Origin of the sequence: Sporomusa malonica (assembly GCF_900176355.1) — a bacterium.
Lineage (GTDB): Bacteria > Bacillota > Negativicutes > Sporomusales > Sporomusaceae > Sporomusa > Sporomusa malonica.
The window spans coordinates 1-92,150 of the sequence record NZ_FWXI01000023.1 but is presented as its reverse complement, the minus strand read 5'-3'; the positions used below and the strand labels follow the sequence as shown (position 1 = coordinate 92,150).

The 92,150-nt window shown below is 43.9% G+C and carries 100 protein-coding genes, 1 tRNA gene, 1 rRNA gene and 3 riboswitches; of the genes, 21 read left to right on the top strand and 81 right to left on the bottom strand.

All coding sequences use genetic code 11. The features are described from left to right. From B9A22_RS20610 to B9A22_RS20545, 14 genes are all read right to left on the bottom strand, one after another. A 16S ribosomal RNA gene (locus tag B9A22_RS20610) occupies nt 1-394 on the bottom strand; the annotation flags it as partial. Nucleotides 395-751: 357 nt separating this feature from the next. After that, nucleotides 752-2,011 (bottom strand): L,D-transpeptidase family protein, encoded by a 1,260-nt coding sequence (locus B9A22_RS20605; RefSeq protein ID WP_084577827.1) that lies wholly within the window; start codon nt 2,009-2,011, stop codon nt 752-754. Between the two features lie 158 nt (nt 2,012-2,169). After that, nucleotides 2,170-3,390, bottom strand: coding sequence for a radical SAM/SPASM domain-containing protein (locus B9A22_RS20600; protein ID WP_084577826.1), 1,221 nt, complete (start codon nt 3,388-3,390; stop codon nt 2,170-2,172). A 3-nt stretch (nt 3,391-3,393) separates the two neighbouring features. Next, complete coding sequence (locus B9A22_RS20595; RefSeq protein ID WP_084577825.1) at nt 3,394-3,840, bottom strand: hypothetical protein; 447 nt, start codon at nt 3,838-3,840, stop codon at nt 3,394-3,396. A 239-nt stretch (nt 3,841-4,079) separates the two neighbouring features. After that, on the bottom strand, nt 4,080-5,357 hold the full coding sequence (locus tag B9A22_RS20590) for a TRAP transporter large permease (protein WP_084577824.1): 1,278 nt from the start codon (nt 5,355-5,357) through the stop codon (nt 4,080-4,082). Then, nucleotides 5,358-5,828, bottom strand: a complete 471-nt coding sequence (locus B9A22_RS20585) for a TRAP transporter small permease (RefSeq protein WP_084577823.1) — start codon at nt 5,826-5,828, stop codon at nt 5,358-5,360. A gap of 72 nt (nt 5,829-5,900) precedes the next feature. Continuing rightward, nucleotides 5,901-6,917, bottom strand: a complete 1,017-nt coding sequence (locus tag B9A22_RS20580) for a TRAP transporter substrate-binding protein (protein ID WP_217806002.1) — start codon at nt 6,915-6,917, stop codon at nt 5,901-5,903. Nucleotides 6,918-7,101: 184 nt separating this feature from the next. Continuing rightward, nucleotides 7,102-8,391 (bottom strand): ArsB/NhaD family transporter, encoded by a 1,290-nt coding sequence (locus B9A22_RS20575; RefSeq protein WP_084577822.1) that lies wholly within the window; start codon nt 8,389-8,391, stop codon nt 7,102-7,104. Nucleotides 8,392-8,533: 142 nt separating this feature from the next. After that, nucleotides 8,534-9,391 (bottom strand): 3-methyl-2-oxobutanoate hydroxymethyltransferase, encoded by an 858-nt coding sequence (gene panB / locus B9A22_RS20570; protein ID WP_084577821.1) that lies wholly within the window; start codon nt 9,389-9,391, stop codon nt 8,534-8,536. A 90-nt stretch (nt 9,392-9,481) separates the two neighbouring features. Continuing rightward, on the bottom strand, nt 9,482-10,783 hold the full coding sequence (larAH10, locus tag B9A22_RS20565; protein ID WP_084577820.1) for an NPN-dependent 2-hydroxyacid racemase, LarAH10 family: 1,302 nt from the start codon (nt 10,781-10,783) through the stop codon (nt 9,482-9,484). Between the two features lie 283 nt (nt 10,784-11,066). Further along, complete coding sequence (locus B9A22_RS20560; protein ID WP_084577819.1) at nt 11,067-12,473, bottom strand: sigma 54-interacting transcriptional regulator; 1,407 nt, start codon at nt 12,471-12,473, stop codon at nt 11,067-11,069. Nucleotides 12,474-12,626: 153 nt separating this feature from the next. Beyond that, nucleotides 12,627-13,874, bottom strand: coding sequence for a nickel pincer cofactor-dependent isomerase, group 22 (locus B9A22_RS20555; protein ID WP_139796328.1), 1,248 nt, complete (start codon nt 13,872-13,874; stop codon nt 12,627-12,629). A gap of 183 nt (nt 13,875-14,057) precedes the next feature. Next, a complete protein-coding gene (locus B9A22_RS20550) occupies nt 14,058-14,699 on the bottom strand; it encodes a lactate utilization protein (protein ID WP_084577818.1) in 642 nt (213 codons plus the stop codon). A 30-nt stretch (nt 14,700-14,729) separates the two neighbouring features. Continuing rightward, nucleotides 14,730-15,245 carry a hypothetical protein gene (locus B9A22_RS20545; protein ID WP_084577817.1) on the bottom strand — a complete coding sequence of 172 codons (516 nt, stop codon included), beginning with the start codon at nt 15,243-15,245 and terminating at the stop codon, nt 14,730-14,732. A 272-nt stretch (nt 15,246-15,517) separates the two neighbouring features. Between B9A22_RS20545 and B9A22_RS25625 the strand changes: the two genes are divergently transcribed. Both B9A22_RS25625 and B9A22_RS25620 read left to right on the top strand, forming a co-directional pair. After that, the gene (locus B9A22_RS25625) at nt 15,518-15,688 is read left to right on the top strand and encodes a hypothetical protein (RefSeq protein ID WP_176215625.1); all 171 of its coding nucleotides are present in this window, start codon (nt 15,518-15,520) and stop codon (nt 15,686-15,688) included. A gap of 26 nt (nt 15,689-15,714) precedes the next feature. Beyond that, nucleotides 15,715-15,876: a hypothetical protein gene (locus B9A22_RS25620; protein WP_176215624.1), complete on the top strand. Its 162-nt coding sequence runs from the start codon at nt 15,715-15,717 to the stop codon at nt 15,874-15,876. A 6-nt stretch (nt 15,877-15,882) separates the two neighbouring features. On the opposite strand, the gene B9A22_RS20540 is transcribed toward B9A22_RS25620, so the two are convergent. The 11 genes from B9A22_RS20540 to nifH form a co-directional block, all read right to left on the bottom strand. After that, entirely contained in the window at nt 15,883-16,725 is an 843-nt protein-coding gene (locus B9A22_RS20540; protein WP_084577816.1) for a beta/alpha barrel domain-containing protein, read from the bottom strand. Between the two features lie 105 nt (nt 16,726-16,830). Beyond that, nucleotides 16,831-17,880, bottom strand: coding sequence for a homocitrate synthase/isopropylmalate synthase family protein (locus tag B9A22_RS20535; RefSeq protein ID WP_084577815.1), 1,050 nt, complete (start codon nt 17,878-17,880; stop codon nt 16,831-16,833). 7 nt (nt 17,881-17,887) lie between these two features. Beyond that, entirely contained in the window at nt 17,888-18,505 is a 618-nt protein-coding gene (locus B9A22_RS20530; protein ID WP_084577814.1) for a Fe-only nitrogenase accessory AnfO family protein, read from the bottom strand. Between the two features lie 19 nt (nt 18,506-18,524). Continuing rightward, nucleotides 18,525-19,769, bottom strand: coding sequence for a nitrogenase cofactor biosynthesis protein NifB (gene nifB / locus B9A22_RS20525; protein ID WP_084577813.1), 1,245 nt, complete (start codon nt 19,767-19,769; stop codon nt 18,525-18,527). After that, on the bottom strand, nt 19,766-21,136 hold the full coding sequence (locus B9A22_RS20520) for a nitrogenase component 1 (RefSeq protein WP_084577812.1): 1,371 nt from the start codon (nt 21,134-21,136) through the stop codon (nt 19,766-19,768). The genes nifB and B9A22_RS20520 overlap by 4 nt, the downstream gene beginning before the upstream one ends. Nucleotide 21,137: 1 nt before the next feature. Then, complete coding sequence (gene nifE, locus B9A22_RS20515; RefSeq protein ID WP_084577811.1) at nt 21,138-22,493, bottom strand: nitrogenase iron-molybdenum cofactor biosynthesis protein NifE; 1,356 nt, start codon at nt 22,491-22,493, stop codon at nt 21,138-21,140. 20 nt (nt 22,494-22,513) lie between these two features. Next, nucleotides 22,514-23,899: a nitrogenase molybdenum-iron protein subunit beta gene (gene nifK / locus B9A22_RS20510; protein WP_084577810.1), complete on the bottom strand. Its 1,386-nt coding sequence runs from the start codon at nt 23,897-23,899 to the stop codon at nt 22,514-22,516. 1 nt (nt 23,900) lies between these two features. Then, nucleotides 23,901-25,514 carry a nitrogenase molybdenum-iron protein alpha chain gene (gene nifD / locus B9A22_RS20505; RefSeq protein ID WP_084577809.1) on the bottom strand — a complete coding sequence of 538 codons (1,614 nt, stop codon included), beginning with the start codon at nt 25,512-25,514 and terminating at the stop codon, nt 23,901-23,903. Nucleotides 25,515-25,540: 26 nt separating this feature from the next. Further along, a complete protein-coding gene (locus tag B9A22_RS20500; protein WP_084577808.1) occupies nt 25,541-25,948 on the bottom strand; it encodes a P-II family nitrogen regulator in 408 nt (135 codons plus the stop codon). 16 nt (nt 25,949-25,964) lie between these two features. Beyond that, nucleotides 25,965-26,291: a P-II family nitrogen regulator gene (locus B9A22_RS20495; protein WP_084577807.1), complete on the bottom strand. Its 327-nt coding sequence runs from the start codon at nt 26,289-26,291 to the stop codon at nt 25,965-25,967. Nucleotides 26,292-26,325: 34 nt separating this feature from the next. Continuing rightward, on the bottom strand, nt 26,326-27,153 hold the full coding sequence (gene nifH, locus B9A22_RS20490; protein WP_084577806.1) for a nitrogenase iron protein: 828 nt from the start codon (nt 27,151-27,153) through the stop codon (nt 26,326-26,328). A gap of 598 nt (nt 27,154-27,751) precedes the next feature. Between nifH and B9A22_RS20485 the strand changes: the two genes are divergently transcribed. Next, nucleotides 27,752-27,943, top strand: a complete 192-nt coding sequence (locus tag B9A22_RS20485; RefSeq protein ID WP_084577805.1) for a hypothetical protein — start codon at nt 27,752-27,754, stop codon at nt 27,941-27,943. Nucleotides 27,944-27,981: 38 nt separating this feature from the next. On the opposite strand, the gene B9A22_RS20480 is transcribed toward B9A22_RS20485, so the two are convergent. From B9A22_RS20480 to B9A22_RS20465, 4 genes are all read right to left on the bottom strand, one after another. After that, nucleotides 27,982-28,743 (bottom strand): tRNA threonylcarbamoyladenosine dehydratase, encoded by a 762-nt coding sequence (locus tag B9A22_RS20480; RefSeq protein ID WP_084577832.1) that lies wholly within the window; start codon nt 28,741-28,743, stop codon nt 27,982-27,984. A 305-nt stretch (nt 28,744-29,048) separates the two neighbouring features. After that, entirely contained in the window at nt 29,049-30,065 is a 1,017-nt protein-coding gene (locus B9A22_RS20475) for a LacI family DNA-binding transcriptional regulator (protein ID WP_084577804.1), read from the bottom strand. 5 nt (nt 30,066-30,070) lie between these two features. After that, nucleotides 30,071-31,093 carry a sugar kinase gene (locus tag B9A22_RS20470; protein ID WP_084577803.1) on the bottom strand — a complete coding sequence of 341 codons (1,023 nt, stop codon included), beginning with the start codon at nt 31,091-31,093 and terminating at the stop codon, nt 30,071-30,073. Nucleotides 31,094-31,113: 20 nt separating this feature from the next. After that, nucleotides 31,114-31,761: a bifunctional 4-hydroxy-2-oxoglutarate aldolase/2-dehydro-3-deoxy-phosphogluconate aldolase gene (locus B9A22_RS20465; protein WP_084577802.1), complete on the bottom strand. Its 648-nt coding sequence runs from the start codon at nt 31,759-31,761 to the stop codon at nt 31,114-31,116. Between the two features lie 261 nt (nt 31,762-32,022). On the opposite strand from B9A22_RS20465, the gene B9A22_RS20460 reads away from it, so the two are divergent. Both B9A22_RS20460 and B9A22_RS20455 read left to right on the top strand, forming a co-directional pair. Further along, nucleotides 32,023-32,211, top strand: coding sequence for a YjfB family protein (locus B9A22_RS20460; RefSeq protein WP_084577801.1), 189 nt, complete (start codon nt 32,023-32,025; stop codon nt 32,209-32,211). A 90-nt stretch (nt 32,212-32,301) separates the two neighbouring features. Beyond that, nucleotides 32,302-32,859, top strand: coding sequence for a guanylate kinase (locus B9A22_RS20455; protein WP_084577800.1), 558 nt, complete (start codon nt 32,302-32,304; stop codon nt 32,857-32,859). A gap of 51 nt (nt 32,860-32,910) precedes the next feature. Here the strand turns inward: B9A22_RS20455 and B9A22_RS20450 are convergent, their stop codons facing one another. From B9A22_RS20450 to B9A22_RS20430, 5 genes are all read right to left on the bottom strand, one after another. Next, a complete protein-coding gene (locus B9A22_RS20450) occupies nt 32,911-33,147 on the bottom strand; it encodes a DUF1653 domain-containing protein (protein ID WP_084577799.1) in 237 nt (78 codons plus the stop codon). 21 nt (nt 33,148-33,168) lie between these two features. After that, nucleotides 33,169-33,747 (bottom strand): ECF transporter S component, encoded by a 579-nt coding sequence (locus tag B9A22_RS20445; RefSeq protein WP_245824079.1) that lies wholly within the window; start codon nt 33,745-33,747, stop codon nt 33,169-33,171. Between the two features lie 159 nt (nt 33,748-33,906). Next, nucleotides 33,907-34,200, bottom strand: coding sequence for a hypothetical protein (locus tag B9A22_RS20440; RefSeq protein ID WP_084577797.1), 294 nt, complete (start codon nt 34,198-34,200; stop codon nt 33,907-33,909). After that, complete coding sequence (locus tag B9A22_RS20435; protein WP_084577796.1) at nt 34,184-34,378, bottom strand: hypothetical protein; 195 nt, start codon at nt 34,376-34,378, stop codon at nt 34,184-34,186. Before B9A22_RS20435 ends, B9A22_RS20440 begins: the two co-directional genes overlap by 17 nt. Before the next feature lie 132 nt (nt 34,379-34,510). After that, the gene (locus tag B9A22_RS20430) at nt 34,511-34,990 is read right to left on the bottom strand and encodes a hypothetical protein (RefSeq protein WP_084577795.1); all 480 of its coding nucleotides are present in this window, start codon (nt 34,988-34,990) and stop codon (nt 34,511-34,513) included. A gap of 128 nt (nt 34,991-35,118) precedes the next feature. On the opposite strand from B9A22_RS20430, the gene B9A22_RS20425 reads away from it, so the two are divergent. Further along, nucleotides 35,119-35,415: an SH3 domain-containing protein gene (locus tag B9A22_RS20425; protein ID WP_084577794.1), complete on the top strand. Its 297-nt coding sequence runs from the start codon at nt 35,119-35,121 to the stop codon at nt 35,413-35,415. A 27-nt stretch (nt 35,416-35,442) separates the two neighbouring features. On the opposite strand, the gene B9A22_RS20420 is transcribed toward B9A22_RS20425, so the two are convergent. Further along, nucleotides 35,443-36,297: a methylenetetrahydrofolate reductase gene (locus B9A22_RS20420; protein ID WP_217806001.1), complete on the bottom strand. Its 855-nt coding sequence runs from the start codon at nt 36,295-36,297 to the stop codon at nt 35,443-35,445. 169 nt (nt 36,298-36,466) lie between these two features. On the opposite strand from B9A22_RS20420, the gene B9A22_RS20415 reads away from it, so the two are divergent. Next, nucleotides 36,467-37,438, top strand: coding sequence for a flavodoxin family protein (locus B9A22_RS20415; RefSeq protein WP_084577792.1), 972 nt, complete (start codon nt 36,467-36,469; stop codon nt 37,436-37,438). A 29-nt stretch (nt 37,439-37,467) separates the two neighbouring features. Here the strand turns inward: B9A22_RS20415 and B9A22_RS20410 are convergent, their stop codons facing one another. From B9A22_RS20410 to B9A22_RS20360, 12 genes are all read right to left on the bottom strand, one after another. Further along, nucleotides 37,468-37,932: a GNAT family N-acetyltransferase gene (locus tag B9A22_RS20410; protein WP_084577791.1), complete on the bottom strand. Its 465-nt coding sequence runs from the start codon at nt 37,930-37,932 to the stop codon at nt 37,468-37,470. Nucleotides 37,933-37,934: 2 nt separating this feature from the next. Further along, complete coding sequence (locus B9A22_RS20405; protein WP_084577790.1) at nt 37,935-39,008, bottom strand: alanine racemase; 1,074 nt, start codon at nt 39,006-39,008, stop codon at nt 37,935-37,937. Between the two features lie 28 nt (nt 39,009-39,036). Then, entirely contained in the window at nt 39,037-40,074 is a 1,038-nt protein-coding gene (locus B9A22_RS20400) for a mechanosensitive ion channel family protein (protein WP_084577789.1), read from the bottom strand. Nucleotides 40,075-40,290: 216 nt separating this feature from the next. Then, nucleotides 40,291-40,863: an HPP family protein gene (locus tag B9A22_RS20395; protein WP_084577788.1), complete on the bottom strand. Its 573-nt coding sequence runs from the start codon at nt 40,861-40,863 to the stop codon at nt 40,291-40,293. Nucleotides 40,864-40,964: 101 nt separating this feature from the next. Then, a complete protein-coding gene (locus tag B9A22_RS25615; protein WP_176215623.1) occupies nt 40,965-41,129 on the bottom strand; it encodes a hypothetical protein in 165 nt (54 codons plus the stop codon). Between the two features lie 12 nt (nt 41,130-41,141). Then, nucleotides 41,142-42,395: a Ger(x)C family spore germination protein gene (locus tag B9A22_RS20390; RefSeq protein WP_084577787.1), complete on the bottom strand. Its 1,254-nt coding sequence runs from the start codon at nt 42,393-42,395 to the stop codon at nt 41,142-41,144. Beyond that, nucleotides 42,377-43,483 (bottom strand): GerAB/ArcD/ProY family transporter, encoded by a 1,107-nt coding sequence (locus B9A22_RS20385; protein WP_084577786.1) that lies wholly within the window; start codon nt 43,481-43,483, stop codon nt 42,377-42,379. Before B9A22_RS20385 ends, B9A22_RS20390 begins: the two co-directional genes overlap by 19 nt. Nucleotides 43,484-43,515: 32 nt before the next feature. Beyond that, on the bottom strand, nt 43,516-45,357 hold the full coding sequence (locus B9A22_RS20380) for a spore germination protein (RefSeq protein ID WP_084577785.1): 1,842 nt from the start codon (nt 45,355-45,357) through the stop codon (nt 43,516-43,518). 155 nt (nt 45,358-45,512) lie between these two features. After that, nucleotides 45,513-46,280, bottom strand: coding sequence for a 4-hydroxy-tetrahydrodipicolinate reductase (locus B9A22_RS20375; protein WP_084577784.1), 768 nt, complete (start codon nt 46,278-46,280; stop codon nt 45,513-45,515). A 147-nt stretch (nt 46,281-46,427) separates the two neighbouring features. After that, nucleotides 46,428-46,561: riboswitch (cyclic di-AMP (ydaO/yuaA leader) on the bottom strand. A gap of 449 nt (nt 46,562-47,010) precedes the next feature. Then, nucleotides 47,011-48,048, bottom strand: a complete 1,038-nt coding sequence (locus B9A22_RS20370) for a mechanosensitive ion channel family protein (RefSeq protein ID WP_084577783.1) — start codon at nt 48,046-48,048, stop codon at nt 47,011-47,013. Nucleotides 48,049-48,121: 73 nt separating this feature from the next. After that, nucleotides 48,122-49,561, bottom strand: coding sequence for a glucosyl-3-phosphoglycerate synthase (locus tag B9A22_RS20365; protein WP_245824078.1), 1,440 nt, complete (start codon nt 49,559-49,561; stop codon nt 48,122-48,124). 69 nt (nt 49,562-49,630) lie between these two features. After that, nucleotides 49,631-49,822 (bottom strand): hypothetical protein, encoded by a 192-nt coding sequence (locus B9A22_RS20360; RefSeq protein ID WP_084577782.1) that lies wholly within the window; start codon nt 49,820-49,822, stop codon nt 49,631-49,633. 330 nt (nt 49,823-50,152) lie between these two features. On the opposite strand from B9A22_RS20360, the gene B9A22_RS20355 reads away from it, so the two are divergent. Together B9A22_RS20355 and B9A22_RS20350 are read left to right on the top strand one after the other, a co-directional pair. After that, nucleotides 50,153-50,770 carry a hypothetical protein gene (locus B9A22_RS20355; protein ID WP_084577781.1) on the top strand — a complete coding sequence of 206 codons (618 nt, stop codon included), beginning with the start codon at nt 50,153-50,155 and terminating at the stop codon, nt 50,768-50,770. Nucleotides 50,771-50,883: 113 nt separating this feature from the next. Beyond that, nucleotides 50,884-51,441 (top strand): DUF1638 domain-containing protein, encoded by a 558-nt coding sequence (locus B9A22_RS20350; RefSeq protein WP_084577780.1) that lies wholly within the window; start codon nt 50,884-50,886, stop codon nt 51,439-51,441. A gap of 62 nt (nt 51,442-51,503) precedes the next feature. On the opposite strand, the gene B9A22_RS20345 is transcribed toward B9A22_RS20350, so the two are convergent. The 4 genes from B9A22_RS20345 to B9A22_RS20330 form a co-directional block, all read right to left on the bottom strand. After that, a complete protein-coding gene (locus B9A22_RS20345) occupies nt 51,504-51,743 on the bottom strand; it encodes an MTH865 family protein (RefSeq protein ID WP_084577779.1) in 240 nt (79 codons plus the stop codon). 100 nt (nt 51,744-51,843) lie between these two features. Next, nucleotides 51,844-52,524 (bottom strand): Crp/Fnr family transcriptional regulator, encoded by a 681-nt coding sequence (locus tag B9A22_RS20340; RefSeq protein WP_084577778.1) that lies wholly within the window; start codon nt 52,522-52,524, stop codon nt 51,844-51,846. Between the two features lie 88 nt (nt 52,525-52,612). Then, nucleotides 52,613-53,227 carry a flavodoxin family protein gene (locus tag B9A22_RS20335; RefSeq protein ID WP_176215622.1) on the bottom strand — a complete coding sequence of 205 codons (615 nt, stop codon included), beginning with the start codon at nt 53,225-53,227 and terminating at the stop codon, nt 52,613-52,615. A gap of 252 nt (nt 53,228-53,479) precedes the next feature. Then, complete coding sequence (locus B9A22_RS20330; RefSeq protein ID WP_084577776.1) at nt 53,480-54,670, bottom strand: anaerobic nitric oxide reductase flavorubredoxin; 1,191 nt, start codon at nt 54,668-54,670, stop codon at nt 53,480-53,482. 309 nt (nt 54,671-54,979) lie between these two features. On the opposite strand from B9A22_RS20330, the gene B9A22_RS20325 reads away from it, so the two are divergent. From B9A22_RS20325 to B9A22_RS20310, 4 genes are read left to right on the top strand one after another with little or no spacing between them, the layout of a single operon-like run. Beyond that, nucleotides 54,980-55,705, top strand: coding sequence for an amino acid ABC transporter ATP-binding protein (locus B9A22_RS20325; protein WP_084577775.1), 726 nt, complete (start codon nt 54,980-54,982; stop codon nt 55,703-55,705). Nucleotides 55,706-55,736: 31 nt separating this feature from the next. Continuing rightward, nucleotides 55,737-56,561: a transporter substrate-binding domain-containing protein gene (locus tag B9A22_RS20320; RefSeq protein ID WP_245824077.1), complete on the top strand. Its 825-nt coding sequence runs from the start codon at nt 55,737-55,739 to the stop codon at nt 56,559-56,561. Then, nucleotides 56,561-57,232 (top strand): amino acid ABC transporter permease, encoded by a 672-nt coding sequence (locus B9A22_RS20315; RefSeq protein WP_084577774.1) that lies wholly within the window; start codon nt 56,561-56,563, stop codon nt 57,230-57,232. Before B9A22_RS20320 ends, B9A22_RS20315 begins: the two co-directional genes overlap by 1 nt. Beyond that, nucleotides 57,229-57,879, top strand: coding sequence for an amino acid ABC transporter permease (locus B9A22_RS20310; RefSeq protein ID WP_084577773.1), 651 nt, complete (start codon nt 57,229-57,231; stop codon nt 57,877-57,879). The genes B9A22_RS20315 and B9A22_RS20310 overlap by 4 nt, the downstream gene beginning before the upstream one ends. A 71-nt stretch (nt 57,880-57,950) precedes the next feature. On the opposite strand, the gene B9A22_RS20305 is transcribed toward B9A22_RS20310, so the two are convergent. After that, nucleotides 57,951-59,171 (bottom strand): dicarboxylate/amino acid:cation symporter, encoded by a 1,221-nt coding sequence (locus B9A22_RS20305; RefSeq protein ID WP_084577772.1) that lies wholly within the window; start codon nt 59,169-59,171, stop codon nt 57,951-57,953. A gap of 163 nt (nt 59,172-59,334) precedes the next feature. Between B9A22_RS20305 and B9A22_RS20300 the strand changes: the two genes are divergently transcribed. Both B9A22_RS20300 and B9A22_RS20295 read left to right on the top strand, forming a co-directional pair. Beyond that, nucleotides 59,335-59,946 (top strand): YitT family protein, encoded by a 612-nt coding sequence (locus B9A22_RS20300; RefSeq protein WP_217806004.1) that lies wholly within the window; start codon nt 59,335-59,337, stop codon nt 59,944-59,946. A 38-nt stretch (nt 59,947-59,984) separates the two neighbouring features. Next, entirely contained in the window at nt 59,985-60,923 is a 939-nt protein-coding gene (locus B9A22_RS20295; protein ID WP_084577770.1) for a ketopantoate reductase family protein, read from the top strand. Nucleotides 60,924-60,930: 7 nt separating this feature from the next. Here B9A22_RS20295 and B9A22_RS20290 read toward each other — a convergent pair whose 3' ends face one another. Beyond that, a complete protein-coding gene (locus tag B9A22_RS20290) occupies nt 60,931-62,826 on the bottom strand; it encodes a diguanylate cyclase (RefSeq protein ID WP_084577769.1) in 1,896 nt (631 codons plus the stop codon). A gap of 366 nt (nt 62,827-63,192) precedes the next feature. On the opposite strand from B9A22_RS20290, the gene B9A22_RS20285 reads away from it, so the two are divergent. After that, nucleotides 63,193-65,076: a PAS domain-containing protein gene (locus B9A22_RS20285; protein WP_139796326.1), complete on the top strand. Its 1,884-nt coding sequence runs from the start codon at nt 63,193-63,195 to the stop codon at nt 65,074-65,076. Nucleotides 65,077-65,100: 24 nt separating this feature from the next. On the opposite strand, the gene B9A22_RS20280 is transcribed toward B9A22_RS20285, so the two are convergent. The 4 genes from B9A22_RS20280 to B9A22_RS20265 all read right to left on the bottom strand — a co-directional run bounded on the left by B9A22_RS20280 (nt 65,101) and on the right by B9A22_RS20265 (nt 69,181). Then, on the bottom strand, nt 65,101-65,445 hold the full coding sequence (locus B9A22_RS20280) for a hypothetical protein (protein WP_084577767.1): 345 nt from the start codon (nt 65,443-65,445) through the stop codon (nt 65,101-65,103). A gap of 27 nt (nt 65,446-65,472) precedes the next feature. Further along, nucleotides 65,473-66,351: a radical SAM/SPASM domain-containing protein gene (locus B9A22_RS20275; protein WP_084577766.1), complete on the bottom strand. Its 879-nt coding sequence runs from the start codon at nt 66,349-66,351 to the stop codon at nt 65,473-65,475. Nucleotides 66,352-66,516: 165 nt separating this feature from the next. Then, on the bottom strand, nt 66,517-68,490 hold the full coding sequence (locus tag B9A22_RS25890; RefSeq protein ID WP_139796325.1) for a methyl-accepting chemotaxis protein: 1,974 nt from the start codon (nt 68,488-68,490) through the stop codon (nt 66,517-66,519). 167 nt (nt 68,491-68,657) lie between these two features. Then, nucleotides 68,658-68,745: riboswitch (cyclic di-GMP riboswitch) on the bottom strand. Beyond that, the gene (locus B9A22_RS20265) at nt 68,744-69,181 is read right to left on the bottom strand and encodes a MarR family winged helix-turn-helix transcriptional regulator (RefSeq protein ID WP_084577765.1); all 438 of its coding nucleotides are present in this window, start codon (nt 69,179-69,181) and stop codon (nt 68,744-68,746) included. (Overlaps the previous riboswitch by 2 nt.) Nucleotides 69,182-69,372: 191 nt before the next feature. Here B9A22_RS20265 and B9A22_RS20260 point away from each other — a divergent pair, with 191 nt between their 5' ends. Continuing rightward, a complete protein-coding gene (locus B9A22_RS20260) occupies nt 69,373-69,912 on the top strand; it encodes a hypothetical protein (protein ID WP_084577764.1) in 540 nt (179 codons plus the stop codon). Between the two features lie 53 nt (nt 69,913-69,965). Here B9A22_RS20260 and B9A22_RS20255 read toward each other — a convergent pair whose 3' ends face one another. The 4 genes from B9A22_RS20255 to B9A22_RS20240 all read right to left on the bottom strand — a co-directional run bounded on the left by B9A22_RS20255 (nt 69,966) and on the right by B9A22_RS20240 (nt 75,840). Next, on the bottom strand, nt 69,966-73,061 hold the full coding sequence (locus B9A22_RS20255) for an efflux RND transporter permease subunit (protein WP_084577763.1): 3,096 nt from the start codon (nt 73,059-73,061) through the stop codon (nt 69,966-69,968). A 22-nt stretch (nt 73,062-73,083) separates the two neighbouring features. After that, on the bottom strand, nt 73,084-74,181 hold the full coding sequence (locus tag B9A22_RS20250) for an efflux RND transporter periplasmic adaptor subunit (RefSeq protein ID WP_084577762.1): 1,098 nt from the start codon (nt 74,179-74,181) through the stop codon (nt 73,084-73,086). A 90-nt stretch (nt 74,182-74,271) separates the two neighbouring features. Continuing rightward, a complete protein-coding gene (locus tag B9A22_RS20245; RefSeq protein WP_084577761.1) occupies nt 74,272-74,850 on the bottom strand; it encodes a TetR/AcrR family transcriptional regulator in 579 nt (192 codons plus the stop codon). 189 nt (nt 74,851-75,039) lie between these two features. Beyond that, nucleotides 75,040-75,840 (bottom strand): EFR1 family ferrodoxin, encoded by an 801-nt coding sequence (locus B9A22_RS20240; protein WP_084577760.1) that lies wholly within the window; start codon nt 75,838-75,840, stop codon nt 75,040-75,042. 157 nt (nt 75,841-75,997) lie between these two features. Between B9A22_RS20240 and B9A22_RS20235 the strand changes: the two genes are divergently transcribed. Continuing rightward, nucleotides 75,998-76,831 carry a helix-turn-helix transcriptional regulator gene (locus B9A22_RS20235; RefSeq protein ID WP_217806000.1) on the top strand — a complete coding sequence of 278 codons (834 nt, stop codon included), beginning with the start codon at nt 75,998-76,000 and terminating at the stop codon, nt 76,829-76,831. Between the two features lie 81 nt (nt 76,832-76,912). On the opposite strand, the gene B9A22_RS26415 is transcribed toward B9A22_RS20235, so the two are convergent. The 10 genes from B9A22_RS26415 to B9A22_RS25605 form a co-directional block, all read right to left on the bottom strand. After that, nucleotides 76,913-77,038, bottom strand: a complete 126-nt coding sequence (locus B9A22_RS26415) for a hypothetical protein (RefSeq protein ID WP_281252416.1) — start codon at nt 77,036-77,038, stop codon at nt 76,913-76,915. Between the two features lie 132 nt (nt 77,039-77,170). Continuing rightward, nucleotides 77,171-77,320, bottom strand: coding sequence for a hypothetical protein (locus B9A22_RS26495; protein WP_342747858.1), 150 nt, complete (start codon nt 77,318-77,320; stop codon nt 77,171-77,173). 43 nt (nt 77,321-77,363) lie between these two features. Next, nucleotides 77,364-77,816: a non-homologous end joining protein Ku gene (gene ku, locus B9A22_RS20230; RefSeq protein ID WP_342747857.1), complete on the bottom strand. Its 453-nt coding sequence runs from the start codon at nt 77,814-77,816 to the stop codon at nt 77,364-77,366. 145 nt (nt 77,817-77,961) lie between these two features. After that, nucleotides 77,962-78,207: a Nif11-like leader peptide family RiPP precursor gene (locus B9A22_RS20225; protein WP_084577759.1), complete on the bottom strand. Its 246-nt coding sequence runs from the start codon at nt 78,205-78,207 to the stop codon at nt 77,962-77,964. A gap of 82 nt (nt 78,208-78,289) precedes the next feature. Continuing rightward, nucleotides 78,290-78,520 (bottom strand): hypothetical protein, encoded by a 231-nt coding sequence (locus B9A22_RS20220; RefSeq protein WP_084577758.1) that lies wholly within the window; start codon nt 78,518-78,520, stop codon nt 78,290-78,292. Between the two features lie 8 nt (nt 78,521-78,528). Next, complete coding sequence (locus tag B9A22_RS20215; RefSeq protein WP_084577757.1) at nt 78,529-79,764, bottom strand: DNA polymerase Y family protein; 1,236 nt, start codon at nt 79,762-79,764, stop codon at nt 78,529-78,531. A 1-nt stretch (nt 79,765) separates the two neighbouring features. Then, nucleotides 79,766-79,963: a LexA family protein gene (locus B9A22_RS20210; RefSeq protein ID WP_084577756.1), complete on the bottom strand. Its 198-nt coding sequence runs from the start codon at nt 79,961-79,963 to the stop codon at nt 79,766-79,768. Nucleotides 79,964-80,096: 133 nt separating this feature from the next. After that, on the bottom strand, nt 80,097-80,282 hold the full coding sequence (locus B9A22_RS20205; protein ID WP_084577755.1) for a hypothetical protein: 186 nt from the start codon (nt 80,280-80,282) through the stop codon (nt 80,097-80,099). A 63-nt stretch (nt 80,283-80,345) separates the two neighbouring features. Next, nucleotides 80,346-80,570: a hypothetical protein gene (locus B9A22_RS20200; RefSeq protein WP_084577754.1), complete on the bottom strand. Its 225-nt coding sequence runs from the start codon at nt 80,568-80,570 to the stop codon at nt 80,346-80,348. 119 nt (nt 80,571-80,689) lie between these two features. Further along, nucleotides 80,690-80,786 (bottom strand) — tRNA-Sec (locus B9A22_RS25605). Nucleotides 80,787-81,149: 363 nt separating this feature from the next. Between B9A22_RS25605 and B9A22_RS20195 the strand changes: the two genes are divergently transcribed. From B9A22_RS20195 to B9A22_RS20185, 3 genes are all read left to right on the top strand, one after another. Further along, the gene (locus B9A22_RS20195; protein ID WP_084577753.1) at nt 81,150-82,562 is read left to right on the top strand and encodes an ammonium transporter; all 1,413 of its coding nucleotides are present in this window, start codon (nt 81,150-81,152) and stop codon (nt 82,560-82,562) included. A 23-nt stretch (nt 82,563-82,585) separates the two neighbouring features. After that, nucleotides 82,586-82,957 carry a P-II family nitrogen regulator gene (locus tag B9A22_RS20190; RefSeq protein WP_084577752.1) on the top strand — a complete coding sequence of 124 codons (372 nt, stop codon included), beginning with the start codon at nt 82,586-82,588 and terminating at the stop codon, nt 82,955-82,957. Between the two features lie 156 nt (nt 82,958-83,113). Beyond that, a complete protein-coding gene (locus B9A22_RS20185; protein WP_084577751.1) occupies nt 83,114-83,485 on the top strand; it encodes a P-II family nitrogen regulator in 372 nt (123 codons plus the stop codon). Nucleotides 83,486-83,713: 228 nt separating this feature from the next. Here the strand turns inward: B9A22_RS20185 and feoB are convergent, their stop codons facing one another. From feoB to B9A22_RS20135, 10 genes are all read right to left on the bottom strand, one after another. Then, nucleotides 83,714-85,561 (bottom strand): ferrous iron transport protein B, encoded by a 1,848-nt coding sequence (gene feoB / locus B9A22_RS20180; protein WP_084577750.1) that lies wholly within the window; start codon nt 85,559-85,561, stop codon nt 83,714-83,716. Between the two features lie 16 nt (nt 85,562-85,577). After that, nucleotides 85,578-85,796 (bottom strand): FeoA family protein, encoded by a 219-nt coding sequence (locus B9A22_RS20175; RefSeq protein ID WP_084577749.1) that lies wholly within the window; start codon nt 85,794-85,796, stop codon nt 85,578-85,580. Nucleotides 85,797-85,954: 158 nt separating this feature from the next. Then, the gene (locus tag B9A22_RS20170; RefSeq protein ID WP_084577748.1) at nt 85,955-86,905 is read right to left on the bottom strand and encodes an ABC transporter substrate-binding protein; all 951 of its coding nucleotides are present in this window, start codon (nt 86,903-86,905) and stop codon (nt 85,955-85,957) included. 26 nt (nt 86,906-86,931) lie between these two features. Continuing rightward, on the bottom strand, nt 86,932-87,693 hold the full coding sequence (locus B9A22_RS20165; RefSeq protein ID WP_084577747.1) for an ABC transporter ATP-binding protein: 762 nt from the start codon (nt 87,691-87,693) through the stop codon (nt 86,932-86,934). 11 nt (nt 87,694-87,704) lie between these two features. Beyond that, nucleotides 87,705-88,763 carry a FecCD family ABC transporter permease gene (locus B9A22_RS20160; RefSeq protein WP_084577746.1) on the bottom strand — a complete coding sequence of 353 codons (1,059 nt, stop codon included), beginning with the start codon at nt 88,761-88,763 and terminating at the stop codon, nt 87,705-87,707. Beyond that, nucleotides 88,760-89,482, bottom strand: coding sequence for a precorrin-2 C(20)-methyltransferase (gene cobI / locus B9A22_RS20155; protein ID WP_084577745.1), 723 nt, complete (start codon nt 89,480-89,482; stop codon nt 88,760-88,762). Before cobI ends, B9A22_RS20160 begins: the two co-directional genes overlap by 4 nt. Before the next feature lie 112 nt (nt 89,483-89,594). After that, a riboswitch (cobalamin riboswitch) is annotated at nt 89,595-89,778 on the bottom strand. Nucleotides 89,779-89,822: 44 nt separating this feature from the next. After that, nucleotides 89,823-90,104, bottom strand: a complete 282-nt coding sequence (locus tag B9A22_RS20150) for a hypothetical protein (RefSeq protein WP_084577744.1) — start codon at nt 90,102-90,104, stop codon at nt 89,823-89,825. Nucleotides 90,105-90,183: 79 nt separating this feature from the next. Further along, complete coding sequence (locus B9A22_RS20145) at nt 90,184-90,429, bottom strand: hypothetical protein (protein ID WP_245824076.1); 246 nt, start codon at nt 90,427-90,429, stop codon at nt 90,184-90,186. 446 nt (nt 90,430-90,875) lie between these two features. Continuing rightward, nucleotides 90,876-91,103: a hypothetical protein gene (locus B9A22_RS20140; RefSeq protein ID WP_084577742.1), complete on the bottom strand. Its 228-nt coding sequence runs from the start codon at nt 91,101-91,103 to the stop codon at nt 90,876-90,878. Further along, entirely contained in the window at nt 91,087-91,791 is a 705-nt protein-coding gene (locus tag B9A22_RS20135; protein WP_139796323.1) for a hypothetical protein, read from the bottom strand. The genes B9A22_RS20140 and B9A22_RS20135 overlap by 17 nt, the downstream gene beginning before the upstream one ends. Between the last annotated feature and the right edge of the window lie 359 nt (nt 91,792-92,150).

The following is a 92,150-nucleotide window of genomic DNA, read 5'->3' as shown; positions in this document are numbered from 1 at the left end:
ACTTTCGTCCATTGCGGAAGATTCCCCACTGCTGCCTCCCGTAGGAGTCTGGGCCGTGTCTCAGTCCCAGTGTGGCCGTTCATCCTCTCAGACCGGCTACTGATCGTCGCCTTGGTGAGCTATTACCTCACCAACTAGCTAATCAGACGCAGACCCATCTCTAAACGATAGCTTATATATAGAGGCCATCTTTCTTATCTCGGTCATGCAACCGAGATACCACATTCGGTATTAGCACCACTTTCGCGGTGTTGTCCCCATTTTAGAGGCAGGTTATCTACGCGTTACTCACCCGTTCGCCACTAAGTAAGTATTGCTACTTACTCCGTTCGACTTGCATGTGTTAGGCACGCCGCCAGCGTTCGTCCTGAGCCAGGATCAAACTCTCCAATAAAAAACATTTATTGAAGCCGTTTATCGGCTCATTAAATCAAAAATTGTTTTGGTTTGTGTCTTGCGACACGCACGCACATCTGGCATTTTTATGATGCATTACTTTACATTGTTCAGTTTTCAGGGAACGTTGTTGTCGTTCGCATTGCTGCTCAATTCGACAGCTTTTATATGTTATCACGCTTGGTTCATCGTGTCAACATAATTCTTTTCTGCCTTTATTCCAAAACTTATTTCTCGTCATGCATTTTGGAATATTTTGCCGCACCGAATGGCGACTTACTTATAATATCACGCCTCGCTCTGTCATGTCAATCCACCTGCTACAAGTAATTATCTCCAAAACTGCCCAACTTACTCAAAGGAATTCTTCACCTGGATCAAGATACATCGAATAGTCGATGGTGTACAGCGGATAAGACAACTCTATTGACTGGGATTTATCGTCCCATACGGCGGCGGTATTATATACTTTACCAATATCCTGTATTGTTACAAATGGCTGTCCTCCTATCATCCTGATCGGCGCCGGCCTGCCGTGTACCAGCAGTTCTGCTGTACTAGGCCGCCAAGTTACTCGCTCACCAAGTGCCTGTGCTAACGTAAGAGCAGGGACAGCTAAGGTATCCCCTATACGTTGAATATCTCCTGACAGCAACTGACCATCAAGATTAGCCACCGGTAGCATGAGTTCCAGGCAGTTCTGACTGTCATTCCACACTTCCCGCCCACCGAATAATACTGGTAGATGCTCAACGTTAACATATATGGTATTACCGCGTTTAAAGCCAGGAGCGGTCAGGTTTTGACGAGTAATTGTCTTATTGCCTTCATTCCAGGTTACAGTGGTATGTAGGCTATCAACTAGCGCCATGACAGGGATATGCTTTTTACCTTCCCAGGATATTATGCGTTCAGGACGCATTCTGCCATTTATCTTAAGCTTGTGCAGCTGTGCAAACACAACCTGCCTGTCTGGAACTGCTTCGACGAGCGTCTCCAAAAATGCATCATCAACCAGATTACCTAAATTAGCCTGGGCCAGCGCCTCTTTTACGCCCGCCACAGTTACTCGCTGCCGTCCGTATACATCAGGATAAACGCCAATAGACGCTTTTCCATTATTATCAATCCGAACTTTAATTCGTTCATACTCAACTTTAACCAGTGTGTCAGAGTTCACAAGCTCAAATAATTCTTCGACATCTTCTTCCTGCATCCGCATACAACCATTCGAAACAGCTAGTCCAATTGACCAAGGGGCGTTTGTGCCATGAATACCATACATAGAGCCAATCCCCATCCAACGGTAACCCAACGGGTTACTAGGTCCGGAAGGCACAACATAGCCCTTGCCAGGGGGATACCAGGCAGGATCAACTTCTTTTTCAATGATAGTAAACTCTCCGGTAGGCGTAGGTGTGGACGGTTTCCCAATAGCAATCTGATATTCCTTTATCAGAGTATTGTCCTTGTACAATTCCAGTGTGCGACTAGGAATATTAACGATGATTTGGTTTTTATTTTCCTGTGCCTCAGCCTGTGCGCCATCCGGCAGAATAGGCATGATAAACCACCAAATTAACCAAAGAGCTAGTAACCAGTCTCGCTTCCCCATGCAGCCATCCCCTTTTATGAAGTGACAAATGCCTAAGACAATAACATATATGAGGAGAAGGTTACAGGTATGCTCTAAACCGAGAGAAGCAGAAAAAAAAACTTCGGGTCTATAATTATAGATAACCCGAAGTTCATGCTAGGGTATAAAACAGAACTCTATACATCAGGGGGTAATCTGGGAATTGCTTGTCGGACAGCCCAAAACAGACAATTCTCCTCAGATAGTGCAAAGTGGTCACCAGTCTGTTCATAGTTTACTGCATAACAACCGCCTGTGCACTGATTAGTACATTGCTTACACTTCATCGGCTGTTGACTTATTGATTTCTGAAACGGTTCTAACAGCTTATAGTCAATACTGGAATGTACATTACCGACTATACATCTGCCTTTTTCATCTGAAAGACCCAGTAGCTTAGAACACGGACTTATATCGCCATTAGGGGCTACGGCCAAAGAGGTGACACCTGCGCGACACCCCCAACCCAAATGTTCCTGTTCATTTTCATCACTTTCAAAGTCCTCGATAAATAGTGCGGCACCTGCCTGTTTCAATGCAAGGTAATCCTGCTGTATCTTTAGTAGATTAGAACCAAACTGTTCTGTTTGTTCTTTGGTCCAGCATTCGGCCCCCTGCGCCGGAGCGATAATAAATTGGTTTATCCCTAATTCTACGAGCTGCCTAAAATCGCTCCTCATACTACTAATCGCTTCCGTGCTAACGGTCATTCTTGCCCCAAGCCAAGGCTGGTATGTTTGTAAAATCGGTATTAAATCAGCAATTGTCTGCCATGTACCGTCGCCGCTTTTGGTTCGACGGTAGCGGTCGTGAGTTTCTGGGCCGCCATCGATACTAAGTAACATGTTGATCTGATGTTGCGCAAAAAACTGCAGAATGTCTTCATTAATTAGGGTTCCGTTGGTGGTTATGGCCCAGTCAACTTTAACGCCACTCTTTTGCGCTTTTTCCAGAGCATATGGGACTATCTTTTTTATTAAATCAAATTCCAAGAGCGGTTCGCCACCAAATAAAGTGATCGACACAATCGAGTACGGTCGCTTAAATAATAAGTCGATCGCCTTTTGTGCTGTTTCTAAAGTCATTCTATCGTTAGGGCTTTTATTGTGTACAAAACAGTATTCACAAGTCAAGTTGCAATTAAATGTCAGATTTAACTCCATGGCCGCCAAGCCAAGCTTATCGTTTATTTCCTGCTCAACAAGCATTGCCAGCTTTTTAGCATCCTCTGACCTAATGAAGAACTTTTGGGTCAAGCTTACTGCCAGAGACTGGGGGGAGTACCCTGGATTTGTTTTAGAGTACTCCCCAATAAAATCAACGATTTGTTTTAACACTAGACCATTTCTGTTTTCCATAAGCTATTCCTTAGGGTCTTCTTCACTACCTGCTTTTTTCTCTTGACGAGGCCCTACCATACCATAAAAAGCTGTTACGCAAGGCATATCGGGTGGCGGTTGACCGATGCTGAAGCTTCCAGGGCAAGTAAACCGGTTACAACGGTGCGGTCTTCTACAAGTATAACTAACCGGGCATCTAAACCCATTCCAGCCCAAACATACATAGCGAGCTTCTACAACATCTCTTAATTGTTGTACGATTTCTTCCATATCAACTTCTTCCAAGGCGCGCTCATTGTTTTCTAAAATAATCTGAATAGAGTCGACAAGTATTGTTGCCACTCCCTCATCGGTATCCATGCGTAAGGTTTTCTCATCAACCTCCAAAATAGTTCCAAAAAGACTTTTTCCACTAACTAACTCAATAGCAACTTGTTTACCTTGGTTAGCCTTCAATTGGCTGAGCATTTCAACACTCCTTTGTGATACAATTTGACGGGCCGCCATATTACATAATATGATTAACTTATCATTTATGTGTCTTTTGAGATGTGCTTGGGGACATAAAAAAACACCTACCACCTCTCAAACGAAGGCATTAAGTGTTTTGATATGATCATACCGTAGGAACTAGTGGTAAACCATCGGTTCCTACTGTATTAAGGACACAATTGTAACGAAGTCAAAGCGGCATTGATTACCGGTAATTATTTCATTAGTAAGTTAGGTAGGTACATTACTAATGCAGGAACATATGTAATGATGAGTATAGCTACGATCATTGCCAAGAGGAACGGTATCACGGCCTTAGATATAGACTCTATGGTTATTTTGGATAGACCGCAGGCAACAAAGAGATTTACACCCAAAGGCGGTGTTACCTGACCAATCGCCGTGTTTACCACCATAATAATTCCAAAGTGAATCGGATCAATTCCCATCTGGGTAACCAGTGGTAAGAATATCGGTGCCAAGATAATGATTATGGCATTTGTTTCCATAAAGCAACCAACAATTAAGAGCAGTATATTGATTAATAATAGTATTACCATGGGATTGTCCGAGAAATCCATAAACATCTGGGCAACCCGGTCGGGAATCTGCTCACTGGCCATAATCCAGCCGAACACCGAAGCAGTAGCAATAATAAACATTACAATTGATGTGCTAACTGCTGAGTTGACCAGTAATCGGCCGAGATTGTTGAAATTTAGTTCGCGATAAATAAATAAGCCAACAAAAAGCCCGTAAAACACAGCTACACACGCAGCTTCAGTCGGGGTGAAAATGCCACCGTAAATGCCGCCAAGAATAATGACTGGCATCAAAAGTGCCCAAAAGGCATCTTTAAAGGCAATTAACAGTTCTTTAAAGCTAAATTCGCCAGTTCCTTTATAACCACGTTTCTTGGAGATGTAATAAGCCACTGCCATTAAAGCGCCACCATAGATAATTCCAGGTATGACACCGGCAAGAAACATAGACCCGATAGATACGCCACCGACAACGCCATAGGTTACCATAGGTATGCTGGGTGGAATAATAATTCCGATAGATCCTGCTGCTGCCATGATTGCCGAAGAAAAAGCCATATCATAGCCTGCTTTGACCATGGCCGGGATCATAATACTGCCGATAGCCGCAACTGTCGCCGGGCCTGAGCCGGAGATAGCCGCAAAAAACATGCAGGTTAGAATTGCCACTAGGGCCAAACCGCCGGTAGTAGCCCCCATCAAAGTATTAGCCAGGTGAATGAGACGTTTGGATATGCCACCACCTTCCATTAGTGCACCGGCAATCATAAAGAAAGGAATTGCCATTAAGGGAAAGGAAGATGCTGCAGTAAACATGCGCTGGGCAATTACCGTAAGCGGGACATCAGTACCAAGAATTAAGCCAATTGCAGAAGACAGACCTAAAACAACTGCGATAGGCAGACCTAACACAGCTAGAGCGACAAAAGCTCCAAATAACAATATCTCCATTTACGCCTGTACTCCTTTCCTTGCCATAGTTAGGAACAATTGGATAGTTCGTATAAGCATAAATGTTGCACCAACCGGTACTGAAAGATACGCTAAGTACATTGGAATCCGCATGGCTGCCGATACCTGCCCTGTAGCAACCTGCTTTAGTACAATCTCAATACCGTAATATAGCATAATCGCAAAGAAGATAGCACTGAGCACCAAGGATAATAGCTTAACAACGTGCTGCATTTTCTTGGGCAGCAATAAAACAAAGGCTTCAACACCAATGTGGGCCCAACGCTTTACACCTACACTCGCGCCCAGAAATGATACCCACGCCAATAAAAAGACTGCGAACTCCTCGGTCCAGCGGAGAGGTATATTGAACACAAACCTTGATAAAATCTGCAAAAAAACTACCAGCGACATTACAACAAGCAAAGAGATACATAGGTAATCCTCGAGATTGTCGAATAGTTGCTTCATCCTCGGAAATTCCCCTCCTTGTAAGTAAGGCAAGCTAGCTTGCTAGCTTGCCTTGTCAACATGTCTTTTAGATTACTTCTGACCGTTTAGTACTTTATCAATCAAGTCTTTGCCAATAGTAGATTCATACTGCTTCCACACGCTCTGGACTGCAGCTTTAAACGGCGCTTTGTCAACTTCAAGAATCTGCATGCCTTTCTCTTTCAGCTTACTTATGAAGTCTTTATTCTGCTCAGCTAGCAATTGGCGCTCATAGTCACGTGCTTCATTTGCAGCTTCCATCAAAGCTTTTTGTTGGTCTGCCGGCAAGCCCTGATAGAATTTCTGAGAAACAAGTAGCGGTGCTGCTGCATAGAAATGACCAGTGAGCGAACCGTACTTTTGCACTTCATAGAAACGGGAAGTCCAAATGATCGGCACAGGATTTTCCTGAGCGTCAATAGTACCTTGCTGCAGAGCTGTAAACAGTTCGCCGAAAGCCATTGGCAGCGGGTTGGCACCCATAGCCTTAAAGGTGTCCATATGGATGGGGTTTTCCATCAAACGGATCTTCAAACCAGCAAGATCTTCAGGCTTATTGATAGGTCGCTTGCTGTTGGTTACATGGCGGTAGCCATTCTCCCAGTAATTCAAACCAACAATACCCTGGGATTCAAGGGTTTTTAGCAAGCTTTTGCCGATTTCGCCGTCAAGCACTTTATAGGCGCCTTGATAATTATCAAACATAAATGGCAAGTCGAACACTAGAAACTGCTTAGTAAAGCTGGCCAGAGGTGCAGTCGAAACAAGCGCCATCTGCTGAGTTCCGAGCTGCAGGGCTTCAATCATGTCCCGTTCGTTGCCAAGCTGCGAGCTATGAAATACATTTACTTTTACTTTACCATTAGTCTTCTTATCCATGAGTTCAGCAAATTTTTTGAGTCCAAGCGTGTAAGGGTGATCCGGCGCCAACACATGCCCTACCTTGATGGTGGTCACTGCCTGATTGTCTTTCGCATCACTTTTAACTTTACTACTTCCCCCGCAGCCGACCAGTGCTACCGATAACATGAGAATCAATACCAAGAAGCATGCCGTTTTCTTTTTCACCAAAATACCTCCCAAAATAGAATTTAATGATACTTATTGCAAAAAACATGCCAAGACTCTAGGGGTTGCAACACTCACAATCCCGAGGTAACTTGCACGCAATTGCAAAAAGTCAGCTTTTTCCCAGCACCATACTGTTACATTTTTGTTAGAAAAGTCTAAAAATTCTAACACTATTCTAACATTACATTAGATAGCGGATAACAACATATACAGTGCTCATACAGATGGATAACAGCATAAGCGGAAAAGCAATCTTGAAATAGCTGCGAAATGTAATATGATACCCCTGCTGAGCGGCCATACCTGCAACAATGATATTAGCGCTAGCTCCGATAATTGTACCATTACCCCCAAGACAGGATCCAAGGGATAAGCTCCACCAGATTGGTTCAAGATTGGTTATTCCGAGACTGCCAAGATCTTTGATTAAGGGAATCATCGTTGCAACAAACGGGATATTATCAACAAAAGCCGAAGCAATTGCACTAAACCAAAGGACCAGTAACGAAGTTGCAACAAGATTGCCGGAAGTAAACTCAATGGCCTTGCCTGCCAAGAATGAGATGATGCCGGTATCCACCAGCCCACCGACAATCACAAATAAACCAATAAAAAAGAATAACGCAACCCATTCGATCTTGTTAAAGATGTGCTCCAAGTTACGTTCAGACTGCCCGGCAGTCAGGAGAAGCAGCAAACTGGCACCAATAAGAGCTACTGTAGCAGAATCAAGATGGAGATATTGATGGGCTACGAACATCCCTATCGTAAGCGTCAATACAAACAGGCATGTCTGAAGAAGCTTATTATTGTGCAATTGTTTGGTTTCATCAAGCTGCATTATTTTTGCCCGCAGCTCGTCTGGGGCTTTTAGTTTATCACGATATATCCACACTAATATCGCGATTGTGACAAAGTGGATTAGAAATGCGACTGCCGTCAGGTTGTCCACAAATGCCATGAAGGTTAACTCCTTCACAGCACTCCCAATCATGATGTTCGGCGGATCGCCAATAAGAGTAGCTGTTCCCCCAATGTTAGACGATAATATCTGTGCGATCAGATAAGGGGTTGGCGGTACTTTTAGCTGGCTTGTTATACTGATGGTAACTGGGACTGTAAGCAATACTGTTGTCACATTATCCAAAAGAGCAGAACAAACAGCCGTCAGCGTACTTAGAGCAATGAAGAGCTTTACAGGGTCAGCATTCACTTTCTTGGCCGACCATATGGCCAAATAGTTGAACACACCTGTTTCTGCGGTAATATTGACAATAATCATCATGCCGACTAAAAGCCCGATGGTATTAAAATCGATATGCTGGATGGCTCGCTCCTGGGTTAGAACCCCCAAACCAATTACGGTCATCGCGCCTGCCATGGCTATGACTGTCCGGTGAATTTTCTCTGAAATAATGACTGCGTACACAACAAGAAAAACTGCTAAAGCAATAACAACTTGATTATCCACTATGCATATATCAACTCCTTGCTTTGATACTACGACTAACTCACGCCTGACTAGTACGTTCACCTCCGAACTTTCTCGTTAACGTATGTATCGGGCCATCACTCACAGGAGATGGCCCGACCAAATTTTGTCAACCGCCAAACTATTTCGGTTTGTCCAGTAATGCCAGGAATTCTTTTACATCTTCCTCCTTTTGGCCGTATGTATGTACACCATCAATCGGAAACTGGTTTTCCTTAACTTCTTTCACATACTCTTTAAATGCGTTGGTAATTACTTCGTTAACACTAGCGTATTTTTTTACAAACTTCGGCGTGAAGTTATCGTACAGGCCAACCATGTCAGCAAATATCAACAATTGGCCATGAGTGAAGGAACCTGCACCGATACCCAGAATTGGGATTCCGGCTCTTTCGGTAATAGCTTTACCAACAGCAGTCGGTACGCCCTCCACTAATATGCTGAATGCCCCCGCTTCTTCTATCAGTTTAGCCTGGTTTACTAGCTTCATTGCGTCAGCAGCACTACGGCCTTGTGCTTTATATCCACCAATTTGTCCCATGAATTGCGGGGTAAGACCAATGTGCCCCATGACAAGAATACCAGCTTCCTGGATGGCTTTAACCCGTTTACAGATCATTTCGCCGCCGCCCTCAAGCTTGATACAATCAACACCGGCTTCTTTAATAAAGCGACCGGCATTAGCGATGGCTGCCTTATCAGAAACCTGATAGGACATATAAGGCATATCACCTACGATAAAGGTATTCGGTGCGCCCCTGCGCACTGCTTGGCTGTGCCGGATCATGTCGTCCATGGTAACAGGGAACGTTGTGTCATAGCCCAATGTAACCATACCTAGAGAATCACCAACCAGAATCATGTCGATGCCAGCTTTTTCTACCATCTTTGCTGTTAGATAGTCATATGCTGTTAAATATGTGATTTTCTCTCCAGCTTCTACCATCTGATTGAAATCGTTGATTGTCTTTTTCGCCATATAAATACCCCACCTATCTTAAATTATTAGGTTGAATAATAATACACTCTATCTAAGCCAGATCCCCCTGAATCAGAATCATTCGCTTCTCTATCCTTCTTTTAGCTGCGGCAATGTATTTGCTCCGTGCGGCATAACTGTGATCTTAGGATTTTCCGTACCACACTTTTCGTAAGCCAAGCGCAACGCGTCATCAATATTTGTAACTGGAATCATATTAGCTTTGCGGATAAATGCTTCATTCTCCGGCTTCGTGACCATAATGAATGTTGCTTTTCCCCCGCATTCAACTTCACGGAAAGCTACCCACCCCGGGATTGTAAATTTCGCCCGCAGAGCTTTCTCCATCTCAAGTTTGGACCCATATTGGAACCATTCAGTAAACTCGATCGGTTCGTTAATGTCGGCACATTCACTCAGAATAATGACAACTCCGCCATCTTTGACGGCATAGCAGGCATTATCCATGGGTTTACCAGTCTGATACAGATTGATGTCTTTAGGAAAACCGCCGGCAGATGCAATTACAATATCTGCCTTTGCCTCAATGGGAACACCGTAGATTCTGTCTACAAGTTTAGTCCCTTCCTGCCAGGCAGATACCCAGTTACCGGCAAAGACCCCTGCATATTCGCCTGTGACGGTAGGCACCATATTTATTAAAAAGTCCGCCTGTACGAAGGCGGCAATCTCCATCATGTCCTCATGGCCGTTGCAACCCCGCGTCCGGGCTGAAACAGCATTGGGGTCAGAGCCATCTCCTAGATTTGGCCCAAGTGCCAATAGATGATTTTGCCTAATTGTTTTTATGGAACTTACCCCAGGCAATATGCTCTTGCGGCCACCGCCATAACCGCACATATAGTGGTAGATAATACCTCCGGTTAGGATGACCTTATTGGCCTCAACTACCAGTCGGTTTATCCACACTTCAGTATTTCGGCTGGTTTTACCCATATAGACAAGATTACTCTCATCCCACGCGTCGTGATTTACAATCTTCACCCGGTCAAAGACGTCTTTGCCACAGAGCTTGATAAACTCTTCCTGAGTATTTTGGCGGTGTCCACCGACCGCAATGATAATTGTAACATCATTATCAGATACCCCGCCTTGGTTAAGAGCATCAAGAATGAAAGGCAGAATTACCGACATGTTTTGCCAACCTCGCGTTATGTCACTCACACATAAGACAACTTTTTCACCTGGCTTGACCAGTTCTTTTAGGGGCGGAGAATCGATCGGATGCTCAAGAACGTGTTGGATGGCTTCAGCAACGTTGCTAATGGGTGGATAGTCAACTCCGAGAACTTCATGTAATAATTGGTCTTTGGGAATGGAAAAATTCACTTCTCCCTGCCCGTACTTTAAATTAAAAGTTCTTGTTTCCATGAGTTAGATTCGTACCCCTCCTTAATTTTACTTTTTCACTGCTAGCTAGCTGACATATTAAATCGCAAGTATCGTGCCAATAGATTCAAGATACAAAAAATCCTGAATAATCAGCATTTTGCGTTATGGGAAAAACTATTTATCACTAAAGTGTAATAATTTTCTGATATTTTGTTAGAAAAATACAACACATTCTCTCACAAACGTTATACTAGCATACAAATAGGCGGCTATCTTCTCCTGCCTTTGGCGAAAAAGATAGCCGTCCATTATAAACTTTAGACTATGATTCATATCTGATCTTTTTAAGCTTATATGCGACTTGGTAATACTCAATAGAATAACCTTGTTTTTGCATTTCTGAAGCTATTTTGCGAGGACCTAATCCATTTTTATGCAGCTCTTTGATTTTCAAATCAATAAGACCATCAGTATCAGGTTCAGGCTGCGGTTCAGCCTTCCACGAATCCGACTCTAACATGGTCAAGGGGATATGCACGGCTAGCACGAGCACTTTAATCATGTTTTTACTGTCATATGGTAAATTACTAACTAATGGAGCAGCCGCATCAATACTAGCAAAGATGACATCCCGAAATTGACGAATATTTCGTTCGTATTCTCCGTGCAGCAAGATTTCTTTGGCTTGACTGGTAAACACGATTTGCAGCTCAACATTATTCCGTTCTTTTGCTCGTAGAATATATTGGCCTGCAAAATAATTCAACATAGATTCACGTTCTGCGTCACTGCGCTCACGTAAAGGTGGTATATCAATTTGATACTGAGCAATCCGTTGATACAATTCAGGTAAAAACTCTTTTTTTAGATTTTTACTTGACGCTGCAATAATGATTAAATCTAACTCTCGCTCGGTTCTGCCGCCAATTCTCCTTATCGTCCCCGACTCGATAAGCTTTAGTAACATGGTCTGATGTTGAACCAAGGCATGCGCTTCGTCTAAGAAGAGCACTCCCTTGTTTGCCAACTCAACTAAACCTGGTTTATCTGTCGCGCCGGTATAGGCTCCCTTCTCTGTCCCAAACACTTCCATAACAGCAATATCAGGATTAGTAAATTGAGCACAATTTACTTCAATAAAAGGGGCATCTGGCTTAATTACTTTTATCTTTTTTGCAAAATAGTACATCGCCTTGGCCAACATGGTTTTTCCCGTACCTGTTTCACCGAGAATAATCGAGTGTCTTGGACCACCAATCGCAGCAATACTCCGTTGTGCTTTATCAATAGCCCCTTTTAAACTGCAGGATTTGCCAATAAAAATATCAAATATATCGGTCCCTTGGCTAAGTGCCAGCTCGAGTTCCAAACTTTCCATTTTCTTTGATAACTCTTCTATTTCGGTGATATCCCGGAACGATGCAACCCCGCCAAAAAAAACCTCTTCAAAATATACCGGAAATGCGTTCACAATAAAGGTTCGACCATTTGCATGTGTTATTTTTACATCGTTCATGGACTTTCTTGTACTAATTACTTCTAATACAGCAGCTTTGGAATAATACCTAGTGATAGGTTTACCAAACATATCAGCCGGATCAGCTGCATGAGCATATTTTGCAGAGGCCTTATTCGCATAGACAATACATCCCTCTGAGTCAATCACATTGATACCTTCAGGCATGTTGTCCAAGATTACTTTGTATAGTGCTTCCTTTTCGATTCCCATATCGTCTACACCACACCCCTTTAAATTATGGCTCCATGCACCTGTCGCTTTTTCGCGGCAGCACAACTGTTATTCACAGATCAATTGCACTGTAGTAATCATTCGCCAACCTAAACACATCTTCCTTTAGACTGCCGCCTTTCAGTTGAAATATCAACTACCATAAAACAGCTGTAATACACCATTATTGGAAAAGGGCAATGGTCCGATACTGTGAATAACTTCTACATTTTCTAATTTTTGAACAACCGGCAGCAGACTTTCTGATACTACTAACTCTTCAAGCTCAAGGGTATTTCGAATAACACAAATAGTAGCTTTTTCTGGTTTGACCGGGCCAATGGTTTTTAGAGCTGTTTCTATGGTTTCACGCTCAGTATCCAGATAAATGGGAATTTTTCCTCGTTCCAGGTATCCGGTAGAGATAACATTTGCATGCATAGCCTTAAAATCTATTTTATCAACCAGCCCTTTGGTGGTAAAATCAGCCAAACCAATTCCCAGGGCATTCCCGTATGAATTATCCATTAAGTCAAGCACCGCAATACGCTTAATTTTGATGCTATCAGGCTCAGGTAAACCCTCTACCCTTTGGCGTCCAATCACATTGGTATCCATGCCGGTTCCACTGATCGTCTTACCCATTGCCCTGACTATTAGAAAATCTAACTCTTTGAAAGGAAGACGAGCCATTAGTTTTTTCGCTTTTTCCAGCAGTTGCGGCTCTTTTGTCAAAAGTTGCTTGGCTTTTATAACCTCCAGGTGTGCTGTTTTCTCCTTACTGTTCTCAATTATAGCCAATCCGCCGATGATTGCCCCCTTCTTTAAAACAGTTTCTGCAGCCTGAGGTATATATTTTGCAAGGCCGTAAGTATGGATCGTCACACAGCCCTTGTGTTTCGCCAAACCAATGGCAATCATTTTGATTAAACCACTTTCAACAGGTGCATCAAAATCAGTATGTGGCTTGATTCTATTAATTAGGAAAATTCCTTCAGACTCAAACGCTGACTTATCCAAATATACAGGAACTCCATCTGCAGTTTGACCTATCAGTTCTACCTCCATGCTTGAGACTATAGGCACCCCGATTTTTTCCGCCGTTACCCCCAAAGACATCAATACTTGTTCCTGACCTTCTGCAGTTGCTCCGCCATGGCTTCCCATTGCCGGTACTATAAATGGCTCAGCACCTAGAAGCTTGAGCTCATTGACAACACTCTGGACAATGGCACTAATATTCGCAATGCCCCGGCTGCCAACAGCTACAGCAATTCTTTGGCCCTTTTTGACCTCACTTTCTAAATCAACCTGCACAAAAGCTTCATGTACCCCGTCGGCAATATTATCAATTGAGTTACCTTCAAACTTCTGGCGTATCAGAAACATATTTGGTAGCACTGTGATCGTCTCCTTTCGATTATAAATAAATGCTAGCTAGACTAAAACTATGCAAATTTTATGCCATAGTTTTAATCACTATTAATCATTGTGACTTACCAACCATTAAGCACCCAGCTGGGTGCAAAAAAATAGCGGCAGCGCATTATAATACGCTGCCGTACAAGCTTAGCTTTTATTAAATTAAAAACCTAATTCTTCACCAATAATTAGAATCTCGACATCGGTAACTGCCGGCTTCTTGTGCATGACTGTCGTGACATTGCAAATCCGGGTCGGTCCTTGACAATCCATACACTCACCAGTCACAGTACAGGGGTTAGGGCGGTTCAGTCGCTTGTTGTTGATTGGGGCGGCAAACAGTTCAATCCGTTCCATAGCAGCGGTTACATCTGTTACAATTTTATTTATACCTGTTATGACAATAACCTTCTTAGGTCCGAAAATCATAGCGGCAACCCGATTACCGGCTCCATCAACATTAACAAGTTCACCCTTTAACGTCAAGGCATTGGTGCCTGTTAAAAATATATCACAGGTCATTTGTTTGCGGCGCAGCGCCAGGGACTCCTCAGGCGACAGTCCAGGTATATTATGATTGTAAACCGTGTTACCCCGCTCTACCAAAAGGGTATCTATCCCGACTTCCTTGATTGTCCACGAGCCACCGATTCCTACAGCAGCATCACCCGGGATAAGCGCAGCCAGCTTGTCTAGCGCTTCTTGTTTGGTATTTACATAGGACGCAGTAAAATTGTTCTTTTGCAGGGCTTCTACTACTTTGGCCCCAATTGTCTGGTTGTGCCAGCTCTTAAACTCATTCATTGAAATTCTCCTCTCAACAATTATATATTTTTACGCCATACGAGCGTCGGCGATTTCTGCCATATCCTCAGCAGTATACTGATTATACACAACATTCAAATGCTTACCATACGACAAACCGTTAAAGCTGCCATTAGCCTGAACCCTGATGGCCTCATTAAGCTTACCGGCAAATTCCGGAGTCAGCGCCACTTGTCGCCCAGCACGAACTATGCCGTCAGCAGCCTCCACGAGAGTAACCTTAAGCGTAGTCGAATCTTCGGCTTCCTCCGGATACACGCGAATGCCCCTCGGCACAGTGTGCCAGGAGAAGGGTGCATCGTTCCAGCTGCCAGTCCCAAACTTAAAGAGTAAAAAAATAATCGGGCCATCAATATAGATACCTAATTCGGCGGCTCCGTTTTGGATATTTTCCACTTCCTGGTTAGAAATTCCTGCTTTAACAATAACAAGGCCATGCCCGTCATTATCCAAGCGGTAAATAAGTTTTTCTTCTAACTTATCCTGGCCTGGCTGATATGGCTGGCCAACTTGGCCTAATTTCATCACATTCCACCACTTTTCCTATAGTCCCAGTTTCTATATTATACCATTCTGTGCACAGATAATAAAGTAGACTTAGCCACTCACTTGTATACCATCAAGGGCATAGGTAAGGTAAAATAGGTTAATTTCTGCAAATAATTTGCGTATCATGAAAAAAATACGGGAAATATAGAGTTGGAATAAAATGTTTTTGAATAATCTGACGATTTGTTTCAAAAACTATCATAAGCGTTATTTTTTTAGCGCGAATATTACCTCCGGAGGTGGGGTTTGTGCTGCAGCACAGGTTTATGGATTGCGATGCTTGCGCTGAAAGCAGTTCTTGTGAGTTTTCCTCAGAGTTCTGCCCCAGAGCCGCGCTTGACCGCAGCCAAGAAAGCGACATAGCTGCCGATCCCGAGTTTAAAAAATACCGGGAATACTACCAGCGTTTCGACAAATAGGTTACTAAAGCAGAGGAGGTAGTGCCGTGAAAACTACGATTAAATATGCTCACGGTAAAGGGTTTAGCAAAAACCTGTCCTCGATTACAGTGCTATCTGGTCCGCGCACTAATCACGAAATCCAGGAAAACATTATAAAAGCCCGTCCGCAAAGACGCACGAACGGGCAGGCACATCAAGCATTTTAGAATGCTCTATAAAGTGTTAGCAGAAAAAGGAAAGCTTCGTCTGTCACTTAAGGCCGCTACTTGGCGGCCTATTTTTTTTACCGCTTCCAAGTCAATCGTACCTGGACATCCATATACCTCTTTAAGCGCGGCTACTACTTCCTCAAGCCCCGCATTTCCTGCCCGCTCCCCAATACCAGCCGCAGTTACACTGGCGAATACAGCCCCGCCCTGTAAGGCAGCTAAGGTATTAGCTGTTGCCAGACCAAAATCATTATGGGCATGAAACTCTATCGGCAGCGGACAACGGGCAGACAAGTCGGCCATTAGCTCCCAGCTGCTAAATGGGTCTAGCAGCCCAACAGTATCGGCAAACCGAATACGCACAGCCCCTAGTCTGGCACTAAGCTCAGCCAGCTCAAGAAACTGCTCAGGATCGGCCCTTGATGCGTCTTCGGCGCCAACCGACACCGAGCAGCCATGGCTTTGTGCCAGAAGGATAGCAGAGGTTAGCTGATTTAGCACCCATTCCCGGCTCTTCTTTAGCTTTCTATGGATATGCAGGTCAGACACTGGTACAGAAATATGCAAAAACTCAAAACCACAGGCGATAGAAGCCTCGATGTCTTCACGGCAGGCGCGGTTCCAGGCAAATACCACTGCCTTTAGCCGTGCATCAAGAATAAGCCTCAAGGCCTCGCCTTCTTCCTGACCCATCGCTGGAGTACCGGCTTCTATCCAGGTTACGCCAGCTTGATCAAGGGCTGTGGCAACAGCCAGTTTTTCCATGGCAGTAAACACAATCCCGGCCGCTTGTTCGCCGTCCCGCAGGGTTGTATCAATAAGGACGCATTGTTTGAGTTCTTGCATATGTCTGCCCCCTTCAGCTTGTTGATAAAGAAAACACGGCTTGCGCCGAGCCTTTGGCGAATGCGGAAGTCGATGTTGCCTTATCCAGGCGGAAAGTCATACTTTCTAACAGGATAAATACAAGCGCTGTAATTCGTCATCAGTAATGGCTGCCCTTTTCCGAACAGCTAACGCTCGTACATGGGTAAGCAGGGCTCTAGTCTCAGCTTCTTCCAGACGTATACCCCAAGTCGCAAATTTTGTTCTCAGAGCCGCAGTTCCTGAATGTTTGCCAATAATAAATTGCCGCCTTAGCCCTACCATTTCTGGCGCAAACGGTTCATATATCCAGGGATCTTTATTAACACCGTCAACATGCAAACCTGACTCATGAGCAAAAATCGCAGGACCAATAATAGCTTTGCTCTCGGCTACACTCAAATTCAACGCTGTCAGGACCTGCCTACAGCCAGCTGCCAAATCTAACGGTATCTCAACAGCTGACCCTGCCAGTTGTTTAGCAGCCATCAACGCCTCTTCCCAGGGAGCAAATCCACCGGCTCCGGCTATTGACGTGTTTATCTGACTAACCCCAGCTTTCAGCGCCGCCAGCGTATTGGCTGTTGCCAAGCCATAGGCATTGCCGGCTTGGATACCAACAGGGCAGTTCAAGCTCTTCTTTAGAACAGTTATTTGCTCAAAGATAGTAAAAGGATTACCTTTACCCGTTCGGTCACCATAAATAACGGTGGTAATGGGATAGCCATTTATTATTGACGCAACAGAACCTAGCTCTGATGCTCTAATGCCGGCTAAGTCTTCTAACAGCAGCGAAGCTCGCAAGCCGCGCCTGCCAGCTTCGACCATAGCCGCTTCGAGCTTCACGCTAAACTCAGCCTGATTAGCAGTGCGGCAGACTAGGACTACCTGCTTGATACCTGCCTGCTCGGCCAACCCAAGTTCACTACCTGATAATTCTAGAATTCCGCAAAGTTCAAGGTGCTTTTGCGTGTCAGCCAAATCCGGATAATACCGGTGCCACTCATCGAGTCCAATGGCAGCCTGCTCAATCCCCAGCGCGGACAGCAGGCCGACAAGCTCTGCAAGCTGTCCGCCGGTATACTGCAGCCTGACAGCTTCATTTAGTGTGTGATCAATCCAGTTTGGCCTGCTCATATACAACTCACCCGCAACTTTGTTTTTTTATTACCAGCTTAACCCCATTTACTTGCTTCTCGGCTTTACAGTCAAAGCGTCCGCATGCCCATTCAGTCTCCAACCAGGGTGGAATGTGGCTGCACAAGACCTCTACCTGATAGAAGTTACCACTCAGCAGCGGTTGTAACACTTGCTTGGAGGTTAGTCCGCCGCCGCTTTGCTGAACATCCTTCAGTGACACTTGGTAGCAGCCTGGCCCTGTCTCAACGATGGCTGGCGCTGGAGCTGCGGCAGGCGCTGGCTGGCGAGCGGCAAGCTCTTCCTGCACTAAAACATATTCCAGAAAGTCGGTTGGTCTGCCACTAAACTCCCAAATACTAAAGTCAGCCTGTTCAAGCTCTTTATATAACAGACCAGATACTGCACGGGCAACAAATACCCGGCATTGACCTAATACTTCAATCATCGCCGCTAATTGCCGCCGCACTCCGGCCATGCCGCTTGTATGATTAAGGCAAAACGCTGTCTCGCCAACCTGCTGCCACTTTCCCTGCTGGCGGCGGTAAACAACTACTTTTCCTGGTTCCTCCAGGGCGGCAGTACTGCCATTCCCGCCAATAAACACTGCGATTTCCCGCGCCATTTTCCTTCCTCCCTTACAGCTAGACCGCTGCGGCCGCTTTTAAATCAAGCTGCTCTGCGGCGTAGCAAAGCCCACTTTCCACCGTATAGCAATATTCGACCGACATGATGCCCCGCTTTAGCAGACGCTTTTGGGCCTGATAGCCAATCCGCATGGTCAATACAGCGTCACAGTCGCTCAAAGCTGTCAGCAGCGCTTCTCGCCGCTCATCCTCGCTGGCACATTCCACATTGCCTGTGCAGTATTTTTCCAACTGACGTGTCTCCACAAGCGCATACCGGCTGCCATTAACCTGATATATCTTAAATTCTTCAGCTTGACCGAAATGCAAATCAACCAATTTATCTGATTTGGTGGTAACAGCAACCTTATAATGAGCGATAAACGGCGCTGGCTTGGGGGTAACAGGCTCAACCTGGCTGGCACAGCTTCTAAACTCGTTAGCACGGTCTTGGCCTAACAGGCCGATAGCATCTGCCCGGCACTGCCGGCAATGAGTCATTTGTTTCAATTCACCGGCACAGCTGGCCCGAAGCTCATTAACATCACGCATATTTGTCGCTGGCAGACCGGAAAACACGCTGCCAGGTGCCGGAATAAAGGGCATGATATTTGTCATACAGGCCCCCAGCTGTTTTACCTTGCTGACAACATCAGGTATATGCCAGTCGTTGACCAGTTTAATCATGACAATATTTACTTTGACAGTAGCGCCATGGCCGGCCAGATACATAATCCCTTCCTGCTGGTTATGCAAAAGAATCTCCGAACCCTCAATGCCGACATAACGTTTGCCCTGATAATTCACTGTCCCATAGATTTGCGCCCCAACAGCAGGATCAATACAGTTCACCGTTACGGTAACATGTTTTACTCCAAGCTTGATTAACGCCGGAGCATATTCAGGCAATAACAGCCCATTTGTTGACAGACAAAATATCATGCCCGGATCAACTTGCTTTATGAGCTCAATAGTCTCCCTGGTTTCGTCCCAGTTGGCCAAAGCATCACCAGGGCCAGCAATACCGACAACACTGAGATTAGGAATCTCAGCTTTAACCCGTTCAAATTTTTCTTTGGCCTCAACCGCCGACAGCACCTCGCTGGTTACCCCTGGGCGGCTTTCGTTAACACAGTCAAACTTGCGGCTGCAGTAGTTACAGCTAATATTACACCGGGGCGCCACCGGCAGATGCATGCGAGCATATTGATGCTGGGCGTTAGCAGAAAAGCAAGGATGTTTATCGGTAAGCACACTCGTCATAGGAGTGGCCACCCCCTTTCTTGGAGTTCAATTTTCGGCTGTTCAGGCTGTTCGAAATACTTATTAAACATATTCTTGCGGTAATTTTTATACTTATCTTCCAGCAGGGTGTTTGTCACCCGATCCAAGAGAAGTGTTGTTCCGCTATACCCTATGGATAAGAGGCGTTGTCCCCCCACCCGGTCATGGATGGGAAAGCCTAAACGAACCAGAGAAATATCATCCCGTTCGGTAAGAAACCGTCCGTCCGAATGACCGATGGCAATATTCACATTGCCATCTTTGGCATGTGTGCGTACTAAGTTAAAGTCAGGGTCTGACAGCACAACGGTTTCAGCTGTCATCTCAGTCTGAGGAAGCAGCTTAGCAAGGTTGCCATTTTTATCTCCGGTTACCACGACCGGCTGAATGCCATTTTCCAGACAGAGCTGCGTCACGGCATATACCAAGTCCGGATCACCAAAAATAGCGCACCGCCCGGCAAAATTATATTTATGCGAATCAATCATGGCGTCAATGAGCCGCCCCCGCTCACGCTCAATCGCTGGCGGCCAGCTTTTGCCGCTGATGGTCTCAAGGACTGCCATAAAGGCATCGGTGTTTTCAATTCCAATCGGAATAGGTACAGTATAGAGTGGTACGCCAAAAGCATCTTGTAAATACCTGCCAGGTGATACACTACCATCTACTGTGACCCCCAGCTCGATTGTCGCTGGCGCTCCCCCCATCAGGCAAATATCAGCAACAGGGGTGCCGCCTACCGGCACCTTACTGTAGTTGGGAAGATAGGGCTGATCCAGTGTATCCGAAATATCCGGACACAGTGTATACTCGATATCCATAGCAGCCAGCAAACGTTTCAGCTCGCGAATATCTGCCGGACTCATGTTGGGAACAAACACATTGATCTTGTTATGTGATTCAGTCTTGGTTGCCAATGTCTCAACTAGCTGCCTGACTGTCAGCCAGTAGCCCTCACTGTGGCTGCCGCCATAACCAGGCGTATTCGCCGCGACGATGGGCATAGCCAGACTCTTTTCCTGCCTGTAGTCTTTGACTATTCTGGCGATGTCTTCGCCTATGGTTTCTGCCAGACAAGTAGTAACAACGCCGATTATCCCGGGCTGATACACCCTAATAATATTATCAAGCGCCTGGCGCAGGTTGCTTTCACCGCCATATACTGTTCCTTTTTCATTGAGGGAAGAGGAGCCGACATCGATAGGCTCGTTGAAATGTTCAGCTATATGCCGCCGCATATAGGTGCTGCAGCCTTGTGACCCATGCACAATTACCATGGCATTTTCAATGCCTTTGAGCGCCAAAATCCCGCCCATAGGCATACACATATGACAAGGGTTTTCCATATCAGCCACCTCCTTTAGGGACAGTATAGCGCCATACCGGCGAACACACGGTAGAGTACACTTCCTTCGCAAAATTAATGGCACCGTCATAACCGCTCAGGGGATGTTTGCGGTCATGGTTATGATCAATAAAGGCCAGCCCCAGCTTATAGGCCAGCGGCCGTTCTTTGACGCCACCAACCAAGAGATGTGCTCCCTGGCTGGTCATAAACCGTTCCAATTCTGCCGGATTGGCATCATCCAAAATGACTGTACCATCTGTAACCAGCTCATGAATGGTCTCATAGTCTTCACGCTGTCCGGTCTGGGTACCAACCATCACAACCTCTATGCCGATTTCACGGAATTGCTTGATCAGCGAGATGGCCTTGAAGCCTCCACCAACATAGACGGCTGCTTTTTTTCCTTCCAGCTTTTCCCGGTACTTGTTGATAACCGGCATCACTCGATCAGTCTCCCGCCGAATAAGTACCTCAGCCCTGGCCCTGATCTCACCGCCGCCCATCGCGTCAGCAATATTGCGCAGTGAGTTAGATGTATCCTCTACCCCCAGAAACGACACCTGCATATAAGGGATACCGTACAGTTCCTGCAGCTTGCCAGCCAGGTAGTTCATTGAGCCGGCACACTGTACAATATTAAGGGATACCTTAGCCGCTGTTTTGAGCGCAGTACTAGTCGAATCGCCAGTAAACACCGTGTTGACCTTGACACCTAATTGGGCAAGATAGTTTTTGATAATCCAGGCTTCACCGGCCAGATTGAAATCACCCATGTAGTTTAGTGTCTTGCTGGCGGCCGCTTCGGGCCGGTCAACCGGATCTATGAGTGTTAACAATGCCTCACAGGCTGCCCGGTAACCGGCTGATTTGTTGCCAATAAAGCCGCTTGATTCTACAGGAATGACCTCAATATTGTGGCGGCTGGCCGCTGCCTTGCATATGGCTTTTAGGTCATCGCCAATTACACCAACAATGCAAGTAGAATATACAAATACTAATTTTGGCTGGTATTTTGCTACAAGTTCATCAATCGTCCTGGCCAGTTTCTTTTCCCCGCCGAAGATGATATCCTGTTCACGTAAGTCGGTAGAAAAACTATTGCGGTAAAGCTCTGAGCCACTTGACAGGCTGCCGCGGATGTCCCAGGTATAGCTAGCACAGCCAACTGGGCCATGTACCAGATGGATGGCATCAGTAACTGGATTTAAAACCACTCTGGCACCACAGTACACACAAGCCCGCTGACTGACACAGCCAGCAATGCTGTCCGCATCGCACTTTACTGTATTTTTGCGCCGTCCTTTAGTAGCAATAAATTCTTCTCTTGCATTAATGGCTGCAGCCGTCTCGCTCATGCGCTTTACCTCCAATCTATTTACATAACAAGTTCGAAATCTTCGTCAGCAGCATCACGGTCAGCCCGCTCTAAGAGCGCCCCGCTGATGCTCTCAATTAGCCGCATAGCTCCCCGATAGCCAACAATCGGCAAATAGGAATGTACACTGCGATCCAGGACAGGGAACCCGACCCGTACTAAGGGAATGTCCTCAGCGCGTGCAATATATTTGCCATAGGTGTTACCAATTATAAGATCTACTGGCTGATTCTTGATCCACTGGTGTAAAGTAAATAAGTCCCCACCAGCTTTAACATTAGCCGTAATTTTGGCCTGGGATATCATCTCATTGACGTCATCTTCAAAACTGCCGACAGATGAACCCATGGCGCCTCCTGGTGTCCCTGTCAGGATGTGCAGTGGCACCATACCCAGGCTTAGGACAAATTCAGTAAGCCCTGTAACAATATCAGGATCACCAAAGATGGCCACTGTTTTGCCATGGAAGTGGAAGTGGGTGTCTGTCATAATGTCTACTAACTGGCCCCGTTCTTCTTCAAGCTCTGCTGGCACATCCTGGGCAAAGGCCCGGCGCAGGGTTAACAGCATGGCGTCTGTCGCCTTAATACCAATCGGCGTCTTGAGGGCTGTTGATGGGACTTGACATTTTTTCGTCAGCGCTTCAGCCGCATCATTAGAGGCAAACCGGCCAAGAGCCAGGGTCAATTTGGAATTACCACTGTCTTTGATCTGGGCCACAGTAGCCCCGCCTTTTGGGTACATGGAAAACTTCCCTGTCATCGGCGCATCCATAACCCCTGAAGTATCAGGGAACATGATAAACTTGATGCCCATCGCCTTGACAAGCCGCTTAATCTCCCGCATATCGCCAGGATTAACAAACCCTGGAATGATGTTTACTTGTTCCTTTTTTGCTGAAGAAGTTGCCTCGGCAATATAGGTAACCATGCCTTTGGTCATATTGGAAAAACCAGTAATATGGGAGCCCTGATAGCTGGGAGTGTTGGCGTGGATGACCAGCTTACCTTCGGGAACTTCAGCAGACTTAATAATACTGGGGATATCATCGCCGATGGTCTCAGTCAAACAAGTGGTATGAATGGCCATAACCTCGGGATTATATATAGAAAAAACGTTTTTAATCGATGTTTTTAGGTTTGCACCACCGCCAAATACTGAAGCACCTTCGGTAAAGCTTGAGGTAGATGCCATGGCTGGTTCGCGGAAATGGCGGGATAGGTGCATACGATGGAAAGAACAGCAGCCCTGCGAGCCATGACTATGCGGCAGGCAGCTATGAATCCCGAGTGCGGCGTACATGGCCCCAATAGGCTGACAAGTTTTTGCTGGGTTAATTACTGCGCCATGACGTTGTTTTATCTCTTTTGGTGTACAGTCTAACATATTAGGCCACTCCTTCCTCGTTTACAGTACCGCTTAAGAGGGGTTCATCCTGCCAGGGCGGAACAATATAATTCCAGGTGGGGGAAGCAAAACCCATACTTACGTCTCTGGCGAAATTTACTGCGCCATTAAAACCGGCATAAGGGCCGCTGTAGTCGTATGAATGAAGCTGTTTTGCCGGGATGCCCATCTTTTGAATCACATATTTATCTTTAATCCCTGAGGCAAAAATATCGGGTTTCAGGATCTTAATAAACTCTTCTGTCTCAAAATGATTGAGGTCATCGACAATGATACTGCCATCCTTCATTTCTGCATTCATACCGGCATAATAGCTGAGTGGAATCTTTTTCTTCAGTTCTTCCATCTTTTCTGGGGATACTTTCAGACGAAAACGCCGTTCGTCAGTGGTAACATGCAGTTCAGGAATATTCTTGGTATCAGCATCGGTTTTAATAGTGGGAATTACTTCACGCCCCTCATAGTCGTCCCGGTGCGCAAATTCATAGCCAGCCAATACGGTTTCGATACCTAATTCAGCAAAGAGCCCCTGGTAATGATGACCGCGGGAGCCACCCACAAAGCAGAAGGCTGTTTTGCCGTCGCAAATCTTTTTGTACTGATCCATCAAGGGTTCAACGCGAGCCACTTCCCGGGCGATGACTTCCTCGGTTTTTTCAATCAGCGCCTGATCACCAAAGTATTGAGCCATGTTTCGCAGGGAATCAATGGTGCCATTGACACCAATAAAGTTCACTTTAAGCCACGGGGTTCCATATTTGGTCTCCAACATCTCGGCAATATAGTTGATCGAGCGGTGGCACTGCACCAGGTTAAGTTCTGCCGTATGCGCGTTTCTTAGATCTTTGTAAGACCCATCACCAGTCATAACCGATACAATGGTATAGCCGATTTCTTTGAGGACTCGTTCAATCTCCCAGCTATCGCCACCGATGTTATACTCCCCGAGGATATTGATTGCATATTTGCCAGGAGCCTCTTCCATATCTGAGGCGCCGATTACCTTGTCCATAAGGATGTTGTTGGCAATATGATGACCTGCAGACTGGCTGACGCCTTTATAACCTTCGCAGCTAAACGATAGTACTGGAATGCCGTGACGGCCCTCTGCCGCTTTGGCTACTGCGCCCACATCGTCGCCGATAAGCCCTACCGGGCAGGTAGCAGAAACCGTGATAGCCTTGGGATGAAAGATATCCACGATATCATCAATTACTTTTGCCAGCTTTTTTTCGCCACCAAACACAATGTCACTTTCCTGCATATCTGTAGAGAAGCTATAGTTGAGGAAGTACTGGCTTGGATCATCTGTCTTGGCCTTATTGCGGCGCGTGCCCCAGGTATAGTACGCACAACCAATGGGACCATGGGTTATATGAACCATATCTTTAATCGGGCCAAGCACTACGCCTTTACAGCCGGCATAGGCACAGCCGCGGTTGGTGATTATGCCAGGAACAGTTCGGGTGTTGGCTTCTATAATTTGAGGCGGTTGCCCGCTATCTTTAATTAAAATGTGCTTTCTCCGGTTTTTCTGGACTTTGGAAGGATATTGGTCTAGAATTTCTTGTAATTCTTTTTCAGTAACAGCCATGCTGCTTACCCCCTTTACTTTTGCTATTAGACTGCTTCTTCACCGGACTCGCCTGTACGAACCCGGATTGCATCCAGCATCGGCACGACAATGATTTTTCCGTCTCCCACCTGATTCTCAGTCCTGTTGGCTTTCGTAATAGCCTCGATAATTGTAGGAACATCTTCGTCATGAGCCAGGATGGTAAATAACCGCCGGGGGAACAACCGGTGCCCGTCAAGAAACCCATCAATCAGCATCTCGGCGTCTTGCTCATCAGCACCAGCCATGGCCATCATCTTAGCCTTCCGTTCGGCCACAACCGTTGGGTCATCGATCAGTTTACCTCGCCCCATAACCTTAAAGGCGGTGAAACCGGCCACGCCGGCTTCTACCAGGGCTTTCTTCGTAGCACCTGTTTTATTCATGCGTACAATCGCAATAATCTCTTTCATGGTACCAGCCCTCCTTTTACAGTTCTTTCATGCCGCTTGATACGGTATATACCTCTGAAACGGGGCTGACAAAAATTTTGCCGTCGCCATAGGCTCCCTTTTCACCTGTTTTGGCCGCTTCCATAATAACCTTAACAATTTCCTGCTTGTATTCTGCCCGTACAGCCATTAACAAGAGGGATTTGGGGATTTCATCGTATACGACACCGCCAATTTTTATGCCCTTTTGCTTGCCACGTCCCACAACATCCACAACAGTAACAGCGTTAAATCCAGCTTCTGATAATGCGGCCAGTACTTCGTCTTTCTTGTCCGGTCTAATGATAGCTCTGATTAATATCACAACATTCACTCCTTCAAATTATTGTCAGTTAGATTTAGGCAATAGCATCAAGAAAACCATGCTGCATCATCAATTCTTCCAGACGATCCTGGGTCATAGGTTTAGGGATGACAAACATTTTGTTCTCGTCAATGGCTTTAGCCAGGTTACGGTATTCCTCGGCTTGCCCAGCCTCAGGTTCAAAGTGAACGACTGTCTTTTTGTTAATTTCAGCCCGTTGGACAACATTATCACGCGGAACAAAGTAAATGAGCTGTGAACCAAGTTCTTCGGCAAATGCTTTTAAAAGAGGTAATTCATTATCTACTTTCCGGCTGTTGCAAATGATGCCGCCGAGCCGGACTTTACCGGAAGTGGCATACTTTTGAATGCCTTTGGCAATGTTGTTAGCCGCATAGAGGGCCATCAATTCGCCTGATGCTACAATATATATTTCTTCGGCTTTGCCTTCACGGATCGGCATCGCAAATCCGCCGCAGACAACGTCGCCTAAAACGTCATAAAACACATAGTCAAGTTCAGGAGTATAAGCGCCCAGTGATTCAAGCATATTGATGGAGGTAATGATACCGCGGCCAGCGCAGCCTACACCAGGTTCAGGACCGCCTGATTCAACACACATGGTGTTTTTAAAGCCTGGCTTTAAAATATCATCAAGATCAATATCATCGCCTTCATCACGTAGTGTATCAAGTACTGTCTTTTGACAAAGTCCGTTTAGTAGTAATCGGGTTGAGTCGGCCTTAGGATCACAGCCAACCACCATTATATGTTTTCCAGCCTCAGCCAATGCGGCCACCGTGTTTTGCGTAGTTGTGGATTTACCAATACCGCCTTTACCATAAATAGCTACCTGTCTCATAAGAATTCCTCCCTAATTTTTTTTTGTTAAATAACTGATTTGGTTTTGGCGGGTTTATTGAAAAATAGTAGAGCTTCGACTATAATGAGATTGGGCATGTCAATAAACCCTTGCCGCCACTTGGGGAATGCGATTTGCCTTGGCTTCACGAGTACTCGTAATACGCGTGAAGCCTTTTATTATCCTAGACAGCCCATCACCTCCTTACTAATGCTAAAAAAAGACAAGGGCCTACCGCATTAAATAAATGCGATAAGCCTCATTGCTTTTAAGTCATATTCCTCTAAAAAAACACAAAAGCTATGGGCAGAAATTCTGCTCCATAGCGCCATTGCTGATGACCAATATTTGATATACCCCACTATAACATAGATGATTCCGCTCTGCAATAGCTCAGGATATTTTCGCAAAATTAAGTTTTCTACAATTTGGAAATACCACAATTTAGGATGCTACAATTTGTTATTGCATTTCCATAAATATCCCGCTATAATCCTAAATGACATTGATATCTATGGTGACTGGTTGCAGCCGACCAACATCGCTCTGCCGTTAGCAGACAATCTAATTACTTAATTAATGAATGGAGGCTATCCTATTGGAATCGAATAAAGATGCCGTACATGAACTCTTAACGGCCATCGTATCTTCACTTAATAACACCCTCTATGACCTAGCTGCTGATAATGAAAAAGCTGGGAGCAAGGTAACAGCCAAACGCCTGGAGTTTTCACGGCAGAAGGTCATGACTGCGTGGGAAGTATATAATCAAAAACGAACAAAAGAATAAAAGAAGCTTTATGGGCACTTCGCCCATAAAGCTTCTTTTTACACTCTGCCGAAAACAATATCCTTAACCACTTCGCCTGCAATGATTAGGCCAACTACTGACGGCACAAAGGCAATACTGCCCGGAATATGGCGCCGGGTTGTGCATTTGCGCGTTGTACCCTGCGGGCAGACACACCCAATATTACAACTGGTACTTTCTGTTTCAATCGGCGTAAGTGGTTCTTCCTTAGAGTAGACTACCTTAAGTGCAGTGATTCCACGCTTCCTGAGCTCTTGCCTCATGACTTTGGCCAGCGGACAAACCGAGGTTTTGAAGATATCGGCCACTTCGAACCGGGTTGGATCAAGTTTATTACCGGCTCCCATAGAGGAGATGACCGGGATATTTCTGGCCTTTGCGCGAATAACCAGGTCAAGCTTGCCAGTAACAGTATCGATGGCATCAACGATATAATTGTAGTCATCAGCAAACATTCTCTCGGCAGTCTCTGGCAGATAGAACTCCTGAAAGATAGTCACTTCTGCCTTGGGGTTTATTTCGAGAATGCGATCACGCATTACCTCAACCTTAGGTTTACCGATTGTCTTCCTCGTTGCATGTAATTGCCGGTTAATATTAGTCAGGCAAATACAATCATCATCCACCAGCACAAACTTGCCCACACCTGAGCGGACCAAGCCTTCAACAACAAAAGTACCTACTCCGCCAATACCGAAAACGGCTACCTTGCTTTGTGCTAGTTTTTGCAGGCCCTCTGCGCCAATTAGCAGTTCTGTCCGGGAAAACTCATGCAGCATATTGTCACCCTTTACATCCATTCGTCTATGCGTTTTATTAGTGTAGCAAAATTCCCCAGACCAGTCAACCGCCCACCACCGCTTACTTGCGGGAAACGCGGGGTTTAATCGTTTTACCGCATTTCGGGCAAACATGAATTCCGTCCTGATCAACTTCCATTATGGCGCCGCACTGAAAATGCACTAACATCCTGCCACCTCCTAAATTAATGACCACAATAAACAGTATATGAGGTTAGGAGGAAATTAGACCAAAACATTTCAGGAAAAAAAAGCCTTCCGGCAATACCGGAAAGCTCTTGATGCTACTCGCCACACGACTTGCGCTTGATTAACTCCGGCTCAAACATAACAGTTGCCGGTTTTTGGGAAGGCCGTACAGCTTTTAGTCGTTTTATCAGCATTGAGGCCGCTTTATTACCCATGGCATATACAGGCTGGGCAATAACAGTAACCGGCGGATCAATTAGTTCTGCCCAATCCCAGTCATCAAAGCCAAGCACACTGACTTCTGCAGGAACAGTAATCCCGAGTTTTTTTAAGACTCTAACTACTGACATGGTAATCAGATTATTGGCACAAAAAATCCCTGTCGGCTTATCATCCCTGGCTCCAACGCCAACTAGTTCTTGCAATTTAGCAATAATCTCGGTTTCCTCAATACCAGTACGTATCAGCCAATCTTCCCGGAAGGGCAAGCCGTGGTCAGCCAAAGCGGCTTGATAGGCTTGTACCCTCTCCAGGCGGGGACTGACGTGATCGTACGGCAGAGTGAACATGGCAATCCGGCGATGGCCTAACCTGACCATATGGTCGATGGCCTGGCGGACGCCACTGGCACTGTCCACAGTCACAGTGTCTATACCAATCTCAGGAACTTTTCGATCGATAAGGACAATCGGGGTATGCTGGTTAACCTGGGCAATAAGGTCATTGTTGCAGCCGGTAGTATTAATAATTAAACCGTCAACCTGCTTATCTGCCAGCATGTTGACATAGTCACGTTCTTTGGCAGGATCATCATCGGCATTGCACAGGATAAGGTTAAAACCGGCTTCTTGCAGCGTATCTTCAATTCCCCGGATAATACTGGTAGAAAAGGGATTCAAGATATTAGCGACAATAGCCCCTACTGTGTGGGTGCGTTTTTGCTTGAGGCTGCGGGCCAGCGTATTAGGCCGATAGTCAAGCTCAGCAATAACTTGGGCAATACGGTCACGGGTATCTGCTCCCATATGGTCATACAAACCATTTAGATACCTTGATACCGTACTTTTGGATACACCCGATCTCCTGGCAACCTCTGCAATGGTAACAGACATTTTTGTTACCGTTGTACGCGTCCTGAACCGTCGCCACCCATTAGCGCCTTGACTTCGCTAACAGTAACATGGTTATGGTCGCCTTCAATGGTGTGCTTGAGGCAGGAAGCAGCTACAGCAAACTCAAGCGCATCAGCATTCGAGTAATTGTTCATCATGGCATAGATCAAGCCGCCGCCAAAGGAATCGCCACCGCCAACGCGGTCAACAATGTGGATGGCATAATTGCGGGAGAAGTAGAACTCATTATCTTTATACAACATAGCCGCCCAGTTGTTATCAGAAGCCGAGATGCTGCCGCGCAGGGTGATGGCAACAGCTTTAAACCCAAAGCGTTCTTTAAGTTTCATAGCAACATCTTTGTAGCCTTCGTGGCTGAGCTTGCCGCCGGTAATGTCGGTGTTATCTGCTTTAATGCCGAATACTTTTTCAGCATCTTCTTCGTTAGCAATACATACGTCCACATAAGGCATAAACTGAGCCATAACCTGGCCAGCTTTTTCACTTGTCCACAGATTTTTGCGGAAGTTGAGGTCGCAGCTTGTAGTCAGCCCGACTTCTTTAGCAGCTTTACAAGCCTCCAACACACACTCGGCTACATTGTCGCCCAGGGCTGGGGTAATGCCGGTAAAATGGAACCAGGTAGCGCCTTCGAAGATTTTTTTCCAGTCAAAATCTCCTTTTTGGGCACCGGAAATAGAGGAATGAGCGCGATCATAGACTACCTTGGACGGACGCTGGGAAGCACCCTTTTCGCAGAAATAGATGCCCAGACGTTCGCCGCCGCGAATCATTTGGCTAGTGTCAACACCGTAGCGGCGCATTTCGTTAACAGCCGCCTGGCCGATGGGATTATTAGGAACTTTGGTGACAAATAATGCATTTTCGCCATAATTGGCCAGGGATACGCACACGTTGGCCTCGCCGCCGCCATAGACAGCCTCAAAGCTAGGGGTTTGCTCAAAACGCTGGTAACCAACAGGAGCCAGACGGAGCATAATTTCACCAAAACATACTACTTTTTTCATGTCTACACCTCTTAAAATTATTATATACCGCGAGCTTGACGGACTTTTTCAATAAACTGTTTGCCAATCTCAGTGATTGACTCATAGTCGCCCTTCTTGGCACCGGCAGTCAGGTTGCCACCGACGCCAACAGCTACACAACCGGCTTTAATCCAGTCTTGTACGTTATCAAGGCTAACACCGCCGGTTGGCATAACAGGTGCCTGGGGCAACGGACCCTTGAGCGCTTTTACAAAAGATACTCCTAAGGCTTCTCCCGGGAAGAGTTTAATAATATCAGTGCCTGCTTCCATGGCTTCCACGATTTCTTTAATAGTCATGCAGCCTGCCATGATGGGTACTTGGTAACGATTACATAGTTTGACAGTTTCGAGATTGAATGATGGGCTGACAATATATTGAGCACCAGCTAAAATAGCCACGCGGGCTGTCTCGGGATCAAGCACAGTGCCTGCACCAATAATCAATTCACCATTCTTATAGTTAGCGGCAAGGTCTTTAATTACATCAGCAGCACCTGGCACAGTAAAAGTAATCTCAATAGCCGCAATGCCACCTTTGAGGCAAGCATCAGCAATCTTGACAGCCTGCTCGGAGGTTTCTGCACGAACAACAGCAACTACGCCAGAGTCCATAATCTTTTGCAGTACATTTAATTTTGGTATCATTGGTATCATCCCTTCTTTTTTGTAAATCGGTTTAGGAAACCGGTTTACAAACTTATTAATGGATATATTGGCTACTTTTCTTAATATTCCTGCTTTGTTTTTGTGCCACAAAAATAAATTTTACCCAGCCCTTTTAGACAAATATTCGATATACTAAGCTAGTATTTACTAACAGGCAACAAGATAGTACAATTGTCGCATTGACTTGCTCTTCTTCCCGGAAGTATAATTAACATATAATAGCAATGGAGGCGAACACCTATGGATATTGCAGCGCTTTCTATGGCCTCTTCGCAATTGACAGTCAGTGATCAAGCCAGTATTTTAGTAATGAAAAAAGCTATGGATACGTCTGTCACGCAAAATCAGAACCTGCTTGACCAACTCCCAGCGGCAGAACCCCGTATCTCACCGTCTCATTTGGGCAACGCCATTGATATATCTGCTTAGTTTGAGCCGGAAAGCTTCTGGATAAACCAGAAGTTTTTTTTTACCTATGACCTTTTGAAGTAAACTAACCATATAGATAACGGAGGATTTATGAACAAAGTATATGCGCTTATAGGTCCCCCCGCCTCAGGCAAAACCAGTATTCAAAAAGAGCTTGTCCAATATGGCATTCCAGAGATACTGAGCCACACCACCCGGAAACCCAGACCGGATGAGCAACATGGCGGGCACTACTACTTTGTGAGTAAGGAAGAATTCCAAAAAACTGAGATTATCGAACGGGTTGAGTACTCAGGTAATTTATACGGATTAAGTAAAGCCGAAGTCTTGAACAAAGTCAACCAGCACCCAATAAGCACTGTTGCTGTTGAGACACAAGGTTTGAACCAGCTAAAAAAACTACTTGCCCACCGGGTTGAGTCCATATTCATTATGATAGACTATGATACAGTTATTAGCCGTATGCTAGATCGCGGCGATAGTCATGAACTTATCAACCGCCGTATTGAGTATGCCAACAGTACCGGTGAGTTTAACAATTGGCAGACAGCCAACTATGTTGTAAAAAACACCGGTTCACTAGAGGTGGCCGTACGCCAGATACTGGCCATTGTCGGCAAACTGACACCGCTCTCTAAAATTGTTTAGACATATAAGAAAAAAGCGAAAAGCCGCCAAATTTGGTAGCTTTTCGCTTTTTTAATATACTTCTATCTCTAAATTAAACCTAGGCACTTCCCTGCCTTCAATTATAATGTTTTCACAAAACATTGCCTTAGGTCTCACCCATAGACCAAATTCCCCGTAGAGCGCTCGATAAATTACCACAGGTTCAAGAGTTTCGCTGTGAGTAGCCTCTCCAATCACCTGATACTGCTTCCCCTTGTAGTGGCGATAGATACCCGTTTTCACTCTATCCGGCTTTGATGCAGTCATTACTCAACCTCCACAACCCCATTAATGCAAAACTGACGACACTTTTTTGTACACCATCATCGTAATTGTCGATACAATAATTCCCTTGAACAGGTTAAACGGTATTATAGCAAAAACGATAAACGTCTTTAGATCAACAATTAGCGGATTAGCCGCTCTTCCCATATTGACTATGGCCTCCGGCGGAAATTTCAACGCTACTTGATATAAAGGGATTAACACCCAGTAATTTAAAACTGCGGCTGCCAGCGTCATCGACAGTGTTCCGGTCACAAGAGCAGCCATTGCTCCAGTCCGATTCTTTCTCAATTTATACACGAAAGCGGCTGGTACAACCAGGAAGGTTCCTACCAAAAAATTAGCCATCTCACCGATACCTGCCGTCTGGGTACTGCTTACATGAATCAGATTCTTTAGCAGCACAATCAGACAACCGGCAAGAGGCCCAAGCGCAAAAGCGCCAATAATGGCCGGTATTTCACTAAAATCAAGTTTTAGAAAACCTGGCATAAAGAGTACAGGCGATTCCAGCACCATTAAAATCGCAGCAACGCTAGCTAGAATCGCGATTCGTATTGTGTAGGCTAATTTAGTATGCAAACCCCTGCCCCCTAATCCTATCCACCAAAGCATGGTCCGTTGTCTTGCAATAGCATCCCGGTAAAGAAAACACGGCTTGCGCCGAGCCTTTGGCGACGGTGGAAGTCGATGTTGCCCTTATCCAGACGGAAAGTTATACTTTCTAACAGGGCAAGGTAATCAATGTAACGCCTTGGGATTATCCACCACAGAATCTACTAATGCCACAGCAATAAATTCTGCAAGGGCTATCTCCATAACAGTCTCATGAACTACCATAACATCGGCCAACTCCAACCCGTGCCGAATATTCATATAGTCAAATACCCGGGCCAAGCCCTCAGCATACACCTCCTGAGCCTCATCTGATATTTTACCTCTAAGTACATCATAATAGAGTACTCCATACCGCTTGCTGATATCTCGCAAATGGAGGGCAAGCAAATACCTATAATCTTCAATCGGATCGGTCATTAGCTCCCTGCCTTTCTCCCTTTCTTAGCTCAGTCAGTTTTTGCAGAATATAGAACTCATTGCAAACATCACTCTCTACAGGCCGGCACATCGGACAAGTTTCACACCCGCCCGTCTCAGCCTGCTCGGCACAAAACTCTTGATAAGCTTTGATAAGATTATTTAATGCTTTGCTCATACTTATTTATTCGCACCAAATTACAAAATCCCTACATCTTGCCTGATAAATAAATCATTGGTAAAGTTATGCTCTCTTACAGAATAAAAAGAACTCTACAGCCGTCATCATCGGTTGTAGAGCACTTCTTTTCTAACTTCTCATTATCTCATTTACTATCAATACTTTTAACCATGAAGTAAGAAAATCGTCGTGAGTTTCATAGCTTCTGTCATCATCCCGAATAACGATAAATTTCCCAGCGCGCATAAAGCCAACGCTAACCAACTCATCCGAATCATCGTAAAATAATACTGCATCTTTTACGCGTTTTCCATTGTAGTAGAAGTTTCTGCCGTTATGATCCCGCCATTTATAAGCATGCAACCCTGGAAACCTTTCACTCATTCGATAGTCATGGATACGCTCAAGCCTATACCTTGAAACAGTATCCCTGTCACGGCGTTCATGCCATTTAAATGGCATATGCCTCTCTGATACGGCGTGGGATTGTTGCCATCTCCCATTGTTAAATTTCGATCCAGACCAGTCGTGATGACGCTCCTTAGCACTCGCGGTTGAAGACATCGCCATTACAAATATTGCCAAAACTAAAAGCACTAATTTTTTCATTCTTACCGCCCCCCTTTTTTCTAATTTTATCCACTAAGTGTGACAGAAATGTGACAGCCGGCGTAGGACTTAAGGCTCAACTTGTTGAAATCTATGGTCATCAGCATTCATTAGACAGGAGGCTCTCTATGAAAAAACGGAAATTTACGTTCGTGATTGCTATCTTGGCGGCTCTTGCAATCTGCCTTTCCCTGCCAGCCCATGCTGTTTTTACAGCAGTAACTAACACTGATAAGGTAAAACTATTTGCCGAACCAACACCTACCAGCCCCATTGTCGAGGTATTAAAACTAGGAGATGTGGTTAAAATCTATAAAAAATCACCAGACGGAGAGTTCTGGGAGGTCGAGCATAAAGGGAACCATGGGTGGATCATCTTAAAATTTTTAAGTCCGAAGGACCATAGATATAGCACTGAAGCATGATGCCTCAGTGCTATAAGTCTCTCCATATTACTTTAGCAGGTTTCTTGTAAAAGCGATCAGTTTATTAGTTACCGCTACATCACCCATGCCGAATATATGCAATCCATCCACCTGTCGGTAAACGTGCCTGATGAACTCGCACGCCACCTCAAAACCGGTTTTACCCTGCTCCATTTCGGCTAAAATATTTGGAGGAACCGTCACACCAGCGACATTCTTATTGACAAACTCGGCCATCTTCAGGCTTTTTAATGGCATTAATCCTAACAACACCGGTTTACCTAAAGCTCTGGCTTTTTCTAAAAATTCAAGGGCCTGTCCTGCATCATACACTGGCTGAGTCTGGAAGAAATCAGCGCCTGCGTTAATTTTTCTCAGCATCTTAGCGATCTCGGCGTCTAAGTTGACTGCGCCCGGAGTAGCAGTAGCCGCAGCGGTAAACTGAGTCTGCCCCTTAAACCCTTCGCCGTTAGCATCTTTCCCCTGGTTAAAGTTTTTAATAAGCTCAAGCAACTTAGCTGTATTATAATCATATACTGCCGCAGATTGATAAGGACCATGCTGCGGACCGTCGCCAGTTGTCGGCAACAAATAGCGAATCCCTAAGGCATGAGCTCCTAGCAAATCGGCTTGAGTCCCTAACAAACTACGATCTCGACAGGTATAATGGGGGATGGTTTCAATGCCGGTAGCCCGATTAATTACAGCTGCCGCCATCACTGAGTTCATTCGCAGCCTCGCATTTGGGCAATCATGTATATTAATTGCATCCAAACCGTCATAATCCCTGACTTTAGCAATACTTTCATCAATATCTATACCATTGATACCTCCCAGTTCAGTAGTATAGACAAACGACTTTCCTAGTTTATTGATCAGCATTATTCAATTCCTCCAAAAATCATTTTTTATATTATTCCATAAAAGGTATATAGTTCCTTTTTTGTCGTAAAACTAATTATCGAGGGTGTATATATTACAGTGAATAATTATGGTAAAATTTCACTAAGTAGTATAGTAAATGCAAAATTAATGATTGAGGAGCAATTATATGGCAGTCAGCGAGACAGTAAGAAGCCTCCCTCTCCCTACCCGTATTGATGATCAGTCGGCAATTATCCTAAAATCAGCTTTGATCAAACTCATTAACGATGGTGCCCGGAAAATTCTTTGCGATTTTTCTGCTACCGAATTTATCTCAGAGGCTGGCGCAGAAGAACTAGTCCAGGTGGCCCGCTTTCTTGCCAAGATTGGGGGCGAGCTTGGTATTTGCCAAATAAAACCCAATGTCAAAGCAGCCCTACAACAGTCTTATTTATTTAAATTTTACAGTATAGAAGAATCCGTTGCCTTGGTTGCACTCAAAAGCCTTGTTAGTTTTTTTGACCAATACGAAGATATATTAGATCTAAAAGTTCGTATGGAAAACGCGGTAGCTCATATCGAAATTTATCTGGTGTTTGACTGTGACCAGACCATGCGTCAGGTACAACAAACTATTGATTTCATTTGCCATAACCTGGAACAAGAAATCAAAAATGCCCGGGTACTCATCGTGCCAAGCGCCCAAATTGCCAAAAAAACTGTATCCCGGCCAGAAACACTAGCAACACAAATTGTTTTCTCCAGTCAGGATAACGTACCTCAACAACTCGCCCAGGCTATCCGTGATACACTCCCTGGCGACACCCCTTGCATTACCGTGCAGGCTGCTTCTCCGGCAGATGACTTCGATTTGGTTTCAGTGATTTGTCTGGTTGATCAGGCTACAGCGGATGCTGAAGCGGCCTCTTTTCTAAAAGAACTGCGTAATCAAAAAGTAGCTTTATTCGCTATTGCGGACAACTATCCTTACTCCGGTTATGCCGGGGATTGTATGAAAAACATTAGCGCTTTGCTGGCTGCCAGCAACACCGTTATCGGTAAATTTGTCTGCCGGACAGTGGATAAACAACTCTCCAGTGAGGACTTGATGCGAGCGCGGAATAAGTATTTTGATATTTTGCAGGAAATTGAGCGTTAGCCAAAAAAGGAGTATGCTGAAATCCAGTTTCAGCATACTCCTTTTTTGGCTAACGCTGTCTTCATTACCAGTCGGTCTTCACCTTCACCATACTCGTTTTTCCTAAAGTCTGTAACGACAAAACCTAATTTATTCTCATATATCTTAATGGCTGTTAAATTTTCAGGATCCACAGTTAGTTCGACCTCTTCAATTCCTTCTTGGGCTAAGGCTTCAAATGTATCCTGTATAAACTTGGTTCCTATCCCCATGCCACGATGTTCTTTTGCGATTGAAACCCCCATCATGTAAGCCTTTTTCGGCCTGTCCCAATCCAAAAAATACTGGACTGCTCCCACTATGTCCTCATTCTTTCGGATAATATAAACATGCCCATGTCTTATGAGCGGTACCAAGTGCCACTCATTCATTCCCCCAATACCAAATGCATCTGCTTCAAGTGCCACTAAACGCTGAACTAGCTCCTTGTTAAAGGTGGTAACTAATTCGACCATAATTAACCTCCCCTGAATTTTTTGCTAATGTATCTTGATTGGCTGGCTGATAATATTCCGGAATATGTTAGGCGAAAAGAAACACTGTCTCCCACCTGTATGTTAGTTGACGAATCGGTTACATCAATAATAAGATGATCACTGCTTGCTCCCAAAATTTTTAAATTTTCGTCAACAGGTATAATTCCTTCAATAATCACATCTTGTTTTCCTAGCGCTAAAATGGCTCTCTTTCTGACACCCACATCAGTGAATTGCGGCACCTTCCCAAAAGCATCTCTGCCGATATCGCCTATGGGCACAGAAGGCTTATCCTTAAGCTCAATAACCTCGGCTCTCAAAAGAAAAGCATCATCGCAAAGCCACGGGATTCTCCTCTGATTGGTACTATCGGTTCCTAATAGTATTCCTTCACCAATCCTCAGTTGATTTACGCCAGCAGGTACTTTCTGATCTTCTACCAATGATAAGGTAGAGGTTCCACCACCCGAAATAATTTCAAGTTGTATTCCTAATTGGTTTTGAATAGAATTTCCCAGTTCAACCAACCGTCCTAAATTATCAATACTAGGTAAAACGCCCCCAAAACATCCCATGTTTGTGCCTAGCCCCAGTAGTTTGACGCCCTGCAGATGCGAAATCTGGTTCACAGTCTCAAGCACATGCTCTTCCATAACGCCTTCCCGAAGGTCACCGACATCAATCATTAAAACTACTTGGTGCTGGGTATGTAATTTTTTAGCCTCCTCAGCTAATGCTTTGATTACAGTAATTTCCGAGTTGACACTGATAGTGGCATAACGCACTACATTTTTAACATTACTCAGACGGGGAATCCTAAGCAAGGTAATCGGTTGGTCAAAACCTACGTTTCTAAGTTCAACAATATTCTCCATCCTAGCATCAGCAAGACCATCAACGCCCCCTGCTAACATAGCAGACACTATTTCAGGGATGGCGCTAAATCCCTTTGTTACTCCGAGTACAGCTATTCCTTGCTGCTGACACATTTGCTTTACCTGCGCAGCGTTATACCTGATTTTATCCAAATCAATATCAAGTGATGAACTGACCATTTCCTCCGACCTCCTCATAAATACACGATCACTCTACTTGTTTCATATGAACAGTACGAATAGGGAACGGGATTTCTATCCCTTCTTGACGATACCGCATATGTAGACGTTTTATAAATTCATGCTTAACCTTATACTGGTTAACATACTCTTTAATCCGAAGGATAACATTAACATCAATGCTTGAAGCCCCAAAAGAGTGAAACCGTACAACAGGTTCAAATTCTGTAACACCACCATCTACACTCAACATAACCTCCCTGGCTACTTCGATGGTAATTTGTTCCACATACTCTAAGTTGCTGTCATAACTTACACCTACCGGAACAACAATAGATAATTCTTTATCAGGCATATAATAATTGGTGATTATCGCGGAGGCGATTTTTTGGTTAGGCACGATGATCATTGTATCTGGTAAGGATTTAATAATAGTATTCCGCCAAGAAATATCCACAACATTGCCCTCTTCACCGGTACTTAGCTTGATATAATCACCGACTTTGATGTGACGGGCCAAAAGAATGTGCAACCCTGAAAATAGATTTGACAAGGTTTCTTGTAGTGCCAACGCCACGGCTAGGCCGCCGACCCCAAGAGCTGTCAATAGTGGTGCTATCGAAAATCCTAGATTCTGCAATAAGATAAGAACGCCAATAACATAGACTGAGATCTCCACAAGGCTTGCGAAAATAGATGCCGACGGAAAAATACCCTGCGCCTTTTCGTCATAAACCCGAACGATACCTGATAAGATTCGGGCAACTATGATCGTAGCTGACAAGGCTCCTACTACAGCGGTAACCGTCTCTAATACGTGCAGCCAATGGGTATCTATATTTATAATGCGGCTGGCTCCATAACTACCAATGATGATTCCCCATACCATTGGCATGCCTCTTATAGCTTTGCCAGATACTTCGTAGTAAGATCCAAGAAACAATGCAGCAATCCGGTCGAATCTATGAAAGATAACTTTGCTTAAAATTACTCCCACGGCAATACATAACAAATATGTAGCCGAGGCAACTATCATCGACTGAAGCTCCGGCAGTTGCTCAATCATGATTACCTCCTTGTCCCAAATGACCCTTTATTCTATAGTAAACAAAATAGGAGTCTTTAATTACAGACTCCCCCAAAATTAAACAAAGAGGAGCCTTGTTGACAGACTCCTCCCAAAAGTTTACATTTATTTTTTTATAATTATATACTGATTCAGACAATGAGTCAAGAGATTCAATACTTATGACTTCCCCTCGCACAGCATAGCATTCGTTAATTATTTTCCTTCGGAAGGAACTTCGCGGGTTTCGATCTTTATATCTTCTCTTCGTTTTATCCGTTCTTCCAATACCTGAGTACCAATGAATTTCTTTTTTGGATATGGTCTGTTGACAATCAAATTATTATAAATTAATGCCAGTAATACCAGCACTAAACTACCTAATAATACTGGTGTAACCAAGAAACTCCATGGAACTCCACCCTGCATAAGAATAAGAACAGGGTCGGCTGCAGCAGGTGGATGAAGCGTTTTTGTTAACTGCATGCTAGCAATACATAGCCCCACTGCAATTGCCAAAGACCACCAATGAGTCTGAAAGATGTTATAGCATAGTATGCCAATTGTGCTGGATAGCAAATGCCCACCAACTATGTTTTGTGGCTGAGCAAAAGCACTCTCGGGAATAACAAAGGCAATTACACAAGTAGCGCCAAAGGGGGGCATTAGAAAACTTGCACCGCTAAATTCGGAAAGAAACGCTATAGCAGCAATACCAAGAAATCCACCTATTGATGAACCAAGTATCCTTATATAATTTAGTTTTCTCCGTTTTGCTAAATGGCTCATTGATAATTTCTCCGACTTTCAAATGTTTTTGTTAAATCTCAACGCGAAAGCACCTTTCTTTATTATAAACGATTCCGCTAGCGAGTCTATAACTTCTTCATTCATGGCGCCGTTATCATTCGGTAAATCGGCAAACCAATACTAGCCGCTACGAATAGTAAGACCACAAATGCACCTACAGTATTGCCACTACATTTTAGAGCCTTGGCATACGAATAGGCATGGATTCCCGCAACCAGAGCAATCCCAATCATAACATACGCCATTCACTCACATCCTTACTTATCCTTACCCAAGATCTCCGTTGAGCGCCACATGAGTCCGCTTCGCCGAATGGCTGCCTTAATATCGATTTGAATATCAGCTTGACTATATAGTTCTAGCAAATCCGCATTCATCATCTCTTCATGCGTTTTAAACTCAGGACGCATATAAGCAATAAAACCTATAGGGTCACTACCAAGCTCTTGTGTTTTTTGCAGCATCTTACGTATTTGATACTCCATTAGCTGTGCTATCTGGGCCTCTAATAGCTGTCGATATTCGTCTACTTCATAGTTAATACCACTCGGAATACTGCTAATCTCACCCTCGATCCTCACTTTAACCGTAATGGAGACCTTGCCGTCATCCATACGCAGCTTAACAGCTGGATGCTCACCCAGCCGCAGACTAATATTGATAGATGATTTCGGTACCAGCGGGTCCTCTACAACAAGGTAACCACGCGTAAATTCCCCTTGTAAAAGCTCCACAGCTCTCGTTTCTTCGTTAGTCAGCCATCCTACCATCTTGTCTGCCCGAAACAAAGCCGTACCCAGGAATTCCGGACGGTTTTCCTCCCCTGAGCGTGGCATTCCACCCGGTATATACTCCTCGGTTTTCTCAGGAGGAACTTTGGGTCCGGCAGGATTATTGGTACCTTTTTTAGGATTTAGGCCGGCATACAAGGCATAAGGTGAGCCTACAGGATTTTTCAACCGTATATAAAAATCATGAATATCGGTTTGAAGAAAGAAGCCTGACTCTCTTCTTTCGAAGATCAGGCCTTCATAATACTTGGACAGTTGGGTTTCAATTTTAGGGTTGTTTGCTTGCAAAAACTCTTTGGCAGTACCTTTCACTATAACAAGAATAATGCTCCCCCGAAACTCCCTAAAACGCATTATCGGGCCAAGCAAATTGCCAAGTCCCTGCCGGGCAAACTCTTCGCTAACAATGAAAGCTTTGGTGTGCGAAAGACTAGGGAATCGGCCCATAGTAGATGTAAGTAAATTGCGAGCTTCGGCCAGGTTAGTTGCTTTAATTGAATTTAGTATGAAGCTTCCACCATCTTCGCCACCTGCTTTCCCTCCGCCGCCTTGCGCTTTAGGAATAGCAATCTGGTAGGTTACTTCCATCATTCCGTCCTCGGCTTTATCGATCCCTACTGCTATCACATAGGCAACATCGTCAGTTTCACGGGAACCAACGCAGCCAGTAATAAGGAAAGCAATAACCAGCAACATACCCGCTAAGAGCCGGAGGACCATGTCTTGACTCCCTTTCTGCGCACAAAAAATGCAATGAAAATCAATAGCGGCACTCCCAGTGAACCGATATTGTACCAGGTAGTTACTAGATTTCCATGAAGCAGTAAGACGCTGGTGATGTCTGGTGGCAGCATAGCAAGCTGCGCCGCCGATAGTATCGTGGGAAAAATGAGTGGCTTATACGTCGGCAGATCAACTAACCTAGTGATAATATAGATTGACACATAAAACGTCACTGCGATAGCGATAATCCCAGCAACAACCCACAAGAGGATAAATAACGATTCAATTCGCTGCAGATACCGGCTCACATATACCGCGCGTGTCATCTCAAAAAAGGGAAGCATCTTTTCCCTGCCAGTACCAGAGCCAAATACCAGGGTAAATCCCAGAACCATGACTATTCTCATCACAACACTAAGTCCAAACCCGTATAGTGCAGCGTAACGAATTGTTGTTACGTCATGGAGACTGCGCGCTAGTATGGGTAGCAATAGTAACCCGAAATTGAATCCTGATACCCACGTGCCATTTATTAAAACCTTTTCAATGCCAGGTCCCTGCCAGGGGGTTAATTGGAGAACAATAAACTTGGGGTATAAAAAAACGACCACAAAGAGAACTGCAAATACGATAACCGGCATCACAATATAGCTTGCTCGGGCGAGAGGCTCAATACCAAGATAGAGAATAACGGCAGCGACCAAAGAATAGAACAGGATTGCAACTGAAAATTCAAGGTAAGGCAACGCTGTTAACAGCGTGTTTTCCGAAAACTCCCGTAATAGAAGGGCAGATTCGATGTAAAAATGTGCGAAATACACTAGTCCAATCAACTTAGCCATTGGGCTCCCTAGCAGTTTACGCGATACGTCCAAAAGGTCTCCTGGGACTTTTTCCATGACATACAGCAAAAGGAAAAAAACGCTGCCGGTAATTAGTCCATTGATACAAGGTATCATCCAGGCAGCGCTTTTGGCCTGATCAATAGTAATCGACCAAATGGACTGAAATACCGGAACGAAGGTTACCGCAAACACAATGGCCATAGCTTCGGCAATCCCCATATTTCCACTTTGGTAACTCAACTCGCTCCCTCCCTTTCGCTTTTTTCCGTTAGTCACCGGCGGCTTACCTTTGCCTGCCGCTTCCTATCAAGAGTGTTTAGTTCATCTGGCCGTGTCTCCTGACTATAGGCCGCCCCCCGCACAACAATATCAAAGCCAGGGGTAACCTTGGGTGAAATCGGCACAAGATATGGTACCCCAAATGATTTCATCGAGCAGACAAGTATCAAACTTAGAATAATCCCAGCCGCCACTCCAACAAGCCCGAACATTGTTGCTAGCAGCAAATAGCCAAAACGCGCTAAGCGAATACCAAAGGAAAGACGGTAATCTGTGATCGTAAAGGAAGCAAGTCCTGTAACCGCCACAATAACAACCATGATCGGGCTAACGATATTGGCCGCTACGGCTGCTTGTCCAATGATAATCGCACCTACAATGCCGATCGTAGAACCCAGCATACCCGGTATTCGGGTTCCTGCTTCCCGAATCAGTTCAAAGGATATCTCCATTAATATAACTTCAACGATAGCGGGAAAGGGTACGAGTTCACGGGCAGCAGCAATTGCAAGTAGCAAATCAGTTGGTAATGCTTCCTGATGAAAGTAGCTAATGGCTAAATATAAAGAAGGGAGTATTGAGGCAAGTAACAAACCAGCTATGCGCAATACTCTCATAAAAGTACCGGGGATTGGTTTAAAAGCATAATCGTCGATGGAGTGAAATAGACTTATGAACGAAAACGGTACCACCAACGCAAACGGACTTCCTTCCAAAAGGATAGCCACTCTACCCTCTGACAAATGGGGTGCCACCCTATCGGGCCGCTCGGTTGACAATGTCATAGGCATAGGAATATTTGGGTGGTCATCAATAAGCTGTTCAAGAACTCCGGCATCTGTAACATAATCTGTCACTATTCCATTAATCCGCTGTTTCACCTCAATTACCAGGTCTGGATTGGCAATTGATTTTAGATACATAACGGCACAAGGCGTCTTACTCTGTTTACCAACTGTAAGTATCTCGGTTGTCAGGTCGCTGTTACGCATAAGAGAGCGGATAAGCCCAGTATTAACCCGCAGCGTTTCAGTAAATGCCATCTGACTGCCGCGTACCGAAGGTTCTATCTCGGGTTTTCCAACCGAGCGATGCTCCCACCCCTTGGTTTCGATAATAAACGCTTGCGCACTACCATCCACAAAGACAACGGTATCACCACCGTTTATTCCACTGGCCACTTCTTCATATGTAGTCGCAAGTTTTACTTGATTACCAGGGATGTAGGTATTGATCAAGGTTTCAACTAAGTCTTTACCAGGTGTTGTTGCCCTATCTTTAGGCAGCAGCATTAGCGGTGCCAACACCATAAAATTAATTAACTTTTTATCACTGAGACCTTCAAGGAAAACGGCCATAGCGGGAATTTCCGGAGTTGACGGCAATGTAAACTTCCTGACTACAACGTCTTTATTATCAGGAAGATTAAAAAGACGGGAAAGCACTGCTTCATTCTCGAACAAACTTATCTTCACTGTTAGTTCCGCGGGATCATCCATAGCACTATCGTAAGCTAGGGTAATGGGCGATAATTCTGCAAATTCCCTGGTAAGTTTATCGCATTCCATTCTTAATTCAGCGCTGACCTGCTCCCCCGCTTGAAGCGATTGACTGATCTTCTGAATAAGCGCTTCTAACTGGCGACTGAACGACAGTAATGTCGTCAGAGCCCGTTCCTGCGCCGCAAGTGGTGCGGTTGCTTCTGAAGGAGTGGATTTGCTCCAGGTATCATCCGCCCCTTCGCCTAAAACAAACCGATGTGGCTCTGTCGGTGGCTTATAGAGCAGGAGGTTTTTAATTCTTGCATAAAGTTTAGAAAAGCCGTTTTGCCCCACATTTATACCTCAATGGCTAAATCATACTTATATTTATATAGATTTGCCAAAAATCCCAATTTTAGTACAAGCTAGCTATATATATACAAAATCTCCCGTAAGGATACTTCATATCCTCACGGGAGATTTTTATGTTCGTACGTTGTTTCGTTGATTTAATATACCGGAATATTTTGTCTGAACATCTCGGCAATTATCGTTTCCATGGTGTACATTCCTGGGGGTTGCCCTATGAGATATTTCACTGCAAAAATAGCCCCCTGACCAAAGGCTGCCCTGCTTATGCTTTCGTGGTACAACCGTATCGTCTGATTTGGCATCCCGAAGATGATTTCGTGACGCCCAACGATTCCGCCAACACGAATTGAATTTAGGTGTTCCTCTTCATTAAGGCTAAGCACATTTGCAATTCTTTTGGCTGTTCCTGATACTTCTTTTTTACCTTTAAAATGTTCCTCTACAATTTCAATATCGGCATGAGGAGCTATTTTTTGCAAAATCTGAGCGGCTACCATCAGCACGTTAATCCCCAACGTAATATTGGGAGAATAAAGTACCGAAGTAAGCTTTGCATAGGATTTTATCAGATTCATTTCCTCCTGCTCATATTTTGAAATGGCAGATATAATTGGAATTCCTGCTTCCGCTGCCTTTTTGTATAAATAAATCCCTGTAGAATCCGAAAAATCTACAAGAGCATCTACCGGCCTTTCAATAAAAAAATTATCATCAATGTCCTCAATAGAAAAAATCTCTCCTGCATCAAACTCATATCCCAGCAGCCGGCTGGCATATTTGTGATGATCATTTTGGCCTTTACGCACCACCCACGCCAATGTGAACAAACTGTCATTCAAGAATTCATTGGCGACAACTTTACCAGTTTTTCCAAAACCAAAAATACCAATCCTAATTTTTCCCATTATACTCCTCCTTTAAAACTGTAGCTTGTTAGTTCCTTGCTGCATTCATCCTGCATGATGGCAACAAGCTTTTACAAAATCAGCTTTTGAGAAGGAACACCTCTAAGACCGATTAACCGGTCTTAAAAGGAGTGGCAGGACAACTCATCCTTCTCTTCCAACGCCTACGAGGTTAGCTGACGGATTCGGGCAGAAAGAAATTTGCCCTACCTGCTTTGACAGGATTCACCCCAAAAATGGGTCCCCCGCTTCCATAAAACGGAATTCGGCGATTGCCTTATAAAGTAGACTTAGCTTCAGGTGGAGTTTTAACCCCATCTGAAGGTTAGTCGCCCTTATCCAGGGACTTAGCCGCTCTTAACTCCCACTTGTAGAAGATGGGAGTCTTAGAGCGGGTTAGTCATCGGATAGATATGGATTTTGAATTCCATATCTACATCATATAGTCTTTTCCATTTTTTTACAATACGTTTTGAAACTATCCTCCTCCCATAACTTATCCCCTAAAAAAAATCAAAAAGGAGCCTATCGTGTGACAGGCTCCTCCACAACATGCAAATATCTTTTTTTTTACATTGTACACTACTTATTATCCACCGTCAACCTGCTGACCTCGGTACAGTTCCAAGCCATACGTAGAATAATAAGGATTGTTTGAGCCTAGCATGGAATTTTTCTGATATGTCGTTGAAGCATCTATCTGACCCTAGTTTCTATTTCGTCATTAATGTCAATCCACTGATTTCATATGGATAGTACGTATTGGGAATGGGATCTCAATACCCTCCCGATTATATCTCGTATGCAGTCGCTTGATCAGCTCGTGTTTCATCCTAAATTGATCAATAAATCCTTCCACGCGTAAAATTACATTTAATAGTATGCTGGAATCTCCGAAGGTGTGGAAACGTACAACAGGCTCAAAATTTGCAATACCTGCTGCCATTTCATCCATTACTTCTTTAGCCACTGTCAGGGTGACTTTTTCTACGTGATCTAAGTCACTGGCATAACTTACACCCACAGATACACTAACCGCTAATTCCCTATCCGGTTTATCATAATTGATAATAATTGCCGAGGCAATCTTCTGATTGGGAACAATAATCAGGCTGTTTCCTAGCGCCCGAATTGTGGTGTTACGCCATGAAATATCCATAACGTGCCCTTCTTCACCTGTACTTAACTTAATATAGTCGCCTGCTTGAATCGGCTTGGCCAAAAGAATGTGCAGACCGGAAAATACATTTGCCAATGTATCCTGCAACGCCAATGCCACAGCTAAGCCACCCACTCCTAAAGCAGTTAAAATCGGAGCAATGGAAACCCCAAAGGTTTGCAGTATGATCAACACTCCTGTTACATAGGTTGCAGCTTCAATAATGTTGGCCAAAATAGAGGCCGACGGAAATGCCCCTTCAGCTCGCCGGGCATATATGGTAGCCATTGCGGCAAAAATGCGGGCCGTTACCATGGTAATAGAAAAAATACCTGCAGCAACCACAATTCCATCGAGTAATCGTAACCATTCCGCCTTAGCCTCAACCATGCGTATAGCACTATAGCTGCCTAGCAGCGCCCCCCATAGCGCAGGCATCCCCTGTAACGCTTTACCTAGTATTTCGGCATACTCCTCCGAAACATGAGTAGTGATTCTCGTAACCTTACTCCAAATCCCCTTGCTTATGATAATTCCTATGGCATTACACAGCAGAAAAACTGCCAAAGATAAAAACAAACCTTTCATATCTGGTATAGATAAAATCATATTCCGCCTCCTCCCTTATTCCTCACAGATATGCGATTGAAGTTCAATCACCAAAGCCTGCTTTTCAGGTATCCTATTGATATTCACGCCATATAACTTCAAACCGTTTACTGCCAATCTCAAACTGCCTATGCGCAGAGTAAACCCGCCGCAGTGTTTCATTACCCTTTGCACCAACACTGCCTTGTCCCATTTCGGCCAGCACCTGTAGAATTTGAAAAGCCATCTCACTAAGCCCAATAACATCTTTCGATCTGTGGACAACGGTACCAAGGTTAACTTGACAGGTAGCCCAAAGACCAGCTCTCTCCACTGCTTGTAGTAGCATCGCCATTTCCACGCCATAGTTGACTGGGATACGCATTTTTAAAAATTCATCGCGATAGATAGCTACTGTTCCGGCCAAGGGTTGGATATATCCAGACAACTGCGGTCTAAAAGCATTAATCCAGGGGCGGGCTAAAATTTCCGTAACTCGCCCACCACCCAACTCTACCCCAGATGCTTCCACCTTGACAGGTCTGGAAAAATAACCTTTAGAAAATCGAATAGTAGGGTTGGTAAACATTGGCCCGAGCAAACCGTAAAAAAAGCGCGGGGTAATACTTTCTATATCTGTATCTACCCATGCCAAAATATCCGCATCGGTAACAAACGCACTTTTGAACATAGCCTCTCCTTTACCACGATAGCTACCAATTTCCGGGAATATCTCTTGATGTACAAAAACAGGAATACCATAGGATTTAGCAATTTCAACAGTACTATCACTCGAAGAGGAATCGACTAAGATTATTTCATCAATCAGACCTGCCGCCTTGACTTCCAATGCTGTTTTAATGACATTGCCAACCGTTCGTTCTTCATTCAGACTAGGTAATAAAACAGCGACTTTTTTATTCAATTTCTTCTTAAAACTACGCAGTACAGCAGGCAGAGAAAAATCCCCGGCATCGAATGTCCGCTGCCGAACCCAGCGATAAATCTCATCGCTCTCATCAAACTCCACCTCGTCGTGTGGGCCACGCACAACCGTTACACTACCACTATAATGATCCTTAACCATCTGATAAAATGGCTGTATTTCTGAAAAAGCTAATGGTGCACCAAAAAAGAGCATGCTATATTCCTTGCCAACTGCTTTAACTAATTCTCGCACTGACGCATCCCGCCGCCACTTAACAGATACACTGTCAAACAAAGCATTAGCAGGACCTACTACAGAAGATAAAAACACCTCTTCCAATTGCGGTAGGCTTTCTTCTAAATGAAAAATTTTTATGTGTTTCACACCAGATGCCGCCAAAACATCTAAAACCGCTCGGGCATTGACTCCGCCTCGTAAAACAGCGGCCACTTCCCCCTCTTGCCACCCGTCCGTTATTGCAACAATTCCATTATTATGTGCTATGCTTTCTTCCTGAAGGTTTTTAAAGTCTTCCATAAAGAAAGCAACTTCATCATCTTCTATTCGTCTTACAAATGGCCAGTTTTTAATTATATTTTTGCTCATAGAAATCCCCCTTTGCATTCCCTATTGCCTTAAGTAGATTAATTATGCACCATAACTAGTCATGCACTATTAACATACCCAAGTCAGCAGAGAATGAAATGCTTTACTCTCTATGTGATGCTTTGCACTGTCCCTAGCCTGTTCCAACTTGTCAGAAAAGCCAAGTTCTGCTGCTGCTTTATCAATAAAACGCCCCAGCAGCAAGGTATCATCCATGTCAAACAAGGCCATCCTCTCGATTCTACCCTTTAAGTTTCTCATAGATACTCCTCCCGTCATACTGAAGAAAACAGGTAGAGTCCTTTGCGCAGACTCCACCTGTTTTATAATAGCAGTATATGGTATTTTTAGATTACTATTGTTAAACCACCACTAACAACCCCGGTAAATAAAAAGGTTGTTTGTATTTATGCACTATTATACTTGACATTTTCACAAAATGCAACAATATAATATTAGAATAGTGTCAAGATATTGTAAAATCTCGACTATCTCAGTACAGTTCCAAAGCCATGCATAGAATAGAAGGATTATTTGAACCTAGCAAGGAATTTTTCTGATATGTCGTTGAAATTACCTGGGGGTGATTATGTGCAATGGTCTAGACGATTTTTCATGTCAGCCGTCTATTGTATTGTGACACTTATAATTGTTAGTTGCCCAACAACGAGCTATGCACTACCGGAAAAGTACAAACAGACTGATCTCCCTGGTCTAGGAAGGGTAGTCCTACCAGTTCAGGTGGAGGCTGTTCGTGTAGAAGAAGCCCAAATCCCTGAGTACAATCTGACTATCAATGACGGGCGAATCATTCACTTTGTACAAGTAGCAATAACGAATGAACCTAAAAAATTCTTAGAAATGGATAACCCTTTTTTTTCTACTGACGCAGACGCCAGGAAAATGACCGCTACTATTCAGAAGGTACTCATCCAGAAGGCAATTAAGAATGGCGCGAAACTAATTAACACCTATTCTATTGAGTCTACAAAAATTGCAGGGCACGAAGGCTGGATAGGTGGCTATCGCACTAGCATAGTAGAAAAAATGCCATCTCCAATGTATACTCGCATATATTTATTTAACACCCAAAAGAAACACATGGCTATGATATACACGTGCCCAGACAGCGATAAAACATACTGGGAGCCTATAATGAAACAAATGGTTGCTAGCCTCAATTCTCCGGTAATTATCTATCGGTTATAATTTTCTAGATATTGGTATTGTTGTAAAGTGATTTACAGCTTTATAGTATTCTGAGTGCTATTATGAAAGCAGGATCGTTATCATCCTACTATTAAATACACGGAGGGATTGTTATGAATAATGGGCCAAAAAAAATATTGTGTTGTGCCATATTGAGAAACGAAATCGAGCATCTTCTGAAGAATGAAAACGCCGAAATACGTTACTTAGATGCCGCTCTCCATGTAGATATGAAAAAGTTGTTGTCAACTGTGACGAACGCTCTTCAGACTTATGATAATAAGGAAGACCTGACACTGGTATTTGGAACAGGCTGCCATCCGGAAATGGAAGACCTTGTAGCCCGCAGCGGCTGCCGCGGTGTTCAAGCGCGAAACTGTATCGAAATGCTGCTTGGGAATAAAATGGCTGAGATGGACAAAGAGTCACGGACATTTTATTTGACAGCAGGGTGGCTTGACAACTGGCAACAGATATTTGTGGATGGTCTAAAGTGGGATAAAGTTGACGCCCGCCAAAACTTTGGGTTTTACGAACGCATTGTTCTCTTGGATACCGGCCTGGTTCCGATAGATGATGAGAAGATACTAGAGTTTTTTGACTTCGCCGAAGTCCCTATAGAAATTGTTCCCATCGATATGGAAAACCTACGAAGTCTACTGACAATGTAGCTCTATTCACCTAAAAGGAAACATGCCCCTGCCAAATAGCAGGGGCATGTTCTATAAACAAACTATAGACCAGCTTTGGTAACGATCGTCTCAGCAACATGTTCAGAACTTGTGAAAGGGAAGTCATCAGCCGACAGTAGTTTTCCGGCTTGTCCGGCGGTAACTTCAAGATCGCCAGCTTTGCAGGTGGTATCAGCTCCATTAGGGAAAGCGTTTAGTAAATCCCCTGGTGTGGCAATGGGGAATGTGGCATTGGCTAGACCGGCAATGATTTGGCTTTTAATGATCTCACGAACTGACATCAAACATACCTCCCGATTTTTTATTATTACTGGTTCAATGTAATAATAACCCCGGGAGGCAAAGGCTGGCTGTAAACTGCTTTACTAAATATTTCTTTTTTTAAATAACTCGGTTCTGATACATTGTAATACATTCATTAGGCAAGGTAATACGCTGACCATCAATATGAACCAGCTTCTCTTTGCGTAATTCACCTAAAACATTTGTCACCATAACACGCGAGGCGTTTACCAGGCTGCCAATATCCTGATGTGTAAGTTCCAGAACTATGGTACGTCCGGTGCCAGTTTGTTTCCCGTAGCTTTCCGCGAGTTTGCAGAGCACCCCCAGCACCCTCCCCCTCACATCTTGAAAGGCAGTGCGAGACATGTGCTCCGTGTACTCGTTCATCTTCTTGCCCAGATACTGTACAATCTTGAGGGCTGTTTGAGGACTATCCAGAAGCTTAACAAACAATTCTTTCGTGCACGAACAGATAAAAGTATCTTCCATAGCCACAGCATTCATCGTATGAACAGCGTTCTCAAAAAAAGTGACCTCTCCAAAAATGTCCTCAGACTTCAGATAGTCAAGTGTAAATTCCTTACCCTCTTCAGATATCTTATAAAGCCTCACCCTGCCCGATTTAATAAGGTAGATAGCATCAGCTTCCATTCCTTGGCTGAAAACTGACTCGTTTTTGCGGTAAACCCTCTTAAGGGCAAGGGTCCCGATCTGCTCACGTTCAGCGGGAGACAAAGCAGAAAAGATATCCAAATCTTTCATGCACCGATTAATCATAATCGCAGGTCCTCCAGAAAAGCTTTTGGTGCTATATTCTGTGCACCCCTGTTGTAGTCCTCCCTGCTATAAGTACAGCCTTACTTCGTTACCATAACTTTTGAATTTTTTCCTTTACTTCCGGTTGTTTATCCAGGGTTGGTAGTAAATCGTCAGTAATCTTTACCTCAGGGCCATATATCTGTACAGCCAGGCTAATTGGGCAGGTTTCACCATCTCCACAGACAAGACACGGAATTTTACCTTTTGCAGTAATAACCTCGACCGCTTGAATACCATGATATGTTTGAAAAAAGTTCTTTAACCCTGTTATCGCCGCTTCTTCTTGTCCAACGGCAGAAACTACTGCTAAAACTACTTTTTTAAGCTTTAATTTGATCCCATTGTGTCTTAAAGCAAACCATCTTTCTAAAAAAGTATGAGTCAAGGCATTAATATTAAAAGCGGCTCCATAATATGTTGGCACTCCTAAAACTAGAACCTCTGCTTCTTTTACCTTATCTTCAATTTTTGCCCAATCATCTTCAGTCTTACAGCGATTATCACGTACACAGCCAAAACAGCCTTTACATGGTTTTATATCCAATGTACTAAGCGAAATTATTTCACTTTTATCCGCTTTACTACTTTCGATAATCATTGTAGTCAGTTGCTCTACGGTTCCTTTGCCAGTCGGGTCTCCACTTACACCTAATACATACATAAGAAAAACCTCCTTGTTTATATTCATTCTATTATAGACTAAATTTATATATATTTCTGTAATCTAGTTTACAAATTCATCTCTAATCATTTGGGATACTAACTCTTCCCGCAAAGTCCATTTACCCAACAAAATCTATAGCACCCCGCCCAAATCATGCTCTATTAACCTACTTTCCTACAGGATGCAAAAAGACCGCCAGTCACTGCCAGCGGTCTCCCCATACTGATTAAACTAGTTACACTACGCTAATTAGTCTTTTACTTGAGCAAACTCTTTGCCAAAATTGATAGCTCCAGTTATAGTTTGCTCATCAGGATTCCATAATCCCTTGTATCCATCATTGACAACATTAAAGCCACTCGATTTTAACAACTCGTTAAGCACTTTAACTGATTCTCCACTCCAGCCATAGGTGCCAAACGCTGCCGCCTTCTTGTTTTTGAAAGCTAAACCTTTTATCTCTTCCATAATCCCAGCTATTGATGACAAGACGCCTTTGTTAACCGTAGGTGACCCAACCAATATAGCTTTGGATTTAAAAACTTCGGTTATGATGTCGTTTTTATCCTTGCGAGCCGTATTATAAAGCTTGATGTTCACCGTTGGATCGGCCTGCTTAACACCTTCGGCAATTGCTTCCGCCATTTTACGGGTTCCGTCCCACATAGTATCATACATGATGGTAATCTGGTTTTCTTGATAGTCTTTTGCCCATTCTGCATACTTTGTTACAATCTGCAGCGGATTATCCCGCCAAATCACTCCATGACTAGGGCAAATCATGTTAACCGGGAGGTTAAAAGCGACAACTTCCTGAATTTTACGGTCAACCAAACGACTAAAGGGAGTAAGAATATTGGCGTAGTATTTTGTACACTCCTTATACAGTTCATCTTGGTCAACAAGATCGTTAAACATGTATTCTGAGGCGTAATGCTGGCCAAAGGCATCATTGCTAAATAAAATATTATCACCAGTAAGATAAGCCATCATGCTATCTGGCCAATGCAGCATCGGAGCCTCTACAAATATAAACTCCTTGGAGCCAATATTTAGCTTGTCCCCTGTTTTGACTACATGAAAATCCCAGTCCTGATGATACTGGCCTTTTAGCGATTTAACTGCATTTGCTGTACAATAGATTGGGGTATCTGGAATCAGTTTCATTAACTGGAGTAATGCCCCACTATGATCAACTTCTCCATGGTTTATTATAATGTAATCAATCGCATCCAGTGCTATTTCCTTCTTAAGGTTTTCCACAAACTCTTGTGCAAAAGGCATCCATACAGTATCAATCAGGACATTCTTCTCATCGCGAATGAGATAGGAATTATAAGTAGAGCCTTTGTGGGTAGAGTATTCTTCCCCATGGAATTTTTTCAACTCCCAGTCCACTTTACCGACCCAAGTTACTGTCTCCGTAATTTTAAAGCTCATAATTTAACCCTCCTGTAAATTGCTGTTCTATTATAACTATACAACTTTTCCCACACCTAAACTATGATAATAATCACATGTTCAGCAAAAGGATAGTAATAGATTGTGTTTCATTTAAACACAAATCTCCCCTCACTTTGCATAAGCATTACATTTTAGTGAAATAATCCTTGATTTCTTGATTGCGGGAATATATAATAAAAAAATATCAGCAACATATATAGCAAACACGTTGAGCAAAGGCGCTCAATCCATTTATGGATTGAGCGCCTTTTTTCTACCAATTTTTGCAAGAGAGGAGGAGTGCTAATGATTACCTTAGATAAGGTAAATAAGTCTTTCGGAAGCAACCATGTACTTAAAGACATTAATTTGACTGTCAAAACGGGTGAAAAGCTCGTCGTTATCGGCCCTAGCGGTTCTGGCAAAAGCACAATGATCAGGTGTATGAATCTATTAGAGCGCCCGAATAGCGGTAAAGTTATCGTTGATGGCGTAGACATCACCGCCCCCAACTCTTCCGTAAACCAAATAAGACAATCAGCAGCTATGGTCTTCCAGCAATTTAATCTCTATCCCCACAAAACTGTGTTGGAGAACCTAACCCTTGCACCCATTCTTTTAAAGGGAGTCAAGAAAGAATCAGCTGAAGAAACAGGCATGTCCTTCCTTGATCGAGTAGGTCTTAGGGAAAAAGCCTCTGCTTATCCATCTCAATTGTCAGGCGGCCAACAACAACGCGTCGCCATCGCGCGTGCCCTTAACATGCATCCAAAAATAATGCTATTTGATGAGCCTACTTCCGCGTTAGACCCTGAAATGATTAAAGAAGTTCTCGACGTTATGGTTGACCTAGCCAATGAAGGAATCACCATGGTCGTAGTCACTCATGAAATGGGTTTTGCCCGCCGGGTTGCAGACAGAGTCATTTTTATGGATGAAGGCCGGATTATGGAGCAAGGGACGCCGGAACACTTTTTTGTTAGTCCTGAACATGATCGAACAAAACTATTTTTGAGCCGTATCCTACACTAATATCTACATAAAAAAATGGAGGTAATTTATTATGAAACTCATGAAAAAACCAGTATTCCTTTCTTTGGTTATGCTTCTGGCTTTTAGTATCTTCCTTGCTGGCTGCGGCGGTTCCTCAACAACACCAGCTGCGTCCAAAGATGCAACACCACCAGACATTAAGGCTATCAAAGACCGTGGCGTACTTAAAGCCGGTGTCAAAGTCGATGTCCCCAAATTTGGCTACAAAGACCCTAAAACAGGTAATATCGAAGGCTTCGAAATTGATCTGGTCAAAGCTTTGGCAAAAAAATTAGTTGGTGATGAAAACAAGATTGAGCTGACAGGCACGGTTGCTAAGACACGCGGCCCACTGCTTGATAATGGCGATGTCGACCTTGTGCTTGCCACCTTTACCATTACCGAAGAGCGCAAGAACAGCTATAATTTCTCTGATCCCTATTATACTGACGGCGTTGCTCTAATGGTTAAAAAGGCAGCCGGCGTACAAGGGTTAAAAGATCTAGCCGGTAAAAAGATCGGGGTTGCCCAGAGTTCTACCAGCCGTAAAGCAGTGCAAGAAGAGGCTGACAAGCAAGGCATTAAGGTAAACTTCCTTGAATTTGGCACCTATGCAGAAGTAAAAGCTGCGTTGGATTCTGGTCGCGTGGACTGCTTTAGTGTTGACGCAGCTATCCTCTTTGGTTATTTAGATGACTCTACCGTCATCCTTTCCGAGCGCTATAGCCCACAACAATATGGAGCAGCTACCAAAAAAACTAATACCGCTCTAGCTAAACAAGTAAATGACACTCTAAACGACATGAAAAAATCCGGTGAAATTGATAAACTTCTGGTAAAATGGGGTCTTAAATAGTGCCAGGCCCCTTCGCCGGGTTTAAGTGGCTGGCTTTATTCCAAGATTGGTCAGTTTTTGCTGAGGGTTTTGTCACAACGATCATGGTAGCCGCTTTAGGCTTGGCGTTGGCGTTGACCCTTGGTATTCTCTTCGGCATTCTTGGTACCGCCCCCGGTCGATCTTTCCGCGTAATAAACCGGATTTATGTCGAATTTATCCAAAATACCCCGTTAGTCATTCAGGTCATATTTTTATATCACGGTCTGCCCCATCTAGGTGTTATGCTCCCCGTGTTTTCAATCGGGGTACTGGGACTTGGTGTATATCATGGCGCTTATGTAGCAGAAGCAATCAGAGCCGGTCTTCAGGCCGTCCCACGGGGCCAATTGGAATCCGCCTATTCACAAGGTTTTAATTATTGGCAGGCCATGCGCTATATTATCTTGCCTCAGGCAAAACGTATTGTACTGCCACCCATAACCAACCAGTCGGTAAGCCTTATAAAAAACACCTCGGTTTTGGCTATGGTTGCAGGTGGGGATCTTATGTATCATGCTGACTCCTGGTCCAGCAGCAACCTATACTACGGACCGGCTTATGTCATCACAGGTCTGCTCTATCTCTGCCTTTGCTATCCGTTAGCTAATTTGGCCAGACGAATGGAAAAGAAGCTGGAGGTTTCATTATGATCCAGGATCTTCTTAAACCCGAAATTGCCTTATTCCTTTTGGACGGTCTTTACATCACCTTGAAAATAGCCAGCGTATCCATTGTCCTCAGCTTAGTATTTGGCACAATATTGGGGGTCGCCCAATTCTCCGGACATCCGGTATATAGCAGAATGGCGACACTCTATATAGACTCAATCCGTAATACCCCTCTATTGCTCTTTATCCTTGCGGCCAGGTTCTCCACCAATCTCCAGCCTGTCAACTCCGGAATTCTCGCCATGACAATCTTCACATCGGCTGTTATGGCCGAAATCATCCGGGGCGGACTTAACTCAGTCCATAAAGGCCAGTGGGAAGCTGCCCGTTCCCAAGGTTTTAACTACTACCAATCCCTCATTCACATCATTCTACCGCAAGCATTCCGCAATATGATCCCGCCCCTGCTGTCTCAATTCACCACTGTCATTAAAGATACTTCGTTCGTTTGGGCTGTCGGTGTAGAGGATTTAACAGGCAAAGGCATGATTATCATGGGCAAATATGGATCAACCACACAAGTATTTACGATCTTTGCTACAATCGCCGGACTATACTTTGTGGTAAACTATTCACTCTCTGCCATAGCACGTTTCCAACAAAGACGGCTTGCTGCCAGGAGTTATTAAAAAAATCTTTCTATACAAATGCCCCACCCTTCCGGATACCATAGAGGTGGGGCATTATTTATTTTTTACAATTATACCGATATTGAAGAATTCTTATTCAATGCCTGATCTTCACTCTGCTGAATATAGACAGATGCAACAGCGTCACCGGTGATGTTGACAGTTGTACGGGCCATATCTAATACCCGATCAATACCGGCAATTAAAGCAATTCCTTCAATAGGCAAATTAACTGATTGCAAAGTGAGGGTCAACATGATTAGACCAGCTCCTGGCACACCTGCTGTGCCAATAGAAGCCAAAGTACCAGTCAGAACAATAATAATCATCTGACTTAAGGACAAATCTACGCCATATACCTGAGCAACAAATAGCGCGCATACACCTTGATAGATTGCCGTACCATCCATGTTGATAGTCGCACCAAGCGGTAAAACGAAACTGGATACTTCTTTGGACACCCCTAGGTTTTCCTGGGTGTTCTTCATAGTCACAGGCAAAGTCGCGGCACTACTACAAGTCGAGAATGCAATTAATTGAGCAGGTAGTATGCCTTTAAAAAACTTCAAAGGACTCATGCGTCCTAGAATAGATACACAACCACTGTAAGTAAGTGCCATGTGCAACAGACATCCGATATAAACAGCAGCAATTACTTTGGCCAAAGGAATAAGCACTTTAGGACCATTAGCTGCAACTACTGGTAAAATAAGAGCAAAGACGCCGTATGGAGCAACCGACATAATGACATTGACAATTTTGTAAGTTACTTCTGCCAAACCATCAAAGAAACTTTCTACAGGCTTAGCACGCTGGCCGACTAGCGTGATGCCAATACCCACAAATAGGGCAAAAACAATTATTTGTAACATGTCACCTGATTCCATAGCCTTAATCGGGTTGGTAGGAACTATATTAACAAATACATCCATAATTGACGGGGCTTCTTTTCCCTTATAAACAGCATTAGCAGGCAATTTGAGACCAATTCCGGGATTCATAAGCTGAGACATAACAATACCGATGGTCACGGCTACAGCCGTAGTGGCTAAATAGAAAACAATTGTTTTACCACCAATACGACCTAATTTTTTGACATCTCCCAAACTAGAAGCCCCTACTACTAAAGATGCAAACACCAACGGTACTATAATCATTTTAATTAAATTAATAAATAATGTCCCTATAGGTGCAACCCATTGTTTAATAAAAGCAAGACTTTCCGGACCAGCAATCAAGCCAGCAACGACACCCAAGATCAAACCTATTAGAATCTTGTTGGACAAATGCATAATATAGCCTCCTCCTTATATCACCTTCTAACTCGAATTATAAGTTACAGAACTAGTAAATGTAAATACCTGGAAGATAAATTAACAGCCATTCAAACTGCCTTATTGACACTCCAGTAAGCGTAGGCTATATAATAGTTAAAAAGATTAACAGGAGAAACAAATAAAGGAGGGGACTTATATTTTTCGGAAAATCCTAAATGTAATTCTTGGCTGTATAATAGTTACCGGCGGAGTAATATTCCTTAGCCATTCTCACCTAGTTACCGGTGGAACCACAGGAATAGCATTAGGCGTATCCTATTTGCTTAATGTTCCATTTTCTGTTGCTTTAATGGTCGTAAGTATTCCTTTTTATCTTCTATCTATTTTTCGAATGGGCTGGAATTTTACCCTTTCAACCTTTTTTGCTGTACTGACACTCTCTTTATTTACAGAAGCAAACCGGGGAATTCCTGATTTTATCATTCCGGGATATGTAGGGGCAATACTCGGTGGTGGATTATTAGGACTTGGATTATCTCTTTTATTTTGGAATGGGTCTTCCCTAGGTGGAGTTAATGTTTTAGCACTTTATCTACAAAAAAGATTCGGTTGGGATCCTGGGAAGGTCACTTTTGGCGTGGATTCTATCATCGTAATCTCTTACTTCTATTCAGTTGGCCTGGAGAAAGGTTTATATTCTATCTTGTCAGTTATCATAACATCCTCGATTATTAGCTACTTTAAAGGAAAGATAGCTTCTGCTACCCTTCCGCAGAACGCTCAGCAATAACTAATCTTGTGTTCGGGAATAAAAGGGGGAGAATTTTAATGAGATTTGCTATTATTGGCGCAGGTGTGATGGGAAGTCTGGTAGGTACAATGCTGAAAAAAGCTGGTGCAGAAGTCTGGCTTGTTGATACTAATGAAACAATTGTAAAACACATACAAAACAATGGGTTAAAGATTAATATAACTGGCACAGATGAGATCATCAAGATAAATGCGGTACAATCTCCAATGGAAATCGGTAAAAAAATGGATGTAATCATTTTTTTAGTAAAAGGCTGTTATACTGAAGCTGCGGCTCAATCAGCCAAATGTCTTGCAGCGGAAAATACCTATATCATGACACTTCAAAACGGTATAGGCAATGTTGAGATCTTAGCCAAATATTATGATATGGACCATATATTATATGGAGTTTTAGAATTTGCCGGAAAATTAATTGATATAGGGCATATTCGTGGCTTTATCGGTAATAATTCTAAAATCTGTTTTGGATCAACGCAAAAAATAATCAATGATGATTTGAAAGAAATAGCAGAGTTATTCGGGAAAAGTGGTATAAAAGTTATTCTTAGAGAAGATATTGACAGTGAAGTATGGCTTAAATTAAGAAATAATTCAATTAATGTACTCTTTGGTTTATTACGCTTAACAATGGGGCAGGCACTTTCGGCAGAAGGTACAGAAGAATTAATGAAAGCGGTGATGGATGAAGTAATCGCGATTGCAAGAGCAAACGGGATTCAATTTACGGACGACCAACTTAGTGTTAATGGCGGAAAGACACCAATTAATCCCGAACTTTACGGTCATCTTCCCTCTACAGCGCAAGACATGAAAAGTAAAACCAAGACTGAGGTTGAATTTATCAACGGCGCCATTTATAGAGAAGGGCTGCGGCTAGGGGTGCCGACACCTAATAATGAGTTACTCTATAAAATGATTAAAATCATAGAAGCTACATATGACATGCAATATTAACATAAAGCTATAAGGTAAGCTGATTACGGCCAGCTTTTTTCGAGGTATATAAATTTTGATCGGCAGTAATGAACATATCTTTTATGTCCTGAAAAGCTTCGTTATAGACTGCTAGTCCGGCACTCACTGTCAAAACTCCATACGGACTCATGCGGTGTTCCCTATTGAGTTTTTCAACAGCTTTTAGCAGATTTAAAGCACGCTCTTCATAAGAACTCAGCAGGTCATTCTCCATAATGATCGCGAATTCTTCGCCACCATATCGATATACATGCCCCAGAGTTCCGCTGTTGCGTACCAAAGTGTCTGCCGTTTCTTTCAGCGCTTGATCACCGGTTTCATGTCCGTACTGATCATTGTATAGTTTGAAAAAGTCTATATCACAAATCATTAGTGCGAAATTGTCTCGCCCCTCCCGGGCTTCCTCAAATTTAACATGAAAAGTCTGATCAAAAGCGCGGCGATTGTAAATACCCGTTAGGCCGTCCAAGAAACTCAAGGCGGTTAACTTTTCATTTACGGCTTCTAATGCCTGAGTCCGTTCTTCAATTTTATCTTCCAATATTTTATTTGCATCCCTGATCTGGATAGCCATATGGCGAAACGCTTTCACTAACAGGCTAATTTCATTTGGCGCTGAGTCTGGCAGCTTCAGCTTACCATCAATCACAACTCCGTAATCGCCTTCAGATATTTTTTCCGCTGCGATTTTGAGCAACTGTACCGGAATGGCTACATTTTTTCGAATAACATAAAGGACTATCAGCATCATAAAGAAAAAGAAAGTCATTCCAATCACAATGATAATCTTAGCAGTACTATGAGCTTCATTGCTGATTAGATTCTTGGGGTAGACAGTTACATACAACCACTCTGGACCGGCCATTCTGGCTACAGCCAGGTAGGTTCCGTTTACATGATCATCAATAATTTTAACATCGTCAGTAACAACTTCACCCGACTTTTTAATTTGTTCATACATGCTGCTGAGTGTTGGATCTCCCAGTTTTTCAAGACTCAACACTCCCATTTGTTGTTTAATCTCGTCCAGTTTTTGCGGATGAGCGACAAGATTGCCGTCTGCACTTACGATAAAGTTATAAGAGCCTTCAAGATGCTCGGATATCATTCTATCTATCAAATCATTCAGCTGTATATCATGGCTCGGCGTAATCAGATGCCGTCCTTCATAGTCTACCGGCAATTCATACGTTATTGCCCATTGGTTAGCCGTGAGGTCATAATATAAACCAGTCCAGACAGCACGTCTCTTTGGATTATATTGCTGCAAGGTGGCCTTCACAACAGCGCCGTCTGTCATGATTAGATCAGCTCTGGCATTGAGACCCCAGGGAGACTCAGGATAGTAAATGATAATTGCGTTTTCCGGGTAGGTAGCATGCAGAAAAAAATTGGCAAACCGAGTCTTACATCCTGGACCCATTTCCGCAATCAAATGGTAGCCTAAAATCAAGCGGCGCTTAAGATCGGCATTTAGCACTTTTACATTATTACCAATAAAGCCGGACATTCCTGAACTGTACAATCCGGTTGGCGTCAGCGTCCCGTCATAATATTCTCTCTTCATTCGGGTGGCTCCTTTGGCATCTCTGAAAAACAATGCATCAAAGTCCTCATCCGAAAATTCGTGCGCCACTTGATACGAGGTTAGATATTTATTCTTAAAAACATGCAGATTGTCTTCTGCGAGCTTAAACATGATGGCCTCATGCTGTGTTCGGTTTATAACGAATTTCTTCAGATTGTCAATGGCCTCTTGTTCCGCCTTTCCATAAACGTACCAATATCCAAGACTGGTTACAAGCAGGACAACCAGAGTAGCGCCGATTGCCATTTTTAATAAAACATCCATTGCTAATGAGCTGGCCGGTATGTTCCGCAAGAAGAAGTCCTCCTTTTTTAAATTATGACAAAACCTGGCATATTATATCAATTTTATCACGATTTCAAGCATTTATCTTCATTTATTTATCGCTATAGATGTAATCATATCTCTTATTTTTGAATAATACATACCCAATTACCTTCATTAATTTCTTAGATATTTAACTTAAAAAAATCCTGCATAATCCTAATAGGACTTCTGCAGGATTTTTTAATTTGGACTTGATATCAGTACAGTCTATAACCCTGAAAAATTGTAGTTAGTTGTATTATGGCTTAAAAACAGACTTCCATTTGCAGGAAACTATCCATTGGTGTCGAAGGATTGGCAAGAAGTACATATATTGGGCGGAAGGGTGAGAACTTGTCGAGGATCATTGAGGACTATATTGTGAAGCTCAAGGCAGCAGACAGCCAACTAGAACAAATAGTCAACCTCCGGCGGGAAGCGGAACCGGATTATCAAATCGAACTGCCGTTGACTTCTATCATAGACAAAAACTATCGCTTTCTTTATACCAACCTAGCTTATCGTCTATTTTTTAAGATAGATCCCGATTCATTTATCGGTAAGACTAGTAAGCAATTGGGGATTAATACTGAACAAGTTACCCAGATACAAGCAATTCTCGACAGTGTATTTGCTAAAGGCAAAATGCATAAGTTTATTAATGATATTGATTTTCCAAATCGAGGAAAAAGAGCGTTTGAATATCTAGTAAACCCGTTATATAATGATCAAGCTGATATCGAAGCAGTTATTGTTACCGCAAGGGACATTACCGAGCGACTGGCCATGGAAGAGGAGCAAAGAAAACAAAAACAGCTATATGAAAATCTAGTTGAAAATTTTCCCGATATAATCGCGCGTCATGACAGGAATCACCGCTATTTGTTTGTCAACTCCGCCCTGGAACGTATCGCCGGAATTCCCCCCGGTGAAATTGTCGGAAAAACATTTGATAACATCGGATTGCCTGAAGAAACCTGGCGGACGTGGTGTGAGCGATGTGAAGAGGTCTTTGAAACAGGCGAGACAGTTACGGTCGATACAGAGTTCGCGTCGCCAAAAGGTATCATTAAAATTGAAACAATTCTGATACCGGAGTTTGACAAAAAAAGAAATGTCGAGACGATTCTGGCCATCTGTCGTTTAGGTCCCAGACAATTAAAGCACACACTGACAGAATTAGAGCAAGCGAATGAGGAATTGAGCAAGCAAAAGCGGTATTTTGCGACTATAATTGAGAACATCCCTATGGTAATCTGCCGCTTCGACAGAGACCTCCGACATATTTATGTTAGCCCGGCGCTAGAAGCGCAATGCGGGGTAAAAGCCGAGCGTTGCCTGGGGAAAACTTGGCGTGAAATGGGAATGGATGAGACAGTTTACTTGGCGTTTCAAGGATTTTTCGAGGATGCATTTAGCACCGGTCAGGCTGCTGAATTTGAGACCCCATTCCCTAACCCACCAGGAGAAATGGCTTATTTTCGAACCTTAGTCATCCCAGAGATGGATGAGCTTGGGCAGGTCCAAACAGTCTTGTCGATTTCACAGGATATCACCTCGAAGAAAAAATTAGAAATAGAGATGTCACGGCTGGACATATTGAATGTTGTTGGTGAGATGGCCGCCAGCATTGGCCACGAAGTCCGCAATCCACTGACTACAGTGCGTGGGTATCTTCAGTTCTTTCAGAATAAAAAGGAGACTATCCAATACCACGAGCAATTCCAAATCATGATTGATGAACTGGACAGAGCCAACCTCATTATCAGCGAATTCTTATCCTTAGCCAAAAACAAGGCTGTTAAATTTAATCTCTGCAACTTGAATGCTATTATAAATAAACTTTCGCCACTCATACATTCTGATGCACTTCACTTTGGGCACAACGTTCAAATTGAAATGGGGAATATTCCTGATATTAATCTAGATGAGAAAGAATTGCGGCAACTACTCCTCAACCTGATGCGAAATGCCTTTGAGGCTATGAAGACTGGCGGAACACTGACAATCCAATCCTATGTCGATGGGGATAATGTCGTGCTGACTGTCCGCGATACTGGCACAGGAATACCGCAGAAAATTCTTGATAAACTAGGAACACCCTTTCTAACGACAAAGGAAAACGGCGTTGGGCTAGGGATGGCTGTCTGCTACCGGATCGCCGATCGCCACGGCGCGAAGATTGATGTTAAGACTTCGCCACAAGGGACGACATTCTTGGTCACCTTTAAAATATAACTTCTGTTCAAGTGCAGTCTCTACCTATCTCTGCCAAAATGTTGGTTTTGGCCCTACCAGTGTCAAAAAATGGTTGTAGATTCGCGGCGGATTATCTTTTCGTAAAATACAGATCTTTATACTGTGGGGGGCAGTGCCATGTAAACAGGAATGCGCTACACTGCCTGAAACAATAGCATCACACCAAATGTAGCCATAAATGAAAGCCTCCGGGGAGGTCTCCTTTACACCGCCACTGACCAAATCCCACAGGGGATTAGTCACCTCGCTGACATATACTTGGGCAATTTCCCAACTGTTCCATTGCCTGCGCACAGAAACCAGTTCCGTTTCAGCAACCGGTTTATTATTTTTCGGCTTTGATTTCACGCACATAGCCCTCCTTTCAGTTCCCCACTATTTGTTAAATCTTTTTCTATATCCACATTTTCTGCAAAGTTCTTCTACTACATTATTATTGCAAAACCCAAGCTTTATGCTTTCTGCTCTTTTGCCATTTATACTATCCGCAAATCCGCATTCATGGATATTACCTAGATTAATTATCCCCTCTCCATCAAGGCAGCAGGGTACTACTGTACCATTCACTAAAATAGCAGCTTGATTTCTTAATCCATAGCAAGATCCTTTAGTACAATCCTCTTCTTCCATTAAATCAGGCCATTTAAACTCATAATCCTGATTCAAATATACGCGATTCGCTATTTTTAATGCTCTCGTTTCAGATAAATTACCCTGTATTTTATAAGGCAACTTAAAATACCCTTCAATTTTATCAATAATATCTAAATTTCTTTTTCTTTGATCCTCGGTTATTAAAGCCTCATCTAAATTCCATAACCGTAAGGATATAATTATGCTTGACTCCTCTATTGCTCTACTAGTAAATTCAAGAATACTGTCAATATACTTATCTTTAGATATATCGTTATCTTTTTCATCAAAGCTATGAAGTGAAAAATTTATTTGTCTCAGTGCAGGTTTTCCAAGTAAAGTATCTGCTAGTTTATCGATTAAAGTACCATTTGTCGTAATGTTTACTTTAAAGCCCTTCTCATAACTTATATCTAAGAAGCTCCCTAAATTAGGATGCAATAAAGGTTCTCCCTTTACATGCAGGTATATATAATCTGTAAAAGGTTTAACTTGATCTAGTATTTGATTAAATGTTGCCTCTGACATAAACTCAGCTTTTCTTTTGGTTTCGGGACAGAAATTACATTTTAGATTGCATACATTTGTTATTTCCAAATAAATTTTTTTATATTTTTTCATCGGTTGTAAGCTCCACTTCTTTATCTGCTATAAGAGGCAGCAGCAATTCTATCATTCTCCTAGCACTTAGTAAATCCTTCCCAAGGTTATCAGATTAAAAAAATAAACAACACTATTTGCCGATAACTGCAAATAGTGTTGTTTATATTCTTTTACATTATTCCATTAAACCTCGAATTTATTAACAGCTTCCCGTAGGTCCATTGCCAGTTTGGCTAGGACTTGACTTGAAGATGCGATTTCTTCCATAGATGCTGATTGTTCTTCAGTCGCCGCCGACACCGTCTGAGCTTCCCCTGAAACATTTTTGCTCAGATCATCAATCCGCTTCACTGAACCAACAATTTGCTGACTGCCAATAGCCATCTGCTCAATGGCAGAGGAAATTTCACTTATCTGACCTGATACCTGGGTTATTAGAGTAGTGATTTCCAGAAAGGCTTGTCCAGAAGCATTGACCACGTCTGCTCCCAGCTTCACTTCTCTAGTTCCTTCGTCCATGGCTATTACAGCTTTATTAGTATCACCCTGAATTTCACTAATCAATACTGCGATTTTCTTGGCCGCTTCCTGCGACTGCTCGGCTAATTTACGGACTTCTTCCGCCACTACGGCAAAACCGCGTCCCTGCTCACCTGCCCGAGCTGCTTCGATGGCAGCATTGAGCGCCAATAGGTTGGTTTGTCCGGCAATACCGGAGATAGTATCTACAATCTGGCCTATTTCCTTAGAACGCTCGCCTAGATTGGCCACAACGCCAGCTGAACTAATAACAGTCTGTTCAATATTGGCCATTTGACTTACCGCTTTATCGACTGATTTGTTACCTTCATTGGCCTTAGCCGAAGCCTGCGCCGATTGCGCTGCTACTTCATTGATATTGGCAGCAATCTGCTGGATGCTGGCCGACATTTGTTGTACCACAGCCGAAGTATCATTGGCTACAGCCGACTGTTCTTCCATACCTTTAGACACATCGACAATAGAACTCGCCACCTGATTTGCCGCCTGAGATGACTGGTCGGCACTAGCGGTCAATTCCTCGGCCGATGCGGCTACCAGCTCTGAGGACGTGTCAATCTCACGCACAAGGTTACGTAGATTGCCTACCATTGTTTCAAAGGCTCGTGCTAATCGCCCAAGCTCGTCCTCTGAGTTTACATTAATGCTAGTTATGCTCAGATCGCCGCCTGCAATCCGGCCAGCTACTCCTTCTAGTGTCTGTAGCGGCTTCGCGATACGTGCGGCTACAACTACGATAACGATACTAGCTAAAATAAGTACTGCACCAATAGTAATGAGTGAAGTCCAGGCAAAGGTTTTTAACTGCGCCCTTGCTTCACTAGTAGGCACAGTTACACCAATCGACCAGGAAGTTCCTGTAACCGGCGCATACGCTAAATATTTTTCCACGCCCATATATTGATAATCAGCAATCCCTTTTTCTCCTTTCAGCATCTTTTCAGCGGCTGCCTTCAAAGCAGGGGTTGCATTAGGGTCGTTGTTAACATTGGCTTTGTTCATTAATTCTTTATTCGGATGAACGATGATTGTGCCATCAGTCCGCAAAACGTAAGCGTAACCCGTCTGGGCCACCTTGATGCCAAGGACGCGTTTTTCTACCTCTTCGATATTGATTGCCCCTGCTAAAATCCCAATAATACGCCCCTCTGCCTTGATCGGGGTAGCGATAACTACGACGAGCTTGCCGCTACCTGGGGATACTATCGGATCTGTAATGAAGGTATTCCCGGCAATTGCACTGGCAAAGTAGGGTCGGTTCACTGAATTCCCGGCTAGACCACGTGTATCAATGTAGTTACCTTTAACATCAGTCCAAAAAATATTTTCATATAATTTATTATTTTTTATTTCTGAAGCAATATAGGACACCATGGCTTCACGGTTACCGCTGGTCATAACCGGCGACCGTGAGATTGTCTCCAATTCTGTTTTATGTTCAGCAAGCCACATGCCGACTGCTTCTCCGTTGGTTTGTGCTATGAGGGCAATTTCATTTTCAACATCCTGTGTTAGCATTTTTTGGGATTGCCAATAATTTAACCCAGCCAGCACGCTAAGCGAAACCACAAATAAAGCAATGACTATTACCGAAAGTTTTGCTCTTAAACTTTTCATAATCAACTCTCCATTCAATGTTACGTCAAAACTTACAGCACACGCGCTCTTCAACCATCGCTACATATAAATACCCCCTTAAACTCCGCCGCCTTCGCTCTTGAGCACATTAAAAGATGACAGACCTATCTATAGCAGGTCTGTCATCTTTGATTTGTAAAAATCAAATGTGCAACCTGGCAATCATAGGCGTTAACGGCCTTTAGACCCATAGCTTTGCGTCCTTGCCTTTCGACAAGTATGCCTAAATATTCTACTGTTTTTTTTCCTCACACTGCTGTGTTGCTTGGCAAATACCTTTCAGCAACTGATATATTTCATTTTTCTTTCCCCAATCTAAATCTGCCAAAACCGCTTTCCTGTGTTCTCCTGCGATATTATTCCATACTTGATAATTTTTTTTCGCTTCTTCAGTTAAGAAGACTCTTTTTTCTCTTCTGTCCGAGCCTACTTCCCTCATGATTAAGCCTTTCCTTTCCATTCTGGTTAAACTCTTTGATATTGCTGCTGGCTCGACATTCAAATAAGCGGCTAGGCCTCGTTGGGTCATTGGCTCTCTTTCCATTAAAGTTATAATAATACCCCATTCCGAAAAATGCAGGTCATACGGACTAAAATAGCGATTTAAGCTATAAGAAATGATACGGGTAGTTTGGAAAAGTTGATGCATCAGCAATCCGTCAATTTCCACTTAACACCTCTGTTTCTAAATAGTTAACTATTTAACTATTTTTTCAATTATATTACATTTTTCTACAATAGTCTATCAGAATCTTCGCATGTTAAAGGCTCAAGTTAGTCTGCGTTGTTGCTATATTTACCTAGAATGTTGATTTCAAAATTTCGAAACACTAGAATTAGATAAATGTAAGGAGGGATGATATGGGTAAAAATTCCATAAAGCGCCGACAATTGAGACTCAAATTCAAACGCCGCGCCGCCGCTCTAATGGGCGCAGCCATCATGACCGGCGCAGCATTGTCTGGTATCCCAGTCACTAAGGCCCTCGCTGCAGAAGCACCATCAAATCCGTATCCTACCAAAGTCGAACAAACAGTACAAGTTACAAAAGATGCTCGCTTATCAGGCCATGGTTGGCACCAACACAAATACAGCTGGCCAAGTCCTGATGAAAATCAAGCATGGGTTCAGGACGGGAAGATTTATTATCGGAGTGATAATAACGACCGTCACCACTATAACGATTATGCCCGATATGTCAATAGTCCTGTGGATTATGTCAAAGACAGTGCAGCTAGGTATGGATTTAATGCTTCCCTTGATTCTTTTTCCTTGCTTACTGTTTCCAGTCAGCGAGCTCTTGTTGAAGTACGCCAACACGATACCGGCAAGCTGTTTAATGTATTATTACAGCGAACTGCCGACCATGACTGGACAATCACTGATATTCGTGCATTATAACAGAAAGCTAAAAATGTCCTGCAGCTACTTAGGCGTAGCTGCAGGACATTTTTTTAGTCTACGATCTGTTGTTCCACATTAGCTTTTTTCCATTTTTTCAAGCTAAACTCAATATTTTGCAAATCATCAAACAGCGTATATACCACTGGTACAACCACCAGTGTAAGAATGGTTGAAGTAACCAGACCACCAATGATCGCATGTGCCATCGGTGCACGAGCTTCGGCACCTGGCCCAATGCCTAATGCCAGCGGGATCATACCGGCAATCATTGCGGTTGTAGTCATGATGATTGGCCGCATCCGCTGTACTGCCGCCTCAACTAGCGCTTCATTTCGTTCTATTCCTTGTGCACGACGTTGTTTAGCGAAGTCCACGAGCAATATGGCATTCTTGGTTACCAGGCCCATTAGCATAATAATCCCAATGATAGACATAATGCTAAGATCACTGCCCATAACCAAGAGACCAACGATCGCGCCAATGATGGCTAATGGCAAGGCGATCATAATGGCAAAAGGATCAAGATAACTCTCAAACTGAGCTGCCAGAACGAAGAAGATGAACAGCACTGCCATGCCTAATGCCAAAATCATACTGCTAAAAGCATCATTCATCGACTTTGACTGCCCGGTAGTAATAAATTTATATCCGTCCGGCATGTTGATCTCAGCCGCTTTTTTATTAAATGCATTGTTAAACTCGCCTAGGCTTATCCCGCTTAAGTTAGCAGAGATGGTAATCTGCTGCTGATTGTCATAGCGCTTAATCTGAGCTGGACTTGTCGCATATACTGTGTCAGTCACCTGCGACAGCGGCACCATTACTGGTTGTCCGTTTTTGCTGCGTGCCGTACTTGACAGATACACACTATTAACGTCAGCTAAAACACGGCGATCCTTAGGATCTTGAATTAGCCGTACATCATACGCATCATCGCCCTCTTTATACTGAGTGACAATTTTACCGTTGAACATTGTCTGCAGCGTATCAGCAATACTTGCAGCAGAGATGCCAAGATCAGCAGCCCTGTCTTTGTTAACTACTATTTGAGCATCTGGGTTACCGGCTTCATAACTTGAAGATACTTCTACCGCCCCAGGTACACTGGCGACGACCTGCTCGACTTGTTCTGCAATTTCACTCAACACCTCCAAGGATTGACCTTGGATAACGAGCGATACAGGCTTACCGCCGCTTCCTACACCAGACTGCTTCGACACACTAACATTAGCACCGGCAATATCGCTAAGTTGCTGACGAAGATCAGCTATGATTTCATTATCACTGATCGTGCGTTCATTTTTGGGAGTAAGCTTGGTAAGAATCGTAATATTCTTGGTATTGGCCACACTGTAGGTCATAGTAACTTCCGGTATGCCATGGACGGTCTGGACAATATCGTCAGCCATCTGGCCCACAGCTGTTATATTCATGCCAGGATCAACAGTGGCAGTCACGGTAAATTCCCCGTTATCTGCATCTGGAACGAACGTGGAGCCAAGTAATGGCAGAAGAGCTAAACTGCCAATGAATAAACCTACTGCCACCAGAATTACGGTACGCCGCTGAACCAAAGCTTTACGCAAGAACTCACCGTATTTGACAGTCCACTCATCAAACTTTCCATTCCAGGCTAGCCATAGTTGCCCGAGTTTACTTTTCCCCTTAATTTCAGTGTGATCCAGATATTTTGCTGACAGCATCGGCGTCAGCGTCACAGCAACAAATAGCGAAACAAGCACACTGGCTGCTACGGTAATACCAAACTCTTTAAAGAACTGCCCGACCATTCCGTTCATCATACCTACGGGTAAGAAAACTGCTACCAACGTAAAGGTAGTAGCCATAACAGCCAAACCAATTTCGTTCGTACCTTCCAAGGCCGCCGTAAATTTATCTTTACCCATTTCCAGGTGGCGAACAATATTCTCGATAACAACGATCGCATCGTCAATCAACAGGCCCACGGCCAGAGACAACGCTAACAGCGACATCGTGTTAAGCGTAAAGTTCAGTACCTTCATTGCCAGGAAAGCGGTAATAACGGAAACGGGAATGGCAATACCAGCAATTATTGTGCTTTTCCAGTTGCCGAGGAACAGGAATACGATGGCTACAGCCAATAGGCCGCCTACAACCAGGTTAAATTGAACGTCATGTACCGATTCATTAATCGTACGCGAGTTGTCGCGAACCACAACTAGATCCACACCAGGCGGCAGTTCCTTTTTTATCGAATCCATCTGACCTTTGATATTTTCTACCACTTGGACAGTATTGCTGCCAGACTGTTTCATAATGTCTACGCCAAGAGCTAATTTATCATTAACCTTAGTAATGGTACTGATATCCTTAGTAGTATCCTTGATACTCGCAATATTTTTTACATAAAGCTGAACACCGTCGCGTTGACCAACAGGAATGCTGAGGAACTGATTCGTTGCCGTTATGCTGCCTATGGCCCGCAAACCGGTTTCCCGCTGACCATCTGTAACCTTACCGCCAGGCGAATCAACATTCTCATTACGCAAGCTGTTTAAAACCTCTGGTATAGTTAGGCCATAAGCGGACAACTGATTACTATCTAACTGAATTTGGATTTCACGATCCAAACCGCCCTTTATATCGGCGGCGGCAACACCGTTCACTGCCTTCAGACGCTTAACTAGTATATCTTCAGCAAGTACAGTTAACTCTCGCTGGCTTAGCTCGCCAGTTAAAGCAAGTGACATGATCGGCGTATCTGAGGGGTCAAACCGGGAAATAATCGGGGCCTTTGCATCTTCCGGCAGTTTTGCCTGAAGCCCCCCCAATTTATCACGCACATCCTGGGCCGCGGCATCCGCATTGGTCTCCATAGTGAACTGAATGACTGTAGATGATGATCCCTCATTGATCGTAGAGGTTACATGCTCAACACCGGCAACAACGCTGACCGCTTCTTCAACATGCTGAGTAACTTTGGTCTCAACCTGTTCAGGCGATGCTCCTGGGTAAAGAACGGTAACAGCTACGATTGGAGTTTCCACACTTGGATATTGATCTACATTCAGGGAGGTATAACTAACCAAACCCAAAACAACCAGTGCCAATATGATTACCGTAGCGAATACCGGACGCTTTATACTAATTTCTGTAATCTTCATGGCGTTCTCCTTCTCCTCCACACTATGACGTTACCCGCACAGCATCTCCATCTTTAATCCGGTTTACGCTAGTGGAAATAACCTGACTTCCTGGTTCTAAACCGGATTTGACTTCAATTGTACTACCAGTCACTTCGCCAACCTCAATCTGATGGCGTACCGCTTTACCGTTTTCAACGGTAAAAACATAATATATTCCCTGTTTTTGTACAACTGCCGACTGCGGGACAGTAAGGGTTTTTACACTATCGCCTGTTATCAAGCGAACATTTGCAAACATACCAGGCTTTAAGTCATTATTAGCATTGTCAATTTTGATCTTGGTTCGAAACATCCGGCTTGCTGATCCTGCTTCAGGATTCATAACCTCGACGACCCCTTCAAAAGCTTTATCAGGATAGGCGTCGATTGTTACTTTTGCTTTCTGACCTATTTTTACACTGCCTAAACTTTTCTGTTCGACATTGACCACAGCATAGACCTGATTAATATCCTGAACAACCATTAACGCCGCGCCCGGAGCTACCACCTGACCAATGGTAGCTGTTGCATTAGCAACCACTCCATTGACAGCAGAACTAATTACTCCATAGCCGTATTGCTGTTCGGCACTGCTTCGGTTTGCTTTTGCACTCGACAAATCAGCCTCAGCCGTCTTTAGTTTGCCTCTGGCGTTATCCAATTGCTGCTCGGATACGGCTCCCTTATCATACAAGGTCTGGTAACGGTGAAAATCGTTTAATGCGATCTCATAATTAACCTCAGCTTTTCTTACAGCATCTCCTGCTTGACGAGCCGAGTTCGCCAGTTCTACAGCTTCAAGTCTTACTAAAGGATCGCCTGCGTTTACCTGCTGACCTTCTTGCACTAAAACTTCTTCAATTCGACCAGCGATTTTCGCGCTCACTGTGGCAGATGTTCTGCCTTCTAGTGAACCGTTAAAAGCTAAGGTTGGTACTGAATCTGTATATTCAGCTTGAACAACCTTTACACTCAGCGCAGTCTCCGTATTCTCAGCTTGGCTTTTATCACCAGCATATACTCCTTGATGTACTACAAAGCTAACGCTAACTAACAACACAAGTAGCATGATCACATGCTTTGTCTTGATTTTTTTCATGGCAACCTCCATTTTATCTAATAATCATGCATTTTCCATAACATACCTACCAGACGGTATGTTATGGAAAAAATAATTAGCGCTTATGCGCTAATTGCTAATCAATCTCCACACATTATCTAACATCCGCTTACGCATTTCCACTGTCTGAAAACGCATTCCCAGTGATTTTTGACCATTTAGCATAGCCAGGATAGCAAGCGACAAAGCGTAGCTGTCAATACTAGGCTTTAATTCGCCTTTATCTACAGCCTCTTGGATTCTTGCAGCTAAAGACTCACAAATTAGCACATTGTTTTGTTGAATTCTTTCCTGAATATCCGGATATAGGCGCATAATCTCAATGGCAAAATGAACATGATCAAGACTACAGGTGTTATCCACTCCAAGTAATTCTTTAGAATATGCTTCAAAAGAATTCTCTACTAAGAGTAGATGTAAAATTTCCGCCAGAGTCTTTTGTTTCAATAGCTCTTTGAAGTTTCTTTCAAAGAGCTCAAGTAAAAATTGAATTGCTGTGTGAAGTAGGTCATCCTTGCTTGAAAAGTAGTGATATATCCCGCCTTTAGTGATGCCAACTTCATGTGCAACATCAATCAGCGAAACTGACTTATAGCCACGCATAAGAAATAAGCGGAGGGCCGCAATAATAATATTTTCTTTAGTCAAATTATCATCTACTTTCTACGAAATCACAACATACCTACCAGTCAGTATGTATATTATTACGTATCTTTATCTTATTGTCAATAATAATATAATCCTGTGCTTACACTCTTTTAAAGCGCATTTCCCGCCTTATGAGAAAATTGGGCTACTCTGGCGACTACCCAAGCAGGGTTCTTCGCTGTTTACTAATTAAAAAAAGAATACCGGCTCCTTTCGCTCTTTATACAGTTTATTTAGTCGCATTGAAGCGTCTTTGACTAGACCGGGTTTCATCGTTCTGGCATTTTGTGGACAGTTCTTGATGCAGGCACAACACGTAATGCATTTTTCCTTATCAATCAAATTACTATTTTCTGAATCGATAGCACCAACAGGACACCCTTCTGCACAAATTCCGCATTGCGTACACTCATTACTAATTGCTATAAAATCAACACTCCATAGCTTCGTAATTCCTCCATAGGGATAGTTGCCCGGTATATTTATATCAGAAAACTGTTCGACAGATGAAACAGATAGTAGTTTTTCCTTTATTTTACGCCCAAATAATTCTGCCTGATTTAAGTCACTTGCATCAGGACGGGCTTCGGCTATTGGCGTTTCGGAACTAGAAAAGGAGTGTTCTCCAATATATGCTGCACAGGCGATCGGTATACATCCACGTTTTATCAAAATCTCTTTAAGCTCAAGCAATGCATCGTCATACACACGATTACCATAAACGACGACACATACAGCAGGTGTATTACAAGCTTTAATCGCATGCAGCCATTCAATTAAAAGTGCAGGCACTCTTCCCATATAAACTGGCACTGCAACAACAAGTAATTCATTTTCCGATGTTTGTAATTGTTGTTTTCTCGCATCTGGTTTGGTAATATCTATTAGTTCCACAGTGCTTTGATTAATGCCGCGCGCAATACCTTGAATAATCGTTTTTGTTGTCCCCGTAGGTGAAAAACAAACCAGTTTCATTGATTGTATTTTCATTTGATGTCCTCCTCGAAGTTGTAGACCTTATACAGTTAATAAAACTTTTTGTTAACTGTACAAGTCTTTCTAGAATTATAATAATACAACTCTTATAATGTTAATAGGAGTGAATTTATACTGGTATAAATTATAATAGACAGGATTGATGACGAGTTTGAATAATGAGAAACATCGATATAAAGAACTAGCCGATTTTTTAAAAACGCGAAGAGCAAAAATATTACCATCGCAAGTAGCACTTTCATCGGGAACGCGTCGCCGTACTCCTGGCTTGAGAAGAGAGGAGGTAGCGCAGTTAGCTGGTATTGGCGTAACTTGGTATACATGGCTTGAACAAGGAAGACCTATTCATGTTTCAACGCAAGTAATAGAAAGCCTGTCTAAAGTTTTGTTGCTTGATAAACAAGAACGCATTCATCTTTACCTTTTAGCAAACCAACCGCTTCCAGCAGATATACAGAGATACCAAGGAACTGTAAGTCCAATACTTCAACATGTTCTGGATAGTTTAATATTTTGCCCATCTTTTGTCATGGATCAGCGGTGGAACGTTATTGCTTGGAACAAAGCAGCATGCTTAGTCCTTGGTGATTTTAGTAAAATGAACGTTCGCGAACGAAATGTAGTTTGGGGGATGTTCACAAATAATAAATATAAACAGTTATTTGTCGACTGGAATCTGCATGCCAAAGGTTTGCTAGGTCGATTTCGTTCAACTTGCGGGCAATATATCGAAGATTCTTGGCTTGCTCAGTTTATTGACGATCTTAAAATGCAAAGCATAGAATTTAATTTATGGTGGTCTCTACATGAAATTCAAAGTAATGGTGAAAAGTACAAACAATTGAACCATCCTGTTGCAGGAAGATTAGATTTTGAAGTTAGTAATTTTGATGTTTCTGATAATTCCTGCTTAAAATTGATTGTACATGTCCCTTTATCAGGAACAGATACTGCTACAAAAATGAAATCATTGTTGGATGAATAAAAAGTTATCTAACCTTTGACATTACAATCTAAATAACCTGCTAAAAACGAAACCCCTTGGCAAATGCCAAGGGGCTAACTATTACAACAATCCATCTATAATAACACCTAAAACAACAGTCCAGAATAACAATCTACCCCACACCGGCCACGGCTTTACCGTAGTCAAATTCGAAGTCTTGTACAATATCTCTCTAACATACGTCATAATACCGCCTCCTTACTATTATTATCGTTAAATAATATTTTTAGTTAAGGAGACATTGAGAATTATTTCTCAATGACCAACTATCTTCATCAGCACAAAATAATAAGCCATGGCACTCGTCGAGTCTTAATATTAACCAATTTTCTTTTTACTTTTAGGCTTCTCTTTTTCCTTTATCGCCCTGATGCTCGCTTCCAGCGCCGCCATAATATCGATTACCTTGCCACCGGGTTCAAGCTGTTTAGCTCCGACCTGTGCAGTCTCGGCTTTGCCATCAATCAAGCCCATTACAGATTTATAATACTCGTTCTCGTACTGAGTCGGATCAAAGTCTGTTACGATACTCTTTGCTCCGCAGTACAAACTTGGCAACGCCAACAACATTAGCCTCGGCCATGGACTGTAAGAGTAATGCGTATGCTTTCTGTGCGCCAGGCTCCGGCACCAAATAGTAGGATGAATCGTAGTGCCGTGGGTCTATTTGCTCAAGCTTAACAAAGTCATTTATTTCTATGACTCTGCTGGCAGCCGGCGTGATAGATTCCAACTCGTCTTCGGAGATCACTACATGTCGGTCAGGTGATATCTCGTAACCCTTGATGATATCCTGTTGCTGCACCTCGGTACCATCGTTGCCGACTTTCTTATATGCGATTCGGCTGTAGTCCGATTTCCGTAATTGATTAAAACTGATGGTTTTCTTGCGGGTAGCATTATATAGAGCCACCGGAACATTAACTAATCCGAAACTGAGCATGCCTTTCCAGATAGGTCTCATAACCTCACCTGCTTCTAGATATAGAAATAAAGCTGCCGTTGCTGGCAGCTGTTTAAATTTGATTATATCATGTTTGGCATTATCAGTCAGGCGGTATTATTTAGGCTATAACTCTGGCCTATTGGCAATCACAATGTCAGTTTACTTAGGTTACTGAGTCGGTAATTTGATCATTTACAGACGTAGGGAAAGCCCCTCCAGTTACGTTGTCCAAATCACTATCCTGTAGCTCTCCGTTTACCTGATTCAATTCTTCTTTTGTGAAATCATAACCTGATTGATTAAGAAACTTTTGAGCCTCTTCTAATGATTTTAATGCATTCATAGCAGTGGCAAACTCATGATCTGACTTCATTCGCTCAACAAATTTCTTAGCTGACTCAATGCTCATACATTACCTCCTAATATCCAAACTTATTAAAACAATTATACCATAATATTACAAAAGGTTAGTTAAAGATTTATTAAAGATATTATTTCTCAATAAACCATCTACCCTCATCGCAGAACAAACAAACCTGTTTACCGGCAACCTTACAGGTATATCTCATACCCTGGCCGCCAGCCTTTAAGGACGCTGCCATACGGACGTCGAGTACGCGATCAATGGAGAACTGCCGGCCATCCTTCCAAATCAGGGAAAGCGGTCTTATGATGCCTTCAATATCGTGCTTTGCAACTACTTCAATATGTACTTTCCCCATTTAATCACCTACTTAAAAAATGATACTGGATGTATTACGTGATCATCCTTAGGGTTAAATCCTGTCAGTTGTCGGTCTAAGAGCATAGCGCATCGCTGAACGCTATAATGGCCAAACCGCTTACGCAAGTTGTCAATCGTTCGCTCAAGCTCTTCTACTTCCGGCTTAGAATCGTCGAACAAGTCTAACTGAATATTGCCGGCTGCAGTCACCAGGTCAGCGCCACGAACGCCAAGGCTCCGGATAGGCTTACCCCAGCAATAATTCGCAGAGAATAACTCCATAGCTTTCTCAGCTATTTCACCGGATACGAATGTTGAGCCAGATAGTTTCCCCTGGCGCTCAAACGAATACAGTTCCTTATCGCGCACGCTGATTGATACCGTCTTGCATTTAAGGCCGTGCTTTCGCAGTCTGGCCGCCACACTCTCAGCCAGCACATAGATGATCAATTTGACATCGGTGTCATTAATCAGATCCCGTACAGTCGTAGTGCTATTGCCAACCGACTTAATCAGGCTTTCTTCGCCCGTTAGCCGTACCGGCGCCGAATCATATCCGTTAGCAAAACTCCATAGCGTTTCTCCCCAGATACCGAGCAAGAGCTTTAATTTATGGGTGTCTGCTTTTGCCAAGTCGCCGATTGTCCGTATTGCACGGTTTTGGAGTTTCTGTCCGGTTGAGCGGCCAACATAGAGCAGTTCGCCTACTGGTAGAGGCCAGACCTTATCGCGGTAATTATTCTCCGTAATGATCGTTGTGGCATCAGGTTTTTTCATATCTGATCCGATTTTGGCAAATATTTTATTGTAAGATACACCGACTGAGGCAGTAAGTCCTAGCTCATCCTTAAATCGTTGTCGGATAGTATCTGCAATAGTCGGGCCGTCACCAAACAATCCGGTCGATCCGGTCACATCAAGCCAGCATTCATCAATCCCGAAGCTCTCAATCTGATCTGTGTAGTCTGCGTAGATTGCTCTAGCCAGCCGTGAGAATCTCAGATACTTTCGAAAGTCTGCTGATACTTGCACCAGGCCGGGACATTTTTGTTTTGCCTCCCAGATTACGTCACCGGTTTTGACACCTGCCTTTTTGGCAATCTGATTCTTAGCCAGCACTATACCGTGTCGGGCTTCGGCATCACCACAGACGATTACCGGTTTGTCTCTAATTGCGGGGTTGTACAAGCACTCGGCAGATGCATAAAAATTGTTTAAATCGCAGTGCAAGATAGTACGCATTTTAAATTACCTTAATACAGCGCGGGCAGCCTGGCTTGCGCTGTATTAATCCCTGAGCTTCCAAGCGCGTAAGATAGGTATATACCGTAGCACTGCTACGAAGGCCAACTGCAGCACCGATTTCGCGGACTGTCGGTGGATAAGAATGCGGGTAATCGCGTAAAAAATTAATGATTGCTGATTGCTTTGCTGAGAGCATAATACCACTCCTTACAGAACATTTGTTCGTAGTTATTATAGAGCAAATGTTTGCAGGTGTAAAGAGGGGATAAATGGGAAAAAGCCGCTCCCATATTGGAGAGCGGTCAGTAAACTATTCCCATAAGTTGTTTTCACAAAGTCGTTCTGGAAATATCTGCGTACCAATCTTTATTATGCCAGCCATACCCGGCAGACCATTCCCAGTTACGATAATTATTAACCTTAAATACGCCAACGTCCCACTTGGCTTCATGCATTTTCTCCGTGTTCGGCACAACTACAGTACGATCAGTCTTTTCAAGTGCCAGCGGCGGCAATGTCTTGTCCTGCTGGTTTATTTTTTCTGCAACCTGCTCAGCAGCAGCCTGGACAGTAGGAGCCTACACAATATAGCGTACTTCCGGCTGTCGCTGTCCGGCTTTGGCCTCAGCAACTGCAGTGGCTAACATCTCGGCATTTTGCTTGCTCTCGTTGAGGGCGTTTTGCAGATAGTCGATATCCTTGACCTGCTGCTCAGTCAGCACGGTTGCTCGCTGTAATCGCGCCTCCTTGTCTGTGTTGTGCTGGTATAACAGCCATCCGGCCACCGCCACCAAAAAAGGCATAAAAAAGCAGTCCCAGGAGGTACCCTAGAACTGCTTACGCACACCGATTGCACACCGCCTCTATCAGTCTTGTTGCACACCGGCACATCAAAAATGCCTTTAGCCCCTTATAAAATCAGTGGCGGGAGCGTGTAGGAATCGAACCCACCATGGACGGATTAACGCCCAACGGACAGTTTTGAAGACTGCAGGAGCCACCAGGCCCCATCCGCTCCCATATTACTTTACATATATAATATATCATGAGAAGCAGCTTTATACAAGGTTCACCCCTAGCACACCATCAATAGAAATATCTCCACCACGAGGAACATATGATATTTTTTCTGAAATTCCGCTTGACACTCGCTTGGGTTATTTGGTATAGTAACTACAACAAGTAAATTACTTAGGCAATGAAGCCTTCGCAACTAATGCGAAGGCTTTTTCTGTCCTAATAGGCTATTTTCTGGACAATGGCGTCCTAGAGGTTTATTACCTTTAGGACGCTTTCTGTTTGGCACTTTGAGGGGGGGATGATGTACTTTCCAAAGCTTCGCTTTTACTTTTAAAAATATAACAAAAAGGAAGGGATTAATTATGAAAAAGTTGTGGACTATTTTTTCTATGTGCCTGTTATTAATGTTTATCCTAGTGCCGGTAGTTTTTGCTAGCGAAACTCCAGCTGAGCCGCCGAAAATCGATACCGGAGATACAACCTTTGTTCTGATGAGTGCTGCACTTGTTATGCTTATGACTCCTGGTCTGGCCTTATTCTATGGTGGTATGGTACGAACCAAAAATGCGTTAAGTACCATAATGCAAAGCTTTTTTGTCATTGGTTTAGTCTCTGTACAATGGGTATTATTCGGTTACTCTTTAGCCTTTGGTCCTGATATCAACCACTTCATTGGCGCACTCGACTGGATTGGTTTAAACGGGGTTGGTCAAGAAGCCAACGCTGACTATGCTGCCACAATTCCTCATCAGGCCTTTATGATTTTCCAAGGGATGTTTGCTGTCATTACTGCTGGCCTAATTACTGGTGCTTTTGCTGAGCGTATGAAGTTTGGTGCTTTCGTAGTATTCACTTTGCTCTGGACTACTTTTGTATATGATCCTATTGCTCACTGGGTATGGGGTGTAGGCGGTTGGATGCGTGAACTAGGCGTACTTGACTTTGCCGGCGGTACTGTTGTTCATATTATTTCAGGTGTTTCTGGTTTGGTTATTGCCCTGATGATTGGCAAACGTAAAGGATATGGTTCTGAAGTTATGATGCCACATCACCTGCCGATGACTGTTATTGGTGCTTCGCTTCTCTGGTTCGGCTGGTTCGGCTTTAATGCCGGCAGCGCCCTCTCTGCTAACGGCCTTGCTGCCAGCGCCTTTGTTGTTACTCATGTTGCTGCTGCTGCTGCCACTGTTTCCTGGGTATTGGTTGAATGGATGCATCATGGCAAACCAACCATTCTCGGTGCCGCTTCCGGTTGTGTTGCCGGTCTTGTTGCCATTACTCCTGCTGCTGGTTTTGTCAGCGTTGTCCCAGCCGTCATTATCGGCCTTTCTGCCGGCCTTATCTGCTACCTGGCAGTTGCCGTGCTTAAACCTAAACTTGGTTATGACGATTCTCTTGACGCTTTTGGCGTCCATGGCATTGGTGGCACCTGGGGTGCTATTGCTACCGGCCTATTCGCTTCCAAAGCAGTTAATCCTGCAGGTGCTGACGGCCTATTCTATGGTAATGCCAGTCAGCTTACCACTCAGCTTATCGGTGTCGGTGTCAGCTGGGTAGTAGCTGCCGTAATGACCTTTATTATCATCAAATTCATTGGGATGTTCATGCAAGTACGTGCTAATGCAGACCAAGAAGTTCAAGGTCTTGACATCACTGAACATGGCGAACGCGGCTATGCCTATCAAGACTTTATGGCTGGCTCACCGGTCAACTTCGGGGGATCAGTTAGTCCTACCGCTCATGAATCACTGGCAAAGAAAACAACACTGGCTTAAGTACTAATAAGGGGGAAATCATCATGAGACCAATTACTAAAATTGATATTATCACCCGCCCTGAGAAGCTTGAAGAACTCAAGGAGGCCATGAAAAAGATTAACGTTACCGGCATGACCGTAACTCAAGTATATGGCTGCGGTCTTACCAAAGGCCATACCGAGGTATATCGAGGCCAAGAATACAACATTAATCTTGTTCCAAAGGTTAAGATTGAGATTGTCGTTTGTGAGGTACCGGTAGAACGAGTACTGGAGGCTGCCAAACAGGCTTGCCGCACTGGTAAAATTGGCGATGGTAAAATCTTTGTCTACCCCGTAGCCAATGCGGTTCGCATCCGTACTGGCGAAGAAGGCGACATTGCCATTGCAGATCCGGCTGACATGCCAAAATAGTTCATAGAGCTAGCGTTAAACCCCAGGGCTAAGTTCACAAGCTTACCCTGGGGTTTCTCTATTATCACAAAACCCCTGCTTAGGAAACAGTTGCCAAAATATTCAGGATAGCTTAAACTATACTTAATTGTTATTCTCAGTAAGGGGGAAAACTACATGAGGCCCATAACTAAAATTGATATTATTACTCGACCGGAGAAGCTTGAAGAACTTAAATCAGCTATGAACCAAATCGGGGTAACAGGCATGACTGTCACCCAAGTATATGGCTGCGGCCTGACCAAAGGCCACACCGAGGTGTATCGGGGTCAGGAGTACAGTATCAATCTGGTTCCTAAGGTCAAGGTTGAGATTGTCGTTTGTGAAGTACCAGTGGAACGGGTATTAGAAGCTGCGAAATCAGCTTGCCGCACTGGTAAAATTGGCGACGGCAAAATTTTTGTCTACCCTATAGCCAACGCAGTTCGCATCCGTACCGGCGAAGAAGGTGACATCGCAATCATCGATCCTGCGGATATGCCCAAATAGTGCTCACCAAGTACAAGACCCCAGAATTCAGCTAAAACTGAACTCTGGGGTCTCTTATTTCACCTTATCCGGAACACTTATTCTGTTCTTTGCACTTGCTGCAATTTCCCTTACACTCGGTTAACAGCAGCTTATAGCAGCGCGGACAGCGTATCTCACCTTGCTCACATACCATTTTGCATTGCGGACATATTTGCTGCTTAATAATACTCACCTCTGCTAGGCGGTTTACATTACAAACGCGGCTACAATAGCGCCAACGATAAAGGCAAACACCCAAGAACTAAACCAAATCAAAGCGCCTTCCTTGCTGCCCCGCTCTTTGAACATGACGATTACAGTCGCAACACACGGAACAAACAATGTAATGGTGATCAGTGACACCAGCGTCTGAGCAGGAGTAAGATCCATATCAGTTAGACCGGCAGCACCGAAGTCGCGACGGATAAGGCCCATAATAAAGGCGGTAGCAGTTTCCCTTGGCAATTTAAGCATACCTTCAGTCAGCGGTGCAAGGGCTGATTGAATGCTATCCAGCAGCCCGCTCAGCTGTAGCACTGAGATAATGAGCGCACCCAGCATAAACAGCGGCGATGCCTCTAAGAGAAAGGCGTAGGATTTGGTAACGGTTTTTTTCAGTACATTCTCGCCGCGTGGTAAACGAATGGGCGGCAAATCAATTAATAGATCAGAAGACTGACCTGGCAATACTTTGTTAAGGATCTTTCCAGTTATCCCTAGCACTAACAAAATGACGCCGACGTAAATCATAATATATTTGGTGCCGATACCAGCCAGCATCCCGGCGATAACCCCCAGCTGAGCCGAACACGGTATCGCCAAACCAAGTACGGTAGTCGCAATAGTCCGTTCACGCTTTGTACCTAGAATCCGGGTAGTAATAGTAGCCATTGTTACACAGCCAAATCCTAAGATAAGCGGAATAACAGCCCGGCCATTTAGTCCGATACTGGTCATCACCCGATCCACCAGAGTGGCCAGGCGTGGCAGGTAGCCTGAGTCTTCCATGATCGACAGTACCAGATAAAAGCCTACAACAAGCGGTAACAACAATCCTAAAACATAAGTTACGGTCATAGTTAAGAGTCCAAATTCACCAATTAGGATTGTACCGATCATTGATTCTTCACTGACAAAACGTCCAACAAGAGACCGTACTGCCGGCTCATACATTCCCTGCATCACAGTTTCTTCAGTAAAACCGACAATATCCTGCGCAACAAGTACCCCAATCAAGTAATACATAAAATAAAGTATAACAGCAAAGATGGGAATACCGGTCCATGGCCTGAGCATATACCGTCCCAGCATAGTACCAAAACTAGCGCCTTCTTGCGTCTCGCGTACTACGTGGTGGATGATATCATTTACCCTGTGGCGGCGTCCATGATAGATTTCTTCCCGCTGCTGACCAGCAGGCACACCATGCCGTTCAGCCACATGTTGGTCTCCCTCAAGCACTAGGAGGGCCTCACCCAAGGAACCAATCCGGTTAAGCATGCTCTCGAGCTGTTTTTTTAAATCTGGCGGTATAATACCTGGGCGAGCTTCGTAAAGCCGGCTCTTAACTTCATCAAGCCCTTTGCCTTTCACGGCAATTGTCGAGATAACCGGCACACCTAAGAGATGCTCCAGCAAGTCAAGATCTACTTTGAGACCCTGATCGGCTGCTTCGTCCATCATATTGACTGCAACAATGGTAGGAATTCCAGTATCAATGACCTGCAGCGTCAAAAACAAGTCACGCTCTAAATGCACAGCGTCAACTACATTTAAAATCAAATCAGCCGACAGGATAACATCTCTGGCCACGATCTCTTCATCATTGAAGGAAGAAATGCCGTATACTCCAGGAGTATCAATGACTACGTCTTTACCGTAGCGTCCGTGTGATATATCAACCGTTGTTCCCGGGAAGTTAGAAACATCCACATACATACCTGTTAAGGCATTAAAAAATACTGACTTACCTACATTGGGATTACCGACGAGAACAATCTTTTTGGCTCCCTCAGGGATTTCTATATGTCCTAAGTTATTATGGCAGTGACTCATTTTCTCCTCCTGCGACTTATGCTGGTTTCACTTCAATATTTTCAGCCAGACGGCGACCAATTGCAATCTCCTGTTTGCCTCTGCTGACAACGATTGGTCCTGCAGGCAATTTCTCATAACATTCGACTTCAGACCCCTCGGCAATACCGAAACGGATAGCCTGAGCCCTGATTGTAGGGTTAGGAATAGCTGCAATCACTAGACGTTGACCACGCTTGGCTTGTGCAAGTGTCATGACGAATTCCTCCGTATTGATAATCATTATCATTATTAGGGTAAAAAAATTTATGCCCCCATTACTGGTGGTATAAATGACATTTATTCTCACTCATATTATATGAATTTATATATAACTTGTCAAGTAGGAATTGAATCATTTGTGAATTAATTCCTTTATTTAGCGGCAAATACTTCTGGGTAAATCATCTTAGCCAATTGTTCAACACCCTCAGCCAAACGGAAGGTCGGGCTTGATACCAGCTTCTCATCAACAATATAGATTTTGCCTTCACGCACTGCCTTGATTTTGTCAAAACCCGGGCGCTGCTTGATATTGTCCGGGTTAATGCCAGGATTCATCGGGCCGCGCTGAGCCAGGAAAATATCAATCTCTTCAGCCTTCATCAACAACCGCTCACTGCCATAAGCGGCAATACTGCTGGCAGCCTTCAGCGGCTGAGCATCTGCGGCCACATTGATACCGCCGGCCAACTTAAGTACTGTGCCGGGCATACTGTCTGGTGTAATTGTCCGGTATTCGGTCGCAGTTGCCTCAAAGTATACGCGTTGTTTAACCGAAGCCTTAGCAGTACGCTCGGCAACCTCTTTTAGCTTGCTATGAAAGGCGGCCAGTTTATCGGCAGCCTGTTGCTGTTTGCCTGTCAGTATAGCCATTTTTTGGATATAGCTGTCAAACTCCTCAAATTTCTCAGGGTAAAGACATACAACCTTAATATTAGCCTGCTCTAATGTTTTAACAAAGTCGGGATGACTTTGCTTGATAAACGGCCTGATAATGACTAGGTCAGGCTGGGCGGCCAACACTTTTTCAGGATCGGCACGATAATCAAACACCTGCTTATTCTTAGCCGCCGGATCAGATTCGGTCGGACTGACACCAATAATCTCAGCCTCAAGGCCAAGTGCTATGAGGTTCTCAGTATGAGCCGAGTACAGTGAAATAATGCGTTTTGCCGGCTGTTTAAGGACAACTGTCTGATTTAAATCATCTGTAATTTTTATGCCGCCCTCTGCGGGGCCTGCAGCCGGCTTGGAAGCACCGCAGCCGGCGATAGCTGCCATGAGCATAACAAGGGCCACTATATATAGTACTTTTGTTTTCATACCCTTACTTTTCTCCCCCCTGCTTTTTACAAGTCTGCGAGCACTGCCAGGCCTGTTTCCCCAGCCCGGACAACCTTGATGTTAAACACTTCCCGGATAAGTTCAGGGTCAAGGACACTAGATGCTGGACCGTGTTTAACCAAACGCCCTGACTTAAGGACAGCAGCGTCTGAGCAAAAGGCACTGGCTAGGTTAAGGTCATGAATAATGGATACTACCGTCAGCCCCTGCTTAGCACACAGTTCTTTGAGCAGATTCAGACATTTGATGCTGTAGTAAATATCCATATTAGAAAAGGATTCATCTAAAAATAAAATATCAGGCTTCTGAGCCAAGGCTTTAGCAAATATGACCCGCTGACGTTCGCCGCCGCTTAACTCAGTAACAAGCCGACCGGCAAAATCCAGTGTCTCAGTAAGGCGCATGGCATTTTCGATGATCTCTAAATCCTCGCCAGCCAAACCCTGAAGCCTTGTTTTATAAGGTGTGCGCCCCATGCCGACAATCTCAAAACAGGTATAGGGAAACTTGATGTCCATATTTTGCGGTACAACAGCAATATGGCGGGCCAGTTCTTCAATCCTGTAAGAACCGATATCCCGCCCCTTAATTGTTATATTGCCTGAAGCCGCCTTAAGCTGACCGGTAATAATATTTAGCAGTGTCGTCTTACCTGAGCCATTAGGCCCAACAATACCGGTAAAACTTCCCGGCCTGATACTTAGACTAATGTCTTTAAGTACCTGCTTGGCTGTATAGTCAAATTGTATATTTTCTACTTTAATCATTTATAACGCTCCTACCCAAGCGTCTTGCTTCGCATCCTAAAAATATAGACAAAGAACGGACCGCCTAACAGCGTTGTCAGTACCCCGACAGGTATCTCAACATTGCCTACCGAACGGCCAAAGGTATCAGCCGTTAAGAGCAGTATTCCGCCTGTTAGTCCGCACAGCGGAATCAGCGCCTTGTTGTCAGAGCCTGTCAGCATCCTGACCATATGCGGGACAATGAGACCGACAAAACCAATAATCCCGCCAATCGCCACACATACCGCCGTAATCAGTGCCCCAGCACCTAAGAGGATTGTCCGCAGTCGCGAGGCATTAATTCCCAGACTGCGCGCCTCGCGATCACCCAAGGATACGATATTGAGGTCTTCAGCATAGTAATAACATAAGAAACAGGCAGCCAGTATCAGCGGCCAGCCATATAGCACATGCTCCCAGCTTTTAGCTGCCAAACTGCCGATCAGCCAGGCAACAATAGCTGATACCTGCTCACCGGCCAGGCTCTTAACCATACTGATGGCTGCTGATAAGATGCTGCTGACAATAATCCCGGCAATCACCAGATTAGCAGAGGTCACATAACCACCCACGCGGGCCATGGACATCACGATAAGCAGTGTCGCCACAGCGCCGCCAAAGGCAAATAGTGTCACAGGCAAGCCACCCTGGGCAAAGATGTTTAGGTAAATGGCCACACTGGCACCAAACGCCGCCCCAGTTGATACGCCCATGGTATACGAATCAGCCAAGGGGTTCATTAAGAGGGCTTGAAAGACTACCCCTGCCACAGCTAAACCGCCGCCAACAGCAATGGCGGCTAAAATACGCGGCAGGCGGATATCCCAGATGATCGCCGTTTTAGCGGCATTGATGTGGCTGTATGCCTCCTCGCTGCCAGTTACCTTGCCATAGATAACACTTGCGGCATCAGCCATACTAATGTCAGCCCGGCCAAAGCCGACAGCCGCTAAGGCAAACAGCGCCATTGCCGCCAGGAGAACTAAACCCGCTATGCGGATTTTGGCCTGTTTACGGTGAAGAAGCGCTGTTAAAGAGCTGCTGCTCATGCCAATGCGTGTTTACTCACTTTGGAGCGTTTGGTCAGGATGGTTGAAAGATAATTTACCTTTTTGCTGCCTGAGGCGACTAAGTCATGTGTAATCTCTTCCCCTTCAAGGCCACATTTTGAAACCATAACGGCGTGCTCCACCATGCCATGTTTATGTAGTTTTTCAACAATCTCGTTATAATTTTTATAAACTTTCATCAGTACCACATTGTCAGATACAGCCAGCACTTTTTCCAAGCGCTCATCATCGATGGTAGCCGGTACAATGCTCAGGATATCGCCGCCTTCAGCCAACGCCACTCCCAGGCGGTTACCAATAGCCGAGAAGGAATTAACTCCAGGAATATTGACGATTTCATGACCTGAATCCTCCAATAGGCGAAACACATACATATAGGTGCTATAGAGCATAGGATCACCTAAGGTTAGAAAAGCTACTTTCTTGCCAGCCTCTAAAAGCTTGAGGATGGTTTCTTTATTGCTCACCCAAGCGTCAGACAGCGCCTGAGCGTTGTAGTTCATGGGGAATACCAGTTCCAGCACTTCACTGCCTTCATGAATATATGGACGCGCAATGGACAGTGCCGTACTTTCGTCTTTTTTCTCAGTGCGGGGAGCAATAACTACATCTGCTGTCTTAATAGCATTTATGGCTTTCAAAGTAAGTAATTCGGGGTCGCCAGGCCCTACGCCGACGCCGTAAAAAATTCCTGACATATAGAAACATCTCCTTAAAAATAATAAAATCTCTGTCACCACACGATGGTATGACAGAGATTGTTTGCCTAAAAAGACGCACAAATCCCCTCCCCATCGCTCGTGGGTTAAAACGGTGATTGTCAAACAGGCAGTTCTTCTGACTTAGGTTCATAGCCAAACTGCGCCTTCCCAAAATAGCTTACTATTCCAGTGGCTTGTTGCAGGCGGCTCCCCATCACAGCGGCGGGACCGTGCCGGTTTTGCACCGGCTTCCCTATTAAGCCCAATCGGGCACCTGTTCCATATTGAATTAATTAAATTGTATGATTAAAGGTAAGAAAAGTCAAGGAATTTATAGTCAGGCCCTGCTTGGCCATGTTCTGTCCTTATTACTAATTTTACTGCCATTAAATAGAAAACGCATAATAGTTAGTACTTCAGAAGGTTTCATCTGATCATTATAGCCTAACTCTTTAAACTCAGCCCAAATACTATCTTCGAATTCTTGAGAAAGCGCTGTCAGACTCTTAATTTCACTAACAACAGCTTTGATTTCATCGTTATCCATCAATGCAATGATGCTTTGGCCTTTTTCCATACCAATGATCATAAGAAAAATGGCCACCTTTTTTAGTGGCATCAATACGGACTACCTCCAATCTCCCTGTGCCCAAATACTAGATCCACAGCAACCTCACTGTCGATTCTATTTCAGCTACCTATTCCTCACGTTTTTTCTCCATAGCTTCCCGTGCATAGCGCTTTGCCTCATCGAGTTCCCGCTGTGTGAGCATCGAATTTCGCAGCTTATTAACTTTTTTACCGAGATGCTCATTGAGAAAGCGAAAGGTGGACGACTTTGCCTCCAGTTCGTCTCTCATGAAACGGATACACCCGTGACATTCGGGATTGCGCACCACATGTTTTCGGGCATCGATCCCGTGCCACCAGGCCATGCTACGCATACCCAGCAGTAGTGGCTCCCGAATCAGACGGAACCACCAATGCCGTTCATAGCACCACTTAGCAAGTCGGGACGCGCAGTTTTTGCAAACTATCGGGGATAACTCCTGTTGTGTCATAGTCAAATTCTTCTTTCTCTACAAATACCCATTCACTGTAGATTACCTTAAATATATTAACCGAAGGCTGGCGCAGACTTTACCGATGCCCAGCCTTCAGTTTGTCTACTGATCAGCTCGTGATCAACTAGTATATGCAACTAGTCGCACTACCTATCTATATTTTACCAATTATACATTTACACTGCAACCATTAGAACCAAAACCGAAGAACACGGAGGCCTTTCTAAAGGGCTGTTATGGAGATCGGGTTGGCACTGGTAAGCTCGTTGCCGATGGTTTAGGCCTGACGTCTGCAGCTGTATCTCCATCGGACATAGCAACGCTCGTTACGTTTTCGATGTTGGACTAGATGTTGTAGAATTACAACAGATAAAAGAAGATCTAGTCCAACGCCGAAAACGGCAGTTATAGCAGGAAATTATTTCATCTGCTACCGCTTCTTCTTCAACGTCAGAATGAAAGGCTAGACAGCTTTCAGCCGCAGCAGCGGCCCCGGTCCACTCCTTCTTACCAGCACTAAACTCTTTTTCCCCTTTTTCATTGATCCGCCACAAGAGTTCTCATCTCCTCGTAGGTACCAAGTTGTTTTTTAGAACAGGTTGCCCATAAACTTGGACTATCAACATCATCTAACTTATGAACTAAAACTACTGCCTTCCCCTCCATCAGAATCGACTTAACCATATTTCCCAATAAGATTAATTCAGAATCTCCTAAATATCCTCCATGCAGGTTTTTCACCTTGTCAACAGCGGGATGAGAACAAAGCTCCCGAACATTTATGATGTTATTAAGTGCATTAATTTTGACTTTTCCCTTTATCCAGCCATCATTGTCACTTAAACGCAAACCGGCTCCGGCTAAAGCCCCGATGATTCCCTGTCCACTACCGCCATGCTCAGAAAGATGAACCTTCAACTGCCTAGCCAAGCTATATGCATCGTCTTTTGTGACTACTTCCCGCTTTACTCGGTATCCAAAATCGATCAAACTCTGATTATCAAGAAACTCATCACTAACAACCACACATAAACCAGGATCCGCTTCCACTTGACTTTCCTGCTCTAGAAAATCAGATGCATAGTCAATAATCTGCTGTAAATATTCAATTTTGATATCAGCTTTAAAACACATTGAACTATTATGCGAGGTATACGGAACAGCCGGATCAAGCAGCAACTGGTGGCGTGTAATCCAAGAACATTTACCCCAGTCATGTTTTTCAATGGCATAGGCAATCATTTCGGCCAGTTCCCCCGTCCCTTGTAAGATGTAGTACAGAAGGGTTATCCATTCTGGGGCAGAAAAACTCCGAACAATCAGTTTTATGTATAATTAGGAAGAAGGATATGAATGTCCCTGTCCCAGGGAAGAATTTTTCTATACCCATGACATTAGACGATTCATCCATTTCCAAAGAATTTACGTTTTAGCTGGTTGGGAGCTTATTCCCGCTTCACGTGCAAGGTTGTAATCTTTGATATTGGAATGGATAATCCTTCAATATATTTCTTGGAGGCCCGTTATGATAACTAATCGTCCAGTTATTGGTATTGATGTAGCCAAAAATTTTTGTTATTACGCAGCAGTTTCGCCAACCT

Excerpts from the sequence above, each read along its gene's own strand:
- B9A22_RS20605 (WP_084577827.1), bottom strand. The coding sequence starts at position 2,011 with ATGGGGAAGCGAGACTGGTTACTAGCTCTTTGGTTAATTTGGTGGTTT.
- B9A22_RS20600 (WP_084577826.1), bottom strand. The coding sequence starts at position 3,390 with ATGGAAAACAGAAATGGTCTAGTGTTAAAACAAATCGTTGATTTTATT.
- B9A22_RS20595 (WP_084577825.1), bottom strand. The coding sequence starts at position 3,840 with ATGCTCAGCCAATTGAAGGCTAACCAAGGTAAACAAGTTGCTATTGAG.
- B9A22_RS20590 (WP_084577824.1), bottom strand. The coding sequence starts at position 5,357 with ATGGAGATATTGTTATTTGGAGCTTTTGTCGCTCTAGCTGTGTTAGGT.
- B9A22_RS20585 (WP_084577823.1), bottom strand. The coding sequence starts at position 5,828 with ATGAAGCAACTATTCGACAATCTCGAGGATTACCTATGTATCTCTTTG.
- panB (WP_084577821.1), bottom strand. The coding sequence starts at position 9,391 with ATGGCGAAAAAGACAATCAACGATTTCAATCAGATGGTAGAAGCTGGA.
- larAH10 (WP_084577820.1), bottom strand. The coding sequence starts at position 10,783 with ATGGAAACAAGAACTTTTAATTTAAAGTACGGGCAGGGAGAAGTGAAT.
- B9A22_RS20560 (WP_084577819.1), bottom strand. The coding sequence starts at position 12,473 with ATGGGAATCGAAAAGGAAGCACTATACAAAGTAATCTTGGACAACATG.
- B9A22_RS20550 (WP_084577818.1), bottom strand. The coding sequence starts at position 14,699 with ATGAATGAGTTTAAGAGCTGGCACAACCAGACAATTGGGGCCAAAGTA.
- B9A22_RS20545 (WP_084577817.1), bottom strand. The coding sequence starts at position 15,245 with ATGAAATTAGGCCAAGTTGGCCAGCCATATCAGCCAGGCCAGGATAAG.
- B9A22_RS20540 (WP_084577816.1), bottom strand. The coding sequence starts at position 16,725 with ATGCAAGAACTCAAACAATGCGTCCTTATTGATACAACCCTGCGGGAC.
- B9A22_RS20535 (WP_084577815.1), bottom strand. The coding sequence starts at position 17,880 with ATGAGCAGGCCAAACTGGATTGATCACACACTAAATGAAGCTGTCAGG.
- B9A22_RS20530 (WP_084577814.1), bottom strand. The coding sequence starts at position 18,505 with ATGGCGCGGGAAATCGCAGTGTTTATTGGCGGGAATGGCAGTACTGCC.
- nifB (WP_084577813.1), bottom strand. The coding sequence starts at position 19,769 with ATGACGAGTGTGCTTACCGATAAACATCCTTGCTTTTCTGCTAACGCC.
- B9A22_RS20520 (WP_084577812.1), bottom strand. The coding sequence starts at position 21,136 with ATGGAAAACCCTTGTCATATGTGTATGCCTATGGGCGGGATTTTGGCG.
- nifE (WP_084577811.1), bottom strand. The coding sequence starts at position 22,493 with ATGAGCGAGACGGCTGCAGCCATTAATGCAAGAGAAGAATTTATTGCT.
- nifK (WP_084577810.1), bottom strand. The coding sequence starts at position 23,899 with ATGTTAGACTGTACACCAAAAGAGATAAAACAACGTCATGGCGCAGTA.
- nifD (WP_084577809.1), bottom strand. The coding sequence starts at position 25,514 with ATGGCTGTTACTGAAAAAGAATTACAAGAAATTCTAGACCAATATCCT.
- B9A22_RS20500 (WP_084577808.1), bottom strand. The coding sequence starts at position 25,948 with ATGAAAGAGATTATTGCGATTGTACGCATGAATAAAACAGGTGCTACG.
- nifH (WP_084577806.1), bottom strand. The coding sequence starts at position 27,153 with ATGAGACAGGTAGCTATTTATGGTAAAGGCGGTATTGGTAAATCCACA.
- B9A22_RS20480 (WP_084577832.1), bottom strand. The coding sequence starts at position 28,743 with ATGCTGCATGAGTTTTCCCGGACAGAACTGCTAATTGGCGCAGAGGGC.
- B9A22_RS20475 (WP_084577804.1), bottom strand. The coding sequence starts at position 30,065 with ATGTCTGTTACCATTGCAGAGGTTGCCAGGAGATCGGGTGTATCCAAA.
- B9A22_RS20470 (WP_084577803.1), bottom strand. The coding sequence starts at position 31,093 with ATGAAAAAAGTAGTATGTTTTGGTGAAATTATGCTCCGTCTGGCTCCT.
- B9A22_RS20465 (WP_084577802.1), bottom strand. The coding sequence starts at position 31,761 with ATGATACCAAAATTAAATGTACTGCAAAAGATTATGGACTCTGGCGTA.
- B9A22_RS20460 (WP_084577801.1), top strand. The coding sequence starts at position 32,023 with ATGGATATTGCAGCGCTTTCTATGGCCTCTTCGCAATTGACAGTCAGT.
- B9A22_RS20455 (WP_084577800.1), top strand. The coding sequence starts at position 32,302 with ATGAACAAAGTATATGCGCTTATAGGTCCCCCCGCCTCAGGCAAAACC.
- B9A22_RS20450 (WP_084577799.1), bottom strand. The coding sequence starts at position 33,147 with ATGACTGCATCAAAGCCGGATAGAGTGAAAACGGGTATCTATCGCCAC.
- B9A22_RS20440 (WP_084577797.1), bottom strand. The coding sequence starts at position 34,200 with ATGACCGATCCGATTGAAGATTATAGGTATTTGCTTGCCCTCCATTTG.
- B9A22_RS20435 (WP_084577796.1), bottom strand. The coding sequence starts at position 34,378 with ATGAGCAAAGCATTAAATAATCTTATCAAAGCTTATCAAGAGTTTTGT.
- B9A22_RS20430 (WP_084577795.1), bottom strand. The coding sequence starts at position 34,990 with ATGAAAAAATTAGTGCTTTTAGTTTTGGCAATATTTGTAATGGCGATG.
- B9A22_RS20425 (WP_084577794.1), top strand. The coding sequence starts at position 35,119 with ATGAAAAAACGGAAATTTACGTTCGTGATTGCTATCTTGGCGGCTCTT.
- B9A22_RS20420 (WP_217806001.1), bottom strand. The coding sequence starts at position 36,297 with ATGCTGATCAATAAACTAGGAAAGTCGTTTGTCTATACTACTGAACTG.
- B9A22_RS20415 (WP_084577792.1), top strand. The coding sequence starts at position 36,467 with ATGGCAGTCAGCGAGACAGTAAGAAGCCTCCCTCTCCCTACCCGTATT.
- B9A22_RS20410 (WP_084577791.1), bottom strand. The coding sequence starts at position 37,932 with ATGGTCGAATTAGTTACCACCTTTAACAAGGAGCTAGTTCAGCGTTTA.
- B9A22_RS20405 (WP_084577790.1), bottom strand. The coding sequence starts at position 39,008 with ATGGTCAGTTCATCACTTGATATTGATTTGGATAAAATCAGGTATAAC.
- B9A22_RS20400 (WP_084577789.1), bottom strand. The coding sequence starts at position 40,074 with ATGATTGAGCAACTGCCGGAGCTTCAGTCGATGATAGTTGCCTCGGCT.
- B9A22_RS20395 (WP_084577788.1), bottom strand. The coding sequence starts at position 40,863 with ATGAGCCATTTAGCAAAACGGAGAAAACTAAATTATATAAGGATACTT.
- B9A22_RS25615 (WP_176215623.1), bottom strand. The coding sequence starts at position 41,129 with ATGGCGTATGTTATGATTGGGATTGCTCTGGTTGCGGGAATCCATGCC.
- B9A22_RS20390 (WP_084577787.1), bottom strand. The coding sequence starts at position 42,395 with ATGGTCCTCCGGCTCTTAGCGGGTATGTTGCTGGTTATTGCTTTCCTT.
- B9A22_RS20375 (WP_084577784.1), bottom strand. The coding sequence starts at position 46,280 with ATGGGAAAAATTAGGATTGGTATTTTTGGTTTTGGAAAAACTGGTAAA.
- B9A22_RS20370 (WP_084577783.1), bottom strand. The coding sequence starts at position 48,048 with ATGATTTTATCTATACCAGATATGAAAGGTTTGTTTTTATCTTTGGCA.
- B9A22_RS20365 (WP_245824078.1), bottom strand. The coding sequence starts at position 49,561 with ATGAGCAAAAATATAATTAAAAACTGGCCATTTGTAAGACGAATAGAA.
- B9A22_RS20360 (WP_084577782.1), bottom strand. The coding sequence starts at position 49,822 with ATGAGAAACTTAAAGGGTAGAATCGAGAGGATGGCCTTGTTTGACATG.
- B9A22_RS20350 (WP_084577780.1), top strand. The coding sequence starts at position 50,884 with ATGAATAATGGGCCAAAAAAAATATTGTGTTGTGCCATATTGAGAAAC.
- B9A22_RS20345 (WP_084577779.1), bottom strand. The coding sequence starts at position 51,743 with ATGTCAGTTCGTGAGATCATTAAAAGCCAAATCATTGCCGGTCTAGCC.
- B9A22_RS20340 (WP_084577778.1), bottom strand. The coding sequence starts at position 52,524 with ATGATTAATCGGTGCATGAAAGATTTGGATATCTTTTCTGCTTTGTCT.
- B9A22_RS20335 (WP_176215622.1), bottom strand. The coding sequence starts at position 53,227 with ATGTATGTATTAGGTGTAAGTGGAGACCCGACTGGCAAAGGAACCGTA.
- B9A22_RS20330 (WP_084577776.1), bottom strand. The coding sequence starts at position 54,670 with ATGAGCTTTAAAATTACGGAGACAGTAACTTGGGTCGGTAAAGTGGAC.
- B9A22_RS20325 (WP_084577775.1), top strand. The coding sequence starts at position 54,980 with ATGATTACCTTAGATAAGGTAAATAAGTCTTTCGGAAGCAACCATGTA.
- B9A22_RS20320 (WP_245824077.1), top strand. The coding sequence starts at position 55,737 with ATGAAACTCATGAAAAAACCAGTATTCCTTTCTTTGGTTATGCTTCTG.
- B9A22_RS20310 (WP_084577773.1), top strand. The coding sequence starts at position 57,229 with ATGATCCAGGATCTTCTTAAACCCGAAATTGCCTTATTCCTTTTGGAC.
- B9A22_RS20305 (WP_084577772.1), bottom strand. The coding sequence starts at position 59,171 with ATGCATTTGTCCAACAAGATTCTAATAGGTTTGATCTTGGGTGTCGTT.
- B9A22_RS20295 (WP_084577770.1), top strand. The coding sequence starts at position 59,985 with ATGAGATTTGCTATTATTGGCGCAGGTGTGATGGGAAGTCTGGTAGGT.
- B9A22_RS20275 (WP_084577766.1), bottom strand. The coding sequence starts at position 66,351 with ATGAAAAAATATAAAAAAATTTATTTGGAAATAACAAATGTATGCAAT.
- B9A22_RS25890 (WP_139796325.1), bottom strand. The coding sequence starts at position 68,490 with ATGAAAAGTTTAAGAGCAAAACTTTCGGTAATAGTCATTGCTTTATTT.
- B9A22_RS20260 (WP_084577764.1), top strand. The coding sequence starts at position 69,373 with ATGGGTAAAAATTCCATAAAGCGCCGACAATTGAGACTCAAATTCAAA.
- B9A22_RS20255 (WP_084577763.1), bottom strand. The coding sequence starts at position 73,061 with ATGAAGATTACAGAAATTAGTATAAAGCGTCCGGTATTCGCTACGGTA.
- B9A22_RS20250 (WP_084577762.1), bottom strand. The coding sequence starts at position 74,181 with ATGAAAAAAATCAAGACAAAGCATGTGATCATGCTACTTGTGTTGTTA.
- B9A22_RS20240 (WP_084577760.1), bottom strand. The coding sequence starts at position 75,840 with ATGAAAATACAATCAATGAAACTGGTTTGTTTTTCACCTACGGGGACA.
- B9A22_RS26415 (WP_281252416.1), bottom strand. The coding sequence starts at position 77,038 with ATGACGTATGTTAGAGAGATATTGTACAAGACTTCGAATTTGACTACG.
- ku (WP_342747857.1), bottom strand. The coding sequence starts at position 77,816 with ATGAGACCTATCTGGAAAGGCATGCTCAGTTTCGGATTAGTTAATGTT.
- B9A22_RS20225 (WP_084577759.1), bottom strand. The coding sequence starts at position 78,207 with ATGAGCATTGAGTCAGCTAAGAAATTTGTTGAGCGAATGAAGTCAGAT.
- B9A22_RS20220 (WP_084577758.1), bottom strand. The coding sequence starts at position 78,520 with ATGGGGAAAGTACATATTGAAGTAGTTGCAAAGCACGATATTGAAGGC.
- B9A22_RS20215 (WP_084577757.1), bottom strand. The coding sequence starts at position 79,764 with ATGCGTACTATCTTGCACTGCGATTTAAACAATTTTTATGCATCTGCC.
- B9A22_RS20210 (WP_084577756.1), bottom strand. The coding sequence starts at position 79,963 with ATGCTCTCAGCAAAGCAATCAGCAATCATTAATTTTTTACGCGATTAC.
- B9A22_RS20200 (WP_084577754.1), bottom strand. The coding sequence starts at position 80,570 with ATGCCTTTTTTGGTGGCGGTGGCCGGATGGCTGTTATACCAGCACAAC.
- B9A22_RS20195 (WP_084577753.1), top strand. The coding sequence starts at position 81,150 with ATGAAAAAGTTGTGGACTATTTTTTCTATGTGCCTGTTATTAATGTTT.
- B9A22_RS20190 (WP_084577752.1), top strand. The coding sequence starts at position 82,586 with ATGAGACCAATTACTAAAATTGATATTATCACCCGCCCTGAGAAGCTT.
- B9A22_RS20185 (WP_084577751.1), top strand. The coding sequence starts at position 83,114 with ATGAGGCCCATAACTAAAATTGATATTATTACTCGACCGGAGAAGCTT.
- feoB (WP_084577750.1), bottom strand. The coding sequence starts at position 85,561 with ATGAGTCACTGCCATAATAACTTAGGACATATAGAAATCCCTGAGGGA.
- B9A22_RS20175 (WP_084577749.1), bottom strand. The coding sequence starts at position 85,796 with ATGACACTTGCACAAGCCAAGCGTGGTCAACGTCTAGTGATTGCAGCT.
- B9A22_RS20170 (WP_084577748.1), bottom strand. The coding sequence starts at position 86,905 with ATGAAAACAAAAGTACTATATATAGTGGCCCTTGTTATGCTCATGGCA.
- B9A22_RS20165 (WP_084577747.1), bottom strand. The coding sequence starts at position 87,693 with ATGATTAAAGTAGAAAATATACAATTTGACTATACAGCCAAGCAGGTA.
- B9A22_RS20160 (WP_084577746.1), bottom strand. The coding sequence starts at position 88,763 with ATGAGCAGCAGCTCTTTAACAGCGCTTCTTCACCGTAAACAGGCCAAA.
- cobI (WP_084577745.1), bottom strand. The coding sequence starts at position 89,482 with ATGTCAGGAATTTTTTACGGCGTCGGCGTAGGGCCTGGCGACCCCGAA.
- B9A22_RS20150 (WP_084577744.1), bottom strand. The coding sequence starts at position 90,104 with ATGCCACTAAAAAAGGTGGCCATTTTTCTTATGATCATTGGTATGGAA.
- B9A22_RS20145 (WP_245824076.1), bottom strand. The coding sequence starts at position 90,429 with ATGCGTAGCATGGCCTGGTGGCACGGGATCGATGCCCGAAAACATGTG.
- B9A22_RS20135 (WP_139796323.1), bottom strand. The coding sequence starts at position 91,791 with ATGATTGCCTATGCCATTGAAAAACATGACTGGGGTAAATGTTCTTGG.